This window comes from Streptomyces sp. NPDC002790 (assembly GCF_040295505.1).
Taxonomy (GTDB): Bacteria; Actinomycetota; Actinomycetes; order Streptomycetales; family Streptomycetaceae; genus Streptomyces.
In genome coordinates, this window is record NZ_JBEOVM010000005.1 from 1 (window position 1) to 114225 (window position 114225).

Annotated in this window: 105 protein-coding genes and 1 pseudogene (1 of these 106 only partly in view); 52 read left to right on the top strand and 54 right to left on the bottom strand. The window is 71.5% G+C overall.

Going from position 1 to position 114225, the window contains the following annotated elements:
* Positions 1 to 115: 115 nt before the first annotated feature.
* Both ABT004_RS04550 and ABT004_RS04555 read right to left on the bottom strand, forming a co-directional pair.
* Positions 116 to 1070, bottom strand: a pseudogene (locus ABT004_RS04550) (IS481 family transposase).
* A 137-nt stretch (positions 1071 to 1207) separates the two neighbouring features.
* Positions 1208 to 2107: an Lrp/AsnC family transcriptional regulator gene (locus ABT004_RS04555; RefSeq protein WP_351331361.1), complete on the bottom strand. Its 900-nt coding sequence runs from the start codon at positions 2105 to 2107 to the stop codon at positions 1208 to 1210.
* A 157-nt stretch (positions 2108 to 2264) separates the two neighbouring features.
* Between ABT004_RS04555 and ABT004_RS04560 the strand changes: the two genes are divergently transcribed.
* The 3 genes from ABT004_RS04560 (at position 2265) to ABT004_RS04570 (ending at position 5395) form a co-directional block, all read left to right on the top strand.
* Positions 2265 to 3278, top strand: a complete 1014-nt coding sequence (locus tag ABT004_RS04560; RefSeq protein ID WP_351331362.1) for a C-terminal binding protein — start codon at positions 2265 to 2267, stop codon at positions 3276 to 3278.
* Positions 3275 to 4063 carry a class II aldolase/adducin family protein gene (locus ABT004_RS04565; RefSeq protein WP_351331363.1) on the top strand — a complete coding sequence of 263 codons (789 nt, stop codon included), beginning with the start codon at positions 3275 to 3277 and terminating at the stop codon, positions 4061 to 4063. The genes ABT004_RS04560 and ABT004_RS04565 overlap by 4 nt, the downstream gene beginning before the upstream one ends.
* A gap of 66 nt (positions 4064 to 4129) precedes the next feature.
* On the top strand, positions 4130 to 5395 hold the full coding sequence (locus ABT004_RS04570; RefSeq protein WP_351331364.1) for an amidohydrolase: 1266 nt from the start codon (positions 4130 to 4132) through the stop codon (positions 5393 to 5395).
* A 21-nt stretch (positions 5396 to 5416) separates the two neighbouring features.
* Here the strand turns inward: ABT004_RS04570 and rpsR are convergent, their stop codons facing one another.
* From rpsR to rpmG, 4 genes are read right to left on the bottom strand one after another with little or no spacing between them, the layout of a single operon-like run.
* A complete protein-coding gene (gene rpsR, locus ABT004_RS04575; RefSeq protein WP_351331365.1) occupies positions 5417 to 5653 on the bottom strand; it encodes a 30S ribosomal protein S18 in 237 nt (78 codons plus the stop codon).
* 25 nt (positions 5654 to 5678) lie between these two features.
* A complete protein-coding gene (locus ABT004_RS04580) occupies positions 5679 to 6833 on the bottom strand; it encodes a CobW family GTP-binding protein (protein WP_351331366.1) in 1155 nt (384 codons plus the stop codon).
* A complete protein-coding gene (locus ABT004_RS04585) occupies positions 6833 to 7087 on the bottom strand; it encodes a type B 50S ribosomal protein L31 (RefSeq protein WP_351331367.1) in 255 nt (84 codons plus the stop codon). The genes ABT004_RS04580 and ABT004_RS04585 overlap by 1 nt, the downstream gene beginning before the upstream one ends.
* 46 nt (positions 7088 to 7133) lie before the next feature.
* Positions 7134 to 7298 carry a 50S ribosomal protein L33 gene (gene rpmG, locus ABT004_RS04590; protein ID WP_351331368.1) on the bottom strand — a complete coding sequence of 55 codons (165 nt, stop codon included), beginning with the start codon at positions 7296 to 7298 and terminating at the stop codon, positions 7134 to 7136.
* A gap of 82 nt (positions 7299 to 7380) precedes the next feature.
* On the opposite strand from rpmG, the gene rpmB reads away from it, so the two are divergent.
* The 25 genes from rpmB (at position 7381) to ABT004_RS04715 (ending at position 40123) form a co-directional block, all read left to right on the top strand.
* Complete coding sequence (gene rpmB / locus ABT004_RS04595; RefSeq protein ID WP_351331369.1) at positions 7381 to 7617, top strand: 50S ribosomal protein L28; 237 nt, start codon at positions 7381 to 7383, stop codon at positions 7615 to 7617.
* Positions 7617 to 7922, top strand: a complete 306-nt coding sequence (gene rpsN, locus ABT004_RS04600; RefSeq protein WP_351331370.1) for a 30S ribosomal protein S14 — start codon at positions 7617 to 7619, stop codon at positions 7920 to 7922. The genes rpmB and rpsN overlap by 1 nt, the downstream gene beginning before the upstream one ends.
* 150 nt (positions 7923 to 8072) lie before the next feature.
* A complete protein-coding gene (locus tag ABT004_RS04605; RefSeq protein WP_351331371.1) occupies positions 8073 to 9917 on the top strand; it encodes a SpoIIE family protein phosphatase in 1845 nt (614 codons plus the stop codon).
* Between the two features lie 116 nt (positions 9918 to 10033).
* A complete protein-coding gene (locus tag ABT004_RS04610) occupies positions 10034 to 12040 on the top strand; it encodes a glycoside hydrolase family 84 protein (RefSeq protein WP_351331372.1) in 2007 nt (668 codons plus the stop codon).
* 556 nt (positions 12041 to 12596) lie between these two features.
* Positions 12597 to 14120 carry a sugar transferase gene (locus tag ABT004_RS04615; protein WP_351331373.1) on the top strand — a complete coding sequence of 508 codons (1524 nt, stop codon included), beginning with the start codon at positions 12597 to 12599 and terminating at the stop codon, positions 14118 to 14120.
* 72 nt (positions 14121 to 14192) lie between these two features.
* The gene (locus ABT004_RS04620) at positions 14193 to 15518 is read left to right on the top strand and encodes a nucleotide sugar dehydrogenase (RefSeq protein WP_351331374.1); all 1326 of its coding nucleotides are present in this window, start codon (positions 14193 to 14195) and stop codon (positions 15516 to 15518) included.
* A gap of 4 nt (positions 15519 to 15522) precedes the next feature.
* Positions 15523 to 16770: a glycosyltransferase family 4 protein gene (locus ABT004_RS04625; protein ID WP_351331375.1), complete on the top strand. Its 1248-nt coding sequence runs from the start codon at positions 15523 to 15525 to the stop codon at positions 16768 to 16770.
* Complete coding sequence (locus ABT004_RS04630; protein WP_351331376.1) at positions 16767 to 18125, top strand: Wzz/FepE/Etk N-terminal domain-containing protein; 1359 nt, start codon at positions 16767 to 16769, stop codon at positions 18123 to 18125. Before ABT004_RS04625 ends, ABT004_RS04630 begins: the two co-directional genes overlap by 4 nt.
* Positions 18122 to 19642 (top strand): Wzz/FepE/Etk N-terminal domain-containing protein, encoded by a 1521-nt coding sequence (locus ABT004_RS04635; protein WP_351331377.1) that lies wholly within the window; start codon positions 18122 to 18124, stop codon positions 19640 to 19642. Before ABT004_RS04630 ends, ABT004_RS04635 begins: the two co-directional genes overlap by 4 nt.
* Positions 19643 to 19646: 4 nt before the next feature.
* A complete protein-coding gene (gene asnB / locus ABT004_RS04640) occupies positions 19647 to 21581 on the top strand; it encodes an asparagine synthase (glutamine-hydrolyzing) (RefSeq protein ID WP_351331378.1) in 1935 nt (644 codons plus the stop codon).
* A gap of 19 nt (positions 21582 to 21600) precedes the next feature.
* On the top strand, positions 21601 to 23772 hold the full coding sequence (locus ABT004_RS04645) for a bi-domain-containing oxidoreductase (RefSeq protein WP_351331379.1): 2172 nt from the start codon (positions 21601 to 21603) through the stop codon (positions 23770 to 23772).
* Positions 23769 to 25706, top strand: a complete 1938-nt coding sequence (locus ABT004_RS04650) for a heparinase II/III family protein (RefSeq protein ID WP_351331380.1) — start codon at positions 23769 to 23771, stop codon at positions 25704 to 25706. Before ABT004_RS04645 ends, ABT004_RS04650 begins: the two co-directional genes overlap by 4 nt.
* Positions 25707 to 25721: 15 nt before the next feature.
* Positions 25722 to 27260 (top strand): right-handed parallel beta-helix repeat-containing protein, encoded by a 1539-nt coding sequence (locus ABT004_RS04655; RefSeq protein WP_351331381.1) that lies wholly within the window; start codon positions 25722 to 25724, stop codon positions 27258 to 27260.
* A gap of 1 nt (position 27261) precedes the next feature.
* Positions 27262 to 28515 carry an O-antigen ligase family protein gene (locus tag ABT004_RS04660; protein WP_351331382.1) on the top strand — a complete coding sequence of 418 codons (1254 nt, stop codon included), beginning with the start codon at positions 27262 to 27264 and terminating at the stop codon, positions 28513 to 28515.
* A 2-nt stretch (positions 28516 to 28517) separates the two neighbouring features.
* Complete coding sequence (locus ABT004_RS04665) at positions 28518 to 29753, top strand: glycosyltransferase (RefSeq protein ID WP_351331383.1); 1236 nt, start codon at positions 28518 to 28520, stop codon at positions 29751 to 29753.
* Positions 29750 to 31003, top strand: coding sequence for a class I SAM-dependent methyltransferase (locus tag ABT004_RS04670; protein ID WP_351331384.1), 1254 nt, complete (start codon positions 29750 to 29752; stop codon positions 31001 to 31003). The genes ABT004_RS04665 and ABT004_RS04670 overlap by 4 nt, the downstream gene beginning before the upstream one ends.
* On the top strand, positions 31000 to 31794 hold the full coding sequence (locus tag ABT004_RS04675) for a sugar phosphate nucleotidyltransferase (protein ID WP_351331385.1): 795 nt from the start codon (positions 31000 to 31002) through the stop codon (positions 31792 to 31794). Before ABT004_RS04670 ends, ABT004_RS04675 begins: the two co-directional genes overlap by 4 nt.
* Positions 31791 to 32468: a PIG-L deacetylase family protein gene (locus tag ABT004_RS04680; RefSeq protein ID WP_351331386.1), complete on the top strand. Its 678-nt coding sequence runs from the start codon at positions 31791 to 31793 to the stop codon at positions 32466 to 32468. Before ABT004_RS04675 ends, ABT004_RS04680 begins: the two co-directional genes overlap by 4 nt.
* Before the next feature lie 3 nt (positions 32469 to 32471).
* The gene (locus tag ABT004_RS04685; RefSeq protein WP_351331387.1) at positions 32472 to 33497 is read left to right on the top strand and encodes an NAD-dependent epimerase/dehydratase family protein; all 1026 of its coding nucleotides are present in this window, start codon (positions 32472 to 32474) and stop codon (positions 33495 to 33497) included.
* Positions 33485 to 34768, top strand: a complete 1284-nt coding sequence (locus ABT004_RS04690; RefSeq protein ID WP_351331388.1) for a DUF4910 domain-containing protein — start codon at positions 33485 to 33487, stop codon at positions 34766 to 34768. The genes ABT004_RS04685 and ABT004_RS04690 overlap by 13 nt, the downstream gene beginning before the upstream one ends.
* Positions 34765 to 36057 (top strand): MATE family efflux transporter, encoded by a 1293-nt coding sequence (locus ABT004_RS04695; RefSeq protein ID WP_351331389.1) that lies wholly within the window; start codon positions 34765 to 34767, stop codon positions 36055 to 36057. Before ABT004_RS04690 ends, ABT004_RS04695 begins: the two co-directional genes overlap by 4 nt.
* Complete coding sequence (locus ABT004_RS04700) at positions 36054 to 37001, top strand: glycosyltransferase family 2 protein (protein ID WP_351331390.1); 948 nt, start codon at positions 36054 to 36056, stop codon at positions 36999 to 37001. The genes ABT004_RS04695 and ABT004_RS04700 overlap by 4 nt, the downstream gene beginning before the upstream one ends.
* Positions 36998 to 38206, top strand: coding sequence for a polysaccharide pyruvyl transferase family protein (locus tag ABT004_RS04705; protein ID WP_351331391.1), 1209 nt, complete (start codon positions 36998 to 37000; stop codon positions 38204 to 38206). Before ABT004_RS04700 ends, ABT004_RS04705 begins: the two co-directional genes overlap by 4 nt.
* Entirely contained in the window at positions 38203 to 38754 is a 552-nt protein-coding gene (locus ABT004_RS04710) for a dTDP-4-dehydrorhamnose 3,5-epimerase family protein (protein ID WP_351331392.1), read from the top strand. Before ABT004_RS04705 ends, ABT004_RS04710 begins: the two co-directional genes overlap by 4 nt.
* Before the next feature lie 31 nt (positions 38755 to 38785).
* Positions 38786 to 40123, top strand: a complete 1338-nt coding sequence (locus ABT004_RS04715; RefSeq protein WP_351331393.1) for a glutamate-1-semialdehyde 2,1-aminomutase — start codon at positions 38786 to 38788, stop codon at positions 40121 to 40123.
* A 15-nt stretch (positions 40124 to 40138) separates the two neighbouring features.
* On the opposite strand, the gene ABT004_RS04720 is transcribed toward ABT004_RS04715, so the two are convergent.
* Complete coding sequence (locus ABT004_RS04720; RefSeq protein ID WP_451187739.1) at positions 40139 to 40837, bottom strand: phosphatase PAP2 family protein; 699 nt, start codon at positions 40835 to 40837, stop codon at positions 40139 to 40141.
* Between the two features lie 282 nt (positions 40838 to 41119).
* Between ABT004_RS04720 and ABT004_RS04725 the strand changes: the two genes are divergently transcribed.
* Positions 41120 to 42550 (top strand): DEAD/DEAH box helicase, encoded by a 1431-nt coding sequence (locus tag ABT004_RS04725; RefSeq protein WP_351331394.1) that lies wholly within the window; start codon positions 41120 to 41122, stop codon positions 42548 to 42550.
* A gap of 24 nt (positions 42551 to 42574) precedes the next feature.
* On the opposite strand, the gene ABT004_RS04730 is transcribed toward ABT004_RS04725, so the two are convergent.
* Positions 42575 to 44365, bottom strand: a complete 1791-nt coding sequence (locus tag ABT004_RS04730) for a sigma-54-dependent Fis family transcriptional regulator (protein WP_351331395.1) — start codon at positions 44363 to 44365, stop codon at positions 42575 to 42577.
* A 219-nt stretch (positions 44366 to 44584) separates the two neighbouring features.
* On the opposite strand from ABT004_RS04730, the gene ABT004_RS04735 reads away from it, so the two are divergent.
* The 4 genes from ABT004_RS04735 to ABT004_RS04750 are packed head-to-tail and all read left to right on the top strand — an operon-like array spanning position 44585 to position 48170.
* Positions 44585 to 45379 (top strand): acetoin reductase, encoded by a 795-nt coding sequence (locus ABT004_RS04735; protein WP_351331396.1) that lies wholly within the window; start codon positions 44585 to 44587, stop codon positions 45377 to 45379.
* 46 nt (positions 45380 to 45425) lie between these two features.
* Positions 45426 to 46427: an amidohydrolase family protein gene (locus ABT004_RS04740; RefSeq protein ID WP_351331397.1), complete on the top strand. Its 1002-nt coding sequence runs from the start codon at positions 45426 to 45428 to the stop codon at positions 46425 to 46427.
* 1 nt (position 46428) lies between these two features.
* The gene (locus tag ABT004_RS04745; protein WP_351331398.1) at positions 46429 to 47148 is read left to right on the top strand and encodes a metal-sulfur cluster assembly factor; all 720 of its coding nucleotides are present in this window, start codon (positions 46429 to 46431) and stop codon (positions 47146 to 47148) included.
* Positions 47145 to 48170, top strand: coding sequence for an NAD(P)-dependent alcohol dehydrogenase (locus ABT004_RS04750; protein ID WP_351331399.1), 1026 nt, complete (start codon positions 47145 to 47147; stop codon positions 48168 to 48170). Before ABT004_RS04745 ends, ABT004_RS04750 begins: the two co-directional genes overlap by 4 nt.
* Before the next feature lie 26 nt (positions 48171 to 48196).
* Here ABT004_RS04750 and ABT004_RS04755 read toward each other — a convergent pair whose 3' ends face one another.
* Positions 48197 to 49102: an alpha/beta fold hydrolase gene (locus ABT004_RS04755; protein WP_351331400.1), complete on the bottom strand. Its 906-nt coding sequence runs from the start codon at positions 49100 to 49102 to the stop codon at positions 48197 to 48199.
* Positions 49103 to 49174: 72 nt separating this feature from the next.
* Entirely contained in the window at positions 49175 to 49579 is a 405-nt protein-coding gene (locus ABT004_RS04760; protein WP_351331401.1) for an FKBP-type peptidyl-prolyl cis-trans isomerase, read from the bottom strand.
* Positions 49580 to 49730: 151 nt separating this feature from the next.
* Here ABT004_RS04760 and ABT004_RS04765 point away from each other — a divergent pair, with 151 nt between their 5' ends.
* The 3 genes from ABT004_RS04765 to ABT004_RS04775 all read left to right on the top strand — a co-directional run bounded on the left by ABT004_RS04765 (position 49731) and on the right by ABT004_RS04775 (position 51518).
* Positions 49731 to 50375, top strand: coding sequence for a TetR/AcrR family transcriptional regulator (locus ABT004_RS04765; protein WP_351331535.1), 645 nt, complete (start codon positions 49731 to 49733; stop codon positions 50373 to 50375).
* A 76-nt stretch (positions 50376 to 50451) separates the two neighbouring features.
* A complete protein-coding gene (locus tag ABT004_RS04770; RefSeq protein ID WP_351331402.1) occupies positions 50452 to 50901 on the top strand; it encodes a hypothetical protein in 450 nt (149 codons plus the stop codon).
* Positions 50898 to 51518, top strand: a complete 621-nt coding sequence (locus tag ABT004_RS04775; RefSeq protein WP_351331403.1) for a TIGR03086 family metal-binding protein — start codon at positions 50898 to 50900, stop codon at positions 51516 to 51518. The genes ABT004_RS04770 and ABT004_RS04775 overlap by 4 nt, the downstream gene beginning before the upstream one ends.
* Before the next feature lie 6 nt (positions 51519 to 51524).
* Here the strand turns inward: ABT004_RS04775 and ABT004_RS04780 are convergent, their stop codons facing one another.
* Positions 51525 to 51863 carry a thioredoxin family protein gene (locus ABT004_RS04780; protein ID WP_351331404.1) on the bottom strand — a complete coding sequence of 113 codons (339 nt, stop codon included), beginning with the start codon at positions 51861 to 51863 and terminating at the stop codon, positions 51525 to 51527.
* Positions 51864 to 51928: 65 nt separating this feature from the next.
* On the bottom strand, positions 51929 to 53068 hold the full coding sequence (locus tag ABT004_RS04785) for a PucR family transcriptional regulator (protein WP_351331405.1): 1140 nt from the start codon (positions 53066 to 53068) through the stop codon (positions 51929 to 51931).
* Positions 53069 to 53155: 87 nt separating this feature from the next.
* Between ABT004_RS04785 and ABT004_RS04790 the strand changes: the two genes are divergently transcribed.
* The 3 genes from ABT004_RS04790 to ABT004_RS04800 all read left to right on the top strand — a co-directional run bounded on the left by ABT004_RS04790 (position 53156) and on the right by ABT004_RS04800 (position 57128).
* Positions 53156 to 54211 carry a ferredoxin reductase gene (locus ABT004_RS04790; protein WP_351331406.1) on the top strand — a complete coding sequence of 352 codons (1056 nt, stop codon included), beginning with the start codon at positions 53156 to 53158 and terminating at the stop codon, positions 54209 to 54211.
* A gap of 7 nt (positions 54212 to 54218) precedes the next feature.
* Entirely contained in the window at positions 54219 to 55349 is a 1131-nt protein-coding gene (locus ABT004_RS04795; protein ID WP_351331407.1) for a fatty acid desaturase family protein, read from the top strand.
* Positions 55350 to 55484: 135 nt separating this feature from the next.
* Positions 55485 to 57128 carry a GMC oxidoreductase gene (locus ABT004_RS04800; protein ID WP_351331408.1) on the top strand — a complete coding sequence of 548 codons (1644 nt, stop codon included), beginning with the start codon at positions 55485 to 55487 and terminating at the stop codon, positions 57126 to 57128.
* Positions 57129 to 57168: 40 nt separating this feature from the next.
* Here the strand turns inward: ABT004_RS04800 and ABT004_RS04805 are convergent, their stop codons facing one another.
* From ABT004_RS04805 to xylB, 8 genes are all read right to left on the bottom strand, one after another.
* Positions 57169 to 57648: a carboxymuconolactone decarboxylase family protein gene (locus tag ABT004_RS04805; RefSeq protein ID WP_351331536.1), complete on the bottom strand. Its 480-nt coding sequence runs from the start codon at positions 57646 to 57648 to the stop codon at positions 57169 to 57171.
* 11 nt (positions 57649 to 57659) lie between these two features.
* The gene (locus ABT004_RS04810; RefSeq protein WP_351331409.1) at positions 57660 to 58742 is read right to left on the bottom strand and encodes an NAD(P)H-dependent amine dehydrogenase family protein; all 1083 of its coding nucleotides are present in this window, start codon (positions 58740 to 58742) and stop codon (positions 57660 to 57662) included.
* 139 nt (positions 58743 to 58881) lie between these two features.
* The gene (gene exaC / locus ABT004_RS04815) at positions 58882 to 60405 is read right to left on the bottom strand and encodes an acetaldehyde dehydrogenase ExaC (protein WP_351331410.1); all 1524 of its coding nucleotides are present in this window, start codon (positions 60403 to 60405) and stop codon (positions 58882 to 58884) included.
* Between the two features lie 111 nt (positions 60406 to 60516).
* The gene (locus ABT004_RS04820) at positions 60517 to 61776 is read right to left on the bottom strand and encodes a GAF domain-containing protein (RefSeq protein WP_351331411.1); all 1260 of its coding nucleotides are present in this window, start codon (positions 61774 to 61776) and stop codon (positions 60517 to 60519) included.
* Between the two features lie 212 nt (positions 61777 to 61988).
* The gene (locus ABT004_RS04825) at positions 61989 to 62594 is read right to left on the bottom strand and encodes an N-acetylmuramoyl-L-alanine amidase (protein ID WP_351331412.1); all 606 of its coding nucleotides are present in this window, start codon (positions 62592 to 62594) and stop codon (positions 61989 to 61991) included.
* 60 nt (positions 62595 to 62654) lie between these two features.
* Positions 62655 to 63677, bottom strand: coding sequence for an acetamidase/formamidase family protein (locus tag ABT004_RS04830; RefSeq protein ID WP_351331413.1), 1023 nt, complete (start codon positions 63675 to 63677; stop codon positions 62655 to 62657).
* A 281-nt stretch (positions 63678 to 63958) separates the two neighbouring features.
* On the bottom strand, positions 63959 to 65149 hold the full coding sequence (locus ABT004_RS04835; RefSeq protein WP_351331414.1) for an ROK family protein: 1191 nt from the start codon (positions 65147 to 65149) through the stop codon (positions 63959 to 63961).
* 193 nt (positions 65150 to 65342) lie between these two features.
* Positions 65343 to 66782 (bottom strand): xylulokinase, encoded by a 1440-nt coding sequence (xylB, locus tag ABT004_RS04840; protein WP_351331415.1) that lies wholly within the window; start codon positions 66780 to 66782, stop codon positions 65343 to 65345.
* 120 nt (positions 66783 to 66902) lie between these two features.
* On the opposite strand from xylB, the gene xylA reads away from it, so the two are divergent.
* Together xylA and ABT004_RS04850 are read left to right on the top strand one after the other, a co-directional pair.
* Positions 66903 to 68069 carry a xylose isomerase gene (xylA, locus tag ABT004_RS04845; RefSeq protein ID WP_351331416.1) on the top strand — a complete coding sequence of 389 codons (1167 nt, stop codon included), beginning with the start codon at positions 66903 to 66905 and terminating at the stop codon, positions 68067 to 68069.
* 278 nt (positions 68070 to 68347) lie between these two features.
* The gene (locus tag ABT004_RS04850) at positions 68348 to 68605 is read left to right on the top strand and encodes a hypothetical protein (RefSeq protein ID WP_351331417.1); all 258 of its coding nucleotides are present in this window, start codon (positions 68348 to 68350) and stop codon (positions 68603 to 68605) included.
* An 18-nt stretch (positions 68606 to 68623) separates the two neighbouring features.
* Here the strand turns inward: ABT004_RS04850 and ABT004_RS04855 are convergent, their stop codons facing one another.
* The 6 genes from ABT004_RS04855 to ABT004_RS04880 all read right to left on the bottom strand — a co-directional run bounded on the left by ABT004_RS04855 (position 68624) and on the right by ABT004_RS04880 (position 74311).
* Positions 68624 to 69976 (bottom strand): esterase-like activity of phytase family protein, encoded by a 1353-nt coding sequence (locus tag ABT004_RS04855; protein ID WP_351331418.1) that lies wholly within the window; start codon positions 69974 to 69976, stop codon positions 68624 to 68626.
* An 89-nt stretch (positions 69977 to 70065) separates the two neighbouring features.
* Positions 70066 to 70635, bottom strand: coding sequence for a DUF1097 domain-containing protein (locus ABT004_RS04860; RefSeq protein WP_351331419.1), 570 nt, complete (start codon positions 70633 to 70635; stop codon positions 70066 to 70068).
* Between the two features lies 1 nt (position 70636).
* Positions 70637 to 71920, bottom strand: coding sequence for an amidohydrolase family protein (locus tag ABT004_RS04865; RefSeq protein ID WP_351331420.1), 1284 nt, complete (start codon positions 71918 to 71920; stop codon positions 70637 to 70639).
* A gap of 82 nt (positions 71921 to 72002) precedes the next feature.
* Positions 72003 to 72767: an acetamidase/formamidase family protein gene (locus ABT004_RS04870; protein WP_351331421.1), complete on the bottom strand. Its 765-nt coding sequence runs from the start codon at positions 72765 to 72767 to the stop codon at positions 72003 to 72005.
* On the bottom strand, positions 72755 to 73135 hold the full coding sequence (locus ABT004_RS04875) for an acetamidase/formamidase family protein (RefSeq protein ID WP_351331422.1): 381 nt from the start codon (positions 73133 to 73135) through the stop codon (positions 72755 to 72757). The genes ABT004_RS04870 and ABT004_RS04875 overlap by 13 nt, the downstream gene beginning before the upstream one ends.
* 81 nt (positions 73136 to 73216) lie before the next feature.
* Positions 73217 to 74311, bottom strand: a complete 1095-nt coding sequence (locus ABT004_RS04880; protein ID WP_351331423.1) for a carbamate kinase — start codon at positions 74309 to 74311, stop codon at positions 73217 to 73219.
* Positions 74312 to 74513: 202 nt separating this feature from the next.
* Here ABT004_RS04880 and ABT004_RS04885 point away from each other — a divergent pair, with 202 nt between their 5' ends.
* The 4 genes from ABT004_RS04885 to ABT004_RS04900 all read left to right on the top strand — a co-directional run bounded on the left by ABT004_RS04885 (position 74514) and on the right by ABT004_RS04900 (position 80525).
* On the top strand, positions 74514 to 76082 hold the full coding sequence (locus ABT004_RS04885) for a PucR family transcriptional regulator (protein ID WP_351331424.1): 1569 nt from the start codon (positions 74514 to 74516) through the stop codon (positions 76080 to 76082).
* A 192-nt stretch (positions 76083 to 76274) separates the two neighbouring features.
* On the top strand, positions 76275 to 77879 hold the full coding sequence (locus ABT004_RS04890) for an AllF/FdrA family protein (RefSeq protein ID WP_351331425.1): 1605 nt from the start codon (positions 76275 to 76277) through the stop codon (positions 77877 to 77879).
* Between the two features lie 259 nt (positions 77880 to 78138).
* Positions 78139 to 79653, top strand: a complete 1515-nt coding sequence (locus tag ABT004_RS04895; protein WP_351331426.1) for a YlbE family protein — start codon at positions 78139 to 78141, stop codon at positions 79651 to 79653.
* Entirely contained in the window at positions 79650 to 80525 is an 876-nt protein-coding gene (locus tag ABT004_RS04900; RefSeq protein WP_351331427.1) for an oxamate carbamoyltransferase subunit AllH family protein, read from the top strand. Before ABT004_RS04895 ends, ABT004_RS04900 begins: the two co-directional genes overlap by 4 nt.
* Here ABT004_RS04900 and ABT004_RS04905 read toward each other — a convergent pair.
* From ABT004_RS04905 to ABT004_RS04965, 13 genes are all read right to left on the bottom strand, one after another.
* The gene (locus tag ABT004_RS04905; protein WP_351331428.1) at positions 80500 to 81894 is read right to left on the bottom strand and encodes an NADP-dependent succinic semialdehyde dehydrogenase; all 1395 of its coding nucleotides are present in this window, start codon (positions 81892 to 81894) and stop codon (positions 80500 to 80502) included. The genes ABT004_RS04900 and ABT004_RS04905 overlap by 26 nt on opposite strands.
* A gap of 197 nt (positions 81895 to 82091) precedes the next feature.
* Positions 82092 to 82580 (bottom strand): NUDIX hydrolase, encoded by a 489-nt coding sequence (locus ABT004_RS04910; protein ID WP_351331429.1) that lies wholly within the window; start codon positions 82578 to 82580, stop codon positions 82092 to 82094.
* A complete protein-coding gene (locus tag ABT004_RS04915) occupies positions 82573 to 83232 on the bottom strand; it encodes a LuxR C-terminal-related transcriptional regulator (protein WP_351331430.1) in 660 nt (219 codons plus the stop codon). The genes ABT004_RS04910 and ABT004_RS04915 overlap by 8 nt, the downstream gene beginning before the upstream one ends.
* Before the next feature lie 120 nt (positions 83233 to 83352).
* Positions 83353 to 84654: a sensor histidine kinase gene (locus tag ABT004_RS04920; RefSeq protein WP_351331431.1), complete on the bottom strand. Its 1302-nt coding sequence runs from the start codon at positions 84652 to 84654 to the stop codon at positions 83353 to 83355.
* Positions 84647 to 85444, bottom strand: coding sequence for an ABC transporter permease (locus ABT004_RS04925; protein ID WP_351331432.1), 798 nt, complete (start codon positions 85442 to 85444; stop codon positions 84647 to 84649). Before ABT004_RS04925 ends, ABT004_RS04920 begins: the two co-directional genes overlap by 8 nt.
* On the bottom strand, positions 85441 to 86166 hold the full coding sequence (locus tag ABT004_RS04930) for an ABC transporter ATP-binding protein (RefSeq protein ID WP_351331433.1): 726 nt from the start codon (positions 86164 to 86166) through the stop codon (positions 85441 to 85443). Before ABT004_RS04930 ends, ABT004_RS04925 begins: the two co-directional genes overlap by 4 nt.
* 152 nt (positions 86167 to 86318) lie before the next feature.
* Positions 86319 to 86846, bottom strand: coding sequence for a GAF domain-containing protein (locus ABT004_RS04935; protein ID WP_351331434.1), 528 nt, complete (start codon positions 86844 to 86846; stop codon positions 86319 to 86321).
* A 245-nt stretch (positions 86847 to 87091) separates the two neighbouring features.
* Positions 87092 to 88627 carry an MFS transporter gene (locus ABT004_RS04940; RefSeq protein WP_351331435.1) on the bottom strand — a complete coding sequence of 512 codons (1536 nt, stop codon included), beginning with the start codon at positions 88625 to 88627 and terminating at the stop codon, positions 87092 to 87094.
* Between the two features lie 191 nt (positions 88628 to 88818).
* Positions 88819 to 90144 (bottom strand): cation:proton antiporter, encoded by a 1326-nt coding sequence (locus ABT004_RS04945; protein WP_351331436.1) that lies wholly within the window; start codon positions 90142 to 90144, stop codon positions 88819 to 88821.
* A gap of 4 nt (positions 90145 to 90148) precedes the next feature.
* Positions 90149 to 90634: a cation:proton antiporter regulatory subunit gene (locus ABT004_RS04950; RefSeq protein WP_351331437.1), complete on the bottom strand. Its 486-nt coding sequence runs from the start codon at positions 90632 to 90634 to the stop codon at positions 90149 to 90151.
* A gap of 179 nt (positions 90635 to 90813) precedes the next feature.
* Positions 90814 to 92349 carry an ATP-dependent DNA ligase gene (locus tag ABT004_RS04955; RefSeq protein WP_351331438.1) on the bottom strand — a complete coding sequence of 512 codons (1536 nt, stop codon included), beginning with the start codon at positions 92347 to 92349 and terminating at the stop codon, positions 90814 to 90816.
* Positions 92350 to 92421: 72 nt separating this feature from the next.
* Entirely contained in the window at positions 92422 to 92919 is a 498-nt protein-coding gene (locus tag ABT004_RS04960; protein WP_351331439.1) for a glutathione peroxidase, read from the bottom strand.
* 49 nt (positions 92920 to 92968) lie between these two features.
* Complete coding sequence (locus ABT004_RS04965) at positions 92969 to 93343, bottom strand: hypothetical protein (protein ID WP_351331440.1); 375 nt, start codon at positions 93341 to 93343, stop codon at positions 92969 to 92971.
* A gap of 636 nt (positions 93344 to 93979) precedes the next feature.
* On the opposite strand from ABT004_RS04965, the gene ABT004_RS04975 reads away from it, so the two are divergent.
* The gene (locus ABT004_RS04975) at positions 93980 to 94132 is read left to right on the top strand and encodes a hypothetical protein (RefSeq protein WP_451187277.1); all 153 of its coding nucleotides are present in this window, start codon (positions 93980 to 93982) and stop codon (positions 94130 to 94132) included.
* Positions 94133 to 94373: 241 nt separating this feature from the next.
* The gene (locus ABT004_RS04980) at positions 94374 to 94889 is read left to right on the top strand and encodes a DedA family protein (protein ID WP_351331443.1); all 516 of its coding nucleotides are present in this window, start codon (positions 94374 to 94376) and stop codon (positions 94887 to 94889) included.
* On the opposite strand, the gene ABT004_RS04985 is transcribed toward ABT004_RS04980, so the two are convergent.
* Entirely contained in the window at positions 94852 to 95637 is a 786-nt protein-coding gene (locus ABT004_RS04985) for an alpha/beta fold hydrolase (protein WP_351331444.1), read from the bottom strand. The two genes, ABT004_RS04980 and ABT004_RS04985, sit on opposite strands and share 38 nt — an antisense overlap.
* Before the next feature lie 111 nt (positions 95638 to 95748).
* On the opposite strand from ABT004_RS04985, the gene ABT004_RS04990 reads away from it, so the two are divergent.
* Complete coding sequence (locus tag ABT004_RS04990) at positions 95749 to 96186, top strand: MarR family winged helix-turn-helix transcriptional regulator (RefSeq protein WP_351331445.1); 438 nt, start codon at positions 95749 to 95751, stop codon at positions 96184 to 96186.
* On the opposite strand, the gene ABT004_RS04995 is transcribed toward ABT004_RS04990, so the two are convergent.
* The gene (locus ABT004_RS04995; RefSeq protein WP_351331446.1) at positions 96173 to 96952 is read right to left on the bottom strand and encodes an ABC transporter permease; all 780 of its coding nucleotides are present in this window, start codon (positions 96950 to 96952) and stop codon (positions 96173 to 96175) included. The genes ABT004_RS04990 and ABT004_RS04995 overlap by 14 nt on opposite strands.
* 120 nt (positions 96953 to 97072) lie before the next feature.
* Here ABT004_RS04995 and ABT004_RS05000 point away from each other — a divergent pair, with 120 nt between their 5' ends.
* Together ABT004_RS05000 and ABT004_RS05005 are read left to right on the top strand one after the other, a co-directional pair.
* Positions 97073 to 98158: an S-(hydroxymethyl)mycothiol dehydrogenase gene (locus ABT004_RS05000; RefSeq protein WP_351331447.1), complete on the top strand. Its 1086-nt coding sequence runs from the start codon at positions 97073 to 97075 to the stop codon at positions 98156 to 98158.
* Entirely contained in the window at positions 98158 to 98796 is a 639-nt protein-coding gene (locus tag ABT004_RS05005; protein ID WP_351331448.1) for an MBL fold metallo-hydrolase, read from the top strand. Before ABT004_RS05000 ends, ABT004_RS05005 begins: the two co-directional genes overlap by 1 nt.
* 51 nt (positions 98797 to 98847) lie before the next feature.
* Here ABT004_RS05005 and ABT004_RS05010 read toward each other — a convergent pair whose 3' ends face one another.
* From ABT004_RS05010 to ABT004_RS05020, 3 genes are all read right to left on the bottom strand, one after another.
* Entirely contained in the window at positions 98848 to 99249 is a 402-nt protein-coding gene (locus tag ABT004_RS05010; RefSeq protein WP_351331449.1) for an ATP-binding protein, read from the bottom strand.
* Positions 99250 to 99383: 134 nt separating this feature from the next.
* The gene (locus ABT004_RS05015; RefSeq protein ID WP_351331450.1) at positions 99384 to 99680 is read right to left on the bottom strand and encodes a hypothetical protein; all 297 of its coding nucleotides are present in this window, start codon (positions 99678 to 99680) and stop codon (positions 99384 to 99386) included.
* Between the two features lie 108 nt (positions 99681 to 99788).
* Positions 99789 to 101366, bottom strand: coding sequence for an FMN-binding glutamate synthase family protein (locus ABT004_RS05020; RefSeq protein ID WP_351331451.1), 1578 nt, complete (start codon positions 101364 to 101366; stop codon positions 99789 to 99791).
* A 127-nt stretch (positions 101367 to 101493) separates the two neighbouring features.
* Here ABT004_RS05020 and ABT004_RS05025 point away from each other — a divergent pair, with 127 nt between their 5' ends.
* Positions 101494 to 102189, top strand: coding sequence for a DUF2470 domain-containing protein (locus ABT004_RS05025; RefSeq protein WP_351331452.1), 696 nt, complete (start codon positions 101494 to 101496; stop codon positions 102187 to 102189).
* Here ABT004_RS05025 and ABT004_RS05030 read toward each other — a convergent pair.
* The 7 genes from ABT004_RS05030 to ABT004_RS05060 all read right to left on the bottom strand — a co-directional run bounded on the left by ABT004_RS05030 (position 102170) and on the right by ABT004_RS05060 (position 109482).
* The gene (locus ABT004_RS05030) at positions 102170 to 103237 is read right to left on the bottom strand and encodes an acyltransferase family protein (RefSeq protein WP_351331453.1); all 1068 of its coding nucleotides are present in this window, start codon (positions 103235 to 103237) and stop codon (positions 102170 to 102172) included. The two genes, ABT004_RS05025 and ABT004_RS05030, sit on opposite strands and share 20 nt — an antisense overlap.
* Before the next feature lie 112 nt (positions 103238 to 103349).
* On the bottom strand, positions 103350 to 104141 hold the full coding sequence (locus ABT004_RS05035; protein ID WP_351331454.1) for an SDR family NAD(P)-dependent oxidoreductase: 792 nt from the start codon (positions 104139 to 104141) through the stop codon (positions 103350 to 103352).
* 8 nt (positions 104142 to 104149) lie between these two features.
* The gene (locus ABT004_RS05040) at positions 104150 to 104818 is read right to left on the bottom strand and encodes a TetR/AcrR family transcriptional regulator (RefSeq protein ID WP_351331455.1); all 669 of its coding nucleotides are present in this window, start codon (positions 104816 to 104818) and stop codon (positions 104150 to 104152) included.
* Between the two features lie 83 nt (positions 104819 to 104901).
* A complete protein-coding gene (locus ABT004_RS05045) occupies positions 104902 to 105942 on the bottom strand; it encodes a beta-ketoacyl-[acyl-carrier-protein] synthase family protein (protein WP_351331456.1) in 1041 nt (346 codons plus the stop codon).
* 109 nt (positions 105943 to 106051) lie between these two features.
* Complete coding sequence (locus tag ABT004_RS05050) at positions 106052 to 106873, bottom strand: helix-turn-helix transcriptional regulator (protein ID WP_351331457.1); 822 nt, start codon at positions 106871 to 106873, stop codon at positions 106052 to 106054.
* 430 nt (positions 106874 to 107303) lie between these two features.
* A complete protein-coding gene (locus tag ABT004_RS05055; protein ID WP_351331458.1) occupies positions 107304 to 108497 on the bottom strand; it encodes a DUF4032 domain-containing protein in 1194 nt (397 codons plus the stop codon).
* Positions 108498 to 108534: 37 nt separating this feature from the next.
* Positions 108535 to 109482, bottom strand: a complete 948-nt coding sequence (locus ABT004_RS05060; protein ID WP_351331459.1) for a Gfo/Idh/MocA family protein — start codon at positions 109480 to 109482, stop codon at positions 108535 to 108537.
* Between the two features lie 114 nt (positions 109483 to 109596).
* Here ABT004_RS05060 and ABT004_RS05065 point away from each other — a divergent pair, with 114 nt between their 5' ends.
* Positions 109597 to 111051, top strand: coding sequence for an MFS transporter (locus tag ABT004_RS05065; RefSeq protein WP_351331460.1), 1455 nt, complete (start codon positions 109597 to 109599; stop codon positions 111049 to 111051).
* A 21-nt stretch (positions 111052 to 111072) separates the two neighbouring features.
* Here ABT004_RS05065 and ABT004_RS05070 read toward each other — a convergent pair whose 3' ends face one another.
* The 3 genes in view from ABT004_RS05070 to ABT004_RS05080 are tightly spaced (at most 23 nt apart) and all read right to left on the bottom strand, a layout consistent with a single transcriptional unit that may run on beyond the window.
* Positions 111073 to 112950, bottom strand: coding sequence for a DUF2264 domain-containing protein (locus ABT004_RS05070; RefSeq protein WP_351331461.1), 1878 nt, complete (start codon positions 112948 to 112950; stop codon positions 111073 to 111075).
* The gene (locus ABT004_RS05075) at positions 112947 to 113927 is read right to left on the bottom strand and encodes a hydroxyacid dehydrogenase (RefSeq protein ID WP_351331462.1); all 981 of its coding nucleotides are present in this window, start codon (positions 113925 to 113927) and stop codon (positions 112947 to 112949) included. The genes ABT004_RS05070 and ABT004_RS05075 overlap by 4 nt, the downstream gene beginning before the upstream one ends.
* Before the next feature lie 23 nt (positions 113928 to 113950).
* A protein-coding gene (locus ABT004_RS05080; RefSeq protein WP_351331463.1) for a carbohydrate ABC transporter permease crosses the window boundary here: on the bottom strand, positions 113951 to 114225 show its end. It continues 589 nt past the right edge of the window; 275 of the gene's 864 nt are visible here — the last part of the coding sequence; its start codon lies off the right edge, out of view; the stop codon is at positions 113951 to 113953.

Genomic DNA, 114225 nt, shown 5'->3' on the forward strand with positions numbered 1-114225 from the left:
CGTGCGATCGCATGGCGCCGGAGCGCCCTAATAGCGGAGCTATTCGGGCGTTTCGGCAACGCCGCGAGCGTGCGTGCCAGACGCCGCGTGGCAGGCGGGACTTCCGATACACGCCCTAGGTGTACTGACCCGTGAGGTTGGGGACGCGGCTGGCGGGTGGTTGGCCCTTGAGCGCGGTGTGTCCGCGGTGGTGATTGTAGGTGTGCAGCCATCGTGGGTAGGCGTCGCGTCGCTCGGTCTCGGTCCGGTACGCCTTCGCGTAGGCCCATTCGTCCAGCAGGGTGCGGTTGAACCGCTCGGCCTTCCCGTTGGTCTGGGGCCGGTAGGGGCGGGTGCGCTTGTGTGACACCCCTTGCCCGGCAAGGGAGTTGCGCCACAGGTGTGACTTGTAGCAGGCGCCGTTGTCGGTCAGAACGCGTTCGACGGTGATCCCGGCGGTGGTGAAGTAGGCGTGGGCCCGGCGCCAGAATCCGACGGCGGTCTCCTTCTTCTCGTCGGCGAGGATCTCGCTGTAGGCGAGCCGGGAGTGGTCGTCGACGGCGTTGTGGAGGTAGCTGTAACCGGGCACCGGAGCGGGTCTTGCGGCCGGCCTGGCGTCCGAGGCTCTGGTGACCGCCGCCGTCGGGAATGTTGCCGAGTTTCTTGATGTCCACGTGCACCGGCTCGCCGGGCTTCTCGCGTTCGTAGCGGCGGATGACGCGCCCGGTGGCCCGGTCCAGATGGGTGAGCCGGGCCAGCTGGTAGCGGGTAAGGACGCGGTGGACGGTGGCCGGGTTCAGTCCGAGGAGGTAGGCGATGCGGGCCGGTCCCCAGCGGCGCAGGACGCGGACCTTGACGATCCGGCGCTCGGTGCGGGTCGCCGTGCGGCGCGGGCTGTGGTGCGGGCGTGAGGAGCGGTCCGACATGCCCGCCTCGCCGAGTGCGCGGTAGCGGGTGGCCCACTGCTGGGCCGTGGTCGGCGAGACCTGGAAGCGCTCGGCGGCCCGGCGCAGGGGCCACCCGTCCTCGACGACGCAGCGGGCCAGACGCAGTCGTCCGGTCTCGGTCAGGGGTGCATTACGGTGGGACACGAGGGCCTTTCGGTCGGTGTAGACGTCGCAATCCACACCGAACCCGGAAGGCCCTCACTCGTTCAAGATCCCCAGCCGAGACCTACATCACCGTCCACAACCTCCCAAGGCAGAACACCTAGGGCCTGTCGTTCGGGTCAGTCCGTGCGCGGGCCCAGGTCGTAGCGCTCCTTGATCAGTTCGAGGTGGAGCCAGCTCTCCACCTCCCGTACGGCGGGCAGCGCGCGCATCTCCTCGAGTGTGGTGCGCACCGCCACGAACGACTCGGCGGTGATCGTGCCGACCAGTTCGGCGCCGCCCAGGCACGTCGACAGGAACGTCACGCGGTCGAACGCGGCGAGCTGTTCGGCGACGTCCCCGGCCGCCCCGTCGACCCGCAGGCTGAATCCGCACAGGTAGCCCATCCCGAGCACGTCGGGGCGGACCAGGGCCACCACCTTGGCGACGCCGCCCTCCAGCAGGCGCAGGGTGCGCGCGCGGGTCGCACCCGCCGACAGGCCGACGCGCGCGGCGAGTTCCGCGAAGGCCAGGCGGCCGTCGTCCTCCAGCTCGGCGAGGATCCGCTCGTCCACCGCGTCGAGCGCACTCACGGTCGGCTCCCGCGTGAGGAGGTAGGGGTCCTTCACGTGCCGGGTCGCGACGAGCGCGTCCACCGCGCGTACGCCCGGCAGCGCCCGGATCCGCTCGACGGTCCGGTCGAGCGCGCCAAAGCCCGCGGTGCGCACCTCCGTCATGATGGCGCGCCGCCCGCTGGTCAGCGTCACGAACGGCGCCTCGGGCAGCGCGGCGATCGCGCGGGCCGCCGGGCCGGCCGGCCCTTCGGTGTCGATCGCCAGATGCGCGAAGGCCGTCAGCTCGCGCACCGCCGGATGCACGATCGCCACGACCCGTGCGGCGCCCGACTCCTGGAGCCGCTGCACGCGCATCCGCGCCGCGGGCCGGGACAGGCCCACGCGTTGGGCGAGGGTCTCGTACGTGAGGCGACCGTCGCTCTGCAGCTCGCGCACGATGCCCAGGTCGGTCTCGTCGAGATCCACGTGCTGTTCCCCTCGGCGGTTCGGCTTCGGCCCGGCCGTGGACCGACCGCGCCCGCTCATTGTCGGTCACCGGGTGGGCGACCGTCTCGTTCGGTCTGGACAATTATGGCAGTCGAAACGTAGGTTTCGTTCCCGTAAGTCGATCGAATCAATTCTGATGGCCCTGGAGGATGGTGTGCCGCGACCCGTCGTCGTGATCACCGACACCGAGGAACTGGACCCCGCACCGGGCGTCCGTCTCCTCGTCGACGCCGGCTGGGAGGTGCGGATCGCCGGCAGCCGGGACCCGGAGGCGATCGCCGCCGTCGCGCACGACGCCGACGCGCTGATCGTCGGGTACGCGCGCGTGGACGCGGACCTGCTCGACCGCCTGCCCGCGGTGCGGATGCTCGCCACGATGTCCGCGGGCTACGACATGGTCGACATCCCGGAGGCGCGGCGACGCGGCCTGTGGGTGGCGAACCTGCCGGGTGGCGCCACCGAGGACGTCGCCGTGCACGCCCTCGCCCAGACGCTCGCGCTCACCCGCCGACTGCCGCAGGCCGACGCCGTCGTCCGCTCCGGCGGCTGGAGCGGCGAGCTGCGCGAAGTACCGCGCCGCGCAAGCGAGTTGACGCTCGGCCTGGTCGGCATGGGCCGTATCGCCCGCACCCTCGCCCGCCTCGCCGCACCCCTCTTCGGCCAGGTCGCCGCGCACGACCCGCGCGCCACCAACTGGCCCGCGGGCGTCGAGCGCCTCGACCTGGACACGCTCGTGGAGCGCGCCGACGTCCTGTCGCTGCACATCCCCTCCAACCCGCAGACCAGGGGCATGGTCGACGCCGGCCTCCTGGCCCGCATGCGCCCCGGCAGCGTCCTCGTCAACGTCTCCCGAGGTGACCTCGTCGAGCGGGGCGCGCTGCTCGCCGCCCTCGACAGCGGTCACCTCGCGGGCGCCGCCCTCGACGTCTTCCCCGTCGAACCGCCCGCGGCGGACGACCGGCTGCGCAGCCACCCACGCCTGCTGCTGTCTCCGCACAGCGCCTTCCTCTCCGACGCCTCGCTGCGCGCCTATGCCACCGAACCCGCGCGCAACGTCATCGCCTGGTGGACGACCGGGCGCCCGCACACCCCCGTCGTCGACCCCACCGCGTCGCCCGACACCACTCGTACACAAGGAGCACTCGCGTGACCGACACCCTCACCGCCCCTGTCACGGCCGACGACGCCGCCCAGGAGGAGCTGCGCCTGCGCCGCGAACTGGCCGCCGTCTACCGGCTGGTCGCGCACTTCCGCATGACCGACCTGATCTTCACGCACATCTCGCAGCGCCTCCCGGGTCCGGACAACCACTTCCTGATCAACCCCTACGGCCTGCTCTTCGAGGAGATAACCGCCTCGAACCTGGTCAAGATCGACCTCGACGGCAACGCGGTCGAGCCGAGCCCGCACCCCGTCAACCCGGCCGGCTTCATGATCCACAGCGCGATCCACAAGGCCCGCACCGACGCCCACTGCGTGCTGCACACGCACACCAAGGCCGGCTGCGCCGTCGCCGCGCAGCAGGGCGGGCTGCTCCCCGTCAACCAGATGTCGATGGAGTTCCACCACCGCGTCGGCTACCACGACTACGAAGGCGTCGCCCTCAACTTCGACGAGCAGAAGCGCCTCGTCGAGGACCTCGGCACCCACCCGGCGCTGATCCTGCGCAACCACGGGCTGCTGACCGTCGGCGAGAGCGCCAAGCAGGCGTTCCTGCGCATGTACTACCTGGAGAAGGCCTGCGAGATCCAGGTCACCGCGCAGGCGGGCGGGCAGCTGATCATCCCCTCCGAGCAGGTCTGCGAGTACACCGCGCAACAGCTCACCGGCGAGGGCGAGGCGTCGTCGGACGTCGAGGACGACATCGCGTACGACCTGGCCTGGGGCGCCCTGCTGCGGCTCGTGGAGAGGGTCGCGCCCGACTACAAGGAGTAGTCCAGGAGCGGCGGCGCCCCGCGCGGGTTCTACTGGGGAGGACGCCGCCGTCGAAGGGACCTCTTCGTGACCCGCGCAACAGACACCGTCCTCAAGGGACTTGACGAGATCCGCCCCTGGGTGGAGGGTGCCTACAAGGACCTCCACGCCCACCCCGAACTGGGTTTCCAGGAGCACCGCACGGCAGCCAAGGTCGCCGAGGCCCTGCGCGCCGACGGTTACGAGGTGACCGAGGGCATCGGCGGCACCGGCCTGATCGGCGTGCGGCGCGGCGGCGACGGCCCCACCGTGATGCTCCGCGCCGACCTGGACGCCCTGCCGGTGGCCGAGGCGACGGGCCTGCCCTACGCCTCGACCGCCACCGGGCAGACCGCCGACGGCACCGCGGTCCCCGTCATGCACGCCTGCGGCCACGACGTGCACGTCGCCTCGATGCTCGGCTTCGCCCGGCTGATGGCCTGGGCGCCCGAGGCCTGGCGTGGCACCCTGGTCGTGCTCTTCCAGCCCGACGAGGAGAACGGTTCTGGCGCCGACGCGATGGTCGCCGACGGCCTGGTCGAGCGCTCGCCCCGCCCCGACGTCGTCCTCGCCCAGCACGTCCTGCCGTACCCGGCAGGCGGCGTCGGCACCAGATCCGGCTCCTTCCTCTCCGCGGCCGACAGCACGAAGGTCACGCTGTACGGGCGCGGGGCCCACGGCTCCATGCCGCAGCACGCCATCGATCCCGTGGTGATGGCCGCCATGGTGGTTGTCAGGCTGCAGACCGTGGTCTCCCGCGAGCTCGCCGCTGCGACCCCCGCCGTGCTCACCGTCGGCAGCATCACGGCCGGTACGGGACCGAACGTCATCCCCGACCGTGCCGAGCTTCAGCTCAACGTCCGTACCTACGACGAGGACACCCGGGCCGAGGTCCGCGCCGCCGTCGAGCGCATCGTGCGGGCCGAGGCCACCGCTTCCGGTGCGACGCGCGACCCGGAGTTCGAGACGCTCGCCGCCTTTCCGGCCACCGTCAACGACGAGGCCCCGACCCGTACCGTCGCCGACGCCTTCACCGAGCACTTCGGCGCGCGGGCCCACACCATCGACCGCCAGTCGGCGAGCGAGGACATGAGCCGCATCCCCGAGGCCTTCGGTGTGCCGTTCACGTACTGGGGGATCGGGGGCACGGACCCGGCGGCGTACGAGAAGGCGGTCGCGGCGGGCAGCCTCACCTCGGACATCCCGGTGAACCACAGCCCGTACTTCGCGCCGGTCCTGCAGCCCACTCTCGACACGGGGGTCCGCGCGCTCACCGCGGCGGCGCTGGCGTGGCTGGCCGCGCCCGAGGGCTGAGCGGCGCCGCGGCCGCCCCGATCACCTGTTCCCGTACGGCAGCAGCGCCATCTCCCGGGCGTTCTTGACGGCGGACGTCACCTGGCGGTGCTGGCGGACCGTGAGGCGGGTGACGCGGCGGCTGCGGATCTTGCCGCGGTCGGAGATGAACTGGCGCAGCAGATCGGTGTCCTTGTAGTCGACGTAGGTGATGCCGGCCGCGTCGAGCGGGTTCGGGCGCGGCTTGGCGGGCTTGCGTGGGATGCGGGGACGGGGCATGTCGGTGCCGGTTCCTTTCGGTGGGTCAGCGTGCGGGGTCGAGGAGCGGGTCGAAGGCGGCGGGGAGCCGGCTCCAGCCGGCCGGGCCCGCGCCGTACTCGGCGTCGGTGAGCAGGCAGGAGTCGAGGAGCGCGGTCAGGCCGTCGCGGTCGAGGGCGGGGGAGGTGAACACGAGGTGCTGGCAGCGGTCGCCGTGCTCCGGGTGCCAGTCCATGGCCGCCGCGGCGCGCCGCTCGGGCGGCATCAACTCCCAGGCGGCGTCGGGCAGTGAGTGCAGCCAGGGCCCGCAGTCGTCGACGCCCAGCGCGCCGCCCGCCGCGTCCCAGGACAGCAGGGTGTCGGGCCGGTCGGCGAGCCAGAAGCGCCCCCGGCTGCGCGCCGCCGCGCAGCACAGGTCCTCCAGGGCGTCGAACAGCCGCTGCGGATGGAACGGCCGGTGCCGGTGCCACACGAGGGTGCCGACCCCGGCCTCCTCCGCCTCCTGCGGCAGCCGGGCGCTGGCCGGGTGCTGGGCGCTGCGCGCCGCCTCGACGTCGAACCCGGCCAGGGCGAGCCGGGCCAGTTCGGTCGACCGGGCCGGCACCTGCCGCCCCGTCGGGTGCAGCTGTGCGAGCAGGGCCCGGTCCTCCTCGTCGGCCTCCGGGCTCTCGGTGACGGCGACCACGGAGGCGTACTCCAGCTGCCGTGCCCAGGTGTCCGCGACCGTACGCTGATCACTGGCGGCCGCCGCGAGTCCGGCCTCGGCGAGGTCGTCCCCGTTGCCGAGGTAGGGGAGGACGAGCGCGGGGTCGACGGCCGTGACGACACCGGTCAGTTGCAGCGCGGGCGCACCGTGCGCGGCGATGACGTCCGCCATGGCCTGCGGTTCGACGGAGTCCCACAGCTCCACGACGGCGAGGCGGGTCAGCCCGTCGTCCGCGAGGCGTTCGAGCTCCGGCACGAGGTCCTCGCGCAGGGCGCAGCAGGCGCAGTCGTTGACCAACGGGGCCTCACCACAGGCGAGTTCACCTGTCGCGTCCCGGATCGTGCGGGTCACGGTGCCCGACGGGGCGGTGCCGAGATCGTGGTGCAGGGCCACGCCGGCCGGCACCGCGTCGAGTAGGCCCCGCACCACCTCCCGGCGCGCCTCGCTGTGCAGGCCGCCGACGATCACGACGGGCAGCCGGTCGCGGCCGCCCATCACCGGGCCCCTTGGCGGCCGAAGCGACGTTCGAAGCGCTCGACCCGTCCCGCGGTGTCCATGACGCGGGCGGTGCCGGTGTAGAAGGGGTGGCTCGCCGAGGAGACCTCGACGTCGTACACGGGATAGGTGCGGCCGTCCTCCCACTCGACGGTGCGGTCGGTGGAGAGCGTGGAACGGGTCAGGAAGGCGAATCCGGCGGCCTTGTCGCGGAAGACGACGGGCCGGTACGCCGGGTGGATGCCGGACTTCATGGCGGACTCCAGATGGTTCGGGTGGGTCGGGTGATTCGCGCGCGGCTCAGCGTTCTTCGCGGAAGTCGACGTGGCGGCGGGCCACGGGGTCGTACTTGCGCAGGACCAGGCGGTCCGGGTTGTTCCTGCGGTTCTTGCGGGTGACGTAGGTGTGGCCCGTGCCTGCCGTGGAGCGGAGTCTGACGATCGGGCGCAGTTCGTTGCGTGCCATGCCGCTAGTATATGGCAATGGTTTCCATGTTCAATAACGGGGCCATGGTCACGTACGACACAGGACGACAGATAGGGACCGCATGTCCGCCCACTGCCAACTGACAGGCGCCGCACCGCGCTTCGGCAACCGCATCTCCCACTCGCACCGACGCACCTCGCGTCGCTTCGACCCGAACATCCAGAGCAAGCGCTACTGGCTGCCCAGCGAGGGCCGCAACGTGCGCCTGACCCTGAGTGCCAGGGGGATCAAGACGGTCGACGTCATCGGCGTCGAGGCCGCGGTCGCGCGGATCCGCGCGCGAGGGGAGAAGGTCTGATGGCGAAGAAGAGCAAGATCGTGAAGAACGAGAAGCGCAAGACGGTCGTCGAGCGGTACGCCGCCCGGCGCGCGGCGCTGAAGGAGATCGTCCGCCGCCCCGACACTCCGGAGGCGGAACGCTCCGCGGCCCTGGCGGAGCTGCGCCGCCAGCCGCGCGACGCCAGTGCGACGCGGGTCCGCAACCGCGACAGCGTGGACGGCAGGCCGCGCGGGCACCTGCGCAAGTTCGGCCTCTCCCGCGTGCGACTGCGGGAAGAAGCGCACGCGGGGCACCTGCCGGGGGTCACCAAGTCCTCCTGGTGACAACGCGGCGTCCGGGCGTCCGGCCGGGCTCCGCCCCGGTCGGACGCCCGGCGTGGTCGCCCGCATGGCGTGCGAGAGCGGGCGCGGCACGGCCGATCGTCGGACGATGGAGGGAAACCGGAGTGCGTCGAGCCGAGGGGAGTGCCGCAGGTGGGTGGCGGGCGCGAGCACGGATTCCCCGAAGAGGAGCCCGAGGGGCACGAGGACCACGAGAGCCCCGAGGCGTACGACGCCGAGGTTCGCCAGGTCGACGTGCTCAACCGGCTGGCGGGCCCGGCCTCCGGAGGGCCGGGCGCGGGCTCGGACCGGCCCGCGCGGCGTACGGGCGCGAGCCGCCGAGACGCCGCCCTGCTCCTCGGCGGACACGCGCTGGCCCGCGTCACATCGCTGGGGGAGGCCCTCACCCTGATCTCCCGGCTGGCCGACGCCGACCTCCCGCTCCGCGGCCAGGCGGTCTTCCGGGCGGACCGCGAAGTACTGCACTGCGTAGGCCAGTTGGGCTTGAGCGACGGCGAGGCCGAAGCGTTTCGGTTGCCGCTGCGCACCGCCCACCCCGCCGCGCAGGTGGCGAGAACCGGGCGGCCCGTGGTGTTGACCTCGCCGCAGGACTACCGGGAGCGGTTCCCCTCCGCCAGTGGGTACGCGGAGCCGGCCCGGTACCAGACGTGGGCGTTCCTGCCGCTCACCACGTACGGACAGCTCACCGGCGTGTGGATGGCCGCCTTCGACGCCCCGGTGGACATGGCGGAGGGCATCGGCGCCTTCCTGGTCACCCTCGCCCGCCTCCTCGGCCAGTGCATCGAGCAGACCTACGACGGCCAGGCGGACCGCACCCTCTCCGAGGGCCTGCGCAGCAGCATGGGCCGCATCGGCCCCGGCCCCGAGGGGCTCACCGTCACCGCCCGTTACGTACCCACCGGCGGCGGGCTGATGGTCGGCGGTGACTGGTTCGACAGCATCACCCTGCCGAACGGGCGCCTCGGGTTGGTGATCGGCGACGTCCAGGGCCACGATGTGCACGCCGCCGGGCTGATGTCGCAACTGCGCACCGCCATCCACGCCTACGCGGCCGAGGGCCACGGCCCCGACGCCGTCCTCGTACGCGCCTCCCGCTTCCTGGCGTCGCTCAAGGAGGACCGCTTCGCCACCTGCGTCTACCTGGAGGCCGACCCCGGGAGCGGCACGCTGCGCATCGCCCGCGCCGGGCACCCGCATCCGGTCCTGCGGCTGCCGGACGGCACCTGCCTGCTCAAGCACGTGCGCGGCGGTCTGCCCCTGGGGCTCGACCTCGGCGAGGACGACTACCCGGTCAGCGTCGTCACACTGCGTGAGAACGAGATCCTCATGCTCTGCACGGACGGCCTGATCGAGTCCGGCGGCCACGACATGTACTCCGGCTGGCTCCGGGTGCGCGGCGCCCTGACGCCCGGCGGCCCCGACGACATCGACGGCATGGCCGACCGGCTCCTGAACGCGGTCGTGGCCCCGCAGACCACGCAGCCCGGCGACCGTCCCGTCACCTCCTTCACCGAGGACGACATCGCCCTGCTGCTCCTGCGTCGCGATCCCCTCGGCAACCACGCGGACCGGCCCGGACGCACCCTGCGGTTCACCCTCGAACAGGACCAGGCCCAGGGCCTCGCCGACGCGCGTATCGAATTCCAGGGCCTGCTCCACGACTGGGCCCGCCCCGAACAGGTCGACACCGTTCTCCTGCTCGTCTCCGAACTCCTCGGCAACGTACTGATCCACACCGAGCACGCCGCCGTCCTGCGCGCCGACATCAGCGGCGCCGAGGGCCACCGCCGGCTGCGCGTGGAGGTCTCCGACCGCAGCGACGAGGTGCCCGCCCGTCGCGCCCCCGGCGAGCTCTCCTCCTCGGGCCGCGGCCTCGTCCTCCTCGATCTCCTGGCCCACCGCTGGAACCTCCGCCCGGAGCCGGAGGGGAAAACGGTGTGGTTCGAGGTGGACGAGGACGGGCCCGAGGAACCCTGACGGCCAACTCCTTCTCGGACGCGGGATCTTGACACCGCCCTGGATGGGTGGTGGTTTAGACCACGCTCCCTCGTCCGAAGGTGAGGGTCCGCTTCCGTGGAGGTGCTGTGTCCCGCATGTCTGAGCATCATTCGCCCCGTCGTCCCCGTGTTTCCCGCCCCGTGCTCGCCGGTGCCGCGCTCCTGCTGACCCTGGGTGCGGTCGCCGCGCCCGCCCAGGCGTTCGACGGTGCGCCGGGGGCGGTCGGCGCCGGCCCGGCGGCGAAGTTGCCCGTCGTCACGCCCACCCCGCAGGACATGAGATCGGCGGGCGCCGATCTGCGGGTGCCCAGCCGGGTGCGGCTCGTCCTCGGTGACGGCGTCGACGCGTCGAGCATCAAGGTCATCAAGCGAGCCCTGGCCGCGGCCGGCGCCCGTTCCGTCGACACCGTCAAGGCAGCTGACGCGGCCAAGAAGGCGGCGCCGCGCGGTGTGTTGACCGTTGTGGCCGGTTCCATCAAGGGCGCCGGGGTGGCCGCCGCACTCAAGGCGGCGGGCGGCTCCGTGCCCGACACCCTGAAACCGGAGGGCTACTCCCTCGCGTCCCGCGGCGACGCCGGTTCTGACATCGTTGTCCTCGCGGGCAACGACGGCGACGGTGTCTACTACGCCGCCCAGACGCTGCGCCAGCTGGTGACCGGAGCACACAGCATCGCGGCCGTCTCGATCAACGACTACCCGAGCATGCCGCTGCGCGGCAGCATCGAGGGCTTCTACGGTGCGCCCTGGTCGCACAGCGACCGCGTCGACCAACTCGCGTTCTACGGCGACGTCAAGGCGAACACGTACATCTACACGCCGAAGGACGACACGTACCTGCGGGAGAAGTGGCGGACCCCGTATCCCGCGGACAAGCTCGCCGATCTGCGCGAGTTGATCGAGCAGGCCGCCAGCCACCATGTGGACTTCACGTACGCGCTCTCCCCGGGCCTGTCCGTCTGTTACAGCGACCCCGACGACGTGAAGGCTCTGAAGGACAAGCTGGGTTCGCTGTACGACCAGGGCGCGCGCAGCTTCTACGTGGCGCTCGACGACATCAGCTACACCAAGTGGAACTGCGACGCCGACCAGGCGAAGTACGGGGCGCCGGGCCGGGCCGCCGCGGGGCAGGCGCAGGCCGATCTGCTCAACGCGGTGCAGCAGGAGTTCATCGACACCCACGAGGGCGCCAAGCCGCTCCAGTTCGTGCCCACCGAGTACTCCGACACGGCGGACTCGGCGTACAAGTCGGTGCTGCGCGAGCAGTTGGACCCGAAGGTCGTCGTCCAGTGGACCGGCACCGATGTCGTGCCGCCCGCGATCAGTCTCGCGGACGCCAAGGCCGCGTCCACGGTGTGGGGACGCAAGGTGTTCCTCTGGGACAACTATCCGGTCAACGACTACGGGCAGACCACGGGACGTCTCCTGATGGCCCCGTACGACAAGCGGGAGGCCGGTCTGCACAAGGAGTTGAGCGGCATCGTGCTCAACCCGATGAACCAGGCGGCGCCGAGCAAGGTCGCGCTCTTCGGCGGCGCGTCGTTCGCCTGGAACGACGAGGACTACGACGCCGACCGCACCTGGCGCGCCTCCGCCGACTACCTGGCGGGCGGCGACCGGGAGACGGCGCGGGCCCTGCTCGCCTTCTTCGACACCCAGCACCTCGCACCGACCTTCGGCGACACGAACTGGCAGCCGCAGGCACCCGAACTCGCCTCGCGGATCGCGGAGTTCCGCACGGCGTGGGACGGCGGATCGAGCGCCGAGCGGCGGGCCGCGCTGCGCAAGCTTTCGGGCTACGCGGACGTGCTCGCCGGGGCGCCGGAGCGGATTCGCGCCGGAATGCGGGACCAGGCCTTCCTGGCGCAGACGAAGCCGTGGCTCGACGCCCTCGACCTGTGGGGCGGCGCCCTGAACGCCACCCTGGACGGACTGAGTGCCCAGCTCAACTCCGGTAGCGGGGAAGCGGACTTCGCGAAGGCGGCGGACCTGGCCAAGCAGGCCTCCGCCCTCACCACCATCCCCGGCACCACCCGTCCGCAGGGCCCGATCAAGGTGGCCGACGGAGTGCTGGACACCTTCATCGAGAAGGCGCCCCAGATGTGACGACCCCTCTGACGCCCGCCCCAGTACGTGAATTGGGGCGGGCGTCGGCATGTCCGGGCGCCGTTCCGGTGTGCGGGGGCGGCGTCGCGCCGTAATTGGCTGATCGTGTAGGCAACTTCAAACCTTGACCACAAATTCCACACATCACTCTCTATGAGCGGGCTCAATGGTCTAGATTGACCGTGCTTCACATGCCGGGACACTAGGCGACAAAAGGCGATCTATTGGGGGCCGGTGTGGCACGCGACCGACCGCGGCCACACCGAAATCGAACGGGGGGTGATCGTTTCGTGATGCCCGACAGGGGACCTGGGACGCGGGGAGCGTCCGAGGTGTCGAGGGAAGCCGAAGCGCATCGACCTTCGGATCCCGGCCAGCGGGTCAAGTCCGCAACCGACTGAGCGGATTGCTCGCGCGGCGCCGAATCAACCGGCACGTCATGCACGGGAGGCGGGGGCCTCCCGAGGGGGAGGAGCAGTGCGGTACGGGGGGCGGGGGGCCTCCCGGGGAGGGGAAACAGCACGGGGGGCGGCGGCCTCCCTAGGGGGGATTATCCGTGTTGGGTGAGCACGTCGAACCCGCTGGCGACTCGGACGGGGCTGTACAACAAGGTGAACGGGGCGGCCCCTTCCCGACGGTCGGCGGACATCCGGCGAACGGGGCGCTTCGTAGGCCCGCGAGCGACTGGGAGCAGCGCTACCAGCGCATCGTGATCATCAGCGATACGGTGGCCACGGCCGTCGTCGTGGCCGCTTTCGGCGGCTTCTTCGGGGTGCGGGACGCGGCGAACTGGCACGAGAAGTGGAAGATCCTCGCCTTCGGCACCGAGTTACTGGTGCTGGGAGCGCTGGCGCTGAGCCGTTCGTGGGCCCCGGCCGTGCTCGGTCAGGGCGCCGAGGAATTCCGCCGGCTTGGACGCTCGCTGTTCGCGGCGACGGTCGTCCTCGCGCTCGGCGGGATCGCCCTCACCTCACGCAACATCAAGCTCTGGATATTCGTCGCGATCCCCGCGATCGCGCTCGTCACCATGACCGCGCGCTATCTGCTGCGCCTGTGGCTGCACAGACAGCGCAAGGAAGGACGCTGTCTGCGTCCGGTACTGGCCGCGGGGAGCCCGGCCACCGTGCGCGACCTGATCAGCAGAACCCGCAAGTTCCCGCACATCGGCTGGCAGGTCGAGGCGGTCTGCACGGCGGACGGACACGGCCTCGAAGGGGGCCATCTGGACGGAGTGCCGGTCGTCGGCCCGCTGACGGACGTCGCGAGCCATGTCACGCGCGACGGCTACCGGGTCGTCGCGGTCACCCCCGATCCGCACTGGACGCCGGACCGGCTGCAACGCCTCGCCTGGAATCTCGAGGGCAGCGAGGCCGAAATGGTCGTGGCCCCCGTACTGATGGAGGTGGCGGGACCGCGGCTGCACGTGGACGCGGTACTGGGGATACCGCTGCTGCGGGTCAGCATGCCGGCGTTCACCGGGGGGCGTCGGGCGATAAAGGCGATCTTCGACCGGCTGGGTGCGACGCTCCTGATCCTGCTGTTCGCGCCGCTGATGGTGCTCGTCGCCCTGTCCGTCCTGGCGGACACCAGAGGCGGGGTGTTCTACCGGCAGCGCAGGGTCGGCAAGGAGGGCCGCGAGTTCACCATCGTCAAGTTCCGCACGATGGTCACGGGCGCCCACGGGAAGCGGGCCGGTCTCGCCGACCGGAACGAGGGTGCGGGGCTGCTGTTCAAGCTCCGGCGGGATCCGCGAGTGACACGCGTGGGGCACGTGCTGCGCCGCTACTCGCTCGACGAACTCCCGCAGCTGTTCAACGTGTTGACCGGATCGATGTCGCTCGTCGGCCCGCGGCCCCCGCTGCCGGAGGAGTCCGCGGCGTACGGCCCGGACATCCGGCGGCGGCTGCTGGTCAAGCCCGGGTTGACCGGCCTGTGGCAGATCAGCGGGCGCAGCGACCTGCCGTGGGAGGAGGCGGTCCGCCTCGACCTGCGCTACGTCGAGGACTGGTCGCTCGCCCTGGACACGGTGATCTTGTGGAAGACATTGCGGGCCGTGCTCCACGGACAAGGGGCGTACTGAAGCAGGGGGGCGCCGATCCGTCGGCGTAGGAACGGCAGGCCACAAGGGCCTGCTCTGGGGGGAGGAACAATCGTGAGGATCAGCGTCCTAGGGCTCGGCTACGTCGGCTGTGTGTCGGCGGCATGTCTGGCAGGACAGGGCCACGAGGTCATCGGCGTGGACGTGAACCAGGCGAAGGTCGACCTGGTCAACAGCGGCAGGGCCCCCGTGGTCGAGGAGCGGATCGGCGAGCTCACCGCGGAGGTCGTGCGGACCGGGGCCTTGCGTGCCACCCGTGATGTCCGTGCGGCGATCATGGACAGTGAGGTGTCGCTGATCTGCGTCGGTACGCCGTCGGAGCCCAACGGGAGCCTGTGCACGACATACTTGGAGCGGGTCGCCGAGCAGATCGGCGCCGCGCTGGCCGAACGCGGGGGGAAGGGCGGCCGGCACACGGTCGTCTTCCGCAGCACCATGCTCCCGGGCACCTGCCTGAACCTGCTGGTGCCGATCCTTGAGAAGAGCCTCGGCGGCACGGCGGGCGTCGACTTCGGCGTCGCGGTCAACCCGGAGTTCCTGCGCGAGGGCACCAGCGTGCGGGACTTCTTCGACCCGCCCAAGACCGTCATCGGCCAGCTCGACCAGGCCAGCGGCGACGTCGTGGCGCAGCTGTACGACGGGCTGCCCGGCGAGGTGTTCCGGGTACCGGTGCCGGTCGCCGAGGCGATCAAATACGCGGACAACTCGTTCCACGGCCTCAAGATCGGCTTCGCGAACGAACTGGGCGCCGTGTGCCAGGCATTGGGCGTGGACTCGCACCAGGTGATGGACGTGTTCCTCGCCGACCGCAAGCTCAACATCAGCTCCGCCTACCTGCGGCCCGGCTTCGCCTTCGGCGGCTCCTGCCTGCCCAAGGACCTGCGCAGCCTCGTGCACGCGGCGCGGCGGGCCGACGTCTCCGTACCGATCCTCTCCCACGTACTGGCGTCCAACGCCGACCACCTCCAGCGCGCCGTGGAGCTCGTCGAGCGCACCGGCAAGCGCAAGGTCGGCCTGTTCGGCCTGTCCTTCAAGCCGGGCACCGACGACCTGCGCGAGAGCCCGCTCGTCGAACTGGCCGAGCGGCTGTACGGCAAGGGATACGACCTCAAGATCTACGACGCCAACGTGAGCCTCTCCCGGCTGATGGGGGCGAACCGCGAGTACATCGAGGGCCGGCTCCCGCACCTCGCGCAGCTGCTCGCGGACTCCGTCGACGAGGTGCTCGGCCACGCCGAGGTCTGCCTCGTCGGCACCAGAGATCAGACCGTCCTGTCGGCGCTGCCGCTCAGCGGTGGCCCGGCGATCGTCGATCTCGTCCGCCTTCCCGACGCCGAAGCTCGTCGGGCCGAACCGGGGTACGTGGGCCTTGCTTGGTGACGCGATGAACGAAGAGACAACCCACGGCGGCGGGCCGGAGCGGCGGGCGCTGATTCTGGTCGAGAACCTGTCCGTCCCCTTCGACCGGCGGGTGTGGCAGGAGTGCACGACGCTGCGCGACGCGGGCTGGACGGTGCACGTCATCGGCCCGCAGGGCACGAAGCGGGACACGGAGCCGGAGACGGTGATCGACGGGGTGCGGATCCATCGCTACCCGTTGCGCGCCGCCACCGGGGGACCGGCCGGCTATCTGCGGGAGTACGGATCGGCGCTGTGGCACACGGCCCGGCTCGCACGCAAGGTGGGACCGGTCCACGTCGTCCACGCCTGCAACCCGCCGGATCTGCTGTTCCTGGCGGCCCGTTGGCTGCGCCGGCGCGGCGCGCAATTCGTCTTCGACCAGCACGACCTGGTGCCCGAGCTGTACCTCTCGCGGTTCGACCGCGGCGAGGACCTGCTCCACCGCGCCGTGTGCGCGCTCGAACGCAGCACCTACCGGGCCGCGGACGTCGTGCTCGCCACCAACGAGAGCTACCGGGACGTCGCGCTCGGCCGCGGCGGAAAGCGGCCGGAGGACGTCTTCGTGGTGCGCAGCGCACCCCAGGTCGAGCGCTTCCAACCGGTGCCGCCCGAAACGGAGTTGAAGCGCGGCAAGCCCCATCTGCTGTGCTACCTCGGCGTGATGGGGCCCCAGGACGGCGTCGACTACGCGCTGCGGTCCCTCGCCAAGCTGCGCGACGGACTCGGGCGGAGCGACTGGCACGCCGTGTTCGTCGGCTCCGGCGACGCCTTCGACGCGATGGTGGAGCTGTCCCAGGAGCTCGGCCTCGGCGACCAGGTGGAGTTCACCGGGCGCATCCCGGACGCCGACCTGGTGCGCTACCTGTCCACCGCGGACGTCTGCCTCTCGCCCGACCCGCGCAACCCGCTCAACGACGTGTCGACCATGAACAAGGTCCTCGAGTACATGGCGATGGGCCGCCCCATCGTCTCGTTCGACCTGAGAGAGGCGCGCGTCTCCGCAGGTGAAGCGGCTGTCTACGCGCGTGCCAACGACGAGGCCGAATTCGCCGGACTCATCGCGCGGCTCCTTGACGACCCGGAGCAGCGGGCCCGGATGGGCAAGCTCGGCCAGGAGCGCATCGGCGGCCCACTGTCCTGGCGGAACTCGCAGGAGTCGCTGCTGGCCGCCTATGCCGCCGCGGTGGCCAGGCGCGCCCCCGCCCAGGCAAGGAGGAGGCGGCGTCGTTGAGCGAGGACACGATCCGCCTGGTCACGATCGGCCGGATTCTCCGTAGAAGGTGGCGGCTTCTCGCCGCCCTCACCGTGGTGGGAGCGCTCGTCGGCTACGGCATCTCCGTGGTGTTCCCGCCGAAGTACACGGCGTCGGCATCGGTGCTGCTGCCGGGCCAGTGGGAAGAGCGCGAGCTGCTCACCCAGGTGGACATCGCCACGAGTTCGTCGGTGGCCGACCGTGCGGCCGCCAAGCTCGACTGGGCGGGTGTCAACGGCACCGACCTGCGCGGCCGGGTCGCCGCCAAGGCCGCCGACGGCAACATCATCACGGTCTCGGGCACGGCCGAGAGCCCGGAGCGCGCGCAGCGGCTCACCGACCGGGTGGCCCAGCAGTTCGTCGCGTTCTCCACGCGGATCGCGGGCGGCGCGACCGACGCCGACGCGGCGGCGGGACCCGAGGCGCTGCGCAAGAAGGTGCAGGAGACCAACCGCCGGATCACCGAGCTGGCCAAGGGGGCCGACCGCGGCCGGACGGTCGAGGGCGTGCAGGCCCGCACCGCGCTGGAGAACCTGCGCAACTCGCTGGAGGCGGCCATGAAGAAGCTGGAGGAGGCCGACCCGGCGACCGACAAGGCGAGCATGGTCGTCATGGGACCGGCCGCCCGGCCCACCGGCCAGTCGCCGCCGACCAGGACACAACTCATCGTCGCCGGGGCGCTGTTGTTCTTCCTGCTCGCGGTCATCGGCCATCTCACCGCCGCCCGGATCAACCGCCGGCTGCGCACCGAGCAGGAGATCGCCGCCGCGCTCGGCTCGACGCTCCTCGGGGCCGTCGACGTGCCCGGCGAGCAGCGGGCCCAGGGGGGCGGCGGCCGGGCCGGACTGCGCCGGCTGCTCGGCACCGACACCCGCTGGGACGTGCCGGCCCCGCAGCGGTCCGGAGACGAGACCGCGCGGCGCACCCGCTACCGGCGGGTGTGCGCCCGCATTCGTACCCAACTACCGGCGCCCCGGCGTCTGTTGGCCGTCGTCCCGGACGGCGACGAACTCGCCCTGCGGGCCGCGGGGCAGCTCGTCGCCGAGGCCAAGGGCGACCCCGTGCTGCGCGTGGTCGTGGTCCCGGTCGACCGGCCGATCGTGCCGGACCGCGGCGCCGAGTCGGGCGCCGTGGTCGTCCTCAGCGCCGGCAGCTGGACCGCCGAAGAGCTCACCGGCATCGCCGAGGCGTGCGCGGACGGCAGGCACGAGATCGTCGGCATCGTCGTGGCGGGACCGGTCAGGGCCCGCCCGGCGGGCTCCGCGGAACCGCCGCCGGACCATGCCACTCCCGCGCTCGCGGTGCGCGGCCACGCGACGGGAGGCTCGGCGTGACGACGAACAGGAATGCGGAGTCGGCGGCGGGCACCCCACTGCTCGACCTGCACGCACTGGTGACCGCGGTGCGCAGGCGCCGCCGCCTGTGGGGTGCCCTGGCGCTGCTCGGGCTGATCGTCGGCGCGGCGGTGGCGGTTCTGATGCCGCCGCCGCCGAGCGCGGTCACCAAGGTGCTGGTGGCGCACGAGGAGGACCAGCCGAACGACACGGGAACACTGATGCGCACCGACATCGAGGTGCTGGGGACCACACGCATCGCCAACGACGCCCTGCGGACCCTCAGGTCACAGGAGCACCCCGAGGACTTCATGCGGGACTACCGGGGCACCGGTCTGACCAACAACGTGCTCCAGATCGATGTGGCGGCCGCCAGCGACGCGCTGGCGGTGGACCGCGCCAAGGCGCTCGCCGACTCGTTCATCGCCGACCACGTACGCCGGATGCAGGCGGCGGCGAAGGCCGAGTCCCAGGCCCTGCTCGACCAGCGCGATCGGATGCGCGAGGAGCTCGCCCGGGTCAACAAGGAGATCGGCGGCCAATCGCCGGACAGTGACCCGGAGTCGTCGGCCACCACCGAGTCGCTCTTCTCCCGAAGGGCCGAACTCAACTCGCGGATCGCCGACTTCGACCAGCGCGCCGCGGAGGCGCGCACCGGCACACCCAAGGTCGTCGCCGGTACGCAGATCGTCGACGCCCCGCGCGCGGTGCGGCACTCGCTGCCCAAGGCGGCCGCCACCAACGCCGCGATCGGCCTCGCACTCGGTCTCGTCCTCGGGCTCGCCCTGTCCGCGGTCGGCGCGGCGGTCGCGGACCGCCCCGTACTGCGCCGCGACATCTCGGCGAACCTGGGCGCCTCCGTCATCGCGGAGCTGCCCCGGCGATCCGGCGGACCCTGGCGGCGCCGGGACACGCGGGCCACCCGCGAACGCCTCACCGCGACCCTGGCCCGTGCGGTGCACGGCTCCGCGGAACCGCTGTCGCTGCTCGAACTGGGCTGTGCGCCCAGCACGAGCGCGATCGCCCTGGACCTCGCGGGGGCCCTGGCGGCGGAGGGCCCGGTGGCCGTCATCGACGGACTGCCAAGGCCGCAGTTCGCCGACCACCGCCCACAGCCGGGCGGCCCCAAGGTCGTCGGCGCCGAGCACGCCGCGGCGCTGTCGCCCCAGGACCGCCGGATCGGCGTCGGCTCGGTCGCGCCCGGCGCGGCGTGGACCGACCTCCAGTACCTCGGCACCCAGACCGTGCTCGTCGTACGGGCCGGGTACGGCAGCGCCGCATGGCTGCACACCGTGGCGCGCCAGCTCGCCGAGCAGCGCATCCCGGTGATCGGTGTGGTGCTGATCGACCCCGACCCGCGCGACCGCACCGACGGCACGCTCTGGGACGGCCTGCACACCGCGCTGCGCGGCCGCGGCGAGCGGTCGGCCCGGCAGAACGGTTCGGGCCCGCGGCGCACGGAGCGCAAGCCCGCGTGGGCCGCACGGGGCGCGGACAACGACCAGGAGGCTCGGTAAGCACATGTGTGGCATCGCAGGCACCTATCGGTGGCCGGACGGGAAGGTCGTGACCGACCGGCTCACCGACACCCTCGCCCACCGCGGTCCCGACGGGGCCGGCCGCTACGGCCACCCCGTCGGTGACGGCGAAGTGCAGCTCGGGCACCGCCGACTTTCCATCATCGACCTGTCCGAGACCGGCGCCCAGCCGATGGTCTCGGACGGCCTCGCCCTGACCTACAACGGCGAGCTGTACAACGCACCCGAACTGCGCGCCGAACTGGAGGCCGGCGGGGCGCGCTTCCGCGGCACCTCCGACACCGAAGTGCTCCTGGAGGCCTGGCGACGCTGGGGCACGGACTGCCTGCCCCGCCTTCGCGGCATGTTCGCGTTCGGGATCTTCGACGAGCGCACCGGTGAACTGGTGCTCGCCCGAGACCAGTTGGGCATCAAGCCGCTGTTCCTGCTGCGGCGCGGCGGAGGCCTGGTGTTCGCCTCCGAGCTCAAGGCGCTCGCCACCGCCACCGGCGGAAGGCTGGAGGTGGACCACACGGCGCTGGTCGCCTCGCTGCTCTACTACTGGGTGCCGGACTCGCGCTGCGCGTACCGCGAGGCGGAGAAGCTCCCGCCGGGCAGCTGGATCGGATTCCGGCCCGACGGGCAGGTGCAGCGCGGCCGGTACTGGAACCTGAAGGACGTCGCCACCGAGGGCCGCGACCGGGCCCGCGCCGGTGAGACGCCCGACCTGGCCGCCATTGTCGAGGAGTCGACCAAGCGACACCTCATGTCCGACGTGCCCGTGGCGACCTTCCTCTCCGGCGGCCTCGACTCCAGCTATCTGACCGCCATCGCGGCCCGCCAACAGCCGGGGATCTCCGCCTACACGATCGGATTCCGCGCCGAGGACGCCAAGTTCGAGGCGATGCCGGACGATCTGCGCTACGCCCGGCAGGTCGCCCAGCGCTTCGGCGTCGACCTGCACGAGATCGAGATCGCGCCGAACGTCCTGGATCTGCTCCCGCAGATGACGCACTCCCTGGACGAGCCGATCGGCGACCCCGCCGCCATCAACACGTACCTGATCTGCCAGGCCGCCCGCGAGGCCGGAGTCAAGGTGATGCTATCGGGGATGGGCGCCGACGAACTGTTCGCCGGATACCGCAAGCACCTGGCCAACCTGATCGCGCTGCGCTACCAGCGGGTGCCCCGGCCGCTGCGGCGCGGCGTAACCGCGGCCGTGGACCGGCTGCCGGTCGCCACGTCCCGGCGCGGCCTGCGATCGGTGCGCTTCGCCAAGCGGTTCCTGTCCTTCGCCGAGCTGCCGGAGGAGACCGCGTTCCGGCGCAGCTACACCATGTACGACCAGCAGGAGCTGCTCGCGCTGCTCAACCCGGACCTGGCACCGGCGGTCGACGACGTGCTGACAGAGCACGCGGACGTCTACGAGGACAACGACCTCGACGACTTCGTGAACCGCATGTGCCTGGCCGACGCCCGGATGTTCCTGCCGGGCCTCAACCTCACGTACACGGACCGCTCCAGCATGGCGGCGTCGACCGAGGTGCGCGTCCCCTACGTCGACGTCGAGGTGGTCAAGGCGGCGTTCGCCTTCCCCGGCGACCGCAAGATCGTCGGACGGCAGGGCAAGGCCGTGCTCAAAGAGGCGGCCACCTCGATCCTGCCCAAGGAGATCGTCCACCGGCCCAAGGGCCTGTTCAGCGCCCCGCTGCGGGCCTGGATGAGCCGGGACCTGGCACCCCTCGTGCGCGAGGTGATCAACGACGGGGTGCTGGTCCGCTCCGGGTTCCTGCGCCGCGACGCGCTGCAACGGCTCGCCGCCGAGGACGCCGCCGGGCAGAGCGACCACTCCAAGCACCTGTGGCACGTACTGACCCTCGAGTACTGGTATCGCGACGCGACCTCTGGGTCCGACAAGAGCACTTCGGTCAACGGATGAGGAATTCAGAGGAGTTCGCGTGAAGCAAGTTGTTCAGAACTACAAGAGCGGCGAGTTGGCGGTGCTCGACGTGCCGGTGCCCGGGTGCAAGCCCGGCGGCGTGCTCGTGCGCACCGGCTACTCGCTGATCTCCACCGGGACCGAGCTGATGAAGGTGTCCGAGGCCGGCATGTCGATGCTGGGCAAGGCCCGCTCGCGCCCCGACCAGGTGGCGAAGGTCATGCAGAGCGTGGCCACCAACGGCGTGCCCGCCACCTACCGCAAGGTGATGGGCAAGCTCGACTCCTACACGCCGCTCGGCTACTCGCTGTGCGGCACCGTCGAGCAGGTCGGCGCGGGCGTCGACGACGTGAAGGTCGGCGACCTCGTGGCCTGCGCCGGCAACGAGCACGCGCTGCACGCCGAGCTCAACTGGGTGCCGAAGAACCTCTACGCGCGCGTGCCGGACGGCCTCGCGCCGCGGCACGCCGCCTTCGGCACCGTCGGCTCGATCGCCCTCCAGGGCGTCCGCCAGGGCGAGCCGCAGCTCGGCGAGTCGGCCCTCGTCATCGGCCTCGGCCTGATCGGCCAGCTGGTCGTGCAGCTCCTCGCCGCCGCGGGTGTCCGCGTCGTCGGCGTCGACCCCGACCCGTCGCGCTGCGAACTCGCCGAGGGGCGGGGCGCCGAGACCTGCGGGGACCCGGAGTCCGCCGCTGTGGTGGCGGCCGTGGCCGAACTGACCGACGGCCACGGCGTGGACCAGGTGTATCTGGCGGCCGGCGGCTCCAGCAACGGCCCCGTCGAGCTGGCCGCCAAGCTGTGCCGGGACCGCGGCCGCGTCGTCGACATCGGCAAGTGCCGCCTCGACCTGCCCTGGAACGCGTACTACGAGAAGGAACTCGACGTCCGGTTCTCCCGGTCGTACGGGCCGGGTCGCTACGACCCGTCGTACGAGCTGGAGGGGCGCGACTACCCGATCGGCTACGTGCGCTGGACCGAGCGCCGCAACCTGGCGTGCTTCCTCGAGCTACTCGCGCGCGGCAGGGTGGACGTGGAGCCGCTGATCACCCACGTCGCCGACTTCGACGACGCCGTCGAGACGTACCAGCGCCTGAAGGACGGCGAACTCAAGGCGATCACCGCGCTGTTTCGCTACCCGGAGCAGACGGTGGAGGTCGAGGCGCCCGAGGTGACGGTGCCCGCGGTGAGCGTCAAGCCGGGGTTCGCACGCGCCGCCAGGACGCCGGTGCGCCTCGCGTTCGTCGGCGCCGGCAATTACGCGACGTCGATGCTGCTGCCGCACCTGACGGGACGCGAGGGTGTCGAGCTGGCGACCGTCGTCACGACGACGGCGCTGTCCGCGGCCAACGCGCAGCGCAAGTTCGGCTTCGCCGATGCGACCACCGACCTCGACGCCGTGCTCGGCGACAAGTCCATCGACGCGGTGTTCGTGGTCACCCGGCACAGCTCGCACGCGGACCTGACCCGGCAGGCCCTGCTCGCGGGCAAGACCGTGTTCGTGGAGAAGCCCCTCGCGCTCGATGAGGACGAGCTGGCGAGTGTCCTCGCGGCGGTGGAGGAGTCCGGCAACGACCGCCTCCAGGTGGGCTTCAACCGCCGCTTCTCGCCGCTGCTGCGCGAGGCCAAGCAGCGCTTCGGCGCCCGCAACGGACCGGCGCACCTGCGCTACCTGGTCAACGCGGGCCGCCTCGACCACGGCAGCTGGTACCTCCGGCAGGGCACCGAGGGCTCCCGGTTCGTCGGCGAGGGCGGCCACTTCATCGACACGGCGAGCTGGCTGCTGGATGCCGACCCGGTCTCGGTGTACGTGACCGCCACGTCCGGCGATGAGGACCTCCAGGTCGTCCTGCGCTACCCGGACGGCTCCACCGCCACCATCGCCTACGTCACCACAGGGCCGGCCGCCTTCCCGAAGGAGACGCTCGACCTGGTCGCGGACGGCAGGGCGCTGCGGCTCGACGACTTCGTACGCGCGTCAGTGTTCGGGAGTAAGCGATGGGTCAGCTCGCGGCTGCCCAAGGCCCGGGACAAGGGCCAGAACGCCGAACTGGCCTCGTTCATCAAGGCCGTGCGGACCGGCGGCCCGATGCCCGTGCCGCTGGAGTCGCTCGTCGCCACCACCGCGGCCACCCTCGCCGTGCAGGCGGGCCTGGCCGGCGGCGTGCCCGTCACGTTGGCGGGGCCGCGATGACGATGAGTGCGGGCTGGTACCTGCGGCGGCTGTCCCGGATGGGGCCGCAGGAGGTCGCGGGCCGGGCGGTCGACACAGCACGCAGGCGGCGCTGGCGCTCGGCGCGGCCCACTCCGCCGCGCGTGACCGGCGCCCGGTTCACCTCGGTGCTGCCCGCAGGGGCGCTCGCCGCGGTGCCGCCGGACGCCGCGAAGCGGCTCGTCGCGGAGGCGGACCGGCTGATGTACGGGCACGCCGAGTTCTTCGGCGTGGTCCGCGACGACATGGTCGACCCGGACTGGTGGCACGACCCGAAGACCGGCCGCCGGGCCCCGTTCGGCTACGCCTTCGGCGTGCCGTACCGCGACGAGGACGTGGTCGGCGACATCAAGCAGATCTGGGAGCCGTCCCGGCACCAGTACCTGACGCAACTCGCCGCCGCCTACGCGGTCACCGGCGACGACCGGTACGCCGAGCGTGTGGCCGAGCACCTGCGCTCGTGGTGGGCGGCCAACCCGCCGCTGCGCGGCGTGCACTGGATCAGTGGCATCGAGCTGGGCATCCGGCTGCTCTCCTGGGTGTGGATCCGCCGGCTGCTCGACGGCTGGCCCGGCGTCTTCGACCTGTTCGAGGACAACCCGGTGGCGGTGCACCAGATCTGGCACCACCAGCGCTGGCTCGCCGCCTTTCCCAGCCGGGGCTCGTCGGCGAACAACCACGTCATCGCCGAGGCCGCCGGACAGTTCGCGGCGTCCTGCGCGTTCAACTGGTTCCCGTCGTCGGCGCGTTGGCGGTCGGGCGCGCTGAAGTCGCTGGAGCGGCACCTGCGGAGCAACACCTTCCACTCCGGCCTCAATCGCGAACTGGCCACCGAATACCACGGCCTCGTCCTGGAGTTGGGTCTGGCGGCGGTCGCCGAGGCCGACGCGGCCGGGGTGCCGCTGCCGCCGACCGTACGGATCGTGCTGCTGCGGATGACCGACGCGCTCGCGGCCGTCGTGGACAACCGGCTGCGGCCGCCCCGCCAGGGGGACGCGGACGACGGCCACGGTCTGATGGTGGACGGCGTGGGGACCGACCGCTGGGGCTCGCTGCTCGCCACCGGGGCCGCCGTGTTCGGTCGGCTCGACTGGTGGCCGCAAGTGCCCTCCACCGATGTACGGACACCGCTGCTCGCCGCGCTGATCAAGCCCCCCGCACCCGTCGTACGGCGCCCGGCGAGCCGGCCCGCGCACTTCGCGGACGCGGGGCTCACCATCCTGCGCGGGCAGGGGGCGGCGGGCGAGATCTGGTGCCGCTGCGACGGCGGACCGCACGGCTTCCTGTCCATCGCCGCGCACGCCCACGCGGACGCGCTGTCCGTGGAGGTCCGGCACGACGGGGTCGACGTGCTCGCCGACCCGGGGACGTACTGCTACCACGGCCAGCCCGACTGGCGGAGCTCCTTCCGGTCGACCATCGGCCACAACACCCTGGAGCTCGACGGCACGGACCAGTCCGAGTCCGGCGGCCCGTTCCTGTGGGTCCGGCATGCCCGCACCCAGGTCCTGGAGGCGGGCGCGGACCGTTGGCGCGCCGAACACGACGGCTATGGGCCCTCGATGCACCGCCGCCGCGTCGAACTGGACACGGTGGGCGAGGCGTTGACGGTCGTCGACGAGGTGACCGGGCCGCGCCGCGACCTGCGCCTCGCGTTCCACCTCGGACCGGAGGTCACCGCAGAGCTGTCGGGTGACCGGGCCCTGCTGACCTGGACGCGGGACGGCGAGGACCGCTCCGCCGAACTCGCGCTGCCCGAGAGGCTGTCCTGGCGGGCGCACCGCGGCGAGGTCGAGCCGCCACTCGGCTGGTACTCGGCCGGCTTCGGGCGCAAGGAACCCGCCACCACGCTGATCGGCAGCGGATCCGCCGACGGCGCGGGGGAGTTCACCACCGTGCTCAGGTTCCTGGGCTAGGAGGGGAGGGGAGACGTGGGAATCAAGTGGCGGCACCTGGCGTGGCCGGCGGCACCGCTGACGCTCGTCCTGCTGGCGGCGACGGGCTGTACGAGCTCGTCGGACGCCGGGGCGAAGGCGTCCGCCTCGCCGTCCAGGCAGGGAGCACGGACGGCCGTGGCCCGCGTCTGCGACAAACCGTCGGGCGGGCCGAAGAAGGCGCCGAAGGGCGCGGTCACGGTCGACCCCAAGAAGGTCAACGACCTGACCGAACAGACCAAGAGCCACCCGGCGGGCACCACGTTCTGGCTGCGTCCCGGCAAGCACCGGCTCGAGTCGGCGCGCTACGCCCAGGTCATCCCCAAGAAGGGGAACCGCTACATCGGCGCGCCCGGCGCGGTGCTCGACGGCCGCAAGGTCAACCAGTACGCCTTCGGCGGCCATGCCGACGGCGTCGTCATCAGCCATCTGACGGTGGAGCGCTTCGTCCCGCAGCAGAACGAGGGCGTCGTCAACCCCGGTTCGGCCGACGGCTGGGTGATCGAGCACTCGACGATCCAGCGCAACGCGGGCGCCGGAATGATGACCGGCTCCCACCAGAAGATCCGCTCCAACTGCCTGCGCGACAACGGGCAGTACGGAGTGAACGGCTACAAGGAGGGCGACACGGCCCGCGGCCTCGTGATCGAGGACAACGAGGTCGTCGGCAACAACACCGACGACTGGGAGAAGAAGCAGCCCGGCTGCGGCTGCACCGCGGGCATGAAGTTCTGGGCCGTCAAGAGCGCCGACATCCGCGGTAACTGGGTGCACGACAACCGCGGCGTCGGGGTGTGGGCCGACAACAACAACAACGACTTCCTCATCGAGAACAACCTGATCGAGGAGAACGACGGCGCCGCCGTGATGTACGAGACCAGCTACAACGCGGTCATCCGGAACAACACGATCCGGCGCAACAACTGGATCAGCGGCGGCAAACCGGCCGAGCGCGGCGACAGCTTCCCGTACGGGACCATCTACATCTCCGAGGCGGGCGGCGAACCACGGGTCAAGGCCCGCACCGACAAGCTCGAGATCTACCGGAACCTGATGGAGAACAACTGGAACGGCATCACCCTGTGGGAGAACGCCAACCGGTTCTGCAACAGCCCGGCCAACACCTCGACCGGTGAGTGCACGCTGCTGGTGAAGGACGTCAAGCGCTGCGTCCAGCCGGCGATCGCGAAGGCGCCGCTCTACGACGACTGCCGGTGGAAGACCCAGCGGGTCGACATCCACGACAACCGCTTCCTCCTCGACACCTCCGTCGTCAAGTGCACGGACAACAGGTGCGGTCGCATGGGCGTCCTGTCCCTCTACGGCACGTACCCGAAGTGGTCGCCCTACAAGGACACGCGGGTCGCGAAGGCGATCGCCCGAAAGCAGGACAACCGCTGGCACGACAACGTCTACCGCGGGCCGTGGACCTTCGTCGTCGAGGACATGAGCCGGGTCGTCGACCGCGGGGACTGGCAGGACGCGCCGTACAAGCAGGACGCCGGCAGCACCTTCGGCCGAAAGGCAGGTGGCTGAGATGGCGGAAGGGGAGAGGCTCGCCACACGGAACAGGCTCGCCACACCGAAGGCCGTCGGCATCGTCTGGCTGCTGCTCGGCATCAACACGATGGGCTCCGCGGGAGCGAAGACCATCATCCCGCTGCCGCGCTCCGTCATCCAGCTGGTCACCATGGGCTCGCTGGTCGCCGCCTTCGCACTGGCGCTCGCGCTCAACACGCGCCTGCGGATCCGGCCCAGCGCCTTCGTGTTCCTGCTGACGCTGCTGCTCGTGCCCAGCGTGATCTCCAGCCTGGGGATCGGCCCCGGCGGACTGTTCCGCTGCTGCCGACTCGCCCTGTTCATCGGCACCCTGTGGCTGCTGAGCTGCTGGTGGGACGGCAGCCTGACCTTCGTCCGCTACCACATCCGGATGTACTTCGGGATCCTGGTGACGGTGGTCGCGGGCCTGGCCGTCTCCCCGGGCGCCGCCATGCCCGAGCTGTACGGCGGACGGCTCGTCGGCGCGCTGTGGCCGCTCACGCCGCCGCAGATCGGCCAGTACACGGCGGTGATCATCGGACTCACCGTGCTGCTCCTCGTCGGCCGCCGGATCGACAGGGCGAGCGCGGCGATGGTCATCGTCCCGTGCCTCGTGCTGCTCGCGCTCACCCACACCCGGACGGCCACGGTCGGCCTGCTCGCGGGGCTCGCGGTCGCGATCTGCTCGCTGCTGCTGACCAGCGCCGCCGCCCGCCGCTTCTTCGGATGGTCGGTGGTGGTGGTGACGGTGGCCGGGGTGGGCTTCGCCGGCGCGGTCCAGGCGTGGTTCCTGCGCGGCCAGAACAAGGAGTACTTCACCAGCCTCACCGGCCGGGCCAAGGTCTGGGACGCGCTCCTCGCGGCGCCCAGGACCGGCGCCGAGCAGTTCTTCGGCACCGGCCTCGGCGACAAGTCGTTCGGCGGGCTGCCGATCGACAACAGCTGGCTGGCCGTCTACAACGAACAGGGCCTGATCGGTGTCACCCTCGTCGCGTCCGTCCTCCTCGTCCTCGGGGCCGTCGCCCTGCTGCGGCCACCGTCGCTGCAACGGGCCTGCGCGATCTTCCTGATCACGTACGTCGTCCTCTCGTCGTACACCGAGGCAGGCCTGGGCGACGCCTCGCCCTATCTGCTGCATCTGGCCCTGGCCGCCACGCTGTTGGCCGCGCCCACCGGGACCACAGCGCTTCCGACGCCCACGGAGCCCCGACGACGTATCCCGCGCTGGGCCCGGGAACGGGAGGTGAGCTGACCATGCACATTCTGGTGGTGCACAACTACTACTCCTCGGGTCAGCCGAGCGGCGAGAACCGGGTCGTCGACGAGGAGGTGGGGCTGCTGCGCGCGGCCGGCCACCGCGTCGAGGTGTTCGAGCGGCGCAGCGACGACATCGCCGACCGGTCGCTGCTCGGCAAGGTCGCGGTGCCGCTGCTCGTGCCGTGGAACCCGGCCGTCCGCAGGGAGTTGGCCGCCAAGCTCCGTGCGGACCGCCCCGACGTGGTGCACGTCCACAACGTGTTCCCGCTGCTGTCGCCCGCGGTCCTCGCCGCCTGCGCGGACGCCGGGGTGCCCGCCGTCGCCACGCTCCACAACTACTACCAGGTGTGTCCGCCCGGCACGTTGCAGCGGGACGGCCGGCTGTGCAGCGACTGTGTCGGCTCGAAGCTGCCGCTGCCCGCGGTCCGGCACGGCTGCTACCGGGGTTCGCGCCTCGCGACGGTGCCGCTTGCGATCAACCTGTCCGTCAACCGGCAGCGGTGGTGGTCGGGCGTCGACCGGTTCTTCTGCATCTCCGCGGCGCAGCGCGACGTCCTGGTGCGCTCCGGCATGCCGGCCGAGCTGCTGACCGTGAAGCACAACTTCGTACCGGACCCGGGAGTCGGCAGGGACGGGGACGGTGAGCAACTGCTCTACCTCGGCCGCCTCGCGGAGGCCAAGGGCGTGCGGGTGCTCATGGCCGCCTGGGACATGGTCGCCGCGCAGGGCGGGGTGGGAGTGCCGCTGGTGATGGCCGGCTCGGGACCGCTGGAGCGGGAGGTGTCCGCCTGGGCGCGGGGCCGGGACGACGTGCGCTACGTCGGCCTGCTCGACCCGGACGAGGTCCGCAAGGCCATCGCCCGGTCGGTCGCCGTGGTGGCGCCCTCGCTGGCCCCGGAGACGTTCGGCCTGGTGGTCGCGGAGGCGATGGCGGCCGGTGTCCCGGCCGTCGCCGCCGGTCACGGCGCCTTCGTCGAACTCGTCGCGGACGGGGAGACCGGGCTGCTGCACCGGCCGGGCGAGCGCACCTCGCTCGCGTCCTGCCTGCGCGGCATCACGGCCGAACCGGCCGCCAACCGGGAGATGGGCCGCGCGGCCCGGCGCCGCTACGAGCAGGGCTTCAGCCCGGCCGTCGGCCTCGCGCGCCTGCAAGAGGAGTACCGATCCGCGATCGCGGGCCGGTCGGAACAAGGCAACACATGGGGGACGGAATCAATGGGGGGCAGTAAATGACACAGTGCCGACTCTGCGGCTCGGCGACGCTCGCGAGCGTCGTCGATCTGGGCGCGACACCGCCGTGCGAAAGCTTTCTCGCCGCGGGCCAACTGGACGCGCCGGAGCCCGCGTTCCCGCTGCACCTGCGGGTCTGCACCGACTGCTGGCTGGCGCAGATCCCGCCGCTGATCACGCCGGAGGAGACGTTCAAGGAGTATGCGTACTTCTCCTCGTTCTCCACGTCCTGGGTGGAGCACGCGCGTACGTACGTCGCCGACGCGATGGAGCGCGCGGGCCTCGGCCCCGACGCCTTCGTGGTCGAGGTCGCGAGCAACGACGGCTACCTGCTCAAGCACGTGGTGGACCGGGGGATCCGCTGCCTGGGTATCGAGCCGTCGGTCAACGTCGGCGCGGTGGCGCGCGGCGGGGGCGTGCCCACGCTCACCGAGTTCCTGAGCCCGGAGACCGGAGCGGCCGTCCGCGCCGAGCACGGCCCGGCGAACCTGGTCGCGGCCAACAACGTGTACGCGCACATCCCGGACGTCGTCGGCTTCACGCAGGGCCTGCGCGCCCTGGTCGCGGACGACGGCTGGGTCTCCATCGAGGTGCAGCACCTGCTGACCCTGATCGAGGAGAACCAGTACGACACGATCTACCACGAGCACTTCCAGTACTACACGGTCGCCTCCGCGATCCCCGCGCTCGCCAGCGGCGGACTCGCCCTCGTGGACGTCGAGTTGCTGCCCACCCACGGCGGCTCGATCCGGCTGTGGGCGCGGCCCGCCGAGGTGGCGGGCGAGCCCTCGCAGCGCGTCGCCGACGTGCTGGCCCGGGAGAAGGCGGCCGGGCTCCAGGAGCTGTCCGGGTACACCGAGTTCTCCGCCCGGGTCGCCAAGGTCCGCCGCGACCTCCTGAAGTTCCTCGTCACCGCGGCCGAGGCGGGTAAGACGGTCGTCGGCTACGGCGCTCCGGGCAAGGGCAACACGCTGCTCAACCACTGCGGCATCCGCCCCGACCTGCTCGCCTACACGGTCGACCGCAACCCCTACAAGCACGGCCGGTTCACCCCGGGCACCCGCATCCCGATCCTGCCGCCCGAGCGGATCGCCGAGGACAAGCCGGACTACGTCCTGGTCCTCCCGTGGAACCTGCGGACCGAGCTGACCGAACAACTGTCGTACGTCGGTGAATGGGGTGGCCGACTCGTCTTCCCCATCCCGGAACTGAGCGTTGTCGAGGTGCTCGTCGTGAAAGAGAGTGCAGCATGAAGGTCGTTCTGTTCTGCGGCGGCTACGGGATGCGGATGCGCAGCGGCGCCACCGACGACGTGCCCAAGCCCATGGCGATGGTCGGTCCCAGGCCCCTGATCTGGCACGTCATGCGCTACTACGCGCACTACGGGCACAAGGAGTTCATCCTGTGCCTCGGCTACGGGGCGCACCACATCAAGAACTTCTTCCTCAACTACGAGGAGACGACGTCCAACGACTTCGTGCTGCGCAAGGGGCAGACGGAGCTGCTGTCGAACGACATCGCCGACTGGACGATCACGTTCGCGCAGACCGGCATCGAGTCACCGATCGGGGAGCGCCTTCGTCGGGTGCGCCACCACCTCGACGGCGACGAGATGTTCCTCGCCAACTACGCCGACGTGCTCACCGACGCCCCGCTGGACGAGATGGTCGACCGGTTCGCGCAGCGCGACGCGGGCGCGTCGATGATGGTGGTCCCGCCGCAGTCCTCGTTCCACTGCGTGGACCTCGGCGAGGACGGCATGGTCGGCGGCATCACCGCGGTCAGCGACATGCCGCTGTGGGAGAACGGCGGCTACTTCGTGCTCCGCCAGGAGGTCTTCGACCACATACCGGAGAACGGGGACCTGGTCGCCGACGGCTGCGCCCAACTCGCCAAGCGGGGACGCCTCGTGGCGCACCAGCACCGCGGCTTCTGGAAGCCCACCGACACCGTCAAGGAACGGGCCGCGCTCGACGCCGGCTACGCGCGCGGTGACCGCCCGTGGGCAGTCTGGGAGCGGGACGGCGCGGGGGTGAGCGTGTGATCCGGCTCGCAGCCGGCCGCCCGGACCGGATCGTCGCGGTGGGCGCCCACTGCGACGACATCGCCATCGGCGCGGGCGGCACCCTCCTCGCGCTCTGCCGGGCGCGCCCCGGACTGCGCGTCGACGCGCTGGTGCTCACCGGCAGCGGCACCGACCGCGAGCAGGAGGAGCGGGCCGCGCTCGCCGCCTTCTGCCCGGACGCCGACCTGCGCCTCACCGTGCACAAGCTCCCCGACGGCCGGCTGCCCGCGCACTGGGAGGAGGCCAAGTCCGCCGTCGAGGAACTGCGCCTGCAGTGCGACCCGGACCTCGTCCTCGCCCCGCGCGCGGACGACGCGCACCAGGACCACCGCGGCCTCGCCCAGCTGATCCCCACCGCCTTCCGCGACCACCTCGTACTCGGCTACGAGATCGTCAAGTGGGACGGCGACCTCGGCCGGATGTCGGCCTACCAGCCGCTGGCACCGGAGATCGCCGAGGAGAAGGTGCGGCTGCTCCAAGAGCACTACGCCTCGCAGCGGCACCGTCCCTGGTACGACCGCGAGGCCTTCCTCGGCCTCGCCCGGATCCGCGGCATCGAATGCCAGGAGCGCTACGCCGAAGCGTTCGCCGTCACCAAATTCACGCTCGACCTGGGCGCTCCCGCACCGGGCGCTCTCACTCTGGGGGATTGAACCTTGCGCGTACTACTGACCGGACACCAGGGCTACCTGGGCACCGTGATGGCCCCGGTCCTGCGGGCCGCCGGACACGACGTCGTCGGCCTCGACTCCGGCCTGTTCGCCGACTGCGTCCTCGGCCCGACACCCGACGACCCGCAAGGGCACCGCGTCGACCTGCGCGACGTCACCGCCGAGCACGTGGCAGGGGTGGACGCCGTGATCCACCTCGCCGCGCTCTCCAACGACCCGCTCGGCTCCCTCGCACCGGAACTCACCTACGACATCAACCACCACGCCTCCGTCAACCTTGCCCGCCTCGCCCGCGAGGCCGGGGTCAAGCGCTTCCTCTACGCCTCCACGTGCTCGGTGTACGGCGCGGCCGGCGGCGACGAACTCGTCGGCGAGGAAGCCCCGTTGCGCCCCGTCACGCCCTACGCCGAGTCCAAGGTGCGGGTGGAGGACGACCTGCACGCGCTCGCCGACGACGACTTCACGCCGGTGTACATGCGCAACGCCACCGCCTTCGGCTACTCGCCGCGGCTGCGCGCCGACATCGTCCTGAACAACCTCGTGGGCCACGCACTGCTCTCCGGTGAGGTCCTCGTCCTCTCCGACGGCACGCCGTGGCGACCGCTGGTGCACGCCGCCGACATCGCCCGCGCCTTCACGGCCGCGCTGACCGCGCCCCGCGAGGCGGTCCACGACCGGGCGTTCAACATCGGCAGCGAGACCAACAACGTCACGGTCGCCAAAATCGCCGAGCAGGTCGCCGAGGCGGTCACCGGCGCGAAGGTGCGGATCACCGGGGAGAACGGAGCCGACCCGCGCTCCTACCGGGTGGACTTCGCCCGCTTCCGCGCCGCGATCCCCGGCTTCGACTGCGAGTGGACGGTTCTGCGCGGAGCGCTCGAACTCGCCGATGCCTACCGGAAGTTCGGCCTCACCAAGGACGGCTTCGACAACCGCTTCACCCGCCTCGCCGTACTGCGCGCGGCGTCCGAGGCCGGCTCCGTCGACGACACCCTGCGGTGGCGCCCATGACCACGACAGGCCAGGAGATGTACGAGCTGGTGGAGCGGATGTACCCGCTCTGCCGAAGCATCACCGGCGATGGTGTGCGCGCCACCCTGGCCATCGTCGGCGAGTACATCCCCCTCGACGTGCACGAGGTGCCCACCGGAACCCAGGTCCTCGACTGGACGGTGCCGCAGGAGTGGAACATCCGCGACGCGTACGTCGCCGACGCGTCCGGAAAGCGGGTCGTCGACTTCGCCGAGTCCAGCCTGCACGTACTCGGCTACAGCGTCCCGGTGTCGGCGACGCTGCCGCTGTCCGAGCTGCGCGCGCACCTGCACACGCTGCCGGACCAGCCGAACCTGGTGCCGTACCGCACCAGTTACTACAAGCCGGACTGGGGGTTCTGCCTCGCCCAGGAGACCCTGGACGCGCTGCCCGACGGTGACTACGAGGTGTGCGTCGACTCCACCCTGGAGGACGGCCACCTCACCTACGCCGAGCACGTCGTACCGGGCCAGGTCCCCGACGAGGTGATCGTCTCTTGTCACGTGTGCCACCCGTCGCTCGCCAACGACAACCTGGCCGGCATCGCGGTGGCGACGTACCTCGCCCGCGCGCTGGCGGAACACCAGCCGTACTACACCTACCGGTTCATCTTCGCGCCCGGCACCATCGGCGCGATCACCTGGCTCGCCCGCAACAAGGAGCGGGTGGGCCAGGTCAAGCACGGGCTCGTGCTGGCCTGTGCGGGGGACCGGGGCTCACTGACGTACAAGCGGAGCAGGCGCGGCGACGCCGAGATCGACCGTGTGATGGCGCACACGCTGTCGGCATCACAACGCCGGCACGAAACAAAGGAGTTCACGCCCTACGGATACGACGAGCGGCAGTACTGCTCGCCCGGATTCGACCTCGGCGTGGGCTCGCTGACCCGCACCCCGTACGCCGGATACCCCGAGTACCACACCTCCGCGGACAACCTGGACTTCGTCTCCCCGGAGGCGATGGCGGACACCCTCGCCGTATGCCGCGAGGCGTTCGCCGTCCTGGACCGCAACCGGCGCTATCTCAACCAAAGCCCTTACGGGGAGCCCCAGTTGGGGCGGCGTGGGCTGTACGACGCGCTCGGCGGGCGCAGTGACACCAAGCAGGCCCAGATGGCGATGCTGTGGGTGCTCAACCTCTCCGACGGCGAGCACACTCTGCTCGACATCGCCGAGCGGTCCGGGCTGCCGTTCGCCACGGTCGCCGACGCGGCCGACGCCCTGGGCGCCGCGGGGCTGGTCAAGGCATGACGTCGACGACCACCGGAGAGGAGAAGCAGGCGAAGACTTCCACCAGGCGCGCCCTCGCCGGCCGGCTGTCCTGGGGCCTCGCCGACCAGGCGGCCTCCAGCGTGTCCAACTTCGCGGTGGGCGTCTACGTGGCGCGCTCGCTGGGCGTGACCGCGTTCGGCGTGTTCAGCCTGGCCTGGGTGACGTACGGCGTGGTGCTCAACGTCTCCCGCGGCCTGGGCACCGACCCGCTCATGGTGCGCTTCAGCGCGGTGCCGGAGGCGGCCTGGCGCGGGGCGGTGGCCCGGGCCTCGGGCACCGCGCTCGGCGTCGGGATCGCCCTCGGAGCGGCGGCCCTGGTGTTCGGCCTCGCCCTCGGCGGCCGGCTGGGCGCCGCCTTCGCCTGCCTCGGCGTCGTCCTGCCAGGACTGCTCTTTCAGGACTCCTGGCGGTTCGCGTTCTTCGCCGCGGGCACCGGGCGTAAGGCGTTCGTCAACGACATCGTGTGGTGCGTCGCGCTGGTGCCCGCCCTGGTGGTGGCGGCCCGCGTGGGCGGCGTGCCCGCCTTCGTGCTCGCCTGGGGCGGATCCGCCGCGGTCGCCGCCGCGTACGGCTGCTTCCAGTCCGGCATCCGGCCCCGGCTCACCGAAGCGCGCGCGTGGCTGCGCGAGCACCGCGACCTCGGCACCCGCTACCTCGTCGAGAACGTCAGCAACAGCGGCGGCAGTCAACTGCGGGCCTACGGGCTCGGCGTGATCGTCGGCGTCGGCGCGGTCGGCGTGGTCCGCGGCGCCGAACTACTGCTCGGCCCGTTCATGGCCGTCCTGATGGGGCTCTCGCTGGTCACCGTCGCCGAGGCGGCCCGCGTGCTGCGCCGGGCGCCGCACAAGCTCGGCAGGTTCTGCCTGCTGCTCGGCGGCGGGCAGGCCGTCGCTGCGCTGCTGTGGGGCGGCGCGCTGCTCCTGGTCCCGGACCGGGCGGGCGAGTTGCTGCTCGGCGACGTGTGGAACGCCGCCTCGCAGCTCATCGTGCCGGTCACCCTCGGCGTCGCGGGCGCGGGGCTCGGCACCGGCGCCGCCGCCGGACTGCGCGCGCTCGGCGCGGCCCGGCTCAGCCTGCGCTCCCAACTGTTCGCCTCCGCCTGCTACGTCGGCGGCGGGCTCGGCGGCGCGGCCGCGGGCGGCACGGTCGGCTCCGCCTGGGGTGTCGCCGCCGCGACCGTCACCGGCTCCGCCGTGTGGTGGCTGCACCTGCGGCACGCCTTGCGCGAGCACCACCACAACCCCACACCCGAAGCGAGGAGCACATGACCGCCCACCCCCGACTGAGTATCGGCCTGCCCGTCTACAACGGCGAGGAGTACCTGGCCGAGTCCCTCGACGCGCTGCTCGGCCAGACCTACGAGGACTTCGAGCTGGTCATCACCGACAACGCCTCGACCGACGGGACCGAGGCGATCTGCCGCCGGTACACGGAGCAGGACGCGCGCATCCGCTACATCCGGCTGCCCCGCAACATCGGCGCCGCGCCGAACCACAACTACGTGTTCACCCAGTGCCACGGCGAACTCTTCAAATGGGCATCGCACGACGACCTGTACGCCCGCGACCTGCTGCGCCGCTGCGTCCTGGCGCTCGACGAGCACCCCGACGTCATCCTCGCGCACGCCGATCAGGCCGTCATCGACGAGGACGGCAAGGTCAAGGTCCCCTACGCGTACACGCTCAACACCGACTCGCCGCGCGCGCCCGAACGCTTCCGCAGCATGCTGTTCGAGCCCGGCGGCGACGACTTCTACGGCGTCATCCGGGCCGATGTACTGCGCAAGGTGAAGCCGCACGACAGCTACCACCACGCCGACCGCACCTTCGTCGCCGAGATCGGCCTGCACGGCCCCTTCTACCAGGTCCCCGAGCTGCTGTACTTCCGCCGCGACCACCCCACCCGCGCCGAACGGGCCAACCCCGCCAAGCGCTCCCGCAGCGTCAACCTCGACCCGCGCAGGGCCGGACCACTGCACCCCACCCCCCGGCTGCTCGCCGAGTACGTCCTGGGCTTCGTCTCCGCGATCCGGCGGGCGCCGCTCTCCTCGGCCGAACGGGCGGAGTGCTACCGGCACTTGGCGGCCTGGGCGACCAGCCGCGCCAGGCCGGGCGCGGGGGAGCGGGTCGAGGACCGGGCGCCGGTCGACCCCTCCCAGCTCGACGTCTCCGTCGACGACCTCGTCGCGGGCCGGACGGGGAAGCAGCCATGACCCCCGTACGCGTCGGGGTGTTCGGCCTGCTCGGCTCCGGCAACCTCGGCAACGACGGCTCACTGGAGGCCGTCCTCGGCTACCTCCGCGCCGAGCATCCGGACGCGCCCGTGGACGCGCTGTGCGGCGGACCCGACGTCGTCACCGCCCGGTACGGGATCCCCGCGACGCGGCTGCACTGGAACCGCGGCGAGTACCGGACCGCGTCGCGCGCGGGCGCGGCGGCCACCAAGGGCCTCGGCAAACTCGTCGACATCGTCCGCACCGCCGCCTGGGTGCGCCGGCACGACGTGGTGATCGTGCCGGGCATGGGCGTCCTGGAGGCCACGCTGCCGCTGCGGCCGTGGGGCTTCCCATACTCGCTGTTCCTGCTCTGCGCGAGCGGCCGACTGTTCGGCACGAAGGTCGCGCTGGTCAGCGTCGGCGCCGCCGAGATCAAGGTCCGGCCGACCCGGGCCCTGGTCCGCTGGTCGGCGCGGCTCGCCGCCTACCGCTCGTACCGCGACGCCGGGTCCCGCGACGCGATGCGGGCGATGGGCGTGAACACCGCGCGCGACGCGGTCTACCCGGACCTCGCGTTCGCCCTGCCGACACCCGCGGCGACGGCGGCCGAGGGCACGGTCTGCGTCGGCGGCATGGACTTCCACGGCGGCAACGACGACCGTGCGCGGGCCGAGGAGATCCACCGGCGCTACCTCGACGGGACGACCCGGATCGTCCGGGCACTCGTCGAGGACGGCAGGCGGGTCAGGCTGCTCATCGGGGACGACTGCGACGCGTCGGTGGTCGAAGCGATCCTCGCCGCGGTCGAATCGCCGCTGGTCACCGCCGCCGAGACGGCCTCCCTCGCCGACCTGATGAAGGAGACGGCGGCCGCCGACACCGTCATCGCGACCCGCTACCACAACCTGATCTGCGCCCTGAAGTCCGGCACACCCACCCTCGCCCTCACCTACGCGGCGAAGAGCGACGCGCTCATGGAGCGGATGGGCCTCGGGGCCTACTGCCACCCGGCGCGCGAGGTCGACGCCGACCGACTCCTCGAACAATTCCGGGAGTTGGAGAAGCACGCCGCGGAACTGCGAAAGACGCTCGCGGAACGCAATGAGGCCGCAGCACAACAACTCACCCACCAGTTCAACGCGTTGACCGCCACCCTGTTCCCGGCCACCGGCCCGGAACGTGCACCTCGGGGGAATCGATGAAACTGACCGAAGTCCCGGAGATCGCCGGGGCGTTCCTGCTCGAACCCACGCCGCACGCCGACGAACGCGGCTTCTTCTGCCGCACCTTCGACGCCGACGTACTCCGCTCGGTCGGCCTCGACCCGCATGCCTTCATCCAGGACAGCGTGTCCCGTTCGGTCCGCGGCGTACTGCGCGGCATGCACCTGCGCGCCGGCGACGGCGAGGCCAAGTTGGTGCGCTGCTCGTACGGGAAGATCTTCGACGTCGTCGTGGACCTGCGGCCGGACTCGTCGACGTACCGCAACCGCGCCACGTTCGAGCTGTCCGGCGACACACAGGTGACGCTCTACATCCCGGCGGGGTGTGCGCACGGATTCCAGGCGCTGACCGAGACCGCCGACACCTCGTACCGCATCGACCGCCCGCACGACCCGACCGAGGACGTGACGATCGCCTTCGACGACCCGGAGCTCGCCATTCCGTGGCCGCTGCCGGTCACCTCGATGTCCAAGCGGGACCGGGAGGCGCCGAGCCTCGCCGACGTCCTCAAGCGGAAGGGGAGTTGAGGCCGGCGTGCCCACCGAGAACAACGCAACCATGTCCAACACGCCTGACAGCGAAGAGTTCCAACTGCCCCGGTCGCGCTCGGCGAACGAGCGGCTGCACGCCATGATCCCCGGCGGCGCGCACACTTATGCCAAGGGTGACGACCAGTACCCCGAGCACCTCGCCCCGGTCATCAGCCACGGACGCGGCGCCCATGTGTGGGACATCGACGGCAACCGCTACATCGAATACGGTTCCGGCCTCCGCTCGGTCAGCCTCGGCCACGCCCACCCGCGCGTGAACGAGGCGGTGCGGCGCGAGATCGACCGCGGCAGCAACTTCGTGCGGCCGTCCATCGTGGAGGTCCAGGCCGCCGAGCGCTTCCTGGCGACCGTGCCGACCGCCGACATGGTGAAGTTCGCGAAGAACGGCTCCGACGTCACCACCGCCGCGGTGCGCCTGGCGCGCGCCGTCACGGGGCGCGGGCGGGTCGCCATCTGCGCCGACCACCCGTTCTTCTCCACCGACGACTGGTTCATCGGCACCACACCCATGCCGGCGGGCATCCCGGCGTCGACGACCGACCTCACCGTGTCCTTCCCGTACGGGGACCTCGCCGCCACGGAGGCACTCCTCACCCGGTACGCGGACGACGTCGCCTGCCTGATCCTCGAACCCGCCGCCCACCGCGAACCTCCGCCCGGCTACCTCGAAGGGCTGCGCGACCTCGCGGACCGGCACGGCTGCGTACTGATCTTCGACGAGATGATCACCGGTCTGCGCTGGTCGGAGGCGGGCGCCCAGGGCCTGTACGGCGTCGTGCCCGACCTCTCCACGTTCGGCAAGGCACTGGGCAACGGGTTCGCCGTCTCGGCGCTGGCCGGGCGCCGGGAGCTGATGGAGTACGGCGGGCTGCGCCACTCCGGAGAGCGGGTCTTCCTGCTCTCCACGACACACGGCGCGGAGACCCACTGCTTGGCGGCGGCGATGGCTGTCCAGAGCACCTACGTGGAGGAGGGCATCTCCGCGCGCCTGCACACCCTGGGCGAGCGGCTGGCCGCAGGGGTGCGCGAGGCGGCGTCGAGCATGGGCGTCGGCGAACATGTCCTCGTCCGCGGCCGGGCCAGCAACCTGGTCTTCGCCACGCTCGACGAGAACGGGCAGCCTTCGCAGGAGTACCGGACCCTGTTCCTGCGCCGACTGCTGATGGGCGGCGTCCTCGCCCCGTCGTTCGTGGTGAGCAGCGCACTCGGCGACGGCGACATCGACCGCACCGTCGACGTGGTGGCCGAGGCGTGCGCGGTCTACCGGAAGGCGGTCGACGCCGGTGACCCGACACCGTGGCTGGCCGGTCGGCCGGTGAAGCCGGTGTTCCGCCGCCTGGTGTGACCGATTGGTGTGATGTCAGCGGCGAGCTGGTCGGCCGGCGTCCGCCACGCGGTCGACCAGCCACGCGGTCGCGGGCACCACCGCGAGCGCGGTGCACCAGCCGCCGACCGCGTCCGTCGGATAGTGCGCGCTCAGCGCGACCTCCGCCCACCCCATGACGGCGCCGGCGGCCAGCCCCGCACCGAACACGAGCGCCGCACCGGCCGCTCTGCCGAGCCCGAGCCGCCCGACCGCGACCAGCGCCACCACCAGGGCGAGCGCGGTGAGGAAGGCCGTGTGCCCGCTCGGATAGGACAGGTTCCCCGGACCGTGGATGGTGCGCCCCACCACGGACTTGATGACCGTCCCCGTCCCCACGGTCAGCGCGACGGCTGCCACCATCAGCACGGCCGCGCGCGGACGGCGCAGTAGCAGACACCACACCACGGCGGCGGCGACCAGCACCGCCGCGCCGACGGGTTCCCCCAGGAAGTCGACGGCCAGGGCGACGCCCCGCCACGGCGGCTGGACACTGTCGTCCGTCGGCAGCACGAACCACCGGTCCACCCGGCCGGACGCGCTGTGCCCCGCGTACATGACCCCGATGGTGACGACCACGAGCGCGGAGAGCGCCGCGACCAGCCCGAGCCAGGCGCGCAGCGCGCCGGGCAGCACCTCAGGAGGCTCGGGAGTGGTCCCGCCACGATGGCCACGCCCCGGCCCCGCTTCAGTCAGGTGATCCACCGCGATCCCCCCGTCGTGTCCCACCCACCTTTCGGCGACCCTATCCGCAAGGTGCACACTGCACCTCTTCAACTCGGCAAGTAGGTACCGGAGTTGAACCGGGGGAGTGTAGATGCGTCAGCGGGTGAGGTGAAGCCCGCCATGCGTTCCGTGCTAGCGTTGAGCGTTTGCAGCGCAGCTGTGCCGGTGTCCCGATGGGCGCCGCCGCTCGGCCGCCGCGACCCCGCCGCGCCTTCCTCGGTACGGTCCCACCCTTCGCCAGGAAGGCTCTCTGTGAGCGAATCAGCACGTGCCGACGGTGCCCGGCAGCAGGACGACGCGCCGGGTACCGCCCCCGTGACGTCCTTCGCGGACCTCGATCTGCCGGCCGCGGTGCTGCGCACGCTCGCCGAGCACGGTGTGACGAAGCCCTTCCCCATCCAGGCCGCGGCACTGCCGAACGCGCTCGCGGGGCGGGACGTCCTCGGCCGGGGCCGCACCGGCTCCGGCAAGACCCTCGCCTTCGGCCTGGCACTGCTCTCCCGGATCGCCGGGCGGCGCGCACAGCCCAAGGAGCCCCTCGCCCTCGTGCTGGTGCCCACCCGGGAGCTGGCGCAGCAGGTCAGCGAGGCGCTCACGCCGTACGCCGAGGCGCTGCGGCTGCGGCTCGCGACCGTGGTGGGCGGCGTGTCCATCGGTCGGCAGTCCGCCGCGCTGCGGGACGGCGCCGAGGTCGTCGTCGCCACGCCCGGCCGGCTGCACGACCTGATCGAACGCAAGGGCTGCCGCCTCGGCCGGGTCGCCATCACGGTCTTGGACGAGGCCGACCAGATGTGCGACATGGGCTTTCTGCCGCAGGTCACCGAAATCCTTGACCTTGTGCGACCCGACGGGCAGCGGATGCTGTTCTCCGCCACCCTCGACGGCGACGTCGACCAGCTGGTGCGGCGCTACCTGCGCGACCCGGCCGAGCACTCCGTGGACCCCGCCTCCAGCGCGGTCACCACGATCGAGCACCACCTCCTCGTCGTGCACGGCCCGGACCGGTGGTCCGTCGCCACCGAGATCGCCGCCCGCGACGGCCGCGTCCTGCTGTTCCTCGACACCAAGCACGGCGTCGACCAGCTCACCAAGCATCTGCGGGCCAGCGGAGTGGCCGCCGCCGCCCTGCACAGCGGCAAGGCCCAGCCGCAGCGCACCCGGACCCTGGCCCAGTTCAAGAAGGGCGAGATCACCGCGCTGGTGGCGACGAACGTCGCCGCACGCGGCCTGGACATCGACGACCTCGACCTCGTGGTCAACGTCGACCCGGCGACCGAGCCCAAGGACTACCTCCATCGCGCCGGACGCACCGCCCGCGCCGGCCGCTCCGGCACCGTCGTTTCGCTGGTCCTGTCGGGCCAGCGCCGCGAGACGAGCCAGGTCATGGCGGACGCCGACGTCCGCGCGAAGGTCACCAAGGTGCGGTCCGGCGAGGCGGAGCTGAGCCGCATCACCGGCGCCAAGGCCCCCTCCGGCAGGCCCCTCGACGGCGGCCCCGCCCAGCGCCCCAAGAACCAGAACGCCCCGTTCCGCGGCCTGGGCAGCACCAAGGACCCGAAGAGCGGCTCCACCACCGCCTCCGGCTCGGGCTCCGGCTCGGGCGGCCGGGGCTCCCGCAAGACCAACGAGGCCCGCAAGCTCGCGGAGGCCCGGAAGGCGGCGCGGGTCAGGCGCGGCGGCTGAGACCCGGCGACGCGCGTAGGCGACTCAGCCGCGCGCGGGAAGCGTGATCCCGTAGGCCCGCATCTTCCGGTAGATCGTCGTACGGGAGATGCCGAGCCGCTGCGCCGCCAGCAACTTGTTGCCGTCCGCCGCCAGCAGGGCCTGGACCAGGGTGTCGCGCTCGGAGGCCTCCCAGGCGCTGAGCGACCGGCCGCCCGCGCTGTGCAGGGACGGCGGCAGGTCGCCGAGTTCGATCCGGTACGTACGGCGGCCCGACGCGGCCTCCCGCAGGGTGGCGTCCAGCTGGCGGATGTTGCCGGGCCAGTCGTGCCGGCGCAGCAGCGGCAGCACCTCCGGTGCGCACTCGACGTCCGCGCCGACGCGCCGCAGCAGACAGTCCGCCAGGGCGGGAAGATCCGCGAGGCGGTGCCGCAGAGCGGGAACGGCCGCCGCCTCGACGAAACAGCGCCTCAGTGGCTCGGGTACGCCTTGGGCCTGGCGCAGCGTGCCCACGATCCAGGTGCCCTGCGCAGCCGCTGCCTCCAGCGCCTGGGCGACGGCGGCTCCCTGCTCGGGGGCCACGGCGTCCACGTTCCGCAGGACCAGGGCGCGGCCCGCCTCAGCGGGTGCCTCGCGCAGTGCGGTGGGCAGTACGCCCCCGGCTGCCTCGGCATCCACGACGACGGGGGCCGATGCCGCCCCGGTCAGCGCGTGCGCGGCACCGACCAGCGCCGACTTGCCCGTTCCGGCCTCGCCGTGGAGCAGGAGCGGTGTCCGCTCGCGGGCGCAGCGGCTCGCCGTGCGGGAGACGGTGTTCCACGCCGGGTCCGTCCCCGCCAGGCCCGGCAGCGGCCACGGCCTGCTCGCGTCCTGCTCCGTCCGCGTACGGGAGCCGGAACGGGGCGGGTGCCCGCCCGAGGGGAGCTCCGCGAAGGCCAACTCCAGTAGATACCCGGCGGCGCCCGCCGAGCTGTCGACCTGGCGGCAGCGCATCAGGACGGTCTCCCCGCCTGTGAGTTGCACCTGCGTGCGGGCGCGCGGCGCGTGCCCCAGCTCGGCGGCGGCCTCGTGCAGCAGCCGGTGGTCGTCGCCCGTGAGGCGGGCGGAGGCCGCGGAGTTGGCGAGCACGAGATCCTGGCCGAGACAGAGCACCGGCCGGTCACCGTAGTGGCTCACCTGCTGGAACGCCTCCAGCAGAGCACGCTGGTGCGAGCTGCTGAACTCGTACATGACGCGCTCGATGTCACCGGCGGCCTCCTGCACCAGGGCCGCCATGAGCATGCGCGCCGGGCCGTTCCAGCACGTCAGGTTCATGGCTCCCTCGACCCGTCCGGTGACCGAGTTGCGGATCGGGGCGGCGGCGCAGGAGACGCCCTGGAGGCGCTCGTTGAAGTGTTCGGTACCGAGGACCACGTTGGGCCTGCGCTCCTCCAGGGCGACCCCGATGCCGTTCGTACCGACGAACTGTTCGGCGTAGTTGAAGCCGGGGGCCAGATGAACCCGGTCCAGGTGCGTCGAGAGCCGCTTCTCCCCGACGCGACGGTCCCGAACCCAGCCCTTGCGGTCCGTCACGATCACCGAGGCGTCCGAACCCGCCAGCGCCTGCTCCAGCCGATCGAGGACGGGCGCGGCGGCGCGGACCAGCCGGCTCTCCCGGTCGTAGTCCGGCTGGTAGGGGACGACCACCTCGTCCGTGCCGACCCCCAGGTACTTGGACCGCTGCCAGGAATTGCGGATGCCCTCGGGCACGATCTGCGCAGGCGGCTCCGCATGCGTGAGGAACTGCAGGCGCGCTCGCGCGATGGTCTGGTCCCGCTCCGTGCTGTCACTGAGCATGGCGTCTCCGATGGGCGTGTTTCCGCCATATTACGGAGGTGTTTGTACCCGACAACAGGCTGTTCGCCAAGAGTCCTTGTGCGTTTTCCGTGCACGGGTGCAGGAGTGGCGCCCGGTGTGTTCCACATTGAAAAACTCGACGGAGCCCCCGGCCTCCACGCTGATGGTCGGCGCCGCACAACGGGTGCGGCCGCCCAGCGTCGAGCACAGGAGCCCGCTATGACTTCCGCCGACAACGCACCCCGCACCGCGATCGTCACCGGCGCCGCCCGCGGCATCGGCCGCGCCATCGCAGAGCGACTGGCCCAGGACGGACTCGATGTTGCCGTCGCCGACCTCCCCGGCATGAGCGAGGAACTCGGCGAAGTGGCCGCCGGCATCGAGAAGACCGGCCGCCGGTCCCTCGCCGTGCACGCCGACGTGTCCAGCAAGGAGCAGACCGACGCACTCGTCGAGGAGGTCGCGGGACACTTCGGCAAGGTCGACGTCTACGTCGCCAACGCCGGTATCGCCAGGGTCACTCCACTCCTCGACACCGGCATCGACGAGTTCGAGCAGATCATGGCCGTGAACCTGCGCGGCGTCTTCCTCTCCTACCAGGCCGCGGCCCGGCAGATGATCGCCCAGGGCGGCGGCGGAAAGATCATCGGCGCGGCCTCCATCGTCGCCTACCGCCCGTTCGCGCTGCTCGGCACCTACTCGGCGTCCAAGTGGGGCGTACGCGGACTGACCCAGGCCGCCGCCATGGAGTGGGCGCAGCACGGCATCACCGTCAACGCGTACTGCCCGGGCATCGTCGGCACCGACATGTGGGACCTCATCGACGAGCGCCTCGCGCAGGAGGAGGGCCTGCAGAAGGGCAAGGCCATCAAGAAGTACGCGGAGGCGATCGCGCTCGGCCGCGTCGAGGAGCCCACGGACGTCGCGTCCTTCGTCTCGTACCTGGCCTCGCGCGACTCGGACTACATGACGGGCCAGTCCGTCATGATCGACGGCGGCATCCAGTTCTCCTGACGCACACCAAGGAACCAACCAAGGAACCGAGGACCTGAGGAGACAGATGTATTCCAAGGATGGCGAGAACTACTTCATCGTCGACGCGCACATCGCGCTCTGGGACGCGCGCCCCGAGAACCAACTCAACATCCACGGCAAGCAGTTCATCGACTGCTTCTACGACTACCACCGCAACCTCAGCCCCGAGTCCGAGCTGTGGCCGTACGAGGAGTACCTCTACCAGGGCGGCGAACGCCTGATGAAGGACCTCTTCACCGACGGGTACGTCGACCACGCCATCTTCCAGCCCGCACGCCTCGGCGCCTTCTACCGGAACGGCTTCGGGCAGACGGAGGAGGCCTTCGCGCTCGCCCAGCAGCACCCCGACAAGCTGACGTACAACCACTCCTGGGACCCCCGGTACGAGCAGAAGGGGCTCGACCAACTGCGGCGTGACGCCGAGCGGTTCCAGCTCAAGGGCGTCAAGCTGTACACCGCCGAGTGGAAGGGCGACAGCCGCGGCTACAAGCTCGACGACCCGTGGACGTACCGCTATCTCGAGGTGTGCCAGGAACTCGGGATCAACAACGTGCACGTCCACAAGGGGCCGACGATCCGTCCGCTCGACCGGGACGCCTTCGACGTGGCGGACGTCGACAAGGTGGCGACGCAGTTCCCCGAGATGAACTTCGTCGTCGAGCACTGCGGACTGCCCCGCCTCGAGGACTTCTGCTGGATCGCCACGCAGGAACCCAACGTGCACGCGGGCCTCGCCGTCGCGATCCCCTTCATCCACACCAGGCCGCGGTACTTCGCGCAGATCATCGGCGAACTGCTCTACTGGCTGGACGAGGACCGTATCCAGTTCTCCAGCGACTACGCGCTCTGGACACCGCGCTGGCTGATCGAGCGGTTCGTCGACTTCCAGATCCCCGAAGACATGACGCCCGAGTACGCGCCGATCACCCTGGCGCAGAAGAAGAAGATCCTCGGCCTCAACGCGGCGGCCATGTACGACATCGAGGTCCCGGCCGGCCTCGGCGTCGGCGCACCGGCGGTGGCCTGACATGCGCCCCGACGAACGGGAACGGTCCGCCCGCGCCGCGCTCGACACCGTCCTCGACCCGGAGTTGGACGAGCCGATCACCGACCTGGGCTTCGTACGCTCCGTGACGGTGACCCCCGACAGGGCGCTCACCGTCCGCCTCCGGCTCCCCACCTCGTTCTGCTCGCCCAACTTTGCGTACCTCATGGCCTCGGACTCCAAGGACGCGCTCAGCGCGCTGCCCTGGACGCGCGATGTCGTGGTGCTGCTCGACGACCACCACGACTCGGACCTCATCAACCAGGGGCTCGCCGCGGACGCGGGCTACCGCGGCACGTTCGGCGCCGAGGCCGAGAAGGACCTCGAAGCGCTGCGCCTCACGTTCCGCCGCAAGGCCCATGTCGCGGCGATGGAGCGGGCGTTGACTCTCCTGCTCCGCGAGAACCCCGACCTCGCCGAGGAGGACCTCCACGACGTGGTCATCGGAGACCTCCCCGACGCGGCGGCCTCCGGTGCGCTGCTGCGGCGACGCGAGGCGCTCGGCCTCGGCGTGGCACCGTCGGACCCGGTCCTGGTGGACGAGGAAGGTCGACGCTTCCCGCCGGGCGAGATCCCGCTCCGGCTGCGCTTCGCCCGCGCGGTCCGGGTGTCGATCGAGGGCAACGCGCACTTCTGCCGGGGGCTGCTGCGCACCCGCTACCCGCAGTCCGCGGCCGACCAATCGAAGGAGAAGGTCTCATGAAGGCAGTCCAGGTCGTGGGCTACGGCAAGAACCTCGAGATGGCCGAGGTACCGACTCCCGAGGTCACCGGCCCGTTCGACGTCATCGTCAGGATCGGCGGCGCCGGCGTGTGCCGCACCGACATCCACATCCTGGAAGGGCAGTGGGCGCAGAAGTCCGGCGTGACACTGCCCTACACGATCGGCCACGAGAACGCCGGCTGGGTGCACGCCGTCGGCAGCGCCGTCACCAACGTCGCCGAGGGCGACAAGGTCATCGTGCACCCGCTGATCACCTGCGGGCTCTGCCGGGCCTGCCGGGCGGGCGACGACGTCCACTGCGAGAACAACCAGTTCCCCGGCATCGACACGGCCGGGGGCTACGCCGAGTACCTGAAGACCTCCGCGCGCAGCGTGGTGCGGATCGACGACTCCCTCGAACCGGCCGACGTCGCGGCGCTCGCCGACGCGGGCCTCACGGCGTACCACGCCGCGGCCAAGGCGGCCCGCACGCTGCGGCCGGGGGACCGCTGCGTCGTGATCGGCGCGGGCGGGCTCGGCCACATCGGCGTACAGGTCCTCAAGGCCCTCACCGCGGCCGAGCTCCTCGTCGTCGACCGCAACCCCGACGCGGTGGCCCTGGCCACGTCCATCGGGGCCGACCACGGCATCGTCGCCGACGGGGGCCACGTCGACCGGGTGCGCGAACTGACCGGCGGACAAGGGGCGGAGGCGGTCATCGACTTTGTGGGCGAGGGCGGCGCCACCAAGGACGGCGTCGCCATGCTGCGCCCGGCGGGCGACTACCACGTGGTCGGCTACGGCGAGAACATCGACGTGCCGACCATCGACATCATCTCCGCCGAGATCAACTTCATCGGCAACCTGGTCGGCTCGTACAACGACCTGTGCGAACTGATGGTCCTGGCCGCACAGGGCCGCGTCCGCCTGCACACCGCGAAGTACCCGCTCGACCGCTTCCAGGACGCGCTGGACGACCTGGAGAGCGGGCGGATCCGAGGCAGGGCGATCCTGACGCCGTGACCGCTCCCGACGGCTGGGGTGCCTGCCTACGACGCGGCGACGGCAGGCACCCTCTCCAGCGCCGGCCGCTCGACCTCCGTCAGGAAGTCGAGCGCGTCGATCGGCTGGTCGGTGAAGTAGTCGGCGATGAGCCGGGAGAACTCCTTGCCCCGTTCGAGGTTGGGCAGATGGTCGGCCTCCCGGATCAGGGAGAATTGCCCCTGCTGAATCGTTGCGGCGACTTCGCGTACGCGGTCCGGAGTGGAGAACTCGTCGAACTCACCCGTGAAGCACAGGGTCGGCACGTCGGGGATTCCACCGGGCGGAAGACCGGGAGTGGCGAGGACGCGCTCCAGGATGGCGATGTGCCGTGGCACATCGGCGTCGGTGATGGCGCTCATCGTGCAGGCCAGCAGCCGGGCCGTCACGGCGCGCTTGCGGACGGGCCGGTCCGGGTGTGCCATGAGCGCCTCGACGGTCACCCGGCCGTAGGCGCTGGACACGTCCCCGGCAGCGAGGCTGTCGACCATGGCCCGAAGCGCTGTCCGGCACTCCGCCGGATACTCCATGGAAGCCCCGGCCAGCATCAGCCGCTCGACCCGCTCGGGACGCTGCTGGACCAGCCGGTACGCGATGGGCACGCCGTAGGACGCGGCGAACAGATTGACGGGCCCCAACTCCAGCTGTTCGAGCAGATCACCCAGTACCGCGGCGAGGAAATCGAACCCGTACTCCGCCGGCAGATCGTCGGCCTTGCCCGACCCGGGGAGGTCGACAGTGATGACCGTCGCGATCTCCGTCCACGGTTTCTCCAGGCGCCGGAAGGCGTACATGTCCTGGAAGGAGCCGCCCAGCAGAACGATGGGCTCTGTCCGAGGAGCGGGGTTCTCGACGATGCGGCAGTCATAGTCGAACCCTTTGAAATGCAGCCGACGCACGATTTCCTCAGGCATGAGCAGGTGACTCCTTGTAGCAGCGGACAATGGTCACCAAGCCCAACGAACATCAGCTGATGGGGTAATGGATCAGGCCTTGCTCCACCCGGCCGTGCTGGAATACGAGTCGAGGAGGTCCACCACGAAGACGAGCGTCGAGCTCGCCGGGATCAACGGTGACGGCGACTGCTTGCCGTAGCCGAGACGAGGGGGAACAACGATCTCGCGTCGACCGCCGACCTTCATCCCCTTCACCCCTCGGTCCCAGCCCTTGATGACCCTGCCACTGCCCAGCGCGAACTTGAACGGCTGCCCCCGGTCCCAGGAGGCATCGAACTCCTTCCCGGACTCGAAGGTCACCCCGACGTAGTGGACTCTGACCACCATGCCCGGCTTCACCTCGGCCCCGTCCCCGACGACCAGGTCCCGGATGGTCAACTCGGTAGGCGCGGCACCCTCCGGAACGTCGACCTCGGGCTTCGTCAGTTCACTCATTGCACCCTCTTCACTTTCCGCGGAATACCCTTCGTGCACATCGTGGCAGGGTCGGGGGCCTCCCGGTCGCGCCCGCCGTGCTGGCAGACTAGGGCGGATGAGCAGCAACGACATCAGCGCCCGGGTGGGCGGCCCCCATGGCGCCGCAGTGGTGAACTCCGCGAAGGAGGACGGGCGGGTCGAGCGGGGCAACCGCACCCGGCGCCTCGTGCTGCGCCGGACCGTCGACATCGCCTCCGTCGAGGGACTCGAAGCCCTGTCGGTGGGACGGCTTGCGACCGAGCTCGGGCTGAGCAAGAGCGGGGTGTTCGCGCTGTTCGGCTCCAAGGAGGAGCTGCAACTGGCCACGGTCCGGGCCGCGTCGAAGATCTTCGTCGACGAGGTCCTCGAGCCGGTGGACGGCATCCCCGCCGGAGTGACCAGCCTCGCGCGCCTCTGCGAGAGCTGGCTCGGCTATTCGCAGCGCCGCGTGTTTCCCGGGGGCTGCTTCTTCTCTGCGGTGATGGCCGAGTTCGACGCCCGGCAGGGCCCGGTGCACGATGCGCTCGTGCAGTCGCTGGCGACGTGGATGGCGTACGTGGAGGGATGCGCGGTGGACGCGCGGGCAGCCGGTGAACTCCGCGACGACACCGATACGGCGCAGCTGGCCTTCGAGCTGGTGGCGTTGATGGAGACGGCCAACGCGCACTCGCTCCTGACCGCGGAGACACTGCCGTACGACCGGGCGCGGACGGGCATCACCTCCAGGCTGCGTGCGACGGCGACGGATTCCGCGCTGGTGCCCCAAATCTCCTGAGGTGCAAGGCCGTTCATCTTCGCTCACGCGGCAAAAGTAGTAGCACGACCGGTCGTGTAGTTTTATGCTCGGCGTCATGACACCTCGACCCGTGACCTCCCGGCTGCTGCGCACCCGCTGGCGCTCCGGACCCGTACCGCTGACCCTGTGCCCCGTCGTCGTGAGCGTCACCGACTTCACCGCGACGAGCCATCCGCAGGCGGGCGCGATCGCCCTCGCGGGCCTGCGCCTTCGCCGCACCTGGCCCCGGACACCGGGCGCGCTCGGCATGTGGCTGTGGGCCGAGGTGGCAAGCCGACGCTCGGGCTCGGTGAGCGTGTGGCGCGACGAGCGCGCGCTCAACGAGTTCGTGGGCCGCCCCGACCACATCGCGGTCGTCAGGGCCCACCGGGGGCGCGGCACGATGCGCGCAGCCGCCTGGGAGGCCGAGGACTTCGATCCGTACGCCGTGTGGAGCCGGGCCCGCGCCCTGCTCACCGGCACGACTTCCTGGCCGCAGGACTTCGTTCGCCTGGAGGACGCGTGACGAACTTCGTGGAGCTGGACCGCATCGCCGCGCTGGAGACGTTACGTCTCGTACGCGGCGCGGCAGCCGCCGCCGACGACGGAAAGGAGACCTGGGGCCGGCCGACCCCCTGCGCCGACTGGACCCTGCTCGATCTCCTCGGTCACATGACGGCGCAGAACCACGGCTTCGCGGCGGCCGCACGAGGAGAGGGCGGGCTGCCCGCACACTGGCGGGTGCCGGACATCGCCGCCGACCCGGCGCGCGCTTATGCGGAGTCCGTGGCCGCGCTCATCGTGCCGTTCGCCGAAGCGGGCGGCGGTGAGCGGGAGTTCGTACTGCCCGAACTGGGCCGCGCGCTTCCCGGCCGGGTGGCCGTGTCATTCCACTTCCTCGACCTCGCGGTGCATGCCTGGGACCTCGCCCGCACCCTCGCACTGGAGGTTCAACTCCCGCACAGCATCTGGGAGTCGGCCCTGCGACTGGCACGCCGCGTGCCGACCGACGAGCAGACACGCGGGCCCGACGCCTTCTTCGCCCCGGCCCGGCCGACGTCCGCGCAGTCGACACCCCTGACGGAGACCTTGACCCTTCTCGGCCGGAGCCCCCACTGGGCCCCCGAACCATCGGACAACTAGCCGGGCTCAGAGATGGCCGTCCAGAACCTTCCGTACCTCGGCGGTGGTCGTGGGCCCCGTGCCGTGCGCCACCGCCTCTCCCTCCTTCAGCAGGACGTAGGACGGTGCTCCGGTGATCCCGTATCGCTCGGTCGCGGCCGGACAGCGCGTGATGTCGGTACGGACGGCTGTCAGGCGGCCCGCGTAGTCGTCGGCGATGCCACCCACGACGAGGTCCATCACCCGGCAGGGCTCGATGGCCTTGGGCCATGTCCCGGTGAAGTACGCGAGGACCGGAACTCCGCTCATTTTGAGGATGAAGTCGAACTCCGCGTCCTCACGGGGCCGGTGAACCCGCTGCGCCATGGAAGCTCCTAGCCTTACGTTCCGTCATTCCATCTCCATCATCCCGCGCACGGTCGACGTCCGCGTCAGCCGCCCCGAAGAGCGACCGCCAGCGTCAGTTCGAGGGCCCGGTTCGGCGATGCGAGGTCCGGAAAGAGCTCCCGCAACTGCGACATCCGGTACCGGACCGTCTGGGGATGGACGAACAACGCCGCCGCCACCTCGTCCCGCCTGCCCTGGTGCAGCAGCCACGCCCGCAACGTCTCCTCAAGGCGCCGCGCGGTCGCGACAGGCAAGGCCCGCAACGGTGCGAGGGCTCGGGCCCGCAGGTCTGCGAACGCGTCCATGTCGGCGCTCAGCACCAGCTCGGGCAGGTGGTCCTCGGTGTCGCGGATGCCAGCGGAGAGGGAGCGCGCGCGGACGACCCGTGCGTACGAGGCGGACGCGCGAGCCCATGGCCGGGCCGGGCCGACCACGGCGGTGCGGTCGGACAGCTGCCGCAAGAGACGTGATCGGTCGGCATCGGGGACGAGCAACACACCGGTGGCGTCCGGCAGATCGTCGAGGACGAGGGTGCTCGGGTCGAGCGTGCGGTAGGCGGGCCGGGCCTGGGCGGCGGGGAGCAGGACCGCGGTCAGCGAATCCGGAGGCTGCCACCCGGCCCGTTGTGCGGAGGCAAGCAGCACGTCCGGGCCCGCGCCGGCGAGGAGGTCGCGGGCCAGGTGTTCGAGGTGAAGCTCGTGGGCCCTGCCCCGGGCGGCCAGTTCGTCGGCGTGGCCCGCGGCGCTCGCGGCGGAGAGCTCGTCGATGTAGGCGAAGGTCAGCTCGGCGAACTTGGCGACCTCCGCGGCGGGCAGACCCGCGGGCACGGCACCCGCCGCCAGATATCGCCAGGCCACGCGGGCGCCGACCCGGTAGGCGCTGAGTAGGGCGTCCATCGAACGGCCGTCGCGCACCTCGCCGCGGCCCAGCTCGTAGGCCGCGTCACCACCGTCACCGCCCGTGGCATGACCACTCGCGAGGTCCAGGTAGTGCCCCAGGGCCGTGCGGACGGCCCGGCGGATGGTGGCGCCCATGCGGCCCGAAAGTGCGTTGGCGTAGGGAGGGACCTCGTCGATGATCGCCTGGACGACCTCGTCGGCGGTGGTCCTCAGCGTGGCCCGCAGCGCGGTGACCGTCGTCTTGTCCAGGGCCAGTTCGCTGGCCCTCTGGATGGCATGGCTCACGTTTTTGTTCCCTGCGAACAATTCACTCGACTGGATTTACGTCCTGCGGTCAGGACTTTACGCCTTGAGGCACAGCAAGCTGGTGCCATGACGAGTACAGCCCTCCGCAGCAGGGCGTGGAAACTGCTGGAGATGGTCACGACGCCACTGCTGCCGTCGGACTACCTCGACCTGGTCGGCCCGCTGCGTGCGGGCGCCGACCTGCGTGGGCGCATCGAGGCCGTGCACCCCGAGACGGGCGACGCCGCGACCGTCGTGATCAGACCTGGACGGGGCTGGCGCGGCCATACGGCCGGTCAGTACGTGCGCATCGGGGTCGACGTCGACGGGGTGCGCCTGTGGCGCGCCTACTCCATCACCTCACCCACGAACCGCCAGGACGGCCGCATCACGATCACCGTGAAGGCGATCCCGGACGGCAAGGTCAGCAACCACCTGGTCCGCAGGGCGCAACCGGGCACGCTGATCCAGCTCGACCAGCCGACCGGTGACTTCGTGCTGCCGCGGGCCAAGCCCGCCAAGGTGCTCTACCTGACGGCCGGCAGCGGCATCACGCCCGTGATGGGCATGCTGCGCGAGACCGCGTTCGACGACGTCGTCATGATCCACTGCGCGCCACAGCCGCAGGACGTGATCTTCCGCGACGAACTGCACGGCCTGGTCGCGGACAAGAAGCTGCGGCTCACCGAGGTGCACACCGACACCGACGGCATGCTCGACATCGCCCGTCTCGGCGAACTCGTGCCCGACTGGGCCGAGCGCGAGACCTGGGCCTGCGGGCCCGCGGGCCTGCTCGACGCCGCCGAGGAGCACTGGACCGAGCACGGCGCCCTGGAGCGCCTGCACACCGAACGCTTCCGCCCCAGCATCGTCGTCGCCGGTGACGGCGGCGAGGTCACGTTCAGCGCCACCGGCAAGACCGTCGACGCGGACGGCGCCACGCCGTTGCTGGACGTCGGCGAGGAGGCCGGCGTCCTCATGCCCTCCGGGTGCCGCATGGGCATCTGCTTCGGCTGCGTCACGCCTCTCAAGGCGGGCGCCGTCCGCGACCTGCGCACCGGCGAGATCACCGAGGCCGATCCCGGCGTCCTCATCCAGACCTGTGTGTCCGCCGCGGCGGGCCCCTGCGACATCGAACGGTAGGAGCACCGTGACCGCCATCGACCCCACCGCACATCTGACCTCGGAACAGATCGAAGAGCTCGGCCGCGAGCTGGACGCGATCCGCGACGAGGTGATCGCAGGACGCGGCGAGCAGGACGCCGCCTACATCCGCAAGGTCATCTCGGCACAGCGCAAGCTCGAACTGGTCAGCAGGGGCGTGCTGCTGTTCTCGATCTTCCCGCCCGCGTGGCTGCTCGGCACCGCAGGGCTCTCCGTGGCGAAGATCATGGACAACATGGAGATCGGCCACAACATCCTGCACGGCCAGTGGGACTGGATGCGGGACCCGAAGATCCACTCCACCACCTGGGAGTGGGACCACGTCTCGCCGTCGGATCAGTGGAAGCACTCGCACAACGAGCTGCACCACACGTACACCAACGTGATCGGCAAGGACAACGATCTCGGCTACGGCATCATGCGCGTCGACGAGGACCAGAAGTGGCACCCGTTCCACCTCGGCCAGCCGGTGTGGAACTTCATCAACGCCTGCTTCTTCGAGTACGGCATCGCGGCCTACGACCTGGAACTCGGCAAGAACCTCAGCAAGCACCGCCGCAAGAACCCGGAGTTCCGCGCGCGGGCCAGGGCCGTGGGCCGCAAGATCCGCAAGCAGGTGCTCAAGGACTACGTGATCCACCCGGCCCTGTCGGGTCCGTCATTCCTCCCCACGCTCGCCGCCACGTTCACCGCGAACCTGGTCCGCAACATCTGGTCCCACTCGGTGATCATGTGCGGGCACTTCCCCGAGGGCGTGCAGGTCTTCGAGCGCCGCTCGATCAAGGGCGAGACGCGCGGCCAGTGGTACCTGCGGCAGATGATGGGCTCGGCGAACATCAGCGGCAGCAAGGCCATGCACTTCATGAGCGGCAACCTGTCGCACCAGATCGAGCACCACCTGTTCCCGGACCTGCCGAGCAACCGGTACGCCGAAGTCGCGGTGAAGGTGCGCGCGTTGTTCGAGAAGTACGAGCTGGACTACGTCACCGGGCCGCTGCCCAAGCAGGTGTTCTCCGCCTGGCACAAGGTCTTCCGGCTCTCGCTGCCGAACAAGAAGCCCAAGGCCGAGGTCGAGGTCGAGGCGCCGGAGCGTGAGCGGGAGCTCGTCGCGGTCTGACTCCCGAGTACTGGCCGCCCAAGATCGGGAGAAGTTGGCGTGAATTGGACGCACATTACCTATCGGTATGCATCGACTTGATTGGCGATCAACAGTAGAACTCGTTCCCATTCCGTCGAGAGTGAGGAACGTGCAATGACCGACTCAACCCGGCCTGAAGTGGCCCGTAACGGGATCTCCCGCCGAGGCTTCATCGCAGGAACAAGTTCTCTTCTCGGCGCCGTGGCCCTCAGCGGTCACGCCGCCGCGGCCGACCGCTCCACCGGGGCGGCCGCCGCTCCCCTCGCCGACGGGGCACGCCTGCCCGCCCTCGTCATCGGTACCGGGTACGGCGGCTCCGTGGCCGCGCTCCGGCTCGCCGAGGCCGGCGTCGCCGTGCGGATGGTGGAGATGGGCATGGCCTGGGACACCCCGGGATCCGACGGCAAGATCTTCGCCAACACCACCACACCCGACAAGAGATCCTTCTGGCTGAGAACCAGAACCAAGCAGCCCCTGAGCAACTTCCTCGGCTTCCCGATCGACAAGGACATCCCGAAGTACACCGGGATCCTGGACGCCGAGGACTTCGCCGGTATCACCGTCTACCAGGGCCGCGGCGTCGGCGGTGGCTCGCTGGTCAACGGCGGCATGGCGGTGACGCCCAAGCGGGAGAACTTCGCGGCGATCCTGCCCTCCGTCGACGCGGGTGAGATGTACGGCACGTACTACCCGCGCGCCAACGCGGGGCTCGGCGTCGCCACCATCGACCCGGACTGGTTCGAGACCGCCGAGTGCTACCAGTACGCGCGCGTCGGCCGTAAGCACGCCCAGCGTTCGGGCTTCCCGTTCGTGTTCGTCCCTGACGTGTACGACTGGGACTACATGAAGAAGGAGGCCGCGGGGACGGTGCCGAAGTCGGCGCTCGCGGGGGAGATCCTCTACGGCAACAACTACGGCAAGAAGTCACTGCAGAAGACCTACCTCGCGCGGGCCGCGGCCACCGGGAAGGTCACCATCTCCCCGCTGCACAAGGTGACGTCGGTCGCCCCGGCCGCCAGCGGCGGCTACACCGTGCGCATGGACCAGCTGGACACCGCCGGCGCCGTCACGACCACCAAGGAAGTCACCGCGGACCGGGTCTTCTTCGCCGCGGGCAGCGTCGGCACCAGCAAACTCCTCACCAAGCTCAAGGCGACCGGCGCCCTCCCCGCGCTCAACGGTGAGATCGGCAAGGGCTGGGGCGACAACGGCAACGTCATGTGCGGGCGCGCCAACCACCTGTGGGACCCGACCGGTTCGCTCCAGGCGTCGATCCCCACCGGCGGCATCGACAACTGGGCCGCGGGCGGCGCTTTCGCCGAAGTGGCTCCGCTGCCGACCGGCATCGAGACCTACGCGTCGTTCTACCTGTCCATCACGAAGAACCCGCACCGCGCCGAGTTCGCGTACAACCCGACGTCCGGCGGTGTGGACCTGAACTGGCAGACGGCGTGGAAGCAGTCGGGGATCGACATGGCCAAGACCATCTTCGACAAGATCAACGCGAAGGAGGGCACGATCTACCGCACCGACCTGTTCGGTACGTACAAGATCTGGGGTGACCACCTCACGTACCACCCGCTGGGCGGCGCGGTGCTGAACAAGGCGACCGACAACTACGGGCGCCTGCACGGCCATTCGGGCCTCTACGTCATCGACGGCGCGCTGATCCCGGGCAACACCAGTGTCAACCCGTTCGTGACCATCACGGCGCTCGCCGAGCGCAATATCGCCAAGATCGTCGCCACGGACCTCTGACGGCCACGACCTGCCCAAGTCGCGGCCGCCCGGGGGTGGTTCACGGCTTGGGCAGGGCGCACACCGTGTCGAGTCCCAGCACGTGGTTGAGCCGTCCGAAGGCCAGCCAGGAGCCGATGGCCATGCTCAGCTCCACGATCTCGGCCTGGCCGTAATGAGCGGTCATCCGCTTCCAGAACTCCTCGTCCAGGCCGTGGTGGTCGACGGCGTAGCGCTCCGCGTACTCGGCCGCGAGCCGGGTCCGCTCGTCGAACGCCTCGGTCTCGCGCCAGCCCTCGACGGCGTCGATGAACGACTCCTCGACCTTCTCGCCGTCCCGCTCGGTGCGCCAGTCCAGGCAGAACAGGCACCCGTTGATCTGCGCGATCCGCAGCCGCGCCGCCTCGAACTCCCGCAGTCCCAGGGCCGAGTGGTCGTACACGGCCATGGAGAACTGCGCCGCCGCGGGCCCGATGGCGGGCACCATCTCGCCCCACACGTACGGGATGGGTTCCTGGCCGTCAGGTATGTCGATCCTCATGGCTGCCTCACTCATGGCTGCTTCCTTCCGAGCCGGCCGACGGCGGGGGTCACCGGCACGTCGAGCGCGTCGTAGAGTCCGGGCGGCGCGGACCAGAGCCAGTCGATCGCGCCGACGAGGCGTCCGACGGCGGTCGCGTTTCCGCCCGCCGCGTGGTTGCCACCCTCGTCGGTGGCCTGGACGGTGACTTCGATGCGCGGGCGGCCCTCGACGATCACCCGGTGCGCGCCGGCCCCGCCACCGGGTGGCAGCGGCCAGTCGGGCGCACAGGACGGATGAATCCGCGTCACGTGCTCGACGACGATGCGCACCTCACCGTCCACGACGCCCTGCACCTCGAAGCGGACCGCGCCCTGGGTGCCCGCGGCGAAGTCGCCCATGGCTGCCGTCGTGACGTCGCTCTCCAGGGCCCGGCGCTCCAACGTCTCGCGGATGTCGTCGAGTTCGACCCCGAGCGCCCGCGCCAGCAGTCTCAGCTGCCCGCCCCACACCATCGTCGGAATGGACTCCGCCAGCATCAGGGGCTCGTACTCCATGGGGTGTCCCATGCCGACGAGATCGCGTACCGAGTCCTCCTGGTCGTACGTCGAGTAGTCGAAGATCTCCTGGCAGCGCAGCACGTCGACGCGGGTGCCGAGACCGCTGACCAGCAGGGGCAGTACGTCGTTGGCCCAGCCGGGGTCGACGCCGGAGACGAACAGCGAGCCGCCGCCCGCCGCGATCGCCGCGCGCACAGGATCGGTGAAGTCGGGCGGCGCGCTGCGGTGGTCGTAGAGCGGATAGAGGGCCGGGGTGACGACGACGGCACCGGCGCGCAGGGCCCGGCAGATGTCGTCGAGGGCCTCGTCGGGGCGCAGCTCGCCGGAGGCCGCGTAGAAGACGGCGCCGGGCCGGGCCGCGAGCACCGCGTCGACGTCCGTCGTCGCGGTGAGACCGAGGGCGTGGTCGTAACCGGCCAGGTCGCCCGCGTCGCGGCCGTCCTTGGCGGGGTCGTGCACGAGCACGCCGCAGAGTTCGAGCCCGGGGTGGGCGTCGACGGCTCGGATCGCCGCGCGTCCCACGTTCCCGGTGCCCCAGACCACCGTGGAAGTCATGCGCCGGAGCGTAACGTGACGTGTCGTCAGTTCATAGACCCTCCACGGGAGTTGCGGCCTCGCCGCGACCCGGCCGTGTCGGCTCGCGCGAGCGGGCGCCCGACCTGGACAGGCCAGGGCGGGCGCCGCTTTGTGTCTCCTAGAAGAAGCCGAGCTTCTGCGCCGAGTACGAGACGAGAAGGTTCTTCGTCTGCTGGTAGTGGTCCAGCATCATCTTGTGGTTCTCGCGGCCGATGCCCGACTGCTTGTAGCCGCCGAATGCCGCGTGCGCGGGGTACGCGTGGTAGCAGTTGGTCCAGACGCGGCCCGCCTGGATCGAACGGCCCGCCCGGTACGCCGTGTTCATGTCGCGGGTCCACACCCCGGCCCCGAGGCCGTACAGCGTGTCGTTGGCGATCTTGATGGCGTCGTCGTAGTCGGCGAAGGAGGCGACCGAGACGACCGGGCCGAAGATCTCCTCCTGGAAGATCCGCATGCGGTTCTGGCCCTCGAAGATGGTGGGCTGGACGTAGTAGCCGCCCGCCAACTCGCCGTCGTACTCGATGCGTTGGCCGCCCGTGAGGACCTTCGCACCCTCCTGCTGGCCGATGTCCAGGTACGAGAGGATCTTCTGGAGCTGGTCGTTGGAGGCCTGGGCGCCGATCATCGTGTCGGTGTCCAGGGGGTGGCCGGGCTTGATGGCCTCGGTGCGGGCGATGGCCGCTTCGAGGAACTCGCTGTAGTGGCCCTGCTGGATGAGCGCGCGGGACGGGCAGGTGCAGACCTCGCCCTGGTTGAGGGCGAACATCGTGAAGCCCTCGAGGGCCTTGTCGCGGAAGTCGTCGTCCTTCGCCCAGACGTCGTCGAAGAAGAGGTTCGGGGACTTGCCGCCGAGTTCGAGCGTGACCGGCTTGATGTTCTCCGAGGCGTACTGCATGATCAGGCGTCCCGTCGTGGTCTCGCCCGTGAACGCGACCTTCGCCACGCGGGAGGACGAAGCCAGCGGCTTGCCCGCCTCCACGCCGAAGCCGTTGACGATGTTGACCACACCTGGCGGCAGCAGGTCCTTGACCAGGTCCAGCCAGACGTGGATCGACGCCGGGGTCTGTTCGGCGGGCTTGATGACGACCGCGTTGCCGGCGGCGAGGGCCGGGGCCAGTTTCCATGTCGCCATCAGGATGGGGAAGTTCCACGGGATGATCTGCGCGACGACGCCGAGCGGCTCGTGGAAGTGGTAGGCGACCGTGTCGTCGTCGATTTCGGAGAGGCTGCCCTCCTGTGCGCGGACGGCGCCCGCGAAGTAGCGGAAGTGGTCGATGGCCAGGGGGATGTCGGCGGCGAGGGTCTCGCGGACCGGCTTGCCGTTCTCCCAGCTTTCCGCGACCGCGAGGAGTTCGAGGTTCTGCTCCATGCGGTCGGCGATCTTGAGGAGGATGTCGCCGCGGGCGCCGGGCGCCGTGCGGCCCCAGGAGGGAGCGGCGGCGTGCGCGGCGTCGAGGGCGCGTTCGACGTCCTCGGCCGTGCCGCGGGCGATCTCGGTGAACGGCTGTCCGTTGACGGGGCTCGGGTTCTCGAAGTACTGGCCGCGGGCGGGCGGCGCGTACTCGCCGCCGATGAAGTGGTCGTAGCGGGCCTGGTAGGAGACGACGGAGCCCTCGGTGCCGGGCGCTGCGTAGCGGGTCATGGTGCTGGCCTCCTCTGCGGCTGCCCGCCTTTGGGCAGCGTTCGCAGGGAGGCTAGGAGTCCGGACGTTGCAGTGACGTTGCGTGCGTGCGTGCGGGTGGCGGGTGGGCGCTTACGGAGCCGGGGAGCGCAGTTCGTCGTCGAGTGCGGTGAGGCGGGCCAGGACCGGCGGCGTCGGACGGGTCGCCGCGAGCGCGCGCCAGACGTCCAGGTCGTCCTCGCCCCATGGGGCGTGCACCCAGTCGGCGAGCAGGTCGGGGTCGCCGCGGGCGATGAGCGCGGCCCGGAGTTCGTCGGCGAGGCGGTGCCGGATGCGGGCCACGGCGGGCGCCTGCGACGAGGGCAGGAGTGGTCCGCTGTACGCGGACGCCGCCGCGGTGACCGCTCCCGAGGCCAGGCGGCGCTCGACCGTGGTGAGGTCCGAGTCGACCGGGGCCGACAGCCGGTAGGGGCGCGAGCGCAGCACATCGGGGCCAAGCACCCGGCGCAGCCTGGCCAGTTCGGCCCGCAGCGTCACCGGCGTCACGGACTCGTCCTCGTACAGGAAGCAGAGGAGTTCGTCGCCGGTCAGGCCCTCCGGGTGGCGGGCGAGCAGGACGAGGAGTTCGCTGTGCCGGCGGCTGAGGCGGAGCTTGTGGCCGTCGGGGGTGACGAGCAGGGCCTCGTCGCGGCCGAGCACGGTCAGACGCAGGGCCGGTTCGGCCGCCGGCGGCGGGGCAAGGAGGGCGAGGTGGGACTCCGCCGCGCTCGCCACCGCCTGGACGAACGCCAGGCTGTGCGGGTGCGCGAGGCGGTCGCCGCCCGTGATGTCGATGGCGCCGAGCAGTCGTCCGGTGTGCGGGTCGTGCACGGGAGCCGCCGCGCAGGTCCACGGCTGCACCTTGCGGATGAAGTGCTCGGCCGCGAAGACCTGCACCGGGCGGTCGACCGCGACGGCCGTGCCCGGCGCGTTCGTGCCCATCGCCGACTCCGACCAGCGGGCGCCCGGCACGAAGTTCATCCGGTCCGCCGCCTGCCGCGTACGCGTGTGCCCCTCCACCCACAGCAGCCTGCCGTGCGCGTCGCACACCGCGAGCAGATGCTCGCCGTCGGCCGCGAACGTGCCCATCAGCTCGCGGAACAGCGGCATCACGCGGGCCAGCGGATGCTCCGCCCGGTAGCTGCCGAGATCGCCCTCCGGCATCTCCACCGACGCCGAGGCGTCCGGGTTGACGTGCGCGCCGGCCGAGCGGCGCCAGGACGCGGCGACGACGGGCCGAACCGGACGGGCCACGGTGCCCGCCGCGGTGAACCGGTCATGCGCGCGGCGCAGCGCCCTGACCCGCTCGGACGGGTCGGTGCCCGGCTCCAGGGCGACCCACTGTTCGGTCAACGCGGCCTCCAGGCGGGATCCTTCGCGACGGTGCGGCGGGCGCGACCATCGTCACCCCGGGGGCGCGGGCCGACAAGGAGCGGAACACGGATCGGGCGATTCGGCACATGCCACTCACGGATTGCGGAGCCGGTCGCGTCCGCCGGAATCAGGATGTGGAGACGGTCGCGTCCGCCGGAATCAGGATGCGGAGGCGGTCGCGACCGCCGGGATCAGGCAGCGACGACCAGCCGCATGTACCGGTCCCAGTCCCAGTTCGGTCCCGGATCCGTGTGGTCCGCGCCCGGCACCTCCACGTGGCCGATGATCCGCTCGCGGGTCTTCGGAATGCCGTAGCGCGTGCAGATCGACGCGGTCAGCGCCGCCGACTCCCGGTACATTGCTTCGGTGAAGTACTCCGGTTTGTCGACCCACCCTTCGTGTTCGATGCCGATGCTGCGCGTGTTGTAGTCCCAGTTCCCCGCGTGCCAGGCGACGTTCTTCTCCCGCACCATCTGGGCGATGTGCCCGTCGGAGGAGCGCACGACATAGTGCGCGGAGACCTGCTTGGCGGGGTTCTTGAAGATGTCGAGCGTCGTCGCGTAGTCCTCCTGGGTGACGTGCACGATCACGAACTCGACCGGGTACGACAACGGGCGCCCGGACTCCGTGTAGTTGGACTTGCTCGCCGGGACGGACTCGGCCTTCGGGTAGTCCACCGTCGCCAGTGGCAGGGCGTCGGCCCGGCCCGTGGCCAGTAGTGCGCTGGGCGCCGCGGCGAGCGCCCCGAGTTGGAGCAGCCGGCGGCGGCTCGGGAACGATGTGCTTGCTCGGTCCATGTCAATCCTGCCTCTCAGGTCACCGGTGGGGCGGGTCTCAGAGTTCGAGTGAGGTGGGGCTCAGAGTTCGGGGCGGGGCAGGGCCGTCGCGCTTTCGCGCAGCCGTGCGTGCAGTCCGCGGTGCGTCTCGCGTGCGGGCAGCCACTCCTTGCGGAGCTTGGCGACGCACGTGTAGTTGGTGTCGCAGACGTTCGCCAGCGGCGACTCCACGGTCTGCGTCACGAACTGGTACGCGTCCAACTCGCTGAAGCCGTAGTCCCGTACGAGCCACTGCACCAGGTCGAGCTGGGATATTCGGAAGGCGTCCTCCAGCGGGCGGGCCGAACCCGTCGAGACGATGTGCGTGTCCGATTCGATGCGCGGCCACGGCGTCGCCACGCCCTTGAGCAGCTCCACGATGACGACGGTGTGCATGGCGCACTCCACGGCGACACCACAGGTCTCGCCCTCGCCCTGCCGCGCGTGCCCGTCGCCGAGGCTCAGCAGCGCGCCCTCCACGTTCACGCCGAGATAGCAGGTGACGCCTGCCCGCATCTCCGGCGTGTCCATGTTCCCGCCGTGCGCGTCCGGCACGAGCGCCGAGCGGACCTCCAGATTCGCGGGCGCTACGCCGACCGTCCCGTGCATCGGGTCCATCGGCAGGTCGACGGTGAACTCGCTGTCCCGCGCCGTGAACCGGGCGGTGCGGCGCGCCCGGTCCAGCTGCCATATCCAGACGGTCTCCGGGAGCGGCGGCTGCAACGTCGCGGACGCGTGCGTCGACGTCAGCGCCCCGAACAGCGGCACCGTCGTGGACGCCGCCCAGTCGCGCGCGGGCTCCACCGACACGAAGTGCACCGCCACGGTGTCGCCCGGCTCGGCGCCATCGATGTGGAACGGGCCGGTCTGCGGGTTGAGGAAGGGGAACTCGCAGACCTCCGAGACCAGGTCCTTCTCCGAACGGACCCGGCCCGCGAAGCAGTCCTCCGTGAACAGGTCGAGCGCCGTGCCCGGAGCGATACGCGCGACGGGCGGCGCACCGCCGAACGTCCAGGCGTACTCGCCGGGCTCCGGCCGGACGGTCAGCATCCGCAGATCGCTCATGAGGACTGCGCTCCGCTCTGTGGGCAGTGGGGGAGGGACGAAGGGAAGCCGACGACGCCGCCCCGTGCGCGCGCCGCCCCCGTCGGTCGGTCGTACCTGCGGCGCCTCGCGTGAATCACGTTACGGGGCCCGCAGGTTGGGGCGGAAGAGGGCACGGAAGATCTGTGGACAACCGGCGCGTTGTGAACAACCGCACGTCAGAGGTCCGAACCAGTGGCACGTGGGGGAGCGGTGCCCCGGCGGTGGAACCCGCCCCGTTCTCTCGGGCCGTGGGCCCGCCCTCAGGCGGCCACCGCCCCCATCGGGTCGTCCAGCACCGCCCGCACCACCGAATGCGCCGCCCCCAGCAGCGGCCCGTCCGAACCGAGGCCGGAGGCGATGACGCCGTCCTCCGGGGAGGCCGTGCGGCGGGTCAACTCCCGTTCCAGGGACGGCAGAAGCCACGGCGAGAGGCGCGACAGCGCGCCGCCGAGGACCACCGCCCGCGGATCCACGAGGTTGACCGCCCCGGTCAGCGCGATGCCGAGTGCGGTGCCCGCAGAGCGCAGCGCCCCGCGCGTCGCGGTGTCACCGTCGGCGGCCCGCTCGGCGAGCAGTGACACCCGGTCGGGGCCAGGATCGATGCCGGCGGCACGCAGCACCGCCTCCTCACCCGCGTACTGCTCGAGGCAGCCACGCCCGCCGCACGGGCACGCGGGCCCCTCTGGACGCACCGGCACATGGCCCAGCTCGCCCGCGAACCCCCGGGTTCCGCGCAGGAGGTGGCCGTCCACGACGAGCGCCGCGCCGATGCCGATCTCCGCCGACACATGGAGGAAGTCGGCGGGGGAGTCCTCGGCGAGCCACAGTTCGGCGAGGGCGCCGAAGTTCGCCTCGTTCTCGACGGTGACCGGCACCTCGTCCGGGAGCAGGGACGCGACATCCGTGTCGTGCCAGTCGAGATTGGGGGCGCGCACGACGGTCGTGGTGCCGCGCGCCACCAGGCCCGGCACGGCGATCGCGAGCCCCGCGGGCCGCAGCCCGGCGGCTCGCGCCTCGCCGGTCACCTCCCGTACCAGTTCGGCGAGTTCGTCCAGTACGGGCTTCGGTGCGCGCCCCCGGTTGCTCACCCGGCGCCTTGCCCGCGCCCGGACTTCGCCCCGCAGGTCCACCGCGCACACCGCGAGATGGTCGACGCCCACCTCGGCGCCGAGACCGGCAGGGCCCTGACCGCTGACGGCGAGCGCGTTGCCGGGCCGCCCCACGCCGCCCGGACGCTGCGGCCCCAGCTCCTCCAGCAGCCCCGCCCGGATCAACTCGTCGACGAGCGTGGACACGGCCGCCCGGGTCAGGCCGATGTGCTGCGCCACCGCGGCCCGCGAGAGCGACCCCTCGGCGGCGATCGCGTGCATGGCGCGGGACAGGTTGCGGCGGCGCATGGCCTGCTGGGTGTCGGACGTGCCCGGTCGCGGCCGGTGCAGTGGTGCGGTCATGCGCTCATGCTCCCAGGGGCGGTGAGGTGGGGTCTTCCGGAGGGTGGGCTCGCGAGCCGGGCAGGCCTCACGAGTCGGGCGGGCCGCACTCGGCGGAGGGATCCCGCTCGTCGAGCAGGCCCCACCTGCAGCGCAGTTCTCACCTGTCGGGTAGGCCTCACTCGTCGCGTGGGCCCCACGTGTCGACTGGCCCTCACCCGTCCCCCAGCAGCGCCCCCGCCCCCGCCAGCACTCCCGAAATCCGCTCCAGCGTCGCCTCGTCCCGACGTTCCACCGGCTCCAGCAGCGGCCCGCGTGCCGTGTCCCAGCGGCGGGCCACCGCCCCCGCGTCCTCGCCGGTCAGTACGCCCGCGGCCTGCGCGGCCGCGCCCAGGGCCACCAGTTCCCCGGCCTCCGGCACCTGCACCGCCCGCCCCGACAGCCGCCGCACCGTCTCCTGCCAGGCCGTGCCGCGCGCCCCGCCGCCGATGAGCAGCAGCGGAGCCGCCGGGTCGGCGTCCGCGTCGAGCACCCGGTCGAGGGCGCCGAGCAGTGCGTGCACCGCCCCGTCGTACGCCGCCTGCAGCAGCTGGCCACCGGTCGTGTCGTGCCGCAGACCCGTCAACAGGCCCGAGGCGTCCGGCAGGTTGGGCGTCCGCTCGCCGTCCAGGTAGGGGAGGATCGTCGCCGTACCGCCTGCCTCGACGGCTTCCCGGTCCAGGCCGAGGAGCGTCGCGATCCGGTCCACCGCGAGCGTGCAGTTCAGCGTGCAGGCCAACGGCAGCCAGTCGCCGCGCGCGTCCGCGAAACCGGCGACCGTGCCGGAGGGATCGGTGGGCCGGTTCCGCGACACCGCGTACACCGTGCCCGATGTGCCGAGGCTCAGTACAGGAGTTCCCGGCAGCAGGCCGAGGCCGAGCGCGGCGGCTGCGTTGTCACCCGTACCGGCCGCCACCAACGTGCCCTCGGCGAAAGGCAGTTCTCCGGCCCTCGCGCGTACCGAGCCCGCGACCTCGCCTGGCGCCACCACGCGCGGCAGCAGCGCCGGGTCGAGCCCCACACGCCCGAGCACGTCCTCGTCGTACGCCTCGGTCGACGATGCCCACCACCCCGTACCGGACGCGTCGCCCCGGTCCGTCGTGCCGTCACCGGTCAGCCGTCCCGTGAGGTAGTCGTGCGGCAACCGGACCGCGGCCGTGGCGCGCGCGGCCTCCGGCTCGTGCTCGGCCAGCCACGCCCACTTCGAGATGGTGAAGGAGGCCGCCGGCACGACGCCGAATCGCTCCGCCCACGCCTTCGCCCCGCCCAACTCGTCCACCAGATGGCGGGCCTGCGGCGCGGAGCGCACGTCGTTCCACAGCAGTGCGGGCCGCACCGGCCGCCCCCGCGCGTCCAGCGTCACCAGTCCGTGCTGCTGCCCGCCGACCGACACCGCCGAGGCGCGCCGGGCCGCGTCGCCGCACTGGGCCAGCGCCTCGCGCAACGCCCGGTACCACTCCTCGGGATCGCTCTCGCGGCCCGCGCCCGAGGTCACCGTGTGCGGCGCCTGCCCGCTCGCCACGGTCGCGCCCGTCGCGACATCGACGACCAGGACCTTCGTGGACTGCGTGGAACTGTCGACTCCTACGACGAGGGGTCCATCGGCAGCTGACATGCGGCTCTCCTGAAATCTCGGGAAATCTGGGCCTGTGAGGCCGTCGGCTCTTCCCAGCGGCGTTCCCGCATACTAATTTGTAAAGCGCCATGACGAAATAGTCGGCGAGGGAGCCGCAAGATGACGTACCAGCCCACCCCCGAGGACAAGTTCACCTTCGGTCTGTGGACCGTCGGCTGGCAGGGCCGCGACCCGTTCGGCGACGCCACCCGTCCGGCGCTCGACCCGGTCGAGTCCGTGCAGCGCCTGTCCGAACTCGGCGCCCATGGCGTGACCTTCCACGATGACGACCTGATCCCGTTCGGGTCCTCCGAGACCGAGCGCGAGTCGCACATCAAGCGTTTCCGGCAGGCCCTCGACGCCGCCGGCATGGTCGTCCCGATGGCCACCACGAACCTGTTCACGCACCCGGTCTTCAAGGATGGCGGCTTCACCGCCAACGACCGCGACGTGCGCCGCTACGCGCTCCGCAAGACCATCCGCAACATCGACCTCGCCGCCGAGCTGGGCGCCCAGACGTACGTCGCGTGGGGTGGCCGCGAGGGCGCCGAGTCCGGTGGCGCCAAGGACGTGCGCGACGCGCTCGACCGCATGAAGGAGGCCTTCGACCTCCTCGGCGAGTACGTCATCGAGCAGGGCTACGACCTCAAGTTCGCCATCGAGCCCAAGCCGAACGAGCCGCGCGGCGACATCCTGCTGCCGACCCTCGGCCACGCCCTCGCGTTCATCGAGCGCCTGGAGCGGCCCGAGATGTACGGCGTCAACCCCGAGGTCGGCCACGAGCAGATGGCGGGCCTCAACTTCCCGCACGGCATCGCCCAGGCCCTGTGGGCGGGCAAGCTCTTCCACATCGACCTCAACGGCCAGTCCGGCATCAAGTACGACCAGGACCTGCGCTTCGGCGCCGGTGACCTGCGCGCCGCGTTCTGGCTCGTCGACCTGCTGGAGCGAGCCGGCTACGAGGGCCCGCGGCACTTCGACTTCAAGCCGCCGCGGACCGAGGACTTCGACGGCGTGTGGGCCTCGGCCGCCGGCTGCATGCGCAACTACCTGATCCTCAAGGACCGGGCCGCCGCCTTCCGCGCCGACCCGGAGGTCCAGGCGGCCCTGGCCGCGTCCCGCCTGGACGAGCTCGCGCAGCCGACCGCCGCCGACGGCCTGTCCGCGCTGCTCGCCGACAAGAGCGCCTTCGAGGAGTTCGACGTGAACGCCGCCGCCGAGCGCGGTATGGCCTTCGAGCACCTCGACCAGCTGGCGATGGACCACCTGCTGGGCGTGCGCGGCTGACGCCCGTCCTGCGTCGGGGGCGGACCGGCCGGGCGCACAGCATCCGGCCGGTCAACTTCCCGGAGGGTCTCGCGTGTTGGCGCCCGGGCGGCAATGCTTGAAGGGTGTCCACACCTCCGATACCTCCCCAGCCGCCGCCCCCGCCCGGAGGTGGCTTTGGCGCGCCGCCGCCTTCGGGCGGCGGTTTCGGTGCACCCCCACCTTCGGGAGGCGGTTTCGGTGCGCCGCCGCCCGAAGGGCCGCGCCGCTCCGGCCGGCGCCCGCTCCTGCTGATCGCGGTGCTCGTCGCTCTCGTGGTGATCGTGGGTGCCGTCGTGCTCGTGATGACCCGCGACGACTCCTCCGGTCCCTCCGAGGACGACAAGAAGTCCCCCGCCGAGAGCAGCGAACGGGCTTCGCCCAGCATCCCGAGCGAGCTGCCGCCCTCGCTGCCCAGCAACCTGCCGAGCGAACTCCCCAGCGGCCTGCCGAGCGAACTGCCCTCCGAGCTGCCCAGTGAGCTTCCGAGCGAGCTGCCCAGCGCGTTGGGCGGGTGAGACGGCCGACGCGCGCCCCTACAGAGCGCCCTTCGGCAGCTTCACATGCGTCACCTTCGTCTCGACGCCGCTGTCCACGAGCCGCCCGTCCGCGTCGAACGCACCCGCGCCGTCGGTCATTCCGAAGTCGTTGTCGTTGATGAGGGCGAGGGTGTCGCGGCCCGCGAGCGCGATGCCCTCGATCTTCTCGGGGACGCCGTCGACCGTGTTCAGGTCCACCACGAGTCGCTTGCGGAGGACCGGAACACCCTTCGCCGCAGGGTCCTTCAGCTCCTCCAGGGACGGGGACGTCGCGTCGTCGTCCCAGCGCCCGCCCAGGATGTCCGCGCCGCGCGTGAGCCGCACCTCCTGAAGGCGGGCCGCCTTGTCGGTGCGCTCCTCGACGAGCAGCCGATTGCCGCCGACCGCGACGACGGAGGAGATCTTCAGCTCGGAGGGGTCGTCCTCGCCCGGGTTCACCACGTCCACCGGGTCGAAGCGGTACGCGTACTCCGCCGTGACCGCCTGGCTCTTCGGGGAGAACCGCAGCAGGCGCGTCGTCCGCGAGGCGTCGCCCGCGTCCTCGTCCGGCAGCGACAGCGGGCTCTGTACGGCCAGCACCAGGTCCCCGCCCGGCAGCTGGGCGAGTCCCTCGAAGCCCCGGTTTACCTTGCGGTGCAGCAGCACGGACGGCAGTGACTCGACGACCGGATAGTCGGCGCCTCGCAGCTTCAGGCCCTTCGGCACGTGCCGGGCGAGCACCTGGCCGTCCGCGGAGACGTGCACGAGCGAGGGACCGTACTCGTCGACGAGCCAGAAGCTGCCGTCCGCCGCGCGCACGATGCCCTCGGTGTCGAGACCGTTCGGGTTGTACGAGAGCGGGCTCCCGGCGTCGTACGAGTACGGCTTCTCGTCGCGGGCCTCCTGGTTCGGCAGGCCGGTGACGGGCTTGCCGGACTTCGTGGTGAGCGGGAGCGCGTCGAGGACCTTCACCTGGTCGCCAGTGACGCGGATCTTGACGATCGCCGGGTCGAAGCCGGGCACGGGGAACGTGCGGCGCTTCGTTCCATCGACCTTGATCTGGCCGTTCGGGCCGCGGTCGGTCACCGTCCAGAACTCGCCCTTGCGGCCCGCCGGGTAGAGGTCCGAGCCGACGCCGCCGAGGTCCACGCCCCGGTCGTCGTCGACCGTCCCCGGCAGCAGGGCATTGCTGAACCCGCCGAGCGGCACGTCGCCGAGCGTCGCGCTGCCGGTGACCTCGGCCGCGCCGGACCCGCTGGGCGCACCCGTCGCGGCCGGCGTCACACTGAGCGCCACCAGTGCGGCGAGCGGGACACCCGCGGCGACGGAACGGCCGAGGACGCGGCGCTTGCCGGGGACGAGCGGGGACATGGGGCCTCCTGAGGCGCGGTGAGCGTGTACAGCGCACACGTTCGACCCCCGCCCCGAACGCGGAGTGACGTCAGGGTGAACAGGGCGGCTCAGGAAGGCGACTTGATCTCCACCGGGAAGGTCAGCCGCATCGACAGCCAGGCGTACACCGGGCCGAGCGCGTTCATGGCGACCACGCACACCCAGGCCGACCACGGGTTGCCCGCCTCGAAGCCGAACCCGCCGAAGAACGTCGCGAAGTAGCTGGCGAAACCGAAGAACATGCCGGGAATGAGGGAGAAGAACCGGACCCGGCCGGTGTACATGAGCGCGCTGTTCAGGACGAGGATGCACAGCGCCCCGAAGGTGTTCTTGGCCAGCTGGCTCTCGCCGAAGGCCGTGCCCGCGTGGGTCTCCAGGAGCACGATGAGCAGCGCGTACGTGGAACCCACCGGCATCGCGCACCACAGTTTGCGCGCGCCGGCGAGGTTCGGGCCGCCCATCAGGAACATGCCCGCCCACGAAATGAAGATCGCCCACGGTGGCAGATGCAGCGCGGTCCCGCCCACGAACGCGGTCGTCGCGGCGAGCACCGACGCCACGATCTCGTGCGGAATCCGCTCCCGGACCACGGGTGTCACCGGAGCGGACGTGTTCGTCCCTGTCGTCGCCTCGGCCATGTCAGACCACCCCGCCCGCGATGAGGGAACCGTCGAGTTCTGCGGAGGCCGTCGAACGGGCCACCACCCGACCCGACTTGACCACCGCGGTGCGCGCGGGCCGGTCCAGGAGCAGCGTGTCGTAATCGCGGGTGTCCAGGACGACCAGGTCCGCGACCGCGCCCTCGCGCACCCCGTAGTCCGCTTCCGGAATGCCGAGCACGCGCGCGGCGTCGTACGTCACCATGCGCAGCACCCGGCGCAGGTCGGCGGGGCCCGAAAGCTGCGCGATCCGGGCGAGCAGCAGCGCGGTCTCCAGGACGTCGCCGGTGCCGTACGGGGTGAAGGCGTTGCGGATGTTGTTGGTGGCGCAGGCGGTGAGGACGTCCGCGCCCCAGAGTTCGCGCACGGGGGCCAGGCCCCGGCGCGGCGCCGTGTCGTCGCCGCGACCGCCGAGGAAGAGATCCGTGGCGGGCAGCGGCACGACCGCGACCCCGGCGGCCGCGAGCGCGGCGAGGACCGCGCGTCGCTCTGCCGGCGGACGCCCGGCGAGCGAGGTGGCGTGGCCGAGCGTCACCCGCCCCTGGAGGCCGCGCTCGGCGGTGCGGGCGGCGATGAACTCGGCGAGGGCGAAGCGGCCGTCGCCGTGGTCGTCGCCGAAGTCCGCGTGCAGGTCGGCCGGCACGCCGTACTCGACGGCGAGATCGAGGACCAGCTCCACGTGCCGGTGGCAGTCGGCGAGGGAGGCTTCGTTGTAGGTGCACCCACCGACGGCATCGGCGCCCGAGTCGAGCGCCTCACGGAGCAGCTTCTCCGTGCCGGGCGCCTTGAAAATGCCCTCCTGGGGGAACGCGACGACCTGGAGGGTGACCAGGGCCGCCCACTTGTCGCGCAGTTCCAGCAGGACGTTGAGCCCGGTCAGGCCCGCCACCGGGTCGACGTCGGGGTGGGTGCGGATCGCGGTGGTGCCGTGCAGGACGCACATCCGGAGCACCTGCTCGGCACGCGCGCGTACCTCGTCGTAGGTGAACCCGGCCTTGCACTGCGCGGTGATCCTGATGGCGTCCGCGAGCGAACCGGTGCCCTCCGGGGTCAGCCCGTCGAGCAGTGCCTTGTCCGGGTGCAGATGGGCCTCGATGAGACCGGGCACGACGACACGGCCCGCACAGTCGAGGGTCTCGGCTCCGATGTCCTCCGGCGGAGCGAGAGCGGGGCCGATGGCCTCGATCCGTCCGCCGCGTACACGGATGTCGGTCGGGTCGGGCGAGTCCTCCACACGCGCGTGGCGCAGCAGCAGAGCGGTCACGGTGGTTCTCCTTCGGTCGAGAGATGCGTGACGGGCAAGTGCGGGTGCGGTGCGTGCGGGCGCGACCTGGGGGGATTGGTGGTTACGTCTCGGCGGGGAAGTCCGCCTTGCGGATCAGGCAGTGGACGCCCTTGACCTGGTCGACCACCTGCGAAACCTCGAAGTCGGCTGCCGCGCTGAGATAGGCGTACGCGGTGGCACGGTCCATGCCGGTGCGCGCCGTGAGGAAGCCGAGCGCGGAGCGCACGCACTGGCGCATCGCCTCGTCGAGGTCGGCGTCGAGCCCGAGCGCGATCCAGTGCGTACGGTTCTCGGCGAACGGCTCCGCGAGCAGCCCGGTCACCCGGCGCGCCGCCGCACCGCGCACCACCGACAGCTGGACCGTCGCGCGCAGCGGCGCCTCCAGCGCGGTGAGGGCCACCTCCCCGTTGCCCTGCGCGAAGTGCGGGTCACCCGCGTAGAAGCCCGCGCCGTCGGTACGTACCGGCAAGTACAGGTTCGATCCGCAGGTCAGGTGCTTGATGTCGAGGTTGCCGCCGAAGGGTCCTGGCGGCACCGAACTGAGCGTGTCCGAGCGGTCGTCCGTCACGCCCATGATCCCCACGAACGGGCCGAGCGGGAAGCGTGCGCTCAGCGTCGGCGTGCAGCGCAGGACGCCGAACTCGGCGCCGTCGCCGTCCCGCTCGACCGTGCAGAACGAGGAGACCGTGCCCTCCGCCGCGCGCTTGGTGTCCGGGCTCGTGAACTCGGCGGCCGGATCCGGGAGTTCGCCGGGCAGCGAGCCGCGGGAGTGCCGGTTGGAGACGATGCCGTAGTGGGTACGCCGGTGCAGGCTCAGGGTGCGCACGCACAACAGATCACCGGGCCGGGGCCGCGCACCGCGACGGGGCCCGTGACGATGTGCGGGCCGATCAGGCTCTCCGGCCCGCGCCCGAGGTCGCACGCCGCGATCTCCTGTGCGTCGCGCGGCACTTGGTGGGCCGGTACTCCGTAACCGCCGAAGAACTCCACCGGGTCGCGGCCCTGGTCCGGCAGGATCCCCTCGTGGGAGACGAGGTCGAACGTGACCGTGTCACCGTCGTCGACCTTGAGCACCGGGGCGCTGTCCGCGCGGGGGAGCACACCCCAGCGGGCGGTGTCGGGTGTGGTGGCGAGGTGGTGGCGGCCGTCGACGGGCATGGCGTCGGGGGAGGGGGCGGCGGAGGTCAGCGTCATATGAGGTCCTTCGGCCGTGAGGGGGCTGTGAGCGGGCGCGGGGGAGTCGCGGCACAGACAGATGATCTTGCTGTCGTTGTGTTACGGCTCCGAAGCCGTCGTGTTGCCATTGCCGCTGCTGTAGGCATTGCTGGGGAAATCGCCGTTGACCGGCCGGGCGGCCCCGGCCGTCGGGACGATGCGTGTGCCCGTCGTGCCGCGCAGTGCCTCGCTCAGCGCGCCCGGCGACGTGATCAGCACACGGTGGCCGCCGGACGCGAGGAAGTCCAGGGCCGAGCGCACCTTCGGCCCCATGCTGCCCTCGGGGAACTGCCCCGCCGCGAGATGCTCGCGGGCCTGCGCCGCGTCCATGCGGTCGAGGTCGCGGTGTTGCGGGGTGCCCCAGTCGAGGGCGATCCGCTCCACTCCGGTCGTCACGATCAGCTCGGTCGCGCCGAGCGCGGAGGCGAGCAGCGCGGACGTCGCGTCCTTGTCGACGACCGCCTCCACGCCGCACAGTGCTCCGTCGGGCCCGCGCGTGACGGGGATGCCGCCACCCCCGCCCGCCACCACGACGTGGCCGGCGTCCAACAGGGCGCCGATGGCATCGAGTTCGACGACGGCCTGTGGCGCCGGCGAGGGCACCACGCGGCGCCACCCACGCCCCGCGTCATCGGCGACGGCCCACCCGTACCGGGCGGCCAGCCGCTCCGCCTCCGCGCGCTCGTAGTGGGCGCCGATGGGCTTGGTGGGCCGGGCGAACGCCGGGTCGTCCGGGTCGACGACGGTGTGCGTGAGCAGCGCGACGGGCCGCGACCCGGCCGGCAGGGCGTCCGAGAGGCCGCGTACGAGGATGTAGCCGATGCTGCCCTGCGAGTCGGCGACGCACATGTCGAGGTCGAGCAACGGGAGTTCGGGGGCGAGCTCGGCCGCGAGGTCGGCGCGCCGCTTGATGAAGCCGACCTGCGGGCCGTTTCCGTGCGTGACGACCACGCGGTGCCCGGCGCGGACGAGCTCGGCCACCGGACGCGCCAACTGGTGGGCGGCGGCGAACTGTTCCGCGATCGTGGCGCGCGGTCCGCCGCTGAGGAGCGCGTTGCCGCCGATGGCGAGGACGGTGACAGGGGCGGCAGGGTGTGTGACGGCCGGCGGCCGCACGGGGGAAGCGGCTGGTGGGGGCGCGGTTCCTGGAGGCATGTCAGGACGATAGGAACGCCGGGCGCGGCGGTCATGGGCAGCCGGTGCCAGCGTGTACGCGGGGGTGTTGACGCTCGCTGACAGTGCTTCAGGGGCGGCCGGATGGGGGTGGGCGTCGGCACCGTCACCGTATCCGAGGATCGTATACAACCTCGTGTCATGAGCGTTTACAGCCCTCGCGGGGGCGCCCATAGTGAGCTGCGTGACCCCTGTTCCGCGCACTGTGACGGCACCCGGCCCCGCCGGCGCCGCGGCCCTGACCGTGGCACAGGCGCTGGAGCTGCCCGCGCTCGCGGGTGCCCGTCTGGTGGCCGGGGAGGCGGGCGCGCGCCGCGGCATCAGGGTCGCCAACATCATGGAAGTGCCGGACATCATCCGCTGGATGCGCGGCGGCGAGTTCCTCCTCACCACCGCCTACGCGGTCCGCGACGACGAGCAGGCGCTCACCGGCCTGGTGCCCGAACTCGCCGACCGCGGACTTGCGGCCCTCGGCGTGAAGGTCGGCCCCTACCTGCCGCGGCTGCCCGCCCCGATGCTGCGCAGCGCCGACGAACTGGGCTTCCCCATCGTCGAGTTGCTCGGCGACGTCATGCTGAACGACATCCTCTCCGAGGTCATCGGCACCGTACTCAACCGGCAGGCGCTCAGCCTGGAGCGTTCGCAGGCGCTGCGCGACCGGCTCTCGCAGGCCGTCCTCGGGGGCGGCTCCTACGGCGAACTCGTCGTCCTGCTGGCGGCGGAGACCGGCTGCCCCGCGGCGATCCGCGGCCCGGACGGCACTCTCCTCGCGGCGGCGGGGGACGTGCCCGAGGGCACCCCCGCGTCCGTGACCCGGCCGATCGCCGTCGGGCACCGCAGCGCCGGCGAGGTCGCCCTATGGGCCGGGCCCGGCTGCACGCCCGGCGAGGAGTGGGGCACCGCCGCCGACCACGTGGCCAGCCTCGCCGGGATGCTCGCCGTGCAGGAACGCGTACTGGCCGAGCGCGAACGCCGGTACCGCACCCTGCTGTTGACCGAACTCGTCTCCCACCCGCCGCGCGACCGCGCGGAGTCGGCGCGCCGGGCCGCGGCCCTCGGCTGGGACCTGGAGCGCCCGCGCGCCGCCGTGGTCGTCGAGGCCGCGGCGCCCCCGGACGGCGGCGGCGCCCGCCTCGCCGAGGAACGCCTGCTCGCCGCCGCCCGCACCGCACTGGGAGCCCACACGCCCGCCTGGGGCACCCCCGGAGGCCTCACCGCCCTCGTGGCCCCCGACGGCGCCGAACTGCGCGGTCGCTGCGAGGCGTTGCGACGCGCAGTTGCCGCCGCCTGCCCGGGGCGCACCGTGGCCGTCGCGGCGGGCACGATCCGCGGCGACTTCACCGAACTCCACCTCAGCCACAGCGAGGCACTCAGCGCGCTCGCGCTCGGCCGTGAGCTGGAGGGCCCCGCCCGCTCGTTCGTCCGGCTCCACGAGGAGAGCGGGGTGTACCGGCTGCTTGACCAGCTGCCCGCGGGCGAACTCCACGCACTGGTCGACGACGCCCTCGGCCCCCTGCTGACCTACGACGCCGGGCACGACGGCAGCCTCGTGCACAGCCTCACCGTGTATCTGCGACACGACCGCAACGGCGTCGAGGCAGCCGAGGAACTCCACATCCACTACAACACGCTGCGCTACCGCCTGAAGCAGATCGAACGTCTTACCGGCGCACCCGACAAGGACCCGATGCGCCGCCTCCAGACGGAACTGGCCGTCCACGCCCACCGGTTGCTCAGCGCACGCGCGCACTGACGGTGGCCGGACCGGCGCTTCGGCCACCGTGGCGGCGTCGGTACGCGGCGGGGTAGGGCTGCGGGTGTCCCCGAACATGCTGGTGCGTCGTCGGCGGCCCGGTCACTGTCAGCCGGTGCCGGTGATCCACACCCGCGCGCTGGCACCGCTCGCCGAAGACCGCGCCCGGGTGGCGGCCGTAGCGTCGCTGCCATGGAGCCCACCCCGCCCGCCACCGACGGCCACCCCGCCCCGGACACCCTGACGTCGAACTCCGTGCGGTGCGACGCCTACGCCGATTCCGTCGCGCTCATGCGCGCGGCCCAGCACCTCACCGGGCTGCCCGGCATCACGGCCGCCAGCCTCGTCATGGCGACCGAACCCAACCTGCGGCTGCTCGCCGACGCCCAACTCCTCACCGACGACGGCCGCGTCGCACGCCCCGCCGACCTGATCGTCGCGCTGCGCGGCACCGCCGACGCGATCGAGCACGCCCTGGGCGAGGTGCCCGCGCTGCTCGAACAGCCCGCCGCCTCCGAGAGCGCCGAGCCCGACGCCCGGGTGCCGCGCGCCCTCACCGAGGCCGACCCGGCGACCGCCCTCGCGCTGATCTCCACCCCCGGCCCGTACGCGGCGGCCGAAGCGCTCAAGGCGCTGCGCTGCGGCATGCACGCCTTCGTCTTCAGCGACAACGTCCCCGTCGAACAGGAGATCCGCATCAAGGACGAGGCACACCGTCGCGGCCTGCTCGCCATGGGACCCGACTGCGGCACCGCCGTCCTGGACGGTGTCCCGCTCGGCTTCGCCAACGTCCTGCGCCCCGGCCGCGTCGGCCTGATCGGCGCCTCTGGAACGGGACTTCAGCAGGTGTCCTGCCTACTGGACGCCGCAGGCGAAGGGGTCCGGCAGATGATCGGGACCGGCGGCCGCGACCTCGGCGCGGAGGTCGGCGCGCGCACCACGCTCGACGCGCTCGACCTGCTCGCCGCCGACCCCGGCTGCGAGTTGATCGTGCTGGTGTCGAAGCCGCCCGCGCCCGAGGTGGCCGAGCGCGTCATCGCCCGTGCAGGACGTACGGGCAAGCCGGTCGTCGCCGCGTTCCTCGGTACCGAAAGGCCTGCCGCGCTCGGCGATCTCGCGGGCGCCGGGCGGCACGGGGCGTCGGGCTCCGTCACCGTTGTCGGCACCCTGCGCGACGCGGTCCGCGCGGTGGTGCGCACCCTCGGCGGCGTACGGGCACCGCAGTGGGCGCCGCCCGCCGTGGACGCGGGACCCGGACGGTACCTCCGCGCCCTGTACGCGGGCGGAACCTTCGCCTACGAGGCGCGGCAACTGCTGCCGGGGGCTGTTACAGCCGTCGACCCCTACGTTCCCGGTCGCCAAATTGCCCTGCCTGGAGGCCACGTGGTGCTCGACCTCGGCGACGACGCCTACACCGCGGGCCGCCCCCACCCGATGATCGACCCCACGGTGCGCGCCGCCCATCTGCGCGCCGCACTGTCCGATCCCGACACCGCGGCCGTGGTCCTGGACGTCGTCCTCGGACACGGCGCGGGCGCAGACCCTGCCGGGCCGCTCGCGACCGAGCTGGAACGGGCCGGGGAGCGGGGGCGGCCGCCGGTCATCGCCTTCGTCGTCGGCACGGATGGCGACCCACAGGACGTCGACGCGGTGCGGGCGCGCCTGGAGAAGGCGGGTGCGCTGTTGGCGCCGACCAGCACGGATGCGGCGGAGTGGGCGGTGTCGTTGGTGGAGGCGGGGGACGAACCGCGACGGGACGCGGCGGAGTTGGTGCCTGCGGCGAGGGCGGGACAGTGATGCCGCTTCGACGCGGCTGAAGCCGCCTGCTCGACGCTGCGGCTGACGCCTTTCGCGCCGCCAGGTGCGGGCGGACGCCGGGTCCCGGGTGCCGCTGCCGGAGACGGCCGAACACCGGCCCGCGCCGACCGTCGCGTGAGGGCCTCCGCCTCACCGCACGCCGTCCGTTGGGTGACGCCAGTTCGCCTCACCGCCCGCCAGCCATCGCGTGACGCCCGCCCGTCCCGCCCCACGCCAACTTTCATCCAGGAGGCCGCACATGACCCCTCACCTCGTTTCCGATCTGCTCAACGCGGGCGACACCCCGCCACGTATCGCCGCCGTCGGCGTGGCCGACTTCAGTGATGTGCCTCGCACCGCAGGCGCCCACGTCAGCACCCTCGACTGGCGGCCGCCCGCGGGCGGCGACCCCGACCTCGCCTGGAAGCTGGCCGAACTCACCGGCCATGAAGCAGTCGAGGCGGCCAACCGCACGGCAGTCGACCGGCTGCTCGCCGTGCGACCCGTGTGGCGCGACGTGCGCACCGCCCGCGACGTCCTGCCGGTGCTCGACGACCGGGCCACCGGCGAACGCGTCCTCCTGCACGCCGGACCGCCCGTCGACTGGGCCCACATGTGCGGCCCGATGCGTGCGGGGGTCATCGGTGCCGCGTTGCTCGAAGGCTGGGCCGACACCCCGGAACAGGCCGAACTCCTCGCGAATTCGGGCGCGTTGCGCTTCGAGCCGTGCCACCACCACGAGGCCGTCGGCCCCATGGGCGGCATCACCTCCCCGTCCATGTCCGTGCTCGTCGTCGAGGACCCGGCCACCGGGCGACGCGCCTACGCCAACCTCAACGAGGGAGCGGGCCGCTGCCTGCGCTACGGGGCGCTCGGCGACGACGTGATGGACCGGCTGCGCTGGATGGCCGACGTACTCGCCCCCGCGCTGCGCGCCGCCCTCGCCGACCGGCCCGACGGCGTGGACCTGCGCTCCGTCGTCGCCCAGGCACTCCAGATGGGCGACGAGTGCCACAGCCGCAACACCGCCGCCTCCGCGCTGCTGCTGCGGGACATCGCCGCGCCGCTCGCGCGCGTTCCGCACGGCCCCGAGGTCCTGGAGTTCCTCGCCGGGAACCACTACTGGTTCCTCAACTTCTCGATGGCGGCCGCCAAACTCGCCACCTCCGCCGCCCACGGCGTCGCCCACTCCACACTCGTCACGGCGTTCGCCCGCAACGGCGTCGAGGTCGGCATCCGCGTCAGCGGCCTCGGCGACGCCTGGTTCACGGCGCCCGCCGCCGAGGTGCGGGGCCTGTACTTCGCCGGATACGGGCCCGAGGACGCCAACCCCGACATCGGCGACAGCGCCATCACCGAGACCAACGGCCTCGGCGGCTTCGCCCTCGCCGCCGCGCCCGCCATCACCGGCTTCGTCGGCGGCACCGTGGAGGAGGCGCTGCGCACCAGCCGCGACATGGCCCGCATCACGCTCGCCCGGCACGAGGCCTACCGGCTGCCGGCCCTCGGCGGCATCGGCTCACCGGTCGGCATCGACGTGCGGGCCGTCCTCGACACCGGCATCGAACCGGTTGTCACCACGGGCATCGCACACCGCGAACCCGGCATCGGCCAGATCGGCGCGGGCCTGGCACACGCGCCGCTGGAGTGCTTCCGCAAGGCGCTGGAGGCGTTCGGGGTTCCGGAGCCGTTCGGGGATCCGGAGGCGGCCTCGATTCCGGAGGGGTTCGCGGTTTCGGAGGCGGCCGGCGACATGGCTGCTCCCCGGGCATGAGCCCCGCCCACCTGCCCTGCACCGTCAGCACCCTGACCCGCACCCTGCTGGCCGGGCCGCCACGCCCCGCCCGTGTCATGGCCGTCGCCCGGCAGGCCCTGTACCTGCTGCCGTACGACGGTGACACCGCGCTCGCCGTGATCGTGCCCGGAGCCGTGCGCGTGCCGACCGCCGTGGTGCTGCCGCGGGCGGCGGGGGAGCGGCCGTTCGGCGGCGTGGCGGTCGGGGACGCGGGCCGGATCGGGGGCGGGCGCGTCGCGGTCGGGCATCTGCGGCTGGCCGCTGGGGAGTTCTGGGCGCCGCCCCGCGTCCAGGACACCCCGCACGGCCCCGCCCTCGACCGGCTCGCACGGCTGCGTCCGCCCCGCCCCCTGGCCGCCGAGGCCCGCCCCGCGGCGACCGTGCTCGTCCGCGCCCTCGCGCACGGGGCCGTCGGTGCGGGACGCCGCGCTGCCGATGACCTGTTGGGTCTGGGGCCCGGAGCCACTCCATCCGGCGACGACTTTCTGTGCGGCCTGCTGCTCGCCGCCCGCCTCTCCCCGCTGCCAGCCACCTGGCTGCCCGTCCTCGTAGCCACCGCGGAACAGGCCGGAACACGTACACCTCCGGTCTCGGCCGCGCTCCTGCGGCACGCCGCCGACGGTCACTGCATTCCGCAGGTGGCGGCGCTGCTGCACGCGGCGGCAACCGGCGCGGATCTGGCCGCACCGGTCAGCGACCTGCTCGCCGTCGGCCACAGCTCCGGGAGCGACCTGTTGCACGGGCTGTGCGCGGGGGCGCGGCTCGCCGGGGCGGGTCGCCCGTGCGTCGACGGCTCGCCGCGGGGGAGCCGTCGACGTGTTGCTGTCAGGCCCCGATCCACACCGTGGTGATGTTGCAGAACTCCTTGATGCCGTGGTCCGACAGCTCGCGGCCGTAGCCGGAACGCTTCGCGCCGCCGAAGGGGAGGGCCGGGTGCGAGGCCGTCATGCCGTTGACGAAGACGCCGCCGGCCTGGCTGTCGCGCACGAAGCGCTCGATCTCGTCCTCGTCACCGGTCCACAGGTTGGAACTCAGCCCGAAGGGCGTGTCGTTGGCGACGGCGATCGCCTCGTCCAGGTCCGCGACCCGGTACAGGGTCGCCACCGGACCGAACGTCTCCTCCAGGTGGATACGCATCTCCGGGGTCACATCGGCGATGACGGTCGGCTCGTAGAACCAGCCGTGGTCGGCGAAGTCCTTCGGTCGCTGCCCGCCGCACAGCACGGTCGCGCCGCTCTCCACCGCGTCGTCGACCAGCTCCTCCAGATCGCTGCGCCCCTGCTCGCTGGAGAGCGGGCCGACGTCCGTGTCCTCGTCGAGCGGATCGCCCACCCGCAGCTCCCGCATGCCGGACACGAACGCGTCCCGGAACTCCTCGAACACCGACTCGTGCACGATGAACCGCTTGGCCGCGATGCACGACTGACCGTTGTTCTGCACGCGCGCCGTAACGGCCTTCTCCGCCGCCTTCGCCACGTCCGCCGACGGCAGCACCACGTACGGGTCGCTGCCGCCCAGCTCCAGGACCGTCTTCTTCACCTCGTCGCCCGCGATCGAGGCCACGGAACGGCCGGCCGGTTCGCTGCCGGTGAGCGTCGCCGCGACCACCCTCTCGTCGCGCAGAATCCCCTCGACCGCGCCCGAACCGATCAGCAGCGTCTGGAAACAACCCTCGGGGTAACCGGCCCGGTGGAAGAGATCCTCCAGGTAGAGGGCGGTCTGCGGCACGTTCGACGCATGCTTGAGCAGGCCCACGTTCCCGGCCATGAGAGCGGGCGCCGCGAACCGCACGACCTGCCACAGCGGGAAGTTCCACGGCATCACCGCGAGCACCGGGCCGAGCGGCCGATAGCGCACGTGCGCCCGCACCGCGCCCGAATCGTGCACGTCAGACTCCGCCGGATGCTCGTCCGCGAGCAGCTCCGACGCGTGCTCCGCGTACCAACGCATCGTCTTCACGCACTTCAACGCCTCGGCCCGAGCCGCCGCGACCGGCTTGCCCATCTCGGTCGTCATCGTGCGGGCGACGTCGGGCGCGTCCGCCTCCAGCAGGTCCGCGGCCCGCTGCAGCAGCCTCGCCCGATCGAAGAGCGTCGTCGTCCGGTACGAGTCGAAGGCGCGCGCCGCCAGGGCGAGCCTGCGCTCGATCTCCTTCGCGGACAGGGCCTCGTACGTCTTGAGGGTCTCGCCGTTCGCCGGGTTGACCGTCGCGATGGGCATGCTGCCGACCTCCTCTGCGGGGTTCCTATGACCTTCCCGCGCGCCACGGACGCGCGCAACGCGGGCCGCGGGGCGATCCCGGGTACCCGCGGGCAGGCCCGTCAGACGCCCGCCCCTTGGATCATCGCCGCTGATCACTGTCCGCAGTCACCGCACCGCGGCGCACGCCTGAAGAGCCGCTGGCACGATCGCCCGGTTCAGAACACCTGAGCCGCGAGCCGGTCGAGGAAGATCGCTTGCGCCTTCACGATCCGGTCCCGCGCCGGATCGAGGCCGAACCAGGCCACCCGGTCCAGCTCGGGAAACTCCGCCATGCGACCGGAACCGCGCGGCCACTCCATCGTGAACGTCCCCGGCACCATCTCCGCCGGATCCAGATCCGCCTCCACCGCCCACACGGTCACGTGCTTGCCGCCGGACTGCACCGTCTCACCCAGCGGCAGCGCGGTCCCTGCCGGCGGCGGGAGTCCCAGCTCCTCCTGGAACTCCCGCCGCGCCGCCTCCCACGGCGTCTCACCCGGCTCGTACTCGCCCTTCGGCACACCCCACGCGCCCGCGTCCCTTCGCGCCCAGAACGGGCCGCCCATATGCCCCAGCAGCACCTCGACCCCTTCCGCCCCTCCCGCCGCGCGCCGGAAGAGAAGCAGGCCCGCGCTGCGCTTTCCTCGCCTCGTCCCATCAGCCATGCGCCAAGTCTCGGTGCAGGAACCGGATGACCGCGAGTACACGGCGATTGTGATCCTCCGACACGGGAAGCCCCAGCTTCCCGAAGACCGCCGCGACGTGCTTCTCCACCGTGCCCGCCGACACATGCAGCGACTCGGCGATCGACGCGTTCGACCGGCCCTCCGCCATCAGCTCCAGCACGTCCCGCTCCCGCTCCGTGAGCGAACTCAGCTCCTCGGTCGCCCGGCCCGCGCCCGCGAGCTGCGTCACCACCTCCGGGTCAAGCGCGGTGCCGCCCGCCGCGACCCGGGTGAGCGCGTCCGTGAACTCCGCGACGTTCGCCACCCGTTCCTTCAGCAGATATCCGACGCCCGCCGAGCCCTCGGCGAGCAGTCGCGTGGCGTACTTCGTCTCCACGTACTGCGAGAACAGCAGCACACCGGTCCCTGGCTGCTCGCGCCGGATGTCGATCGCCGCGCGCAGCCCGTCGTCGGTGTGCGTCGGCGGCATGCGGATGTCGACGACTGTCACGTCGGGCCGGTGTTCCGCGACCGCCGCTCGCAGCGCATCCGCGTCACTCACCGCCGCCACGACCTCGTGCTCCCGCATGGACAACATCTGGGCCAGCAACTCCCGCAGCACAGCGGCGTCCTCGGCGATGACTACGCGCATGGCCGGGATCGTCTCACGTGATCTCTCCGTAGTCCTGCCCGTAGTTCCGTCCGTAGTTCTGTCCGTATTCACTTCGCGCTCTCGCCTCCCGCCTCCCGCCCGCTCTCGCCTCCGCCGCGCCTACGTGTGCAGCGGCAGCGACACCGTCACCGCTGTCGGCCCGCCCGGCGGGCTCGTCACCTCCAGCGACCCGTCCACCGTCCGGGTCCGCTGCACCAGGCCCGCGAGACCGCCGCCCGGTTCCACGCGTGCACCGCCCTTCCCTTCGTCCGTCACCCGCAGCCGCAACGTGCCGTCCCCGGCGGCCAACTCCACCCCGCAGTGCCGCGCCCCGCTGTGTTTTATCGCGTTGGCCAGCAGTTCCGCCGCGCAGAAGTAGGCCAGGCTCTCCATCGCGGGCGCCGGCCGCTCCGGCAGATCCACGCTGACGTCCACCGGTAGCGTGCTGCGCGCCGCGAGCGTGCTCAGCGCGTCACCGAGCCCGCCGTCGAGCGCGGGCGGGTGCAGGCCACGCGAGAGATCGCGCAGCTCCGTGAGGACCTCCGTCGCGTTGTCCCGCGCCGCCTCCACCATGCGGTGCAGCTCCGGCCGGTCCCGGTCGTCCAACTGCTCACGCACCATGTCCAGACTCATCGCGAGCGCCACCAGACGGACCTGCGCCCCGTCGTGCAGATCCCGCTCGAGCCGGCGCAGCCGCTCATTGGCCTCCTCCACCGCCAGCGCCCGCTTCTCCTCCAAGTCGCGTACACGGTCCGCCAGTTCGCCGGGACCGAGCAGCGCCGGCATCAGCGTGCGATCCGCCTTGACGGCGATCCGTATCAGCCACGGCGCGATCACTACGATCAGCACACCCCGCAGCGCGGCACCGAACGCACCGGTCAGCGAGTGCACCTGCGGCTGCCCACCCCATGGCAACGGCGTCACCAGCGTCAGGTCCTCCGGCGTGAACGCCCACCGCACCGGCGCCGCCATGTTCACCGCGCCGATCACCCACCACATCACCCCGTACAGGCCCACCGTCGCCAGCGGCAGCTTCACCAGCACGTACGCGACCGCCCGCCACGCAGTCCCGTCCCGCAGTCGCGCCTCCACGCGCGCGAACATCCCGCCCTCGGCCGGCGGCGGGCCCGGCGCCAGCACCCGCTCGCCGAGCAGCACACCGGCAAGGCTTCGATGCAGCGCGCCGAGGCCGCGGGCCAGGTAGAGCCCGGCCAGCAGGAACACCGCGCCGAGAACCGCCCCGACCACCGTCAGAGTCAGCGCGGACCCCAGAGCCAGGGCGACCACGACGAGGAGGAAACCCGCCAGCGCGGGGGCGTAGCACAGGAGGCAGTACGCCGCCTCCGCCCACGCCCGCCGCGTCACGCAGGCCGTCAGCGCCGCCCGCACGGTCGGCAGGCCGACGAAGGGGAAGTCAGGCATCGCGGCGCGCCAGCAGCCGGTCGCCCACGGCGAGGAACGCCGCCGTGTACAGGCACAGCACCCCGAACCCGGCCCACGGCGACAGCATCCCGTCGACCGGCACCGTCACCGCCAGCGAATTGCCGGCGATCATCGTCGGGAAGAACTTCGCGACCGCCGGCCCCGTGGTCCCGGCCAGCAGCGCGGGCAGCACATACGTGATGCCGACCAGGACACCTATCGCACTCGCCGTGTGCCGGGTGATCGCGCCGATCCCAAGGCCCATCAGGCCGACCATCGCCAGATACGCGCCCGACATCAGCACGGCGCGCAGCACGACGGGGTCACCGAGCGAGGGCCGCGGCACACCGGGGGAGAGCGCCGCGGTCCCCGCGAGAAACGTCACGAACGTCACCACCTCGCCGATGGCCAGCGCGAGCCCGCCGAACACCGCGGCCTTCGCCGCCAGCGCGAGCCGCCGGTCGGGGACCGCGGCCAACGTCGAGCGGATCGTCCCCGACGAGTACTCGCCTGATATCACGAGGACGCCCAGCACGCCGATGATGAGCTGACCGAGGGCCACGCCCGCCAAGACGTTGTTCGTCGGGTCGAAGGACGCCACCTTCGAAGCCCCTTGCGGCGCCTTGGTGTTGGCGATCGTCACGACGCCCATGGCGATCATGCCGACCACGGTGAGGAGCAGCGCGTACATCGTCGAGCGCAGGCTCCGCAGTTTGATCCACTCCATCCGGGCGGCCTGCCGGAAGCCGTAGTGCCCCGCCAAGGCGGGCGTGTACGGCATGGTGCTCATCGGGCTCCTCCTGCCTGGTACACGGCCGCGCCGCCGGTGAGCGCGAAGAACGACTCCTCCAACGACCGTCCGTCCGCAGTGAGTTCGGCGACCGATGTGTCAGCGAGCAGTCTGCCCTGGCCGATCACCAGGAGATGGTCGGCCGTGAGGGCCATCTCGCTGATCAGATGGCTCGACAGCAGGACTGTACGTCCCTCGGCGGCCAGCGAGCGCAGCAACTCCCGTACCCAGCGGACGCCTTCGGGGTCCAGGCCGTTCACCGGCTCGTCGAACAGCAGCACCGCCGGGTCGCCCAGGAGCGCCGACGCGATCCCGAGGCGCTGCGCCATGCCGAGCGAGAACGAACCCGCCCGCTTGTGCGCGACTGCGGCCAGACCGACGGTCTCAAGGACCGCGTCCACCCGCGCCGGGTCGATGCCACCGCCCGCGGCGAGCGCCGCGAGATGGCTGCGCGCGCTGCGGCCCGGATGGAATGTGCGGGCCTCAAGCAACGCGCCGACCTGGCGCAACGGCCAGTCCAGCTCCGCGTACGGGCGGCCGTCGATGGTGGCGTGCCCGGCGTCCGGCCGGTCGAGATCCATGATCATGCGCATGGTCGTGGACTTCCCCGACCCGTTCGGCCCGAGGAAGCCCGTGACGCTCCCGGGGCGCACCCGGAAACTCAGGTCCTCAACGGCGACCGTCTCGCCGTACCGCTTGGTGAGACCCCTGGCCTCGATCATCCCGACTCCCTCTGCCCGCGTGCTCCGACGTCGCATCTTTCGTGTGACATCCACGCTAGGAAGCGGGACGATCCGCCGGAACGAGGTTGTCCTCCGACCTTGCTGGGGGAAAACCCCCAGGCCGCGGACGCGGGGGAGGAGCAGGTGCTCGTTCAGGCCCGCCCCCGCGGCACGACCCCTAACGCCGTCGCGTCCGCGAGATGCTGCCCCAGACGCAACCGCAGGGGCCCGATCGGCCCCGGCCGCTCCGACAGCAGGCTCAGCGAGCCCACCGCCCGGTCCGAGGCCCGCAGCGGCACCGCCACCACACACGCGAAGCCCAGGCTGCGCGCCATCGCCGTGTACGACGGCCAGTTGGCGCGCGCGTACGGATGCGCCAGCGGAACGCCGCTGATGGCCGTGGCGGAGCTGCGGCAGTCCAGACCGGGGCCCTCGCCCCAGGTCAGTGCGGCCCGCTCCAGGCGCAGGCCGCGTGGGTCGGACGCCGCGACCTCGACCCGGGTCGCGGGCGGGTTCAGCACCGCCACCGCCGACGCGACTCCGAGCAGCGACACACAGTTGCCGACGAGTGCACCGAGGGCCTGCGCACCACCGTGTACGGCGGCGTCGGCCACTTCCACGAACGCCGTCGCCAGCCGCTCGCTGTCCACCTGGTTCGCCTCGTACGGCACGCCACGCATGACGGTCCCCTTGCCACTGTCTCGTCCGCCCCGCGCGACGCAGCCACCCGTCCTGCCACTTGCCCGGCGGGCGGACTGTGCTCAGGGGGTATGCCCCCTGGGCGGACCGTACGAACCGACGGCGTACGAACCGACGGCGTACGAACCGACGGCGTACGAACCGAAGTCGGGAGAACCGAAGCCACACGAATCGACGGCGTACGAGCCGATCGCACCGGCGCAGCCGCCGCGCGCCCCGCCCCGCCTCACATGTGCACGGCCGACCCCTCGCCGGACATCACCTTCGGCGGCCCCGGCCGGTACAGGAGGAGCGTCACGACGAAGCCGACGCCGAAGAAGGCAGCCGACCACCAGTAGGCGGTCGAATAGCTTTCGATCGCGGCCTGTGCCCGCACCAGCGGTGTGGGCCGCTTGCCGACGAGGTAGCTGGTCGCGGCGGTCGTGGCCAGCGTGTTCAACAGCGCCGTGCCGATCGAACCGCCCACCTGCTGGCTGGTGTTGACCATCGCGGAGGCGACTCCCGCGTCGTGCGTCGCGACACCGGAGGTGGCGAGGTTCATGGCCGTCGCGAAGATCATGCCCATGCCGAGGCCCATCACCAACGTCGGCGGCAGCACATGACCGGCGTACGTGCTGTCGATGTCGAGGAAGGTCAGCCAGATCATCGCCCCCACCGCCAGGGCCATGCCCAGCGGAACGATCGGTTTCGGCCCGAACCTCGGCGCGAGGGAGTTCTGCGTGATCATCGACGAGAAGATCATGCAGGCGACCATCGGCAGGAACGCCACACCGGTCTGCACCGGCGAGAACCCCAGGATCTGCTGCAAGTAGTACGTCAGGAAGAGAAATACGCCGAACATGCCCGCACCGGCGATGAACATCGCCAGGTACGACGCGCCGCGATCCCGGTCGAGCGGCACGCGCAGCGGCAGCAGTGGATGCGTGGCGCGCGTCTCGAACCAGGCGAACGCGGCCAGCAGCACCGCGCCGATCACCAGGAAGCCCCACGTCGCGAACGCGCTCCAGTCATGGGTCTCGGCGTTGGAGAACCCGTACACGATGCAGAACAGGCCCGCCGACACCAGGATCGTGCCGGGTACGTCAAGCTTCGGACGGTCCGTGGGACGCCCGCCGTGCAACAGACGCAGGCCGCCCAGGAACGCAAAGGCGGCGAAGGCGAGGTTCACGAACAGGCACCAGCGCCAGTCGAGATACTCGGTCAGCACACCGCCGAGCAGCAGCCCGACCGCACCGCCCGCACCGGCGATGGCGCCGTAGATGCCGAAGGCCTTGGCCCGCTCCTTGGGGTCGGTGAACGTCGTCGTCAGCAGGGAGAGCGCGGCCGGCGCGAGCAGCGCGCCGAACGCGCCCTGCAGTGCGCGCGCCGCGACCAGCATCTCGAAGCTGGTCGCCGCACCACCGAGCGCCGAGGCCACCGCGAAGCCGACGAGGCCCACGAGGAAAACGGCCCTGCGGCCGACGAGGTCGGCGATCCGTCCGCCGAGCAGCAGCAGACTGCCGAAGGCAAGGGAGTAGGCGGTGACGATCCACTGCCGGTTTCCGTCGGAGAACCCGAGGTCTTTTTGGGCGGACGGCAGCGCGATGTTCACGATGGTGGCGTCGAGGACGACCATCAGCTGTGCCAGGCCGATCACGGCGAGGATCAGCCATCGGTGCTCGTGCCTGCCCCCGCCCGCGTACGGCACGGAGCCGCCGTCGGGCGGGGAGTTCTGTATGCCGGGTTCGGCGCCTGCCTGCGAGGTGTCGGACGAGCGATCCATCGTGGCCTCCAAACGACCGGACCCCCCGATCGACTTCGCCCACCACGCTAAGCGCCCTGGTCATGGCAGGCGACTGGAGAGGGAACGGGGCCGTTCCGCAGACATGGAGAACGGGGCCGCCCCCATGTCTGGAGGGCGGCCCCGTCGGATGCCGAGTTCGGCGGTTTGTGCTGAGCGTCAGCGGAGGTTCGTCAGCGGCTGTGCTCGTCCAGGGCGGCCGGCTTCTCGTCGGGCTTGCCGCCCGGCTCGGTGTCCGGCTCCGCGTCCGGCTTCGCGTCCCCCTGCGCGGACTGCTCGATCGCGCGCGGCTCGGGAACCGCACCCGTACCCGTACCCGTACCCGCGCCCACGACCGCCGCCTGGCGCTGCGGGAAAAGCCGCTGCGCGAGGGGCTGGACGAACCGCGCGGTGAGCGGGCCCACGATCACCAGGATCAGCACGTACGCGGTGGCCAGCGGGCCGAGGCGTGGCTCGATTCCGGAGGTCACGGCGAGGCCCGCGATCACGATGGAGAACTCGCCGCGCGCCACCAGGGCGCCACCGGCCCGCCAGCGTCCCTTGACGGAGATCCCCGCCCGGCGCGCTGCCCAGTACCCCGTCGCGATCTTCGTGCAGGCCGTGACCACGGCCAGCAGCAGCGCGGGCAGCAGCACCGGCGGAATGCTCGCCGGGTCGGTGTGCAGGCCGAAGAAGACGAAGAAGACGGCCGCGAACAGGTCGCGCAGCGGGGACAGCAGCGTATGCGTGTTCTCGGCGACCTCACCGGACAGCGCGATGCCCACGAGGAACGCGCCCACGGCCGCGGACACCTGGAGCTGCTGTGCGAGGCCCGCGACCAGGATGGTCAGACCGAGCACCACGAGGAGCAGTTTCTCCGGGTCGTCGCTGGAGACGAACTTCGAGATGTGCCGCCCGAACCGCACCGCGATGAACAGCACCAGACCCGCGGCGCCGAGCGCGATGGCGAGCGTGAGTCCGCCGGCCGCCCAGCCGACACCGGCGAGCAGCGCCGTGATGATGGGCAGGTACACCGCCATCGCCAGGTCCTCGAGCACCAGAATGCTGAGGATCACCGGCGTCTCGCGGTTGCCGAGCCGGCCCAGGTCCCCGAGCACCTTGGCGATCACGCCCGAGGACGAGATCCAGGTGACACCGGCGAGCACGATGGCCGCCACGGGACCCCACCCCATGAGCAGCGCGGCGATGGCACCGGGCAGCGCGTTGAACGTCATGTCGACGAGGCCGGCGGGATACTGCGTCTTCAAATTGGTGACGAGATCGCTGGCCGTGTACTCGAGACCGAGCATCAACAGCAGCAGGATCACGCCTATTTCGGAGCCGATGGCGACGAACTCCTCGCTCGCGCCGAGCGGCAGCAGACCGCCCTCGCCGAACGCGAGTCCCGCCAGGAGGTACAGCGGGATCGGTGAGAATCTCAGCCGTCCCGCGAGCCGCCCGAGCAGCCCGAGTGCCAAGGTGATGGCACCGAATTCGATCAGAAAGAGAGCACTGTGCATGCGGTCACTCCCGCCCCAGAATCATGGCCGCCGCGTCGACGCCCTCGCGGGTACCGATGACGATGACCGTATCGCCGCCCGCGAGCCGGAAGTCCGGCGTCGGCGACGGAATCGCGTCGGCGCGGCGCAGTACGGCCACGATCGACGCGCCGGTATCGGTCCGCATCTTCGTCTCGCCGAGCAGCCGCCCGTTCCAGATCGAGGCGCCCGGAATCTCGATGCGCTCGGCGACGAGCCCCAGGTCGGTGGTGTGCAGCAGGTTCGGGCTGTGGTGCGAGGGCATCAGCGCGTCGATGAGATACGTCGCTTCCCCCGACGTCAGCTTGAGCGACAGGTCGCAGGCGTCCGGGTCGTCCGCCCGGTAGGCGCTGAGGGTGCGGCCCCCGTCCCGATGGGCGACGACCGACAGCTGACGCTGCTCGCGGGTCGTGAGGTCGTAGCGGTAGCCGATTCCCGGCAATGGTGTCCTGCTAAGGCGTGAAGCGGGCACGTCTCTCCCCTTGTCCGTGCGTGGCCGCTGTCCCGGCGACCAATAGATGGCAGATGCAACTTTAGATGGATGTCCGTCACCCTATACGCGCCAAGCTTTGGCAAAAAAACGGTCAGGCGTAGAAAAGGCCGTACGAAGTCATACGAGGCCGTACGCCGAGCGGTCGTGCATCGACACGGTCACGCGCCGAGCGGGGGATGCGCGGCGAGCACCGCCTCCACCGTGTCCGCCTGCTCGGCAGGCTTGTCCTCCCGGTACCGCACCACGCGCGCGAAGCGGAGCGTCACGCCTGCCGGGTAGCGCGTCGAGCGCTGCAACCCGTCGTAGGCGATCTCCACGACCAACTCGGGCCGCACGGTCACGACGTGACCGTCGTCACTGACGGCCAGGGCGCGCAGCCGCTGCGTCTGCCAGGTCAGCAGCGCGTCGGTGAGCCCTTTGAACGTCTTGCCGAGCATCGCGTACGTGCCGTCGGGGCGGCGAGCGCCCAGGTGCAGGTTGGACAGCTTCCCGGTGCGCCGCCCGTGCCCCCACTCGGCGGCGAGGACGACCAGGTCCAGCGTGTGCACGGGCTTGACCTTCACCCAGGACGCGCCGCGGCGGCCCGCGCTGTACGGGGCCTCGAGCCCTTTGAGTACAACCCCCTCATGGCCGCGCGTGAGGGTGTCCGCGAAGAACGCCTCGGCGGCGTCCGCGCCGTCGTCCTCGACCACGAGGCGCCGTACCCGCATCGCCTCCGGCACGAGCCGGGCCAGCTGCTCGTGCCGCCTGGCGAACGGCAGGTCCAGCAGATCCCGCCCGTCGACGTACAGCACATCGAAGAACACGGGGGAGACCGGCAGCGCCTTCGCCGCACGCGCGACGTCGACCCGCGAACCGACCCGCCCCGCGACATCCTGGAACGCCCGCGGCCGACCGTCCTCGCCGAGCGCGATGACCTCCCCGTCGAGAATGAACCGGTCACCGGGGAACTCCCGTACGGCGTCGGTGACTTCGGGAAGCCGGCCGGTGATGTCATCGAGCGTCCGTGTGTAGACGCGTACGACATCGCCGTCCCGATGAACCTGCACGCGAATGCCGTCGAGCTTCTCCTCCACGGCGCAGGCACCCAACGTGGCGAGCGCCTCGCCGACGCCACCTGCGCTGTGCGCGAGCATCGGCAGCACGGGCCGGCCGACGATGAGCCGGAACTCGTCGAGCGCCTCGGGTCCGCGGGCGAGGAGCGCCTGCGCGACGTCCTGCAGCCCACCCGCCAGCATCACGGCACGCCGTACGTCGGCGGGGGCCGCGCCCGTCGCCTGCGCAAGGCCCTCGGTCGCGACGGCGTCCAGGGCGCCCTGGCGCACCTCACCGGTCACGAGCCCGAACAGAAACCGCTGCTCACCCTCGGTCGCGGCCCCCATCAGCTGCCCGACGAGCCGCTTCCGCTCGGCCTGCGACCCGGCGCCGGACACATCCCCGAGCTCGGTCATCAGTGCGTCGACGTCCTGCACGCTCAGTCGGGGCTCCGGCGCCGCCTCGACCCGCTCGCTCAGCACCCGCCACCCGACGCCGAGCCGCCCCTGGGGCAGCCGCCCCGCCAGATACGGGATGACGATCGGCACGTCGTCCGGATCGGCGTCCCGGAACAACTCGGCAAGCAGCGCGATCTTCCGCGACCGCGCGGAGGCGGCGGCGACGTCCTGGGACACCTGAGCGAGCCGGGCGAACAGCATGTAGCCATGGTGCTACGGGGGAGGTGGAGGCGCAGCAGGACCGCCGGCACCTCCTGCCCGCTCCCGGTTCGTTCAGCTGCCGGTCGAGAGCTCCCGCTCGATGGCCGCCACGACCTCCGGGGCGTCCGGCGTCGTCTGGGGCGAGAAGCGGGCGACGACGTCACCGGAACCGTTCACCAAGAACTTTTCGAAGTTCCAACGAACATCGCCTGTGTGCCCCTCGGCATCCGCCGTGTCCACAAGCTTCGCGTACAACGGGTGCCGCTCCTCGCCGTTGACGTCGACCTTCTCCGTCATGGGGAACGTGACGCCGTACGTCGCCGAGCAGAACTCGGAGATTTCGTCGGCGGTACCGGGCTCCTGCCCCATGAACTGGTTGCAGGGCACGCCCAGCACCGTGAACCCACGGTCCGCGTACTGCTTCTGGAGCTCCTCCAGGGCGGTGTACTGCGGCGTGAGCCCGCACTTCGAGGCGACGTTGACGATCAGGACGGCCTTGCCGAGGTACTGGCTCGGGTCGGCGGACCCGCCCTGCAGGCTGTTGATTTCTACTGCGTCGTAAACGGTCATGATCCGGAGCGTACGCCGCTGCCACGCCGTGATCGCGACCTGTCCCCGCTCAGGAGACGACGCGTGCCTGTGCGTCAGGGGGCAGACCCTGGTGGGCCTGCTGGACCCGCTTGGTCAGTAGCCGCGTCGCCGCCTCGGCCCGTTCAGCCGTGACAGCTTCCTTCGAGCCTGTGACGTAGACCCAGAGAAGCGTCGTCCCTACGCGCACCTTGGTGCCGAAGTACGCCTGCTTGCCGACCATCTTGCGCTCCGCGTTGCTTTCGTCACCCATGGAAGGAAACTTCTCGTCGCCGGTGTCGAGCTTCTCGTAGAGGCCATGGGCCGCACCTGGGGTGCTGCACGAATAGACGTTGAACCTGAAGCGGAGCCAGTCGGGCGTTCTGAGCGCGCCACGTGTGAAGTTGATGTTGCCGTCGACGACCACGTCCGAGCATCTGAACCGCCGAACGGCGCACACAGGAAGCCATCACTTTCCGTCAGGGGTTGCCCGATCCGCTTCCATCCCGGGAGGGATCGCCCATCGGGCAGCGCGCGCTTGAGATGGCCGGCCTTCAGTACAGCGACTGGCTTGGCGGCAGGCTTCGCGCGTGCTGCTTTCTGGGCGGCCGCCCCATCGCTCGCGCCCTCCCCCGAGTTGCATCCGGTGAGCAGCGCCCCTTGGTTGACGTGGCGTGATCATAAGCGCGCGTGCCGACCGCGCCGTGCGTGTCGGCTTGCGTTGAAAATCGAACACGCGATCTAATCTGGGTTATGCGGAACACGATCACTGAAGACCTCGTTCAGACACAGCGGGAGTGGGACGCGACCTACCGGCAGCTTGCCGATCGGCCCGGTCGTACCGCTCTGCGGCGGCGTCTGCTGTATCTGTCCCGGGTGTTGGCGGGCGAGAAGCTCACTCCGACGCAGAAAGCGGAACTGCGCCGGCGGGCGCGGAGTCGGGCGTGACGCCGCCTCTGGCTCGCAGGGCGAAGCTCGTGGTGGCGGTGGGTGCATGGTGCCGGAGATAGTCGTGCACAGGTCGTCCGCGTCGGGCGGAGGGCGAAGGGTCACGGTCGGCGGCGTGGACTTCGGTCTCGCCTGTGACGACCACGACCTGGTCGAGTTCCTGCGCCGGGCCGGACTGGATGATGCCGATCAACTGGTGTCCGGGGACTCGCCGATCATCCAGTGGCGCGGCGGGCGCGCGCACGAGTACGAGGCTGCCGGGGGGTAGCCCCACCTCGTTTGGGGTGGCTGCCCCAGTGTGTCTCGTGTCGTGCGCGGGCATCGTGGTGTCCTGGACCGGCACTTGGGCGTCGGTCCCTTCGGTCGTGAAGCCGCACTCCGCGCCCCCTAGGGGTCACTCCCAGAGGTTTCCCCGAGATACGTCGCCCCCTCTCGTTTTATTAACTTTCGTACCTTTACCTGTAGTTATGCCCGACTACTTGGTTTACGGCCTTCTTTTTCTGTGCGTCATGCCCCCGCTGGTGCCCAATTCGTGGCTGCTCGTCAGTGCTGGGGCCATGGCGGCGGACGGCCGTCTCCAACTCGTCCTGGTGCTGCTGGTGGTGATGGGCGCCGCCATCCTCGGCGACCTGCTGGTGTATCGGTCGACGCGGCGGTTCGGAGGGCCGGTGGTGCGGCGGCTGCGGCGCAAGCGGCGGCGTGCCGTGCTGCTCGATTGGGCTGCTGTACGGGTGCGTCGGCACGGGATCCCGTTCATCATCGGCATCCGGTTCCTGCCCACCGGGCGGTTCGTCGGCGCGGTGTCGGCCGGGCTCGTCGACGTACGGCCGGGCCGGTTTCTCGTCGCCTCTGGTGTCGCCGAGGCGGCCTGGGCCTCGTACTCGATAGGTGTGGGCCTGCTCGGCGGGGTCGCCGCGGGCGGGCCGTTCGCCGGCGCGCTGCTCGGGCTGGCGATCTCGGGAGTCGTGGCGATCCTGGCGGGCGCCGTCACATGTCGCGCAAGAACGCCGCGAGCGCCTGGTTGAAGGCCTCCGGATGTTCCATGTTCGGATAGTGCGCGACGTCGGGGATCGAGACCGCCAGGCCGTCGGTGACGCTGCTCGTCAGGCGCTCCGCCATGCCGATGTGGTCGGGGGAATCGAGCGCGCCGTTGACGGCGCGGACCGGGACCGGGATCGCGGCGGCGCGGAGCCAGGTGTCCTTGAGGGGGACGCTCCAGTCGGGCTCCTCCGCGGTGTGCTTGGACATCGTGTTCCACGTCATCGTGCGCAGGCGGTCCACGACGCGGGGGTCGATGTCGCTCAGGGTGCGGTGCGGGCCTGCCCCGAAGACGGTGAACGCCTCCACCGCGGCCGCCACATCGCCCGCGGCCATCGCCGCCTGCCAGGTGGTCCAGATCCCGGTCGTCCACGGGTCCGTGAAGTACGGCTCGCTGGTGCCGGCGCCGCTGATCACCACGCCGCCGACCAACGCCGGGTGCTCCAGCGCGGTGTCGATCGCGATACTGGCTCCCATCGAGATGCCCACCAGGACCGCCGGGCCAACGCCCAACTGGCGCAGCAGCGCGGCGAGATCGTCCGTGTGTCGGAACGGCCCCGCGGCGTTGGGGGACCGGCCGTGGCCGCGGGCGTCGGGGGCGATGACGCGGTGGGCCGCCGCCAGATGCGCGATCTGGTCGTCCCACATGTGGTGGTCGAGGAAGCCGCCGTGCAGCAGGACGAGGGGGCGGCCGGTGCCTTCGTCGATCCAGAAGAGGTCGGAGAGATCAGACATGACAACCAGGTTGTCATTACCGCCGTGCACTTACAAGCAGAATGACAACTTGGGTGTCATGATGGCGAGGTGAGTGACAAGCCTGCTAGCGACAAGACAGGGCGCAGTCCGGTGTCCGCAGACGTGGCCGACCGGCTCTCCGAGGTGTTCGACCTCGTGGGGCCGCTGTACCGGCGCGCGTACGTCAGAGTCGAGCGGGACGTCGCGGCCGAAGGGCTGTCGGTGGGCGTGCGGGCCGTGCTCAGCATGCTGCACGGGCGGGGCCCCATGACGGTTCCTCAGATGGGGCGGTTCCAGGCGCTGAGCCGACAGTTCGTGCAGCGGATGGTGAACGACGCCGCCGCCCGCGGACTCGTCGAGACCGCACCCAACCCCGCCCACAAGAGGTCCTCCCTGATCCGGCTGACCGAGGAGGGGCGCACCGTCATCGGCGCCGTGCTCGACCGCGAGCGGGAAACCCTGCGGGGCGTCGACGGGGAGCTCACGGAGGACGACGTCGAGACCTGCCTGCGCGTCCTCTCCGGCCTCCTCGCCGTCATGGACGACTGAGCCGCCCCCGCGCCACCAGCTCCACCGTCGTCGCCACCGCGATCGCCTGTACGGCCATCAGCGCCACCAGGACGAAGAGTTGCACCGCCCCGGCCGTCACCGGTGACGCCCCGCCCAGGAGCATGCCCACGAAGGCGCCCGGGAGCGTCACCAGACCTACCGTCCGCGTCTGGTCGAGACCCGGGAGGAGCGCGTCGGAGGCGGCGGGGCGGGCGATCTCGAGGCGGGCCTCGTGGGGGAGCAGGCCGAGCGCCAGGCACGCCTCCACCTCGCCCTTGCGCGCGGTCAGCTCGTCGAGGGCGCGGCGCCCCGCCAACACGGTCGCCGTGAGCGCGCCGCCGATCAGGATGCCGGCCACCGGGATCACGGCGATGCCACGGAGGGGCAGGAGGCCGCAGGCGATGAGCGAGGCCACGAGCGGAATCACCGGCGCCGCGATCGGCAGGGCCGCCCAGACCCACGTCCGGTTCGGGGTGAGGCGGCGGCCCGCCGTACGCGCGGCCACCGCCAGCATGAGCAGCAGGAAGGCCAGCAGCGCCGTTTCGTGGCGCACCACCCAGCCGATCAGGAGCGACACCACGGCCAGCTGGACCGCCGCCCGGACCCCGGCGATCGCGATGTCGCGGGCCCGGCGGCGCGACCCGTCCGGGGAGAGGCGGTACACCGCCGTCACCGCCGCCGCGATCACGAGGAGAACGACGAGCACCGCCACGAGAGTTCCGTTGACGGGCAGGAGGGTGGCCGCAGCCTGGGTTCGAACGCGCACGGGAACACAGTAGAGCGCCCCGACCTGGGCACCGGTGCTGTTCACCGCTCCACCGGTGAGCGAGGATGGGCGGGTAACAAAGCGTGAAGTTGCCGCGACTGAGAAAGAGGGCTGACCGTCATGGCACAGCAGGTGCAGGGCGTGATCGCGCGGGCCAAGGGGGCCCCTGTGGAGATCGCGACGATCACGGTGCCGGACCCGGGTCCGGGCGAGGCCGTCGTGAAGATCCAGGCGTGCGGGGTCTGCCACACCGATCTGCACTACCGGGAGGGCGGGATCAACGACGAGTTCCCGTTCCTGCTCGGTCACGAGGCGGCCGGTGTCGTCGAATCGGTGGGTGACGGGGTGAGCGAGGTCGCCCCCGGTGACTTCGTGATTCTCAACTGGCGTGCGGTGTGCGGGCAGTGTCGTGCCTGCCGTCGCGGGCGCTCCCAGTACTGCTTCAACACCCACAACGCGAAGCAGAAGATGACCCTGGCCGACGGCACCGAGCTGTCGCCCGCGCTGGGCATCGGGGCCTTCGCGGAGAAGACCCTCGTGGCCGCCGGGCAGTGCACCAAGGTGGACCCGGCCGCCTCTCCGGCCGCCGCGGGCCTTCTGGGCTGCGGTGTGATGGCCGGTCTTGGTGCCGCGATCAACACGGGCAACGTGGGCCGCGGCGACTCCGTCGCCGTGATCGGCTGCGGCGGCGTGGGCAACGCCTCCGTCGTCGGCGCCCGGCTCGCCGGCGCCGCGAAGATCATCGCCGTCGACATCGACGACGCGAAGCTCGCCACCGCGCGGGAGCTCGGCGCCACCCACACCGTCAACTCCCGCTCCACCGAAGCGATCGAGGCCGTGCGCCAGCTGACGGGCGGCTTCGGCGCCGATGTCGTCATCGAGGCCGTCGGCCGCCCGGAGACGTACGAGCAGGCCTTCTATGCGCGCGACCTGGCGGGGACGGTCGTCCTCGTCGGCGTGCCGACGCCGGAGATGAAGCTCGAACTGCCGCTGCTCGACGTGTTCGGGCGCGGCGGCGCGCTCAAGTCGTCCTGGTACGGCGACTGCCTGCCCTCGCGCGACTTCCCGATGCTCATCGACCTGTATCTGCAGGGACGCCTCGACCTCGACGCGTTCGTGACCGAGACGATCGCCCTGGACGACGTGGAGAAGGCGTTCGAGCGGATGCACCACGGCGACGTGCTGCGTTCGGTGGTGGTGTTCTGATGACCGGGAACACGGCACGCGTGGACCATCTGGTGACCTCCGGCACGTTCTCCCTCGACGGGGGCACGTGGGACGTCGACAACAATGTGTGGATCGTCGGGGACGACCGTGAGGCGATCGTCATCGACGCCGCCCACGACGCCGACGCCATCGCCGAGGCCGTCGGCGAGCGGCGGCTCGTCGCGATCGTGTGCACCCACGCCCACGACGACCACATCGACGCCGCGCCCGCGCTCGCCGCGCGCACCGGCGCGCCGATCCTGCTGCACCCGGCCGACACCGAGCTGTGGAAGCGCACGCACCCGGACCGCGCGCCGGACGGCGAGCTGGCGGACGGTCAGAAGATCGGTGTCGCGGGCGTGGAGTTGACGGTGCTGCACACGCCGGGGCACTGCCACGGCGCGGTCAGTCTGTACGCTCCCGCGCTCGGCACCGTGTTCACCGGGGACACCCTCTTCCAGGGCGGTCCCGGTGCCACCGGGCGGACCTTCAGCGACTTCCCGACCATCGTGGAGTCGATCAAGGACCGGCTGCTCACACTGCCGGCCGAGACCGTCGTACGCACCGGACACGGTGACAGCACGACGATCGGCGCGGAAGCACCGAACCTCGACGAATGGATCGCGCGCGGACACTGAGCCCGGGTCCCGGCCGGGGCGGCTCGACCGTCGCCCCCGCCGGAGCGTGGTTCAGCAGGTGGTCAGCACCGCAAGCACCGTCTTGCCGCCCCGCGGGTCGGCCCGCACGCTCCAGCGGCGGGCGAGCGCCTGGACCAGCGCGATACCCCGGCCCGACTCGGCCGTCCGCGACTCCGGCGCCAAGCGGGGGACGCCGGGCGCGTCGTCGTGCACCGCCACGGTCAGCTCGCCGGAGTGCAGGCACAGGCTCATCCGGCAGCTGTTGCTTTGTGCCTCCGTGGCGTTGGCGACCAGCTCCGACACCACCAGCTCGGCGTCCGTCATCCCCTCGCCCGCACGTCCGGCGAGAAATCCACGGGTCAGCCGGCGGGCCCACCGGGCGGCGCCCGAACCCTGCGGCATCAGGAATTCCACGCGCGCGGCACGCCGCTCGGCGCCCCTCGACGCACGCATGACGACCACTTCCTCTCCTGGCGGATGGTGCGCGGCTCGCCCATCGGTTACGGTCCCCTGCCCGCCGTTCCGCGGCCCTACACCACTTCTGCTCCTGTGCACCGAGTGCCCCGCGCCGGCCGGTTCAGGCCGTGTCAGCCGCTTTCCGTGGGGTGCGGGTGGGCCAGGGTGTCGAAGAACCGGTCGATGGCGGGCGAGGAGCCCCCTTCGGCACAAGGGGAGCGCTCCACCTGTGGTATCGGCAAGGCGCCCAGATGCGGTGCTCGGGCTTCCAGGGCCCGCGTCAAATGGAGCCGCTCCAGGGCCCGTTCTGCAGCTGAGGAGCGTACGTACTCGACCAATGTCACGCCCAGATGGTCCGCATGACTGCGTACCGCGGCGTACTCATCCGGTGTGAAGAGCTCCCGTAGGAGCGCAGTACTACCGTCCATGTCGGCATGATGCAGCCCTGGGTCGCGCCGCGTGGGCGGTTGGCATATTCACCCCTCGTTCGCGTGGAGTTGGCGCTGTTCGATGGCGCACGCGGGGGAGGGTGGCATTCAGAAGCGGTCGGGATCCGCGGCTGCCCAGTCCGCCGCCCAGGTCGCGGGCGGCTGCCCGGTCAACTGGCCCGGTTCCAGCCAGTCGTGGAGGTGCGCGTAGGAGACCGGCACGTCCGCCGTGTTGCGACGCATGAGCTGGTCCGGGCGCAGCTCGCGCGGATCCCGCACACCCATCGCCGCCATGATCTGCCCCGCGCCGCGCACGGTCGCCTCTTGGTAGTGGCGTACGCGCTCGGCCTTGTCGTCGACGTCCAGGGCGCGCACGCGGCGCGGATCCTGCGTCGTGACCCCGACTGGGCAGGTGTTCGTGTGGCAGCGCTGGGCCTGGATGCAGCCGACCGCGAACATCATGGCGCGCGCCGCGTTCGTGAAGTCGGCGCCCTGGAGGAGCCGCTTGACGATGTCGGTGCCGGTGGCGACCTTGCCGCTCGCCCCGACCCGGACGGTGTCGCGCAGCCCTGTGCCGACGAGCGCGTTGTGGACCGTGATCAGCCCCTCGGTGAGCGGGGTGCCGAGGTGGTCGGCGAACTCCAGTGGCGCCGCGCCCGTGCCGCCCTCCGAGCCGTCCACGATCACGAAGTCCGGCGTAACGCCCTCGGCGACCATCGCCTTGCACACGGCGAGGAACTGCGTACGCGAGCCCAGGCACAGCTTGAAGCCGACGGGCTTGCCACCCGCGAGTTGCCGCAACTCGGCGAGGAACAGCACCATTTGGCGTGGGGTACCGAACTCGCGGTGGTAGGGCGGCGACACCACGGTCTCGCCCTCCGGCACGTCCCGTACGCGTGCGATCTCCGCGTTGACCTTGCCGCCCGGCAGGACGCCGCCGATGCCCGGCTTCGCCCCCTGCGACAGCTTCAGGGAGACGCACTTGACGTGCTCGTGCGCCACCTTGTCGGCGAACTCGGCGCGGTCGAAACGGCCTTCGCGCGTGCGGCAGCCGAAGTAGCCGGTGCCGATCTCCCACACCAGGTCGCCACCGTGCGTCAGATGGTGGTCGGACAGGCCGCCCTCTCCGGTGTCGTGCGCGAAGCCGCCGAGGGCCGCGCCCTTGTTGAGCGCGCGGATCGCGTTGCTGGACAGAGCGCCGAAGCTCATCGCCGATACGTTGAGCAGCGCCATGTCGTACGGCCGGGTGCAGTCGGGGCCGCCGACGCGGACGGTGGTCGGCCGCTCGGGCGGGTCGACCGGACGCATCGACGGCACCAGGAACTCGTGCCCCGAGGCGTACACGTCGCGTTCGGTGCCGAACGGCTCCTCGGCCTCCTGCTGCTTCGCCCGCTCGTAGACGATGCTGCGCACGTCCCGGTCGTAGGGCCGGCCGTCGTAATTGCGCTCGACGAAGTACTGCTGCATTTCGGGGCGCAGGGCCTCCATCAGGAAGCGCAGATGCCCGAGGACCGGATAGTTGCGCAGCACGGAGTGGCGCGACTGGGCCAGATCCCACACGCCAAGCGCCGCCAGGGCGAGGAGTGGGGCGGCGGCGAACCACCACCACGAGGAGAGCAGGAGCGACAGGGCCAGGGCGGCGGCCGCTCCGGCGACGGCGACGAGGAACACGAGGAATCTGGACACCTGTCGAGTCAACCGCACCGCGCCGCTCATGGCACCGGGCGACACAGGAAGACGGAGCGGGCGTGGGGTGGACCGCCATCGATCATCTCGGTTAAGTTAGGCAAGGCTTACCTAATGGAGGTTCGGGATGGGTGTCCGACAGATCGCTGCCGCCGTGCCCAGCACGGCGGCCCACGCACGCTCCGTGCTCGCCGCCGCATGGACCTGCGGCGTCACCACCGATGTGGGGCAGGACGACCTCGTCGGCGCACACCGCGTCGACGAGGACGGGACGGTGCGCATCACGCCACCGCCCGACAGTGTGCTGGCCGCCGCCGTGCTCTGCTCGCCGCACGGACGGCCCACCACGCTCCTGGAGTTCGCCGACGCGGCGCCCGTCCCGGTACGCGACCGGGTGCGCGCACGGGTATGGCTTTCGGGCGAGCTGCTGCCGCGCGGTGAGGAGTTGGTGCTGCGGCCCGAACGGGCGGTCCTGCAGACCCGGTCCGGCCGCACCGGCGTCGACCTCGACGAATTCGCCGCCACCGCGCCCGACCCGCTCGCACTCGCCGAGCCCCGCCTGCTCACCCATCTCGCCGACGCCCACCCCGAGGCCGTCGAACAGCTCACCCGGCTCATCGCGCCGGACAGCCTGCACGGCGTCGTCCGGGTCCAGCCGCTCGCCGTCGACCGGCACGGCCTGACGCTGCGTCTGGAGCGGATGCGCGGCCAGGCCGACGTGCGCCTCGCCTTCCACCGGCCGGCCGACGACCTGGGTTCGCTCACCGAGCGCATGCACCAGCTGCTCGCCTCCGCGCAGACCGTCAGCCGCCGCCGGAGGTGACCCTCTCGCGGGCAGTCGCCTGTTCGGGCAGGGGCCGTCGCTCTGTCGGCCGCCGGAACGCCCAGTCCATCCGGGGCTCGACGACGTAACGGAACACCCGCCGCACCGGTTCCGTGCACAGCGCGGTGATGAGGGTGACCGCCGCCGCCGTCACGGCCAGCTCACCGAGCGGGCTGTGCAGCCACGGGTGGTCGTACCAGCCCCAGAACCGGGAGGACTTGATGACGAAGCCGTGCAGCAGATATGCGTAGATCGTCCCGGTGCCGAGGGCCGTGAACCACAGCCTGCGGCCCGGCACCCACGCCAGGAAGCACGCGCTCAGCACCAGCGCGAGAACGAACAGGGCGGGCGTCGCGAACAGACCCGCCCACCCGGGCACGCCCCGACCCTGGACGCTGCCCCGGTGGTAGAACCAACCCGCGTCGAACCACGGCGCCACCCAGTACGCGGCGAGCAGGGCCGCGCCCGCGACGCCCAGCGCCACCCACCGCACGCGCCACGTCCGCAGCCGCGCGAAGTGCTCGGGCCGCAGCACCAGACCCGCCACGAAGAACGGCAGGAACTGCAGCACCCGCTGGAGCGCCAGGTCCCCGCCCGCGCCCGGCCACATCGACATGGCCGTACCCACGGCCAGCGACACGAGCACGGGATGGCGCAACCGCAGCCACAGCGGTGTCGAGAGCCGCCAGACAAACATGGCCACCAGGAACCACATCAGATACCAGGGGTCCAGCAGGCTGATCGGATATCCCGGATCGTCCTGCGCCCACCGGTAGAACAGCGTGTACCCCACCTCGAAGACGAGGTAGGGCACGACGACCCCGGTCACCAGGCGCCGCAGGCGGTGCGGGGCCATGTCGAAGCTGCGCGAGAAATAGCCCGACACCAGCGCGAACGCCGGCATGTGGAAGGCGTAGACGGTGAGGTACACCGCCGTCACCGCGTGGGAGCCGTAGGTCAGCGGCTCCCACGCGTGCCCGCAGGCCACGAGGACGATCGTCAGGAATTTGACGTTGTCGAAGTACGACTCGCGTGCCTGTCCTGCCATGTGCGTTCGCCGCGCCCTCCACATCGGGACGGTCCGGGTCCCCTGCCCGTACCCCTCGGGAACCGTTCCATGAGTGGAGGTGTGACACAAGTGGCGTATGCGGCGCGGCGGGTCAGACCGCCGTGTATGCGCCATCCACGAGGTGGTAGCTGCCCGCGATGAACGAGGCGCGGTCCGAGAGCAGGAACACGATCAGCTCGGCGACCTCCTCGGACGTGCCCAGGCGGCCGGCCGGGTGCAGCCCGACGAGCCCGTCGTGGGCGGCCTTGTCCATCTCCTTGAGGAGCGGGGTCTCGATGAAGCCCGGGCCCACCGCGTTGACGCGGATGCCCTTCGCGGCGTACTCGGCCGCGGCCGTCTTCGTCAGGCCGACCACGCCGTGCTTCGCGGCGACGTACGCGGGGGAGCCGGCGAAGCCGACCGAACCGAGGATCGAGGCGACGTTCACGATGGCGCCGCCGTTGCCCGCGGCCTGCATGGCGGGGATCTCGTAGCGCATCGAGTAGAAGACGCCGTCCAGGTTCGTCCGCACCACGCGGTCGTACACGTCGATGTCGTACTCGCCCGTGGGGGCGCTCGCGCCGCCGATACCGGCGTTGTTCACGGCCAGGTCGAGCCCGCCGAACGTGTCGACGGTGAAGCGGACGGCCGCCTCGACCGAGGCGTGGTCGGTCACGTCGACGGCGACCGCGGCGGCCTTCAGGCCCTCCGCCTTCAGCGTCTCGGCGGCCTCCTGGGCGCCCTTCTCGTTGTAGTCCGCGATGACGACGTTCGCGCCGCCGCGGCCGAGGCGGCGGGCGGTGGCCAGGCCGATGCCGGAGGCGGAGCCGGTGACGAGGGCGGTCCTGCCGGCGAACTCGGCGGCGTAGTCCGTCACGTTGCCGGTGGTGGGGATGGTGCTCATGGTGCGATTCACTTTCTGGTTGCGACGTCGGGGGCCGCCGCGTCGGCGGCCTCCTCGATGAGGGCGTCGTAGGCCCGCGCCACCAGATCGGCGAGGTCTTCGGCGTCCGTGCCCGCGCCGCGCGCCCAGGTGCGCAGCGCGGCGGTCAGCACTCCGGCGGCGGCGCCGACGACGACCTCGGGACGTGGGTCCCGGGCCGGGTCGGTGCCGAGCCGGTCGGCGATGATGCGTACGGACTCGTCCTGGGCGTCGACCCGGATGCGTTCGTACGCGGCGAAGAGGGCGGGCTCCGTGTCCACGACGGCGTACAGCTCGCGCAGCCGCGGACGGTGGTGCCAGGCGGAAGTCCTCCGGTCGGCGAGCCAGTCCGCGACCGCTCCGCGGTAGGCGAGCAGTGGCGGCTCGCCGGCGGGGCGCTCGCGCAGCGCCGCGTTGATCCCCGCGCCGTCGGCACGGGTGAAGTCCAGGGCCGCGTCCTCCTTGCCGGTGAAATGCCGGCTGAAGGTGCGGCGGGTGACGTCCGCGCGCTCGGCGATGGCCTCGACGGTCACCTCGCCGAGCCCGCGGTCGAGCACCAGCTCGACGGCGGCCTCCGCGAGCGCTTCACGCGTCCGGCGGGCCTTGGCCTGTCGGCGGTCGCCGGCGGGTCGGGGGTTGGTGGCCTCGTTCGCCTTCATGTCTTCGACAGTACACCCGAATGTCCCAATGGGACACATGTCCCGTCGGGACATTCATGCGGAGGTGTGTGTGACCTGGTCCGTCAGGCGTGCCAGTGCCCGTGCAGCGCGGCGGTCGTGAAGCCGGGGCCGTACGCGACCATCGTTCCGCGGCTGCCCGCGGGCGGCGGCTCCTGGTGGGTGCGCTCCAGGACGCGGAGGACGCTCACGCCGCCCAGGTTCCCCTCGTCGGTGAGCGTGGCCGTGGAGTGGCGGGCGTCGTGCTCGGTCAGCCCCAGGGCCGTGGCCGTGTCCCCGATGATCCGCGGGCTGCCCGGATGGATCACGGCGAAGTCGGTGGGGCGCGCGCCGAGCCAGCCGGTCAGGCTCGGCAGGGTCACACCGAAGGCCGCGCGGCCCTGCTTCGTGGCGTCGAAGTGCAGGCCGTCGGCGGTGATCCGGCCGCCCAACTGGCCGGCGGTGTCCGCGAGGACGTGCTCGAAGCTGTCCTCGCATGCGAAGCCGGGGCCGAGCGGCTCGTCGCTGACGACGGCCGCTCCGGCCGAGTCGCCGAACAGCGCCTTGTAGATCATCGCGTCGATGCCGGTGTCGCTGTGGTGGTAGACGGCGGAGATCACCTCGGCGGCGACCACGAGCACCCTGCTGCCGGGGCGGGCCGCCACCATGTCCGCCGCCCTGATCAGCGACTTGGTGCCGCCCGTGCAGGCCAGCGTCGTATGGGCGAGGGAACGGGCGGTGGGCCGCAGCCCGAGCCGGGTCATGAGGTGGACGTCCAGGTTGGGCGCCGCCCACCCGGTGGAGTGCGTGGTGACCACGCCGTCCAGGTCCTCCGTTCTCAGGCCCGCCGCCGCGATGGCCGAGGCGGCCGCCTGTTCGGCGAGGTCGAGCGCGTCCGCGAACGCGGTGGGGGCACGCTCGGCGATGCCCGCCACGCCCGCGACCGTGGGGGAATCGAGCGGTCGGGAGAAGTAGCGGGTCCGTACGCCGCATCCCTGAACGGCGCGCACCGCGGCGGCGATCCGCGGATGGCCCGGATGACGGGCGCGTATGTCGTCCGCGATCTCGTCGGTGGTCACCTTGTGGGCGCCGAGGACGGTGTGCGGCATCGAGACGTAGGCGGGCATGGCTGACTCCCACGGGGCTCAAGGGGTTGAAGAGGGCTGTGGGGGGCCTGCTCAACCTACGTCGCTCCGACGCGTATGCCACGGGGAGGTGTGGCCTGAGGGGCGGAAATCAGCCTGCGCGCAGGGCGGGGTTCCTGGGGTGTGCGCGGTGTACGCCCGCGTGGAAGACCAGGATCATCAGGCGCGCACCTGGCGTGGTGAGCGGCTGGGCCGCGCACATCGTCGCCCAGCCGGGGCCCAAACGGGCGTGCAGCAACGGCCGTTCGTCGCCGTCGGGGTGCATGGCGGAGCCGCCCGACTCGTAGATCGGGGCCGCTTCCGGGTCGGCCAGCACCTCCTTCTCGATCTGGGCGAGCGTGTCGTCGTCGGGGCGCGCGGCGAGCGCGGCGCGCAACTGGGGCAGGAGCAGCGGCGCCCATGCGTTCCGCCAGTCCACCAGCATGTGGCGGGCGTGCCGGTCGAGCAGCATCCAGCGCATGGTGTTCACCGGGGGCCGGTGGTCGGGGAACAGCTCCGTGAACGCCCGGTTGCACGCCAGCAGGTCCCAGGACGCGTCCGAGACGTACGCGATGTGGTCGATGCCGTCGACCGCTTCCTGCCACACGCCGGGGATCTCCTTGCCCGACGTCGGATACAGCGGCCCCGGCGGGTCCTGCAGCAGTGCGTAGCGGCACAGCAGCACCCACTCCTGCTCATTGAGCCCGAACAGCCGCGCCACATCGCGCAGCAGTTCCGCCGGCGCGTTCGGGTACGTGCCCGACTCCAGCCGGTGGTACGTGCCGAGCGTCCGGTGCAGCAACTGGTCGACCTGGTGCTGGGAGAGGCCGGGGGCGCGGCGACCTTGCCCCGTCGGCCTGCTGAAGCCGTGGGATTCGGGGGCTATGAGGGCGCGCCGTTCACGGAGCAGGGCCCGAAGCGCCGTCTTGTTCATGGTGGGTAATCCCTCGTTGTTCACGCCGGGTTGAGCGTCCGCAGTCTAAATAGTCCCAAGGTCTTTGGTAATAAACATTGCCCGAAGAAAACGATCAGGCGATGCGTCATGATGGCGAGAGTTGGGTTGCCCACCTGCTGGTTTCCTCGCCCGTGCGCATGTGGGCGCGGCGTTGCGGCACTTGTGCCGGGCCACTCGAAAATGGCTGAAATTTTCCGCTACGGGTAACCCACAAGCCTCTGCGACCGTTCACGCAGGTGCGAGTGGGGCCGGGCCACCAATTGCGTTACATGTGGCCGGAAAATGCGTTGTGAGACGCAAACGCCCATACTCGTCCGGGCGGCCGGTGGAGGTCACTGGCTGCGGTCGGTGCCGTCACTCGCCATCACGTAGCGGCCACGGCACCGACCGCGCCCGGTCCCGCGCCGCGTCACCGGCCGGCCTTGTGCACACTCCGTACGTAGTCGTCGGCCGCCGCGTCGAGGCCGATGTCGTGCTGGGCGCGCTCGGACAAGTACCAGCGGTGCTCAAGGAGTTGGTGGTACAGCTCGGCCGGGTCCATCGGCGTGGACACCCGGTCGCGGACGGCGCGGACCGTGGGGCGGAACACGTCACGGACCCAGCGGTGGGCGAGGACCTCGGGGCGCGCGTCGGCCGCGTCCTCCTGCGTCGCCATCCAGCTCTCCAGGTCGGCGAGGAGCCGACGCGCCTGGTTCTCCTCGGCGTCCATGCCGGTCAGGCGCAGTAGTTGACGCTGATGGTGGCCCGCGTCGACGACCTTCGGCACGAACGTGACGGTGTCGCCGTGCGGAGATCGGGAGATCTGCATCTCGGCCACGTCGAAGCCCAGATCGTTGAGCCGGCGGATGCGGCGGTCCATGTAGTGGTGCTTACCGGCCGGGTACACCGACGTACGCGTCAACTCGGTCCACAGGTTCGAGTACCGCTGCACGATCTCCGTACCGAACTCGATCGGATCGATCGACGGGTGCAGCGCGCCCGACGCCTCCAGGTCGAGCATCTCGCCCGCGATGTTCACCCGCGCCAGATCGATGTCGTACTCCCGCTGCCCGTCGCTCAACCGCGGGTGCAGCTCGCCGGTCTCCGCGTCCACCAGATAGGCGGCGTACGCGCCCGCGTCCCGACGGAAGAGGGTGTTGGACAGCGAGCAGTCGCCCCAGGCGAAGCCGCTGAGATGCAGCCGCACGAGGAGCACGGCCAGCGCGTCCATCAGCCGGTGCACGGTCGTCGGCCGCAGCGTCGTCTCGAACATCGAGCGGTACGGCAGCGAACCGCCCAGGTGCCGTGTGATGAGCACGGGCTCCAGCGGGGACCCGTCGGACTGCTCGCGGCCCGTGACCACGGCGAGCGGATCCACCGCGGGGATCCCCAACCGGTCGAGCGTGCGCAGCAGTTCGTACTCGCGCAGTGCCGGGCGCTCGGCCAGCTCCTTCACGGCGACGACCTCGTCCCCGGCGCGCGCGTAGCGCACCACGTGCCGCGAGATGCCGCGCGGAAGCGGCACCAGGTACTCCTCGGGCCACTCCTCAAGCGGGATGTGCCAGGGCAGGGCGAGCAGGAGCACCGGGTGCTCGGGGTTGGTGGCGCTGATCTCGAGCGGCATGACCACCAGCGTAAAGGGGGCCCGACGCCGCCTCGGCCTAGAGTTCGAGGACCGGTTCCGCGCGCCCCGACGCCAGGGAGCGTTCGGCCGCCGCGAGGGTCTCCGTGAGCCGCAGGCCGAACCGGGCGTCGCACGGGTGCGCCGGGCCGCCGCGCGCCGCCGCCAGCAGCGTGTCGACGGCGCGGGCCAGCGCCTCCTGGGCCGTGCCGGTGCCCGTCGGCATCGCCGACACGCCCAGCGTGCCCCGCAGTTCGACCGTGGTGCCGGCCGCCGCCGGGGGCGTGGTCAAGCTCAGCGTCGACGTGCTGGAGACGCCGCCCGCGTGCTGGAACACGAGATGCACCGTGTCACCGGGGCCGGCGTGCGCCGCCACCGTCCGCACGTCGCCCAGGATCGGCAGCAGCACGGAAAGGGCGTGCGGACCGACGTCCCACAGGGCGCCCTTCTCGGCCCGCCACGGTGTCGTGGCCCGCACGTGCGCGTCGTCGCCGGGCGTGTACAGCGCGGCGTTCCAGTCGGCGCGACCTGTGAACCAGCCGTCCGTTCCGGCCTGTTCGGCGACCCAGGCCGCGGTGACCGGTGCGTGCCGCAGCGTGCAGAAGACGGTCGACGCGACGCCCGCGGTGTCCGCCGCCTCCACGACGGCGCGGGCCGCGTCGGGACGGGTCGCCAAAGGCTTGTCGAGGAGCAGATGACAGCCCGCCGCGGCGGCCCGCGCGGCGAGCGGGGCCTGCACGTCCGGCGGCACCGCGAACGCCACGACGTCGCTCGCCGCGAACAGGGCGTCCACATCGTCGTACGCCGTCGTGCCGTGCTCCGCCGCGAGCTCGGCCGCCGCCTGTGGCCTGCGCCCCCAGATCCCGACGAGGTCGACGTCCTTGTGGGCATCGAGCGTGGGAGCGTACGTCCGCCCGGCCCATGAGCCGGTGCCGACGAGGCCGAAGCGCGCAGGGCGGGAATCGGTGAGCGGGGTGGAAGTGGTCATGAACGGCAGTATCCGCCAGTTGGTTGCCCCATGCACAGAGGGCGGGCCGAGTGGTAGAGACAGGGCATGGGGTTCGGAGAATACTGACGCACCGAACCGGTCGACCGGAGACACATGAATACTGCACCGATATCGGCGCCGCGCCCGCGCGAGCGGTTCGCCGTGCCCGTGCTCGCCTTCGGCGGCATCCTCATGGCGGTCATGCAGACCGTCGTCGTCCCGCTCCTGCCCGATCTGCCGCGGCTGACCGGCGCCTCGCCCGCCGCCGTGTCCTGGATGGTCACCGCGACCCTGCTCGCAGGCGCCGTCCTCACCCCGGTCCTCGGCCGGGCCGGCGACATGTACGGCAAGCGGCGCGTGCTGCTCGGCGCGCTCGCCCTCATGACCGCGGGCTCGGTGGTGTGCGCGCTGACCTCCGACATCCGGGTGCTCATCGCCGCCCGCGCCCTGCAAGGCGCCGCGGCCGCCGTCGTGCCGCTGTCCATCAGCATCCTGCGCGACGAACTCCCGCCGCACCGCACCGGATCCGCCGTCGCCCTCATGAGCTCGACGGTCGGCATCGGCGCGGGCCTCGGCCTGCCGCTGGCCGCGCTCATCGTCCAGTACGCCAACTGGCACGTCATGTTCTGGGCGACCAGCGCCCTCGGCGCGCTCGGCCTCGGCCTCGCCTGGTGGGCGGTGCGCGAGTCACCGGTCCGCTCCCCGGGGCGCTTCGACCTGCTCGGCACGCTGGGGCTCGCCGCGGGCCTCGTCTGCCTGCTGCTCGGCGTCTCGCAGGGCGGCCAGTGGGGCTGGGGGAGCCCCGCCGTCCTCGGCCTGTTCGCGGGCGCCTTCGTGGTCCTCGGCCTGTGGGCGTGGCAGCAACTGCGCATCGAGCGGCCCCTGGTGGACCTGCGCCTGGCCGTCGGCCGCCGGGTCGGGCTTCCGCACCTCGCGGCGCTGTTCACCGGCTTCGCCTTCTACGCCAACTCGCTCGTCACGGCGCAGCTCGTGCAGGCCCCCGTCGCCACCGGCTACGGGCTGGGCCTGTCCATCGTCGCGACCGGCCTGTGCATGCTGCCCAGCGGCATCATCATGCTGCTGTTCTCACCGGTCTCGGCCCGGATCTCCGCCGTACGGGGCCCTCGGATCACGCTCGCCATCGGGGGCGTGGTCCTCGCCATCGGCTACGCGGTCCGTATCGTCGACAGCACCGACCTGTGGGTGATCCTCGTCGGCGCCGCCGTCGTCTCGACCGGCACCACCCTCGCGTACTCGGCGCTGCCCACGCTGATCCTGCGTGCCGTCCCGGCCTCCGCGACGGCCTCCGCGAACGGCGTCAACGTCCTCATGCGCACCATCGGGCAGGCCGTCTCCAGCGCCGCCGTCGTCGCCGTGCTCGTGCACCACACGACGCGGGTCGGCGGCGCCGAAGTACCGTCCCTGGCCGGTTATCAGCTCGCCTTCGCGATGGCGGGTTCGGTGGCCCTGGTGGCGGCGGCGGTCGCCCTGGCCGTCCCCTCCGACGGCCCGTCGGGCCGCACCGTCGCGGGCGCCGCGGCCCCGGCGCCCACCGCGAAGAGAGCGTGAGGAGGCGACCGCCGACGTCTCTCAGGCGTGCTGAACGTGCGGCGGCTCGAACCCGACGACGGTGCGCGCGCCGTCGGCCCAGTGAACCGTCAACTCCCCGTCCAGGAGGGCGACATCGGACGCGGCGTCCACGAGGGGCGTGTGCGGCGGCTCCGCGCCGAGTGCGGCCAGCGCCGCCAACACCGTCGTCCCCTCGACGTCCGCTGCCAGGCGCGGGACCCGTACCCACGGCTCGAACGCCGTGCCCTGGGGCGCACGCACTTCGTCCCGCCGGTCCCAGCCGCGCAGGCCGACCAGCTCCGAGTGCAGCGCCTCCGTGGCCCAGCCGGTGAGCGTCACTCGCGCCCCGTGCGGGGCACCGACCACCCGGTGCACGCGCAGCTCGTACGCGCCGCGCGCCACGGTCACGCTCTCGACGCGGAGCCCCGGCACCATCGGCGGACCGGACGTGAACACCGGCCGGTGCCAGGACGCCGCCCAGCCCCAGCCGTCGCCCTGACCCGCCCCCAGCGGGTGGATGCGGCGCCGGGCGCTGGCGATGCCGCCGACCTCGACCGAGAGATGGTTGTCCGCCGCGTTGGACGGGGACGTGGGCCCGGTGTGCGTGGAGTAGGCCTGGTGGCTGTAGAGGGAGTCGGCCTCGGCCGCGTCCTCGCCCTCGAAGGGGCGGACGTGGTCGCTGCCGTGGTTGTGCAGCCGCACGATGCCGTCCACCTGCGTGGACTGCACCAGCAGGCCGGGCGCGGGCAGCGCGAGCACCCGGTCGGGGCCCTCGCTCGGCGCCACTTCCTCGGTCGCCGTCCACAGCGGATCGTCCTCGCCCGCCAGCAGCGAGACGAATCCCTTCGATGCCCAGTACGGGGACGCCGGGCCCGAGTAGTTCTGCAGCGTCGCGTCGTGCGGGCCGTGCCAGCCGAGGCTGAGCAGACCCTCGTCCGTGACGCCGCCACGGTCCAGGAAGTAGCGCAGGTTCCCGCTGATCAGACGGCGTGACGCGCCCGGGGACAGCGGCGTGTGCCCGGTGACCGCGCCGATGCCGACGGCCGCCGACGCCGCGAACCGGTAGGTGAGCGAACGCCCGAAGTGGATCGGTGCCCCGTCACCGCCGAAGAGCAGCGAGAACCCGTCGAGGTGCTCGCGCAGCCGCGGACCCATTCGCTGCGACAGGGCGGAGTCGCCCGTCAGGTGCGCGTGCAGCATCGGGTACAGGTGCAGCGCCCACCCGTTGTAGTGGTCGAAGGCCCGGCCGTCGCCGTCGCGGTACCAGCCGTCGCCCTCGTACCAGGTCTCCAGCAGGTCGAGCGCCCGCTGGATGGCGCGGGCCGTCGCCGCGTCGGACCGGCCGACGGACTCCAGGAACGAGGCCACCATGAACGGGAAGAGGTACCAGTTGTTCGGCGCGGGCGTGTGCGCGATCGCGCCGCGCAGCCACTTCTCCGCCCGGTCCTGTACGTCGCCGTCGAGCCGGTCCCACAGCCACGGGCGCGTCAGCGACAGGCCGAGCGCCACCGACGCGGACTCCACCATCGGCTGGCCCTGGATGTGGTGGTCGAGGATCAGCGGCCAGGACTCGGCGTCGTCGCGCCCCGGCGTGCGGGTGCCCGCCGCGAGGCCGGACGCGTACCGGTCGAGCCAGCCGTGCGGGTCCTTGCCCTGCGCGCCCGCGACCCGGAAGCCGGCCGCCAGGAAGGTACGGGCGTACCCCTCGAGGCCGTCCGAGCGGACACCGGACGCCGAGGGCCGGCCGGGCAGGTCGAGCAGCGCGCCCTCGGGCGTCGCCCACCGCCAGGCCGCCCCGAGCAGTCCGTCGGCGACGGCCTCCCAGTGCGCACGGGTGAAACCGGTGTGCGGGCTCAACTCCCGGTCTTCTGCCGGGAGATCGAACGGGGTGGTTGTCATGCGAGGTACGCCAGCCTTTCGCGTCGTACGGGATGGGCGAAGCCGTCGCCCCTGGACCAGCGCGTCAGTTCGCCGACCGCGGTGTCGGCGAGGCGCTGCCACTCGCTGCCCTGGGAACCCGCCAGATGGGGGGTGATCAGCGCGTTCGGGCAGTCCCACAGCGGGTGGTCCGCGGGCAGCACCTCCGGGTCCGTGACGTCGAGGACCGCGCGGATGCGGCCCGCGCGGACCACGTCGGTCAGGGCGTCCTGGTCGACGACGGCGCCGCGCGCGGTGTTGATGAGCGTGGCGCCCGGCCGCATCGAACTCAGCAGCTCCCTGCTGACAAGCCCGGTCGTGGCGGGCAGCAGCGGCGTGTGGACGCTCAACAGGTCGCTGCGCGTGAAGAGTTCGGGCAGGCCCACCCGCTCCACTCCGAGCTCCGACGCGTCCTCCTCGGAGACGTACGGATCGTGCAGCAGCACCTCGAAGTCGAAGGGGCGCAGCAGTTCGATCACGCGGCGGCCAATGAGCGAGGCGGACAGGAGGCCCACCGTGCGGCGGTAGTTGCCCACCTCGGGCGAGGTGAGCAGCCAGTCGCCGCGCTCGCGCTCGCGGTGGAAGTCGCGGGCGCGTTCGAGCACGTGCTTGCCGTGCAGCAGGATCATCGCGAGGGTGTACTCGGCGACCGGTAGCGCGTTCGCCGCCGCCGCCGAGGACACCGCGATGCCACGCTCCCAGCAGGCATCGGTGACGTGCCCTCGCACCGAACCGGCCGAGTGCACCACGGCTTTGAGCGCGGGCGCCGCCGCCAGTACGTCGGCGTCGAGCGGCGGGCAGCCCCAGCCGGTGACGAGCACCTCGACGCCGGCGAGCACCTTCTTCGCCCGCTCCGTCGTCAGAGCGTCGAGTACGGGAAGCGGGGCGAGGTCGCAGACCTCGGTCAGCGCGGCCATCGACCGCGGCGTGAAGACGGCCGCCGCGGCCTGGGGGGACATGACCAACGCCGCGCGGAGCCTGCTCACTTGACCGACCCCGCCGTCAGGCCGGACTTCCAGAAGCGCTGGAGGAAGATGAACGCGAGGACGAGAGGAAGGACCGCGAGGAGCGAGCCCATGATCACCACCGGGTAGTACTCGGGCGAGACGGTCGCCTGGCTGTTCCATTGGAACAGGCCGAGGCTGACGGGATACAGATCTTGGTCGGACAGCATCACCATCGGCAGGAAGAAGTTGTTCCAGATCGTGGTGAGCTGGAAGAGGAAGACGGTGACCAGGCCGGGGCCCAGCATCCGCA

Coding starts and splice junctions, on each gene's coding strand:
- ABT004_RS04560 (WP_351331362.1), top strand. CDS start 2,265: ATGGCCCTGGAGGATGGTGTGCCGCGACCCGTCGTCGTGATCACCGAC.
- rpsR (WP_351331365.1), bottom strand. CDS start 5,653: ATGCCCCGTCCCCGCATCCCACGCAAGCCCGCCAAGCCGCGCCCGAAC.
- ABT004_RS04580 (WP_351331366.1), bottom strand. CDS start 6,833: ATGGGCGGCCGCGACCGGCTGCCCGTCGTGATCGTCGGCGGCCTGCAC.
- ABT004_RS04585 (WP_351331367.1), bottom strand. CDS start 7,087: ATGAAGTCCGGCATCCACCCGGCGTACCGGCCCGTCGTCTTCCGCGAC.
- rpmG (WP_351331368.1), bottom strand. CDS start 7,298: ATGGCACGCAACGAACTGCGCCCGATCGTCAGACTCCGCTCCACGGCA.
- rpmB (WP_351331369.1), top strand. CDS start 7,381: ATGTCCGCCCACTGCCAACTGACAGGCGCCGCACCGCGCTTCGGCAAC.
- rpsN (WP_351331370.1), top strand. CDS start 7,617: ATGGCGAAGAAGAGCAAGATCGTGAAGAACGAGAAGCGCAAGACGGTC.
- ABT004_RS04610 (WP_351331372.1), top strand. CDS start 10,034: ATGTCTGAGCATCATTCGCCCCGTCGTCCCCGTGTTTCCCGCCCCGTG.
- ABT004_RS04625 (WP_351331375.1), top strand. CDS start 15,523: ATGAACGAAGAGACAACCCACGGCGGCGGGCCGGAGCGGCGGGCGCTG.
- asnB (WP_351331378.1), top strand. CDS start 19,647: ATGTGTGGCATCGCAGGCACCTATCGGTGGCCGGACGGGAAGGTCGTG.
- ABT004_RS04650 (WP_351331380.1), top strand. CDS start 23,769: ATGACGATGAGTGCGGGCTGGTACCTGCGGCGGCTGTCCCGGATGGGG.
- ABT004_RS04660 (WP_351331382.1), top strand. CDS start 27,262: ATGGCGGAAGGGGAGAGGCTCGCCACACGGAACAGGCTCGCCACACCG.
- ABT004_RS04665 (WP_351331383.1), top strand. CDS start 28,518: ATGCACATTCTGGTGGTGCACAACTACTACTCCTCGGGTCAGCCGAGC.
- ABT004_RS04670 (WP_351331384.1), top strand. CDS start 29,750: ATGACACAGTGCCGACTCTGCGGCTCGGCGACGCTCGCGAGCGTCGTC.
- ABT004_RS04675 (WP_351331385.1), top strand. CDS start 31,000: ATGAAGGTCGTTCTGTTCTGCGGCGGCTACGGGATGCGGATGCGCAGC.
- ABT004_RS04695 (WP_351331389.1), top strand. CDS start 34,765: ATGACGTCGACGACCACCGGAGAGGAGAAGCAGGCGAAGACTTCCACC.
- ABT004_RS04700 (WP_351331390.1), top strand. CDS start 36,054: ATGACCGCCCACCCCCGACTGAGTATCGGCCTGCCCGTCTACAACGGC.
- ABT004_RS04705 (WP_351331391.1), top strand. CDS start 36,998: ATGACCCCCGTACGCGTCGGGGTGTTCGGCCTGCTCGGCTCCGGCAAC.
- ABT004_RS04710 (WP_351331392.1), top strand. CDS start 38,203: ATGAAACTGACCGAAGTCCCGGAGATCGCCGGGGCGTTCCTGCTCGAA.
- ABT004_RS04715 (WP_351331393.1), top strand. CDS start 38,786: ATGTCCAACACGCCTGACAGCGAAGAGTTCCAACTGCCCCGGTCGCGC.
- ABT004_RS04730 (WP_351331395.1), bottom strand. CDS start 44,365: ATGCTCAGTGACAGCACGGAGCGGGACCAGACCATCGCGCGAGCGCGC.
- ABT004_RS04735 (WP_351331396.1), top strand. CDS start 44,585: ATGACTTCCGCCGACAACGCACCCCGCACCGCGATCGTCACCGGCGCC.
- ABT004_RS04740 (WP_351331397.1), top strand. CDS start 45,426: ATGTATTCCAAGGATGGCGAGAACTACTTCATCGTCGACGCGCACATC.
- ABT004_RS04745 (WP_351331398.1), top strand. CDS start 46,429: ATGCGCCCCGACGAACGGGAACGGTCCGCCCGCGCCGCGCTCGACACC.
- ABT004_RS04750 (WP_351331399.1), top strand. CDS start 47,145: ATGAAGGCAGTCCAGGTCGTGGGCTACGGCAAGAACCTCGAGATGGCC.
- ABT004_RS04755 (WP_351331400.1), bottom strand. CDS start 49,102: ATGCCTGAGGAAATCGTGCGTCGGCTGCATTTCAAAGGGTTCGACTAT.
- ABT004_RS04760 (WP_351331401.1), bottom strand. CDS start 49,579: ATGAGTGAACTGACGAAGCCCGAGGTCGACGTTCCGGAGGGTGCCGCG.
- ABT004_RS04770 (WP_351331402.1), top strand. CDS start 50,452: ATGACACCTCGACCCGTGACCTCCCGGCTGCTGCGCACCCGCTGGCGC.
- ABT004_RS04780 (WP_351331404.1), bottom strand. CDS start 51,863: ATGGCGCAGCGGGTTCACCGGCCCCGTGAGGACGCGGAGTTCGACTTC.
- ABT004_RS04790 (WP_351331406.1), top strand. CDS start 53,156: ATGACGAGTACAGCCCTCCGCAGCAGGGCGTGGAAACTGCTGGAGATG.
- ABT004_RS04800 (WP_351331408.1), top strand. CDS start 55,485: ATGACCGACTCAACCCGGCCTGAAGTGGCCCGTAACGGGATCTCCCGC.
- ABT004_RS04805 (WP_351331536.1), bottom strand. CDS start 57,648: ATGAGGATCGACATACCTGACGGCCAGGAACCCATCCCGTACGTGTGG.
- ABT004_RS04810 (WP_351331409.1), bottom strand. CDS start 58,742: ATGACTTCCACGGTGGTCTGGGGCACCGGGAACGTGGGACGCGCGGCG.
- exaC (WP_351331410.1), bottom strand. CDS start 60,405: ATGACCCGCTACGCAGCGCCCGGCACCGAGGGCTCCGTCGTCTCCTAC.
- ABT004_RS04825 (WP_351331412.1), bottom strand. CDS start 62,594: ATGGACCGAGCAAGCACATCGTTCCCGAGCCGCCGCCGGCTGCTCCAA.
- ABT004_RS04830 (WP_351331413.1), bottom strand. CDS start 63,677: ATGAGCGATCTGCGGATGCTGACCGTCCGGCCGGAGCCCGGCGAGTAC.
- ABT004_RS04835 (WP_351331414.1), bottom strand. CDS start 65,149: ATGACCGCACCACTGCACCGGCCGCGACCGGGCACGTCCGACACCCAG.
- xylB (WP_351331415.1), bottom strand. CDS start 66,782: ATGTCAGCTGCCGATGGACCCCTCGTCGTAGGAGTCGACAGTTCCACG.
- xylA (WP_351331416.1), top strand. CDS start 66,903: ATGACGTACCAGCCCACCCCCGAGGACAAGTTCACCTTCGGTCTGTGG.
- ABT004_RS04855 (WP_351331418.1), bottom strand. CDS start 69,976: ATGTCCCCGCTCGTCCCCGGCAAGCGCCGCGTCCTCGGCCGTTCCGTC.
- ABT004_RS04860 (WP_351331419.1), bottom strand. CDS start 70,635: ATGGCCGAGGCGACGACAGGGACGAACACGTCCGCTCCGGTGACACCC.
- ABT004_RS04875 (WP_351331422.1), bottom strand. CDS start 73,135: ATGACGCTGACCTCCGCCGCCCCCTCCCCCGACGCCATGCCCGTCGAC.
- ABT004_RS04880 (WP_351331423.1), bottom strand. CDS start 74,311: ATGCCTCCAGGAACCGCGCCCCCACCAGCCGCTTCCCCCGTGCGGCCG.
- ABT004_RS04890 (WP_351331425.1), top strand. CDS start 76,275: ATGGAGCCCACCCCGCCCGCCACCGACGGCCACCCCGCCCCGGACACC.
- ABT004_RS04895 (WP_351331426.1), top strand. CDS start 78,139: ATGACCCCTCACCTCGTTTCCGATCTGCTCAACGCGGGCGACACCCCG.
- ABT004_RS04900 (WP_351331427.1), top strand. CDS start 79,650: ATGAGCCCCGCCCACCTGCCCTGCACCGTCAGCACCCTGACCCGCACC.
- ABT004_RS04905 (WP_351331428.1), bottom strand. CDS start 81,894: ATGCCCATCGCGACGGTCAACCCGGCGAACGGCGAGACCCTCAAGACG.
- ABT004_RS04910 (WP_351331429.1), bottom strand. CDS start 82,580: ATGGCTGATGGGACGAGGCGAGGAAAGCGCAGCGCGGGCCTGCTTCTC.
- ABT004_RS04915 (WP_351331430.1), bottom strand. CDS start 83,232: ATGCGCGTAGTCATCGCCGAGGACGCCGCTGTGCTGCGGGAGTTGCTG.
- ABT004_RS04920 (WP_351331431.1), bottom strand. CDS start 84,654: ATGCCTGACTTCCCCTTCGTCGGCCTGCCGACCGTGCGGGCGGCGCTG.
- ABT004_RS04925 (WP_351331432.1), bottom strand. CDS start 85,444: ATGAGCACCATGCCGTACACGCCCGCCTTGGCGGGGCACTACGGCTTC.
- ABT004_RS04930 (WP_351331433.1), bottom strand. CDS start 86,166: ATGATCGAGGCCAGGGGTCTCACCAAGCGGTACGGCGAGACGGTCGCC.
- ABT004_RS04935 (WP_351331434.1), bottom strand. CDS start 86,846: ATGCGTGGCGTGCCGTACGAGGCGAACCAGGTGGACAGCGAGCGGCTG.
- ABT004_RS04940 (WP_351331435.1), bottom strand. CDS start 88,627: ATGGATCGCTCGTCCGACACCTCGCAGGCAGGCGCCGAACCCGGCATA.
- ABT004_RS04945 (WP_351331436.1), bottom strand. CDS start 90,144: ATGCACAGTGCTCTCTTTCTGATCGAATTCGGTGCCATCACCTTGGCA.
- ABT004_RS04955 (WP_351331438.1), bottom strand. CDS start 92,349: ATGCTGTTCGCCCGGCTCGCTCAGGTGTCCCAGGACGTCGCCGCCGCC.
- ABT004_RS04960 (WP_351331439.1), bottom strand. CDS start 92,919: ATGACCGTTTACGACGCAGTAGAAATCAACAGCCTGCAGGGCGGGTCC.
- ABT004_RS04980 (WP_351331443.1), top strand. CDS start 94,374: ATGCCCCCGCTGGTGCCCAATTCGTGGCTGCTCGTCAGTGCTGGGGCC.
- ABT004_RS04985 (WP_351331444.1), bottom strand. CDS start 95,637: ATGTCTGATCTCTCCGACCTCTTCTGGATCGACGAAGGCACCGGCCGC.
- ABT004_RS05000 (WP_351331447.1), top strand. CDS start 97,073: ATGGCACAGCAGGTGCAGGGCGTGATCGCGCGGGCCAAGGGGGCCCCT.
- ABT004_RS05005 (WP_351331448.1), top strand. CDS start 98,158: ATGACCGGGAACACGGCACGCGTGGACCATCTGGTGACCTCCGGCACG.
- ABT004_RS05010 (WP_351331449.1), bottom strand. CDS start 99,249: ATGCGTGCGTCGAGGGGCGCCGAGCGGCGTGCCGCGCGCGTGGAATTC.
- ABT004_RS05015 (WP_351331450.1), bottom strand. CDS start 99,680: ATGGACGGTAGTACTGCGCTCCTACGGGAGCTCTTCACACCGGATGAG.
- ABT004_RS05025 (WP_351331452.1), top strand. CDS start 101,494: ATGGGTGTCCGACAGATCGCTGCCGCCGTGCCCAGCACGGCGGCCCAC.
- ABT004_RS05030 (WP_351331453.1), bottom strand. CDS start 103,237: ATGGCAGGACAGGCACGCGAGTCGTACTTCGACAACGTCAAATTCCTG.
- ABT004_RS05035 (WP_351331454.1), bottom strand. CDS start 104,141: ATGAGCACCATCCCCACCACCGGCAACGTGACGGACTACGCCGCCGAG.
- ABT004_RS05040 (WP_351331455.1), bottom strand. CDS start 104,818: ATGAAGGCGAACGAGGCCACCAACCCCCGACCCGCCGGCGACCGCCGA.
- ABT004_RS05045 (WP_351331456.1), bottom strand. CDS start 105,942: ATGCCCGCCTACGTCTCGATGCCGCACACCGTCCTCGGCGCCCACAAG.
- ABT004_RS05050 (WP_351331457.1), bottom strand. CDS start 106,873: ATGAACAAGACGGCGCTTCGGGCCCTGCTCCGTGAACGGCGCGCCCTC.
- ABT004_RS05055 (WP_351331458.1), bottom strand. CDS start 108,497: ATGCCGCTCGAGATCAGCGCCACCAACCCCGAGCACCCGGTGCTCCTG.
- ABT004_RS05060 (WP_351331459.1), bottom strand. CDS start 109,482: ATGACCACTTCCACCCCGCTCACCGATTCCCGCCCTGCGCGCTTCGGC.
- ABT004_RS05065 (WP_351331460.1), top strand. CDS start 109,597: ATGAATACTGCACCGATATCGGCGCCGCGCCCGCGCGAGCGGTTCGCC.
- ABT004_RS05070 (WP_351331461.1), bottom strand. CDS start 112,950: ATGACAACCACCCCGTTCGATCTCCCGGCAGAAGACCGGGAGTTGAGC.
- ABT004_RS05075 (WP_351331462.1), bottom strand. CDS start 113,927: ATGTCCCCCCAGGCCGCGGCGGCCGTCTTCACGCCGCGGTCGATGGCC.